Origin of the sequence: Streptomyces venetus, from assembly GCF_039540295.1 — a bacterium.
Taxonomy (GTDB): domain Bacteria; phylum Actinomycetota; class Actinomycetes; order Streptomycetales; family Streptomycetaceae; genus Streptomyces; species Streptomyces venetus.
Window position 1 is genome coordinate 113,568 of record NZ_BAABET010000013.1, and the last position, 114,604, is coordinate 228,171.

Sequence of the window (114,604 nt, forward strand, 5' to 3'; positions counted from 1 at the left end):
GGTGAGACCGATCTTCCGCACGGCCCTCCTGACCTCGTCGGGTCGGGCCGCGTAGTCGTAGTCGGCGTCACAGGCCGGCGTGCCCGACGTGCAGAAGGGCGTGCCCGCCTCGGTGGGCCCGTCGAAGCCGGGGTCCAGTTCCTCGCGGTAGATGCGCTGGGTCAGGTCCCAGTAGACCTCGTGGTGGTACGGCCAGAGGAACTCGGACCCGGCCGGGAATCCGGCGGCGTGCAGGGCCCTGCGGGCCTTTTCCGCTCCATGGCCCCCGGCGGCGTACCCGGGGTAGTTGCGTAGTGCCTCGGGCAGGAAGTCGAGCAGGGTGGGGCCGTCGGAGCGCCAGAGCGTGCCCTCCCAGTCCACTCCCCCGTCGTAGAGGCCGGGGTGGTTCTCCAGTTGCCAGCGCACGAGGTACCCGCCGTTGGAGAGACCGGTCACCAGCGTGCGTGACGGCGGACGGTGGTAGCGCCGGGTGACCGTGGCCCGGGCCGCTCGGGTGAGCTGGGTGAGCCTGTCGTTCCACTCGGCGATGGCGTCGCCGGGTGTCTTCCCGTCCCGGTGGAAGGCGAGGCCGGTGTTGCCCTTGTCGGTGGCCGCGTAGGCGTACCCGCGGGACAGCACCCAGTCGGCGATGGCCCGGTCGTTGGCGTACTGCTCACGGTTGCCCGGGGTGCCCGCGACCACCAGACCACCGTTCCACCGGTCGGGCAGGCGGATCACGAACTGGGCGTCATGTCTCCAGCCGTGGTTGGTGTTGGTGGTGGAGGTGTCGGGGAAGTAGCCGTCGATCTGGATGCCCGCGATCCCGCCGGGGGTGGCCAGGTCCTTCGGGGTCAGACCTGCCCAGTCGGCCGGGTCGGTGTGTCCCGAGGCGATCGTGCCGGCCGTGGTCAACTCGTCCAGACAGGCGGCCTGCTGGTGCTCGGCTCCCGGTACACGCAGCTTCGTCAGGTGTTCGCAGTGGCTGCCCCGGCTCGCCGGTGTCGCCGTGGCGGGGACGGCGGCGGAGCCGAGCGTGAGGGCGGCCAGGGCGAGGGCCGCCGGAGCGCTTCTCCGCCAGGAGCGTGGTGTGGACCGAAGGGAGAGACGCATGGGTGTGCCTCCGCGATCGCGTGCAAGGACGAGCCGGAGACTATGACGCGTGGTGGCTGCTCCATATAGGGGTGCCGACCATCATCCGCTGCTCGGCATTGGTGGCCGACACCACCCGGCCGAGGGCCCCGGAGGACGCTTGGCCCGTGCGCGCTCCTGCCATACGCGACCAGCACCCATCGGGCCATGTAGGGCCGTCACACAGGTTTTCGTCAAGCGTGGTAGCCCCGCCCATGCCTCCGCCGGCGAGCGCGCGCCGATGATGCACGCCACGCCGGTCACCGGGCCCCTGCCGGGTATCGGCGACGCGAAGCGTCCCCCACATCTGGAGGCAGTCGTCATGGGACAGTCGCATCCTCCGTACCGCTTCACCGGAGGCCGCCGCCTCATCGGAGGCATCCGCCGGTGGGTCACCGCCGCCGCGGCGGCCCTGGCCCTGACCGGTGGCCTGATCGCCGGGAGCCCCCAGGCATCCGCCGCGGGGCTGACCCAGGTCACCGGCTTCGGGACCAACCCCGGCAACCTGTCGATGTACACCTACGCGCCCGACGGGCTGCCGGCCGACGCCCCGCTCGTGGTCGCCCTGCACGGCTGCACGCAGAGCGCGAACGACTACTACGCCCACTCCGGCTGGCCGAAGTTCGCCGACACCTACGGCTTCGCCCTGGTCTTCCCCCAGACGAGCGGCGCCAACAACGCCAACTCCTGTTTCAACTGGTTCCAGCCGGGCGACAGTGCTCGCGGGCAGGGCGAGGCGCTGTCGATCAGGCAGATGGTCGACAAAGCGGTCTCGCTCTACGGCAGCGACACGCGGCGGGTCCACATCACCGGGCTGTCCGCCGGCGGCGCCATGACCGCGAACATGCTGGCCGCCTACCCCGACCTCTTCGCGGGCGGCGCCATCGGCTCCGGACTGCCCGCGCGCTGCGCGAGCGGCGTGTCCGCGGCGTACACCTGCATGTACAGTCCGCCGGACAGGAGCCCGGCCCGTTGGGGTGACCTGGTCCGCTCCGCCGCTCCCGCCGGCACGACCTCCTGGCCGCGTGTCGCCATCTGGCAGGGCACCGCCGACACCACCGTCAATCCCCGCAACGCCACCGAGTTGCGCGACCAGTGGACGAACGTGTGGGGCGTCGGCCAGACGCCCTCCCGCACCGAGAGCCTCGACGGGGGCGCCACGTTGAGCGTCTACGACGACGCCTCCGGCCGGCCCGCTGTCGAGGTCTACTCGGTCGCCGGTATGGGGCACGGGCTGGCGGTCGAACCGGGCGGCGGCACCGAGCAGTGCGGCAGTACCGGCACCTACTACCTCGACACCCTGTGCTCCAGCTACCACACCGCCCGCTTCTGGGGCCTCGACGACGACCGGAGCGCCGGCGCACTGCCCGCACCCACGGGGCCGACGGTCACCTGAACCACCCCGGTTTGGGCCTGTCCGCGCGAACAGCGCGTCGGGCAGGCCCACTTCCTCGTGTGCGGTGCGATGCGGTACCGGTCAGTCCACGATCACCCCGGCACCCGGCGCCGGTGCCCGGCCGACGAGCAGGCCGCCGAAGTTCCCCTCGACCTCCGCCTTCTCCGCCGTGTTCGGATAGGGGTTGGTGCAGGCTGTGCCCGCGCTGGAACCGGACATGAGGCTCGAGCACGGTCCGGGCTTGCGGTCCGGCAGGCCCAGGATGTGTCCGACTTCATGGGCGGAGATACGGATCGTGTCGTAACCCTGGTCGACGGCCTGGCGACCGATGTACACGGTTCCGTTGCCCAGGGTGGTGGGCAGTGCGCGCGGCCAGCCGTTGTCCGCCAGCACCCGTATGTTCGCGCGTTGCCCGGAGGCGGCCGGCCGCAGCTCGACGGCGTCGACACTCTCGTTCCAGATCGCCGCGCCCCGGTCGACCGCACTCCTGAACTCCGCCGAGCCTGCGGCGTCGTAGGTGAGGACACGGGCCGCCAGGGGGCTGCCCGCCGCGTCGTGGGAAGCGGCCACGGCCTGGCCGCCCGTCAGGGACATGGACACCAGACAGGCAGCGGCCAGGCCACCGGTCAGCATTCGGACGTGCATGATCGACCTCCTCGTGGGGAAAGGCAGTCGTGCTCATGACATTCTCTGGCTCACTGCCCGGCCGAGGTGGAAACCAATCCGTCAGTTCCACGCCATAACTCTGGGTCGGCATGCAGCACATGACATGGTTCGGCACGAACAGCCGGCTCGGACTGTCCGTACCATCTCTACATCAAGGCACCTTGCGTACAGCACGGTCCCGCCGAGGAAAGGTCAGCACCATGTCCGAGCCAACGACTCCCGCCACCGAACTGGCGTCGCAGTACATCGCGCGGGTGACCGGCGACCTGGAGGCGAACGTCAAGGAGCAGGAACGGATCAGCGCGGAGATCGCGTCCCTGCAGGAGCAGCTTGCCACCCTGCAGCGTGACCACACCGTGCTGGTGAACATGCAGCAGGCACTCGGCGTCACCAGGGTGCCTGCCGAGCCCTCGGCCGAACTTCCGAGCGTCGCGGTGCCCGCTCCGCGACGGAAGAAGGCCGACGCCGCGCCCGACGGCAAGCAGAAGGCACGCAAGTCCCCCTCCGCGCCGCGCAAGCGAGCCGCCAAGAAGTCCGCGGCGAAGACCGCGAGTACGGCGAAGACGGCGAGTACGGCGAAGACGGCGAAGACGGCGAAGGCCACGCAGCCCACCCTGGTCGAGCTGATCCGCCGCCACCTCGCCGAACAGAAGGAACCCCGCTCCGCCGCGGAGATCTCGGCAGCGCTCGGTCAGGCCCACCCCGGTCGCGACATCACCGCCAAGGTCGTACGCGTCACGCTCGAGGGACTCGTCGCCAAGAGCCAGGCCGAGCGCAGCAAGCAGGGCAGGTCCGTCTTCTACACCGCCCCCGCATCGGAGCCGGCGGTCGCGTCCGAGGAGGCCGGGGCACAGGCCGAAGGCGCCGAGGGATGACAACCTGCCCGACGGCCGTGGGTGCTACGCGGCGTCGTGGATGACGAGCTTGAACTCGGCGAGGGTCAGCAGGCGCGGGTTGGCGTCGTTGTGGGTGACGCGGAGTGCCAGCGGGGTGCCCGGGGCGACGAAGATGCCGTGGTTCTTGACGAAGTACTGGCCGCCGGGCGTGGGCGTGCGGTGCTCGGTCGCCGTGGTGTCGGCGGGGTGGGGAGTCAGGGCCAGCGGGTCACGGACGTACTGATCGCGCAGCTCGGTGTAGCCTCCGGTGCCGCCGGCGGCCTCCCACTGGATCAGCGCGTACAGGTGGCCCCAGCCGGCTTTGGACGGCCAGATGAGGCCACTGCGGTCGTCCGTCGCCCAGTCGTTCACCACGTAGCCGTCCGGCTGGGCGGTCTGGTGCATCTCGAACCGGTCCGTCGACTCCGCCGTGCCGAAGGGGAACCGGACGATCTTGTACGTGGTTCCCGGCGCGATCAGTTGAGGCGTGTCGACCTTGAGGGAACAGACCTGTACTCCGGGGGCAGCGCCGGCATCCGTAGCCATGGCTCAGCACTGCCCCGCTTCGGCCGGGGCCATGCCCCCTCAGGGCTCGCACACCAGGCCGATGACGTGTGCGGTGGCCGCGCCGTCCCGGGCCATCGCCCCGACCGGATCGCCGCTTCGGTGAGCCGTCGCCGCCGCTCGGCGGACGGCAACCGTGCCATGGAGCCCCTTTCGTGGGTGTCAGCCGCTGTGGACACCGACCTCGTAGAGGGAGTAGCCCCATCCGGTGCCGCGTTCCAGTCCCTGGACGCGTACGTACCTGGCCGGTGTGGCGGCGAATCTCGCGGTGTCCAGGCCGCCGTCGCCCGCTGTCGTGGACCAGGCGGTCCGCCAGTCGACCCCGTCGGTGGAGAGCTCGATGCGGTACGACTTCGCGTACGCGCGCTCCCAGTCGAGGGTGACCCGCGTGACGGGCCGGGTGGAGCCGAGGTCGAGCTTGTACCACTGGTCGTCGCTCCAGTCGCTCGCCCAGCGGGTGGCGCGGTCGCCGTCGACGGCGCGGTGCGGAGCGTAGCTGGTGAACAGACTCCACTCGGAGGAACTGGCCGACGTGGCCGCGCCGCTCGCGAGGTCGGTCCCGGCCTCGTGCGTCTCGGAGGCCGCCCAGGTGCCGAGGTAGGACTCGGCGCCCCGGAAGAGGTCGTCGACCACGTCCTGGCCGCCGACGCGGCGGATGTCCTCGATCCAGTCGGGGACGAGGCCGTAGTGGGCGGCGCCGTCGGTGTTCAGGTCCCAGGTACGCTGACCGGTGGTCTGCCGGTCGATGACGGAGCCGCCGTCGACGCTCCTGAAGGGGTACGTGACCTTGTCGGGGGCGTCCGCGCCGCGCGGGGCCGGCCAGCCGCCGACACCGTTCATGTCGGTGCCGTAGCCGTAGCCCACGCCGTATTTGTCGCGCAGGGCCTCGGTGCGCTTGGCCTCCGAGACGAAGCCCTCGGAGCCGTGCATGTACTGGGCGATGAAGCCGCCGAGGCCGTAGACCCGTTCGGTCCAGTCCATGTCCATCCAGCTGTGCGAGGAGAGCACGCCGGGGTAGGACTCGGACTCGAAGATGTCGAGCACCCGGCCGGCGGCCTTGACGCTCATGTGGTCGATCTCCAGCATCATCCCGCGTCGCATCATGCCGCGGGTGGCGTACTCGCCGAGTTCGGTGAGCCCTCGGACGTTGCACTGGGCGTCGGCGCTGTAGGAGGGGACCTCCGCGCCCGCGGGGAGCTTCTTCTCGGCCTCTGCGGCCGAGGCGTTGCCTATGGGGTTGTCGTGCTGGGGTCCCGTGCACTTCTCGGTCTTCCAGAAGGTGCCGGTCGACAGGAACTGGCCGACGTTGATGGCCGTTCCGAGTGTGCCCGAGTCGAAGCGGACACCGCACAGCGCGTTGTCGAACTTGTGGCACAGGAACATGCTGCGCACGCCCAGGGCGTACAGCTCGTCCAGTCCCTTGTCGATGTCGGCCTTGCCGCACTGCGCGATGTCGAGGATCTGTTTGCAGCCGAAGGGCTCGGAGGTCTCCACACCGAGGACGACCGCCAGCTTGCCCTGCTCGATGACCTTCCGGGCCTGGGAGCTGTCGGTGACGATCCGGAACCAGCCCTTGCCGGGGCCGCCGTACATCTTGTCGACGAAGGACTGCATGTCGTACGTCAGCTTGGCCTGGAGCCGGATGGACGTCATCTCGTCGCAGCCGCGGTCCTTGAAGAAGTACACGGAGCAGATGACGCCGTTGGTGACGAGGTTGTTGACCAGCACCCGCTGGCCGCCGCGCCAGGCGCGCTCCACCCAGGCGTAGTAGTTCTGCTGGTGGGTCATCGAGTCGTGGGCCGGCCAGTCCTTGAAGGTGGGCCAGCCGACCGGGTCGTGCTTGCCGTCACCGCCGTTGGTGATGAAGTCGAAGATGGCGAGGGAGCCGTCCGGGTAGTGCTCGGGACAGTCCTTGAGCGCGTCGGCGACGCCTTGTTCGGAGAACGGTTTCCCGCAGATCAGGCGTCCGCCGAAGGCCTCGTTGGAAAAGATGTGGTCATGGGCGTCGACGAAGCCGCGCACCTCGCCGGCCGCGCTGGTGCCGGTGAAGGGCTCGCCCGTGACGTTGATCCCGGAGTCCGGCGCGGGCCGTGCGGTGGGCACCCACCAGTCGGTGCCGGCCGCCGAACTCGGCGTCGGGCCCAGTGCCAAGGTGAGCACGAGCAGGAGGAGCGACGCCAGCGTGATGTTCTTGCATCTGCGGTACGGGCGTCCGGCAGTGGTCACAGCCCATGTCCCTCGGTCGGCGGGAGGGCGCGGTCGACTCGTCGGACCGTCCACGGCTGTGAGGGCCGGGAGCGAAAGCCGGGTTGTCATGACCTCGCCCAAGCTCCGACGAGCTTGGCCACTACCGCACAGCGAGTCAAGAGCCAGGGACAGATGACCTACTGACAGGGAATCAGGTACGCAGCCGACCTACTGACGGAGAATCAGGTACGCAGCCTCGCTCCCGCCCGTCGGCCCCGGGGCCGCGGCCTCGCCAGGGGGGCTCAATAGCCGAGTGCCTCTACGCGGTGCCGGTGCGGCCCGGGAGGAGGGCCCCCACAGCGCGCTCCACCTCCGTGATGCGGTCGAGGAGTACCGCCGTGTCGGTCTCCGGCCTGGTGCGCAGCAGCTGCTCGATCTGGGCGAGCCGCTCGGTGATCTCCGTGAGCCGGTCCGCGTCCTCGTCGGTCGAGCGCATCGCCAACTGGCGGTTCTTGCGGTGCAGATCGAGAAAGACGTTGACCTTGGTGCGCAGCACCCACGGGTCGACGGGCTTGGCGATGAAGTCGGCGGCGCCGATCGCGTACCCCCGGTAGGCGTAGTCCGCACCCGCCTCGGTCCCCGTCACCAGGATGATGGGCACGTCCTTGGTCTGGTCGAGACGTTTGATGTTGGCGGCCGTCTCGAAGCCGTCCATGCCGGGCATCCGGACGTCCAGGAGGACGACCGCGAACTCCTGGCGCAGCATCGCCTTCAGCGCCTGCTCCCCCGAGCGCGCCCGGACCAGGTTCTGGTGCAGCGGGCCGAGCACGGCCTCGAACGCGACGAGGTTTTCCTCCAGGTCATCGACGATGAGGATGCTCGACGGGTTGGCCAGGCTGACGCTCATCGCGCGTCCCCTGGCGGTTCGTCGCCATCGGCGTCCGTGTCCGCCGGTTCATCGGCGGCGACGGCGGGCTCCTGCTCCGCTTCCGAACAGTCGTGCTGCGGGTCCAGCAGATCGCAGATGGCCGTCAGCAGGCGGTCAATGTTCACCGGCTTGGGCACATAGTCGTTGGCGCCGCTGTCGATCGCCTTGTCGCGGTCTCCGGGCATCGCCTTGGCGGTGAGCGCGATGATCGGCAGGTGCGCGAGACGAGGAGTGTTCCGGATGGTACGGATGGCCTCGTAGCCGTCCATCTCCGGCATCATGATGTCCATCAGGACCAGGGACACATCAGGGGACCGCTCCAGGACCTCCAGTCCCTCCCGTCCGTTCTCCGCGTACCTCACGGTGATGCCGACGCGGCCCAGCGCATGGGTGAGAGCGAAGACGTTGCGGATGTCGTCGTCGACGATGAGGAGGCGGCTCCCCGCCAGGACGCGACCGGCGCGCCCGCTGAGCCATTCCTTGAGCCGCGTCGTCTCCGGCCAGGTGTCCTCGTGGCCTTCGCCGTTCCCCGGGGACTGCGTGCCCGCCTGGTCGTCCACCGGGCGGTCCGGAGCCTGGACGTCGACGCTGAAGTTCCCCGCGAGGTCCAGCACTTGTTCCGGCGACCCCTCCGCGACGAGAGCCGTCGATGCCCGGTTCTGTGCGGGAAGCGGGGGCGCGGTGCCGGCGGTGCGCAGGTCCGCCGGGCCCTGCACGGCGGTGGCGCCGGGGTGGAACGCGGGGATGTAGAGGGTGAAGCGGGACCCCACACCCGGTTCGCTCTCGGCGACGATCTTGCCGCCGAGCATCCCGGCGATCTCCCGGCTGATGGACAGGCCGAGGCCGGTGCCACCGTACTTGCGGTTGGTGGTGCCCTCGGACTGCTGGAACGCTTCGAAGATCATCGGCAGCTTCTCCGGGGCGATGCCGATCCCGGTGTCCGTCACGGAGAACGCGATGACGGTCTCCGCGTTCCTCAGCGTCTCCTCGGCGAACTGCATCCCCACCACCCGGCTGACGCGCAGCTCCACACTGCCGTCGTGGGTGAACTTCACCGCGTTGGACAGCAGGTTGCGCAGCACCTGCTGGAGGCGCTGCTCGTCGGAGTACAGCTCGGCCGGCACGTCCTTCTCGACCGCGATCTCGAAGCCCAGACCTCGATCGATGGTGAGCGGCCGGAAGGTCGCGTGGACGTAGTCGAGCAGCTTGATCAGCGGGAGGGTGCTCGGACGCACGTCCATCCGGCCTGCCTCGATCTTCGACAGGTCGAGGATGTCGCTGATCAGCTGGAGCAGGTCCGATCCAGAGCGGTGAATGGTGGTCGCGAACTGCACCTCCTGGTCCGTGAGGTGCCCGTCGGGGTTGTCGGCGAGCAGCCGGGCCAGGATCAGCAGGGAGTTGAGCGGCGTACGCAGTTCGTGCGACATGTTCGCGAGGAACTCCGACTTGTACTGCGACGCCGTCGCGAGCAGCGCGGCCTTCTCCTCCAGCTCCGCGTTGGACCTCTGGAGCTCGTCCGACCGCTCACGCAGCTCGGAGGTCAGCCGCTGGGACTCCGACAGCAGCGACTCGGTACGCGAGTTGGCGATGATCGTGTTGATCGAGACGCCGATCGTGTGGACGAACTGGTCGATGAAAGCGAGATGCACATCGCTGAACTTGCTGAGCGAGGCCAGCTCGATCACTCCGAGCACCAGGTCCTCGAAGAGGATGGGCAGGATGACGATGCTGGCCGGGCGGGACGTGCCGAGCCCGGAGTTGATCGTGATGTAGTCGGCCGGGGCGTCCGTGATGAGGATGCGCTTCTTCTCCTGCGCGGCCTGTGCGATCAGTCCACGGCCCGGCGTCCCGCTACCGGGGAGCGGACCGCCCCCGCCGGCCTGGTCCGTGCCGTAGCCGGCGATGAACTCGAGGCCCTCGCCGGCCGGCGCCCCCGCCTCGGCGAGGAAGAACGCGCCGAACTGTGCGTTCACCAGCGGGGTCAGCTCGCGCAGGATCAGGTCGGCGACCTCCACCAGGTCGCGGTGGCCCTGCATGAGTCCGGCCATGCGGGTCAGGTTCGACTCCAGCCAGTCCTTGGCGCGGGTGGTCTCGCGGAGGTTGGAGACCATGAGGTTGATGTTGTTCTTCAGTTCGGCGACCTCACCTTGCGCCTCCACCGTGATGGCGCGGGACATGTCACCCTGGGTGACCGCGCTGGCGACCTCCGCGATCGCCCGGACCTGAGTGGTGAGGTTCAGGGCCAGCTCGTTGACGTTGGTGGTCAGCCGCTTCCACGTTCCGTAGACGCCCTCGACCCGGGCCTGGCCGCCCAGCTGCCCCTCACTGCCGACCTCCCGTGCCACACGGGTGACCTCGGACGAGAACGAGGAGAGCGTGTCGACCATCGTGTTGATGGTCGTCTTCAGCTCCAGGATCTCGCCGCGCGCGTCCACGTCGATCTTCTTCGACAGGTCGCCCTGGGCGACGGCCGTGGCAACCTGGGCGATGTTGCGGACCTGCGAGGTGAGGTTGTAGGCCATGAAGTTGACGTTGTCCGTGAGGTCCATCCACACCCCGGACGCCCCGCGGACCTGTGCCCGGCCGCCGAGCCGGCCCTCCGTGCCGACCTCGCGCGCGACCCGGGTGACCTCGTCGGCGAACGCGCGCAGCTGGTCGACCATCGTGTTCACGGTCTCCTTCAGCTGGAGGATCTCCCCGCGCGCGTCGACCGTGATCTTCTTCGACAGGTCGCCGTTGGCGACCGACGTGGTCACCTGGGCGATGTTGCGGACCTGCGACGTCAGGTTCGACGCCATGAAGTTGACGTTGTCCGTCAGCTCCTTCCACACCCCCGAGACCCCGCGGACCTGCGCCTGCCCGCCCAGGTTGCCCTCGGTGCCGACCTCGCGCGCGACCCGGGTGACCTCGTCGGCGAACGCCGACAGCTGGTCGACCATGGTGTTGATCGTCGACTTCAGCTCCAGGATCTCGCCCTTCGCCTCCACGGTGATCGTCTTGCCGAGGTCGCCCTGGGCGACGGCCGTGGCGACCTGAGCGATGTTGCGCACCTGGGAGGTGAGGTTGTCCGCCATGAAGTTGACGTTCTCGGTGAGGTCCTTCCACACCCCGGAGACGCCGCGGACCTCCGCCCGGCCACCGAGGCGCCCCTCGGTGCCGACCTCACGGGCGACGCGAGTGACCTCGCCCGCGAACGCCGACAGCTGGTCGACCATCGTGTTCACGGTGCTCTTGAGCTGCAGGATCTCGCCCCGGGCGTCGACGGTGATCTTCTGACTCAGATCGCCGGTGGCGACCGCCGTGGTCACCTGGGCGATGTTGCGGACCTGCGAGGTCAGGTTCGACGCCATGAAGTTGACGTTGTCGGTGAGGTCCTTCCACACTCCCGAGACGCCCGGCACCTGTGCCCGGCCGCCGAGCTGCCCTTCGGTGCCGACCTCGCGGGACACCCGGGTGACCTCGTCGGCGAACGCGCGCAGCTGGTCGACCATCGTGTTCACGGTGAGTTTCAGCTCCAGCAGCTCGCCGGTCGCCTCGACCGTGACCTGCTGGGTCAGGTCGCCGCGCGCGACCGCCGTGGTCACCACCGCGATGTCGCGCACCTGCGCCGTGAGCCGGGAGGCCATCGTGTTGACGGCCTCGGTCACATAACGCCAGTCGCCGCCCAGCTCCTGCACCGTGGCCCGCCCGCCCAGGCGGCCCTCGGTGCCGACCTCACGGGAGACCCGGGTCAGCTCGCCGGTGAACAGCGACAGCTGTTCCACCATACGGTTCACCCCGCACCCCAGGCGCCGTAGATCGCCGCGGAGCCGGCGTCGGCCGTCGTGCAGTTCGGCGCGCTGTGTCAGGTCACCGTCAGCGACCGCGTCCAGTACGCGGGTGGCGTTCACGATGGGGACGGACAGCGATTCCAGCAGCATGTTGGCCGCGTCCACACTCGTCGTCCACTCCCCCTGGCCGGGGCTCGCCGCGAGCCGCTCGTCGAGCCGTCCCTGGCGCACCACCTCCCGGCGCACCCGGTCCAGCTCCGAAGCCAGGTGCGCGTTCCGTGCGGTGATCTGGTTGAACATTCCCGCCATCTCGGCGGGGACCCCATCGGGCAGATCTCCGATCCGTACGGTGAAGTCGCCGTCACAGAGGGATGTCATGGCCGCGAGGAGTGGACGCAGTTCGGCCACTCGTACCCACTCGCCGTCGGAGGCAGAGGGGGGCGGTCCTGCGGTCTCGGGCCGGGATTCAGCGGTCTCCCGCTCCGTGAATCCTGGCTCGGGAGAAGCGAGTTCACGGTGAGTGGCAGGGTCCATGGCAGCACATTTCTTCGGGTAAAATTACCGGTGCTTCCCCTTTAGGCTACATTCGTCCTGTATGCGTCCACAGCCAGCTGGGCAGGGGGCACCGGTGGGGCCACGAGTGGGGTCGCTTTTCGGGCCGCGTTCAGCGGCGGCGCGGATGCGTGTGCCTGCCAACGAGCTCGCGCCCACGGCGGCGCGCAAGTTTCTGCGAGCCGTCCTCGCCGAGCGGACCGCACCGCGGTTCCCCGGGGCACCGACGATCAGTTCCCGGTCCGTCGATGACGCCGTGCTCCTCGTCAGCGAGCTGGTCACCAGCGCTGTCGCACACGCCGGGTCCGAGGTCGAAGTGGCCTGCCGCCTCGAGACCGCCCCTGGCCCCCTGGCCGAACCCGCACCGGCCGAGGCCGGGTGGGTGGATGTCGTGGTCGAGGTGGTGGAGCAGGGCTCCTCGGACTGTCCCGATGACCGCAAGCGCGTCCCGAACCCCGTGCGCGGCTACGCCCGGCATCTGATGCGGGCCCTGGCCGAGTCCTGGGGCGTGACCTACCGGCACACCGGGAAGGCCATATGGTTCCGTCTCGAGTGCGCCCTGGTGGCCCCGCTCGCCGCCACGGAGCGGAGCACCGCCGTCCCCCTCCCCGCGGCCACCCCCCGTGGGCGCCCTCCCGCCGAGCCCGCCCCGCCGCGCGAGCGCCCGGGCCGCAGAGGCGAGTGGGCCGAGCGCGAGGGGCAGTGGTTCCTCGCCGAGGCCGGAGAGCTCCTCGCCGGACAGCTGGACGAGGACATGGTCGCGGCGCTCGCCGGACAGCTCCTGGTCCCGAGGCTCGCCGACTGGTGCGGTGTATGGCTGACCACGGACCATTCCGCGCTGCGGCTCTCCCGTGTCTGGCACGTGAACGAACGGCGCATCGGTCCACTCCGCCTCGCCCTGGAGAAGGACCGCCCCACCGCGGCGCTGAGCACGACCGGTGTCCCGTGGCCGTGGCCCGAGTCCGGGGGCGACGAGAACTCCGGCGGCTCGGCGCTGGCGTTCCCGCTGGTCGCGGGCGGCCGCTACCACGGCACGCTGCTGATCGGCCAGGCGGGACTGCCGGAGCTGACCGACACCGTCGTGCGGCTCGTCGAGGACGTGGCCCGGCGCATGGCCCAGGCCGTGGTCACGGCCCGCCACTACACGCGGCAGGCCAGCATCAGCCGGACCCTCCAGCGCCGGCAGCTCCCCACCTCGATCGCCGCCATTCCGGGCGTCGACACGGCGATCGTCTACGAGCCCTGGGGGGAGGGGCAGACCGTCGGCGGGGACTTCTACGACCTGTTCCCGGTGAACGACCGCCGGTGGTGTTTCCTGCTCGGCGACGTGTCCGGCCACGATGTGGAGGCGATGTCGGTCACCGGCATGGCCCGGCACCTCGTACGGCTGCTCGCACGCGAGGGTCACGGCGTCGAGTCGCTGCTCAACCGGCTGAACCTCGCCATGGCGGAGGAGGCCGCCGAGGCCATGGCGCTCCGCGGCGAACACGAGGGTTCCCGCTTCCTGAGCCTCCTGTACGGGGAACTGGAGCCCGACTCGATCGCGGGCGGCACCCGGTGCACGATCGCCAGCGCCGGGCACCCGCCGCCGTTGCGGCTGGCGACGGACGGTTCCGTGACGCCGGCCGCGAATCCGCAGATGCTGCTCGGCGTCGAAGAGCATGCGGAGTTCCACGCCGACTCCCTCACCCTCGCGCCGGGTGAGACGCTGCTGTGCGTCACCGACGGTGTGACCGAACGCCGCAACGGCTCACGGCAGCTGGACGACGACGACGGCCTGGCGGAGGTCCTGCGCGGCTGTACGGGGCTGGGCGCGAAGGCCGTGGCGGAACGGGTCCGGCGCGCCGCTCACGACTTCAGCACCGAGCCGATCGACGACGACCTCGCCATCCTCGTCCTGGAGGCGGTGCCGGCGCTCAGGACCGCGGGATCGGTGGCGACGGCTCTCCGGAACAGCGGGCTCAGGGACGGCGAGCTCCGGGGCGGTGGGCTCCGGGGCGGCCGGGCCGGTTGACGCGTCGTCCGAACCGGCGATCGGCTCAGACGACGCCCTGGGCCAGCATCGCCTCGGCGACGCGGAGGAATCCCGCGGTGTTGGCGCCGAGCACGTAGTCGTCGGCGTCCTCTCCGTAGGTCTCGGCGGTGGCCCGGCACCGGGCATGCACCTCGCCCATGATGGCGGCGAGCCGGTCCTCGGTCCGCTCGAAGGTCCAGCTGTCGCGGGAGGCGTTCTGCTGCATCTCCAGCGCGGAGGTCGCGACGCCGCCCGCGTTGGCCGCCTTGCCGGGGCCGAAGAGGACCCGGGCGTCGCGGAACACCTCCACCGCGTCGGGCGTACAGGGCATGTTCGCGCCCTCGGCCACGGCGAGCACGCCGTTCTTCACCAGCGCGACGGCGTCCTGCCTGCCCAGCTCGTTCTGCGTCGCGCACGGCAGGACGACGTCGCAGGGCACGTCGTACACCGAGCCCCTGGCCGAGAACCGCGCGCCCGGCTTCGCCTCGGCGTAGACGGAGAGGCGCGCGCGGCGCACCTCCTTGACCTCCTTGAGCAGGTCCAGGTCGAGACCGTCCTCGTCGACCAGGTGCCCCGAGGAGTCCGAGCAGGCCACCACCCGTCCGCCCAGGGCGTGGACCTTCTCCACGGCGTAGAGGGCGACGTTCCCCGAGCCGGAGACCACGACCCGGCGTCCGTCGAAGTCGTGGCCGCGGGTGGAGAGCATCTCCCGGGCGAAGTACACCGCGCCGTAGCCGGTGGCCTCGGTTCGGGCGTGCGATCCACCCCAGCCGACCGGCTTGCCGGTGAGGACGCCGGCCTCGTAGCGGTTGGTGATCCGCTTGTACTGGCCGAAGAGGTAGCCGATCTCGCGGGCGCCCACCCCGATGTCCCCGGCCGGCACGTCCGTGTGCTCGCCCAGATGCCGGTACAGCTCGGTCATGAACGCCTGGCAGAAGCGCATGACTTCGCCGTCCGAGCGGCCCTTGGGGTCGAAGTCCGACCCGCCCTTGCCGCCACCGATCGACATGCCGGTCAGCGCGTTCTTGAAGATCTGCTCGAAGCCGAGGAACTTGACGATGCCCAGGTCGACACTGGGATGGAAGCGCAGGCCTCCCTTGTACGGCCCGAGCGCGCTGTTGAACTCCACCCGGAAACCGCGGTTGACGCGCACCGTGCCCTGGTCGTCCACCCACGGCACCCGGAAGATCAGCTGCCGCTCGGGCTCACAGAGCCGCTCCACGATCCGGGCCCGCGCGTACTCCGGGTGCGCCCGGAGCACGGGGCCCAGCCCGTGCAGGACTTCGCGTGCCGCCTGGTGGAACTCCGTCTCCCCGGGGTCCCGTCGGCGGAGGGTGTCGTAGGCGGTCTCGAGGTGGGCACTGACGTCCATGCGTGCTGTCTCTCCGTTCGGTGCGGCCGGGTCAGCCGGCCTGTGGCTGTTCTGCCGCCGCCCAGCCGATCAGGGCGCCACGCAGGGCGGCCACCAAGCGGCCGGCGGCCTCGTCCTCGGTGCGTCCGCTCTTGATGAGGTCGAGGATGTCGCGTGGGTCGAACAACGCGTTCCACAGGTAGAGGGCTTCGTCGCCGAGGTCTCCGAGGCCGAGCTCGTCGGTGGTCTGCCGCAGCGGCTCGGCGAGTGCCTCGGCCTGCGGGGTGAGGTAGCCGGTGCCCTCGCGGAGCCGTTCGAGGTAGCCGCGGTGCGAGCGCATCTGGGCCATCGCGCCGCCGTGTTCGAGGACGAGAGACACCCAGTAGCGCGACACCGCTTCGAGCTTCGCCATGCCCCGGGTGGTCTGCCGTGCACTGAACTCCTTTAGCTCGGAGCCCACTTGGGCACGGAAGGCGTGCAGGATCTCCTCGACGGAGGAGAAGTGGCGGTAGGCCGTCGCGGTGGACACCTCGGCGTGCTTGGCGATCTCCGCGAGGCTGACGGGCGTGGGCGAGTTCTCGAACAGTCGCGCGGCTGCCTTGATGAGGTGCCTGCGGTTGCGCTCGGTGTCACTGCGCATGGGTCGATTCCTCGTCGTGTACGGGACGGTGCTCATCGCAGGGCCGAAAGACCGGCGGCCAGGCGGCGGACACCCTCGGTGATGGACTGCGGGCTGGCAGCGTACGACAGCCTCAGGTGCCCTTCGCCGCACGCGCCGAACTCGCTCCCGGGCCGGACGGCGACACCGTGCGTGCGCAGCGCCGCCACGACCTCCACGGACGGCAGGTCGATGTCGTAGCGCGGGAACTGGTAGAAGGCCCCTTCCGGTGCGCTGAGAGTGAGGCCGGGGATCGTGGCCAGTTCCCCGCGCATGAGTTCGCCGCGCTCCTCGTACGCGGCGCGCATCCTGGCGACGTCCTCGTCGCAGCTCTCCACCGCTGCGAGTGCGGCATCCTGGACGAAGGTGCCGACGGAGCCGTTGAAGGTGTTGTGGACGCGTGCCGACGCCTGGATGAGCTGCGGCGGTCCCCAGAGGTAGCCGACGCGCCAGCCGGTCATGGCGTAACTCTTGGAGAACGTCTGGCAGTAGACGGTCCGTTCGCGCAGGCCGTCGATCGAGATCGCGGAGGTGAAGGGCCGGCCGGTGTAGTCGAGGTCGGAGTAGGCCTCGTCGGCGATGACGATCGTGGGGGTGCCGTCGAGCAGGCGGGCGAGGGCGTCGAGTTCCTCGCGGCTGTGCACGATGCCGGTCGGGTTGACGGGGTTGCAGAAGACGAAGAGCTTGGCGCCGTCGAGGGCGTCGGCGAGCCGGTCGAGGTCCCAGTGCAGGTCCGGTGCGAGCGGGACGGGGACCACGGTGCCTCCGGCCATCGCGACCAGGTCGCCGTAGAGCGAGTAGGTGGGTTCGGGGACGACCACCTTGTCACCGGGGTCGACGATGCCGAGGATCGAGGCGGAGAGCCCCGCGGTGCCGCCCTGGGTGATCAGGATGTCGGCGGCGGAGGCCGGTGTCCCGGCGGTGGCGGTGAGCTTGGCGGCGAGGGCCTCCCGCAGGGCCGGTTCGCCGAGCAGCGGTGAGTAGTGGGTGCGTCCGGCGCGCAGCGAGGCGTGGGCCGCCGCGGTCACCTTCTCGGGCGTGTCGAAGTCGGGTTCGCCCATCGCGAGGGAGACGAGGTCGCCCCGGGACTGCGGCTGCTGCGTCCGGCGGGAGGCGGCCACGATCCGGGCGACGGCGTCGGCGGTGTCGTACAGGGGCGGCTGCGTGGTGAGGGTGGGCGGCATGCGCTCCTCCTGGTGGCGGGGTGGTCAGGCCTGCGGTGCGGCGTCGGCGGGGGCGCCCGCCCAGCGGCTGATGTCGAGGTCGGCGGAGACGTCGCGCTGGTGGGTGGGGGCGACGACGATCTCCTGGAGGACGACGCGCTGGGGAAGGGCGACGGCCAGGCGGATGGCCTCGGCGACGTCCTCGGGCCGCAGCATCGCGGCGCGCTCCTCCGGCGCCGGGGGCCGGGCGCGGTTGTCGAGGATGGGGGTGTCGGCTTCGCCGGGCAGCACGGTGATCGCCCGCAGGCCCTGATTGCGGAAGGTGTTGTGCAGGAACGTCATGAAGTTGCGGACGCCGGCCTTGGCCGCGCCGTAGGCGGCGCCGCCCAGCAGGTTGGGGTTGACTGCGGCGAGCGAGGAGACGGTGACGATGGTCCCGGCGCCGCGGTCGAGCATGTCGGGCAGGACGGCCTGGGTGAGCTGGAAGACGGCGGTGAGGTTCACGTCGAGGACCTGCCGCCACTCGTCGTGCGGCAGCCATTGCGGGTTGAGCACGGAGGAGGCGCTGCCCGCGTTGTTGACGAGGACGTCGACCGGGCCGAGTTCGGTCCGCACCCGGTCCAGGACGCGTGTCACGTCGTCCGCGTCGGTGATGTCCGCGGCGAGGGCCAGAGCGGTCCCGCCCTCGGCGCGGATCGTGTCGGCGACCGAGTCGAGAGCTTCCTGTCTGCGACCGAGCAGTGCGACGGCGGCGCCGTCCCGGGCGAGCAGCCGTGCCGTCTCGAGCCCCATTCCGCTGCCTGCTCCTGTGATGAGCACGGTCGTGCGGGGCGATGTCGTCACCGTTCCTCCTCCATCGATGATATGAGGTTCATCTTGCATATGAGAATAGATTCTCAGTTCAGCTGGGACAAGGGTGCGGACGGGGATGCGGCGAAGCCGAGTGCTCCGAACGCCTCGGCAGCGGCGTGTCCGAGTGCGCGGATCTCGGCTTCACGGTGTGCGTGGCGCCGCAGCGAGGTCTCGCGGTCGATCCAGCGGAACCTCAGTTCCCGCCCCGGTCCGGCCTGCCCGAGCAGCGACAGGGAGGACCGGGCGGCGACGCCGACGATGGGATAGCCGGCGGTCAGGCTCCGGTACCGGCCGAGGACGATCAGCTCGTCCGCGTGCGGGATCTGGAGCGCTCCGACGGGCACGCCGTGCGACACGATCTCGGTGTCGTCGTCCGGGTGCAGCACCGGCCCGTGGAGCCTGAGGCCGACGTGGTCGGAGCGGGGGGTGACGACGTAGGTCGCCTCCTCGATCACCTCACGGATCCCCGCGATCGTGCGGATTCCGGGGCTGGGGACGACGTCGACGGTCCAGGGGCCGTCGTCGAAGCGCGGGACGGGGACGGGGAGCCGGAACAGGGACGCCCCGAACAGGCGGCGCCCGAAACCCTGGAACGCCGTCTTCAGCACGGCGCGCGAGCCGCGGGCGACGGACTGCCCGAATCCCATCCGGGCGTCCGGGGCCGCGCTGCCCAGCAGGGTCTGGGTGCCGAGCACCCCGTTCACCGCCAGGTAGGTGCGGGTTCCCCGGCTCATGTCGGCGCGGATCCGCATCTCCTGGCCCGCGGGCACGACCAGCGGCGACCAGCTGTCGGCGGGCGAGCCCGCGACGGTGACCCGCGCGGGCGCACCGGTCACGGCGAGCAGGACGTCGGCGTCGGGCACGAGGGCGAGTTCGCCGCCGAGGCTCTCGATCAGGGTCGCGCCGCGGGGGTTGCCCACGAGGAGGTTGGCCACGGCGGCGGAGTGCTGGTCGGCCGCTCCGCCGGTGGGAACGCCCCGCTGTTCCGTACCGCGCCGGCCGAGGTCCTGGAACGTGGTGATCCATCCGGTGCTGGTGAAGTCCAGCGTCACGGTCCTCATACGGCCACCTCCGCGGGCAGCAGGAAGCCGGCGTCCAGCGCCGCGGCCTCGTCCCGGGTGACGGGGACGAAGCGCACGACGTCGCCGGTGCCGAACGACACGGGGTCGGGGCGGGAGATGTCGACGATGGTGTGCGGCGTACGCCCGACCACCCGCCAGCCGGTCGGGCCGGGGAACGGCTGGATGATCGCGTTGGTTCCGGCGATCATGACGGCGCCTGGGGCGACGTCCGTGCGCGGCTCGGACCGTCGGCGCACCGGCCGGGGCACCTTGAGCCCGTCCATCATCGGGGCCATCGCCGCGCCGAGGAGGCAGATCGTGAAGGTGGACCGGGCGATCGCCTCGACGACGTCGGTGGCCGCCACACCGAGTTCGTCGGCGACGGACGCCAGATCGGGGCCGGTGTCGTCGTCGAAGACGACGGGGATGGCGAACGTCCGGGCAGGGCGCGAGCGGGCCGGGCCGCCCGACGGAGACGGTGCCCACCGGGCCACCAGACGAGCCGCGTACTCCACGTGCTCGGGCGCGGTCTCGAGCGGATCGAACTCGACGAGCAGGGATTCGATGCCGGAGACGACGTCGAGCACCCCGTGCGGGCGGTGCGCCAGGAAACGGTCGCGGAAGGCCACGATCCCGGCCCTGCGGACGGCTTGGTCGGCGTGGGGGATGGTCACCATCACCGCCGAGTCCCCGAAGGGCTCCACGGTGACGGCGCCGTACTGTGCTGTGGTCATCGCCTGGTGCGCCCGGCCCTCAGCCGGCGAGCGCGGCCTCCGCCTTCTGTGCCTTCTCCGCCAGGACGTCGCGCAGGCCGGCGACGTGAATGCCCACTGCGTCGAGCGCGGCACGCAGGGCCGTGCCGTTCGCGAGGACGTTCGGGTGGTCGCCGTGCAGCAGCAGGACATCGGCGTCGTGGCCGAGGGGGACCACGTTGCCGTCGACCGAGCGCACGGTGCCCTCCCGTACGACCTGCGCGGAGCGCTCGCCGATCAGCTGGGGGTCGTGGATCAGGCCGCCCTCGTGGGAGCGCGGGACGGGCATGCCGTCGTCGCCGTAGCCGCGGTCGGCCAGGAACACGTAGCCGACCTCCAGGCCGCGCTTGCGGGACTCCTCGGCGAGCAGGCCGCGCTGACAGATGACGATGTAGTCCTTGTCGTACGCGGCGATCGCGTCGGTGATGGCGCGGGCGTGCTTGGCGTCGGTCTGGGCGATCGAGCCCATCCGGCCGTGCGGGGCGACGTGGCTGATGGTGCCGCCGTGCACCCGAGCGAAGGCGTCGAGGGCGCCGAGCTGGTAGAGGACGTCGGTCCGGATCTCCTCCTCGGTCGCCTCGATGAGCCGGCGGCCGAAGCCGACGAGGTCGGGGTAGCCGGGGTGAGCGCCGAGTTCGATGCCGCGCTCGACACAGTCGGCGACGGTCTTGTCCATGATGCGCGGGTCACCGGCGTGGAAGCCGCAGGCGATGTTCGACGAGGTGACGAGTCCGAGCAGGGCGCCGTCGTCGCCGATCGTGTAGTTGCCGAAGCTCTCGCCGAGGTCGGCGACGACGGCTACGGAGTTGATTCCCATGGTGTCTCTCCTGGTGGGGGGAGGTGTGTCAGCGGGCGGCGAGCGGCTGGCCCTTGGTCTCGCGCAGGAAGGCGACCGTGACCAGGGTGATCAGGGCGGTGATGATGGAGGCGAAGGCCGGGACGAGGTTGGAGCCGGTCGACTCGATCAGCTCGGTCATCACCAGCGGGGCGCTGCCGCCGAAGATGATCGTCGAGACGCTGAATCCGATGCTGTAGGCGGAGTAGCGCACGCTGGTCGGGAACATCTCGGCGAGCATGGTGTGCACGACGGCGGCGTGCCCGGAGAAGGCGATCGCGAGGACGACGGTGCCGACGCAGGCGAGCCCGAACTCGCCGGTGACGATGAGCCGGAACATCGGGTACGAGACGAGGGCCATGGCGATCGCGGAGCCCGCGAGTACGGGCTTGCGGCCGATCCGGTCCGACAACCTCGCCATGACCGGGATGCAGACGACGATGGCGACCAGACTGACCGCGGTGACCGTGAGCGCCCGCAGCATCGAGAAGTTGTGCTCGCCCAGCGAGGTCTTGAGGTACGTCGGCATGTAGACGAAGAGCAGGTAGTAGCCGGGGCCGTTGAGCGCGGGGAGGAAGATCGTGAGGGCGATCGCCTTCAGGTGGCGCCGGGAGGTGAAGGCCTCCCTGAGCGGGTTGCGCGCGACGGTGTTCTGCTCGCGCAGCGCCTTGAAGTGCGGGGTCTCCTCCAGTCGGCGGCGGATGTAGAAGCCGACGTAGCCGAGCGGGACGGCGACCAGGAAGGGCGCCCGCCATGCCCAGGAGGTCATCGAGTCGTCGCCGAGGGTGGTGATGAGGACGGCGGAGAAGGCACTGCCGAACATCAGGGCGACGAAGGAGCCGACCGCGATGAAGCTCATCATGTAGTTGCGGCGGGAGTCGGGCGCGTACTCGCCGACGAAGGACATGGCGCCGGCCACCTCGCCGCCCGCGGAGAAGCCCTGGAGCACCCGGAAGAGGACGAGCAGGGCGGGCGCGGCCACGCCTATGACGGCGTGCGAGGGGATGAGGCCGATGGCCGCGGTGGCCGCGGAGATGAGCACCAGGAGGGTCGCGAGCAGCCCCTTGCGTCCGATCTTGTCCCCGAGGTACCCGCAGATCACGCTGCCGAAGGGGCGGGCGACGAAGCTGACCAGGAAGCCGACGTTGGTGAGGAAGAGGTTCCCGGCGTCGGCCTCTCCCATGATGTTGATCGCCAGGTAGGTGACGAGCAGGCCGTAGATGCCGTAGTCGTACCACTCGACGAAGGAGCCGACCGCGCCCGCGACGGTGGCCTTCCGGACGACCTTGCGGTTGGCGGTGACGACGTCGGCCGCTGCCGCGCCGGGCCTCTCCGACGATGCCTCGGGACGGTCTGATGGGATGTCGAGCCGATCTGACGTTGCCATACGCGTTCACTTTCGGTGTCGCGGACTCCGCGGACGGTGTCCTGAGGATCGTGCGCCGAGCGGAGCGTTGCCGGTGATCGCTCATGCGCCGAGGTGCGCCCACGAAGGTGGGGCCAGGAGGGGAAAGCGGTGACAGTGCCTCAGGGGCGGGTGACTACGGCGCCGTTCGAAGGGGCCCGCGCCCGAAGGGGCGGGCGGAGGTGTCACGGTGGAAGACCGCGGAACAGCGTCGCAGCCGAGTTGCGACTGGAATCGCGAATGAGAATAGGTTCGCATTCTCGGGTGGTCAAGGATGTGTTCACCTTCTCGTCAAACTCTCGCCGCCACCCCTCCCACACCTTGGACTCTGCGGCTCTCGCGGCGAAATGACGCCGGATTCCATGGCCCGCCCGCTTCCGACGCGACCCCTTTCGGCCACCCCTTGTGCCGGGCCCCCGATGGATGCACACTGACTGACGCGAAACGCGAAAGGTTTCGCATTTTCTGGAAGGACTCTGCGATGCCCCAGGACAACGTGCGCGTCAACACGGCGTGGGAGCGCGTCGACGAGCAGGTGCTCAAGCAGTTCCGCGACCACTCCGTGGCCAACCTCGGCGACGCCCTCGACCGGCTGAACATCGTCGACGGAGGCATCGCCCCCGTGTGGAGCGGTGCCCGGGCCGTCGGCACAGCGCTCCCGGTCCTCACCGTCGCGGGCGACAACAAGGCCGTGATCGCGGCACTCGATCACATCCGCCCCGGCGACATCCTCGTCATCAACGCCTTCGGTTACGACGGCCGCGCGGTCATCGGGGACAACCTCGCCCAGCGATTCGCCGTGCACGGCGCCGCCGGCGCGGTCGTCGACGGCTTCGTGCGCGACGCCGCGATCATCGAGGAACTCCGTGTCCCGGTGTTCGCCCGCGGGTTGACTCCCGCAGGCCCCTTCAAGAACGGACCGGGCACGATCGGCGAGGCCGTCGCCATCGGCGGCGTCGTCGTGAACCCGGGCGACATCGTCGCCGCCGACGGGGACGGAGTCATCGTCGTCCCGCCGCACCGGGCCGAGGAAGCACTCGAGGCCGTGGCCGAGATCGTCGCCCGCGAAGCCGCGCTGGACGCCGAGGTCGAGGCGCTGCGGAGCGCCGCCCGATGACCGGGGTGAGCAGGGCTCCCGGCCGCCTGCGCGTCGCCGTCGCCGCGCCGCTGTCCGAGGAGAACTGTGCGCTCGTCCAGGAGCTGGAGCCACGGATCGACCTGGTCGTCGACCACTCGCTCCTGCCCCCGATGCGCTGGCCCGCGGACTTCGCGGGCGACCCGGACTGGCGGCGCGACGCCGGCCGGCAGCGCGCCTACGAGGCCGCCATCGACTCCGCCGACGCCCTGTACGGGATCCCCGACGTGGACCCGGCCGCCCTGGCACGTGCAGTGCGGGCCAACCCGGGCCTGCGCTGGGTGCACACGATGGCCGCGGGTGGCGGCGGCCAGGTCAAGGCCGCCGGGCTGACCGCGGAGGAACTCGGCCGCGTCGTGTTCACCACCTCGGCGGGCGTGCACGGACGTCCGCTGGCCGAGTTCGCCGTCTTCGGTGTGCTCGCGGGAGCCAAGGACCTGCCCCGCCTCACCCGCCAGCAGCGCGATCGTGAATGGAGCGGCCGCTGGACCATGGGGCAGGTGAGCCGGCAGACCGTCCTCGTGCTCGGACTCGGCGGGATCGGCCGGGCCGTGGCGACGGCACTGCACGCGCTGGGCGCGACGGTCATCGGCACGAGCAGAAGAGACACGGGTGTCCCCGATGTTCCCGGCGTCTGCGCCGTCGTGCATCCCGACCGCATCACCGAGGTGGCTCCCACCGTGGACGCCGTCGTGAACACGCTCCCCGGGACCGACGCGACGGAGCACCTCGTCGGCAAGCGGTTCTTCGAGGCCCTCCGGCCCGGAGCGTGTCTGGTCAACGTCGGCCGCGGCAGCGTCGTGGACGAGACGGCCCTGGCCGACGCGCTCGACTCCGGCAGGGTCGGCTTCGCCGCGCTGGATGTCTTCGAGAAGGAGCCCCTGCCGGGCGACAGCCCGCTCTGGGACCACGAGCGCGTGCTGGTGAGTCCGCACACCGCCGCGCTCGACGCGGCGGAGGACCGCCTCATCGCCGAACTCTTCGCCGCCAACGCCACCCGGCTCCTCGACGGACAGGACCTGCTCAACCAGGTGAACACCGTCGAGTTCTACTGACCGGTCCGGAAAGTGCCCTACGCGTCGGTCTCCCAGGCGAATCCGTCCGGGTCCGTGAAGGCGCCGGCGGTGCCGCCGACGACGATCCGGTGCGAGCCGGTGCCGTCGGAGGGGACACCGAGGTCCTTCGCCAGGCCGCGGCGCTTGTACAACGCCAGCTTGACCGCGCCGGACCCGCCGGAGGCGAACTCGGCGTACTTGCCGCCGAAACTCCTCGCCACGGTCAGGCCCCGGCCGACGTAGAACTCCTTGCTCGCCTTCACGTCCTCGACGCCGAGCAGGAGGACGACGTCGTCGATCCGGCGGGTGGCAGGGCCGGTGTCCTTCTTCGCCGAGGTCGCGATCTTCCAGATCGTCCCGTCCGGGGCCTGGACGACGCCGCCGTAGCCCCAGAGCGACTTCGCGGCGGGCTTGAGCACCGTGGCGCCCGCCTCCACGGCGGCGCCGACGAAGTGGTCGACGGTGGCCGGACCGGCCACCGTGAGCGCCAGTGTGAAGCCTCGGAATCCGTTGGACGGTGCCTCGGACGCCCGCAGGCGCACGAACGCGTCCACTCCGAAGGCGGCGTAGAAACGGTGGGCGGACTCGGGGTCCGCCACCTCGAGAATGACGGATGCGATCGACGTTTCGGATGCGGTGGTTTCCATGACCACCACGCTAGGAGCCGCTCGGCGGACGGGCTTCTCGATTCCTGACCGACCTGCGGACCCTAGGCGCATCGACCGTGCATCGACTTGGCCGCCGTCCACGTCACGCGGCTGACAGGCCCTCCTCTTCCAGGCATCGGCGCAGTCGGTCCAGTCCGCGCCGGGTATGGCTCTTCACCGTGCCCAGCGGCCATCCGGTCACGCCGGCGATCTGGGTCTGGGTGAGGTCCTGGTAGAACGCCAGCCGCAGCACCCGGCGCTGGGGCTCGGTGAGCCGCGCCAGGGCGCCCGTGACGACGACGCGGTCGAGAGCCGCCTCCGGTTCGTCGTCGGAACTGCGCTCCGACGACGGGAGGAGGCCGGTCGCCAGCGTGGTCAGCTCGGAGCGGCGGGTACGGGCGGCCAGGGCGTCCGCCACCTTGCGCCGGGTGATGCCGACCAGCCAGGCGGGGAACGACCCCCGCTCGGGGGCGTAACCGTGGCGCCCCCGCCAGGCCGCCATGAACACCTGCTGGGTCACGTCCTCCGCCTCGCGCGGATCCCCCAGCGCCTGTCTGGCGAGTCCGTGGACCAGCCCGGACCACTGGTGGTGAAGCGTCGTCCAGTCGTCGTGCGGCGGGTCGACGACGGTGAGTGCGGCGGCTGGGGGCCGGTTCATGGTGAGTCTCCTCGGCGGATGCCTCCGGTCTTGTTCCAGGCTGCGGTCCGAGTGATGATGTCCTCAACTCGCATCGATTGTGCATCGACCTGGGGCTCCACGGAGGGATGTGCCATGTCCGTCGAGTTCGGTGACGACGCGTCCGCGGTGGTGGGGCTGACGACCGGGGCCCTCGCCCGTCGTCTGGGCGTCTCCCCGACCACCCTGCGCTCCTGGGACCGTCGCTACGGACTCGGTCCGGCGGTGCGCTCTCAGGGCCGGCACCGCCGCTGGGGTCCCCGGGACGTCGCGATGGCGGAGGAGATGTGCCGTCTGACGGCGACGGGTGCGCCGCCGGCCGAGGCGGCCCGGGTGGCCCGGCTGCGCTTCGGGACACCCGGCGGAGCGACTCCGCCCGCGGCATCCGGGGCCGTGTCGGCAGCCGCGTACCGGCCGGGTGGCGCGGGCAGCGGGCTTCCGCTCGGCGACGTACGGCAGGAGTGCCGGGGCCTGGCCCGTGCCGCCGTGCGGCTGGACGCCCCGGAGCTGGAACAACGGCTGGTGGAGGCCGTCGGACGGTACGGGCTGGAAAGGACGTGGGAGGAGCTGATGGTGCCCACGCTGCGTGCCGTGGGCCGCAAGTGGGAGTCGTCCGGCGACCGGTACGTCGAAGTCGAGCACCTGTTGTCGTGGCACGTCTCCGGCACGCTGCGCAGTGTGCCGCTGCTGCTGCCGCGTACGGCCCCGCCCGTCGGCGCTCCGCCCGTGGTGCTGGCCTGTACGCCCGGTGAACAGCACACCCTCCCCCTGGAGGCGCTGACCGCCGCGCTGGGCGAGCGCGGGGTGCCGACCCGGACGCTGGGAGCGGCGGTACCGGCGGAGGCGCTGCTGGCGTGCGTACGGCGCACCGGGCCCGTCGCGGTCGTGCTGTGGTCCCAGACCCGTTCCACGGCGTCCACCCCGCTGGCCCGGCATGTCGCGGGACTGGAGTGGGGGCCGTCGGGCGCGCGCCGCCGGCCCGTCGTGCTTCCCGCCGGGCCCGGCTGGGACCGCCGGGCGGGCGCCGGCTTCCCGCACTGCTCCGGACTGCGGGACGCTGTGGCGACGCTGAGCGGGCTCTACGGGGACGACAGCGGGGCCGGGCGCACGCAGCCGAGCTGATCGAGCGGTGCACCCCTCGTCCGGCGTACCCGCTCGGGTACCACCGGGGCTCGGTCAGCCTGGCAGACGCCCCGAGGAGCGCAGGGCCCAGCGGCGCTCCGCGTACGCCAGGTCGTCACGCCACAGGCGGCCCGCCGCAGCTCGCATCAGGGGGCGCAGCAGCGGGGAGGCGCGGCGGGCCACGGCGAAGCCCGGCCGGTCCGACGTGGCGACGACGGCCTCCACGACCGCGGTGCGCGGCCGTCCCAGCAGGTCCGGACCGATCGGCGTGGCATGCGTTTCCACGACCGACCCCTCCCCCTCCCCCTCGGTGATGCGCATCAGCACCGTGCGTGGTCCCGGCGCCGTGAACACGGCTCGCACCGGGACGACCAGCCGTCCGGCGACCTTGAAGGACACGTCGACCGTGAAGGAGTCCTCCTCGTCGGCCCGGCCGGGAGTCCGGACCACAGTGAGATCGACGAAGGAGTAGGGGTGGAACCAGGCGCCGTGCCAGGGGTCGAGGCGGTTGGCGACGACGTCGTCCGGCTCGCAGACGCCCATGCCGGTGTACAGGGCGGTCAGCGCCTCGTCGGCTGTCGGGCGTTCGGGCACCGCCGGACGGCTGGTGGCCGGCTCGCCTCCGGCCTCGTCCAGCCGTACCCAGAGCAGTACGCCGTCGTCGTGGGCCGGCCAGGGCTCCCAGCCCGCGAACGGCCGTCCGTCCAGGGCCATTCCGTGCCAGTGGCAGACCAGGGTGCCGCAGCGGACCGGGCTGTCACGCAGCGGGGCGCCCAGATGCGGGCAGCTGCCCGGCCCGGCCACGAGATCGCCACCGGCGTTCCGCCACAGCACGACCTCGCGCCCGGCGACGGTACGCGCCAGCGGCCGGTCGGGGCGCAGGTCACGTGAGGCTCCGACGACGTACCAGTTGCCGGTGGGACGGGCCTGGGCCCGCTTGAGGGCTCCGGCGATCAGAGCGGGACGGGCTTCGCGCCAGGTGGGACGTTGCCGGTCCCAGACGACCGGGGTGCGGCGCAGGCTCAGCGGCAGACGCCTCGGGCCCCGTGGCCGTGCGGGGCTCATGTGTCCTCCTCGGCGTACGGACGGACGGGATTCACGCGGCCTCCTCGGGACGGGGACGGTCGGTCTGCACGCGGCACCCCAGGCACGACGGACGGGACGCACGCGGTCTCCTGGCACGTGCGACGCACGGTCTTCGCACGGCACCCCAGGGGACATGGGCGGGCGGGATGCACGCCGTCCCCCGGGGACGGGGACGGTCGAACGGACGGGATCCCCGCAGTCCCTCGGGGACGGGACCGGTCGGACTTGACGCGGCGCCCTCAGGACACGGACGGACGGGGATCACACGGGCTCCCGGAGACGCGAGGCGTGGCCGCCAGTTGGTCCTCGGTGGGCGGGCGGACGTCGTCATGCGACCTCCTCGGGACGGACGTGCGGCCGGGTGAGGGGGAGGGGGCCGGGGGTTGCCGGCCCGGCCGGTGCGGGCGGCCCGGCGGACGTGCGGCGGGCGGCGAGGCGGGCCGCCGCCACGCGCAGCAGGCCGTCCGCGGCGACCACGGCCCGGCGCCGTCGCGGCACCGCGGCGCGGCGGTGCAGCACGGCGTACCCGGTGGCGGCCACGGCGTCCAGGATGCCGCCGTACAGGACGAACGCGGTGCGGATGCAGGGCCGGGAGTCCGGCGCGAGCATCGCGATGCCGGGCGCGGCGCGCCGGTAGGCCGCTCGGGTGAGCGACTCGAACTCCCGCAGCGCCGCGGTGACCCGCCGGTCGGTGCGGCCGGTGTCCCGGCCGTGGCAGAGCAGCTCACGGTGGGCGCCGTGGCAGTCCAGCAGGTCCTGTGGCAGGTAGACCCGGCCACGGTCGAGGTCCTCCCCCACGTCCCGCAGGAAGTTGGTGAGCTGGAAGGCGATCCCGAGCTCGGCCGCGTGCGGTGCGGCTTCCTGACGAGATGTCACGGTGCCGAGCACGGGCAGCATCTGCAGGCCGATCACCGCAGCGGAGCCGTGCATGTAGCCGCGCAGGTCGTCGTAGGTGGCGTACGAGGTGACCGTCAGGTCGCTGCGCATGGAGGCGAGGAAGTCGGCGAAGTGCCGGTGTTCGACGGCGTGGCGGCGTGCCGTGTCGGCGAGGGCCCGCACCACCGGTTCGGCGCCGCTGCCGCGGGCCAGGCCGCGGGCGAGGTCGTCGTCGAGCCGGTCCAGGGCACGGGCGCGTTCCTGCGGGCCGGCGTCGCTGTCGAGGGAGTCGACGATGTCGTCGGCCCAGCGGGCGAAGCCGTACAGGGCGTGCACGGCGGGACGCCGGTCGGGGGTGAGCAGGCGGGTGGCGAGGAAGTAGGTGCGCCCGTGCCGGGCGTTGAGCTCACGGCAGCGGGTGTAGGCGGCGCGCAGGGCCGGGTCCGTGATGCCCGCGGCATCCAGTTCCCGCATGGTCATGGACGGGCTCCTTCGGGGTGGACGGGCGGGAGGGCCTGCGCTCTGCGGGCGATCACGCCGGGGCTTCTTCCGGGCGGGGCCGGGCCCGGCCCGGGCGGGAGGAGGTGCGGCTGCCGCCGGTGATGCGGGCGGCGGCCAGCTTTCCCGACAGCAGGACCGGCGGGACGCCCACTCCGGGTGTGGTGCCGCAGCCGGCGAGAACGGCGTTGACGGTGCCGCGCACCAGGTTGCGGGGGCGGAAGGGGCCCGTCTGGACGAAGGTGTGCGCGGCGGAGAACGGCGTGCCCGCGGCATGCCCCTGCGCGGTCCAGTCGGCCGGTGTGACCAGGCACTCCTCCTCGATCGCCGAGGCGATGCCGTCGAGTCCCCGGCGCTCCAGCTCCCGCAGCAGTGCGTCGCGGTAGCGGGGTCCGAGGTCGTGCCAGGCGGCGGGGCCGGGGCCGATGCCGGTGTGGGGGCAGGGTGCCAGGACGTAGTGCAGGTGGCGGCCCGGCGGGGCGAGCGCGGGGTCGGTGGCGGTCGGACGGGTGATCAGCAGCGAGGGGTCGCTCATCAGCCGGCCGGCGCGGGTGAGTTCGTCGAAGGTGCTCCGCCAGGCGCGGCCGAAGGACAGGGTGTGGTGGGCGAGCTGCGGCCAGGTGCGGTCGCAGCCGGCGTGCAGGATCACTGCCGACGGCGCGTGCCGCAGTCGCACCGGGCGACGCGGAACACGCCCCAGGAGCCGGTAGGCGACCGGCAGTTCCGGGGTGAGGACGACGGCGTCGCAGGGGATGCGTTCCTGGTCGGTGAGCACGGCGGTGACGCGTTCGCCGGAGCGTTCCAGCGCGGTGACCGGCCGCCCGTAGTGGAAGGTCGCACCGGCCGCCCGGGCGGTCTCGGCCATGGCCCGGGGCAGGGCGTGCATGCCGCCGCGCGGGAAGTACACACCGGCCACGGTGTCCATGTAGGCGATCACCGCGTAGGCGGCGAGGGCGCGGGTGGGCGGCACGCCCGCGTACAGGGCCTGGAAGGTGAAGATGCGGCGCAGCCGTTCGTCGCGCAGGTGACGGGCGACGCCGGCCTCCCAGCGGCCGAAGCCGCCGAGCGCGGCCAGCCGGACCAGGTCGGGTCCGAGCAGCTGCCGTGGGGAGTCGAAGTCGGCGTCGAGGAACCGGTTCCGCTCGGCGCGGTACAGGGCGGTGAGCCAGTGACGCAGCCTGCGGTACCCGGCCGCCTCGGCGGGACCGGCGAAGCGTTCCACCTCGGCTTCCATCAGGTCGGCGTCGGTGTGCACGTCCAGTGCGCTGCCGTCGGCGAAGGACGCCCGGTAGGCCGGGCGCAGCGGGATCAGCTCGACGCGGTCGTTCAGGGAGGCGCCGACGGCGGCGAACGCCTCGTCGGCGATCTGGGGCATGGTCAGCACCGTGGGCCCGGTGTCGATGTGGTAGCCGCCGCGGACGAGCCGGCCGGCGCGCCCGCCCGGTCCCTCGTCGCGTTCGACGACGGTCACCCGGCGCCCGGCGCCGAGCAGGTGCAGCGCGGCCGACAGGCCGGCCAGGCCCGCGCCGACGACCACCACATGGTCGGTCGGCCCCTTCAGGGTCCGGGTCATCGCACGGCCTCCGCTCCCCCGGCGCCGAGAGCGGCGGTGAACGGCGGACCCCCGGCCGGTTCGGGCGCGTGGCCGGGTGTGCCGGTGATCGCTGTGAGCAGGGTCCGCAGGGTGGCCGCCGGGCCCGGCTCCGGATCGGCCGCCGCGAGGTGGCGCAGGGCCTGGCGGCGCAGCCGCTCGATCTTCTCCTGGACGAGGTCGCGGGTGCCGGTGGCGGTCAGCACGTCACGGACCCGGTCCAGGCCCGTCTCGGTGAGGTCGGCGCGGCCGAGCGACGCGTCCAGGACGCCGAGGGTGGCCGAATCTCCGTCGGCGGCGGCGCGGGCACGGGCCAGCGCCATGAGGTAGGTGGGCTTGCCTTCCCGTACGTCCCCGCCGGACGGCTTGCCCGTGACGTCCGGGTCGGCGAAGAGGTCGTCGAGATCGTCCCGCAGCTGGAAGGCGACCCCCGCGCAGCGGCCGGCCCGGCACAGTGCCTGCGTGGCTTCCTGGTCGGCGCCTGCCAGGGCGGCTCCGAGTGCGAGGGGGCGCTCCACGGTGTACAGCGCGCTCTTCAGACAGGCCGCGCGCAGGGCGCGGGCCGGCGTCGGCTGCCCGGTCGCCTGGCCCTGCATGTCGAGGTACTGACCGGCGATCGTCTCCGTCCGTGTGCCGCGCCAGATGTCTCGGACTCGGGCGGGGGCCTCGGGCGGCAGATCGTCACCGTCCAGCAGGAGATCGGTCATCACGTCGTCCGCCCAGGCGAGCGCCAGGTCGCCGGCGAGCACGGCGGCCGCGTCACCGAGGCGTCGCGCCGCGCCGCGCGGGATGTCGCCGTACTGGCGGGCGACGGCGGTGTGCAGGGCAGGGCGGCCCCGGCGCGTCGTGGCGGCGTCCATCAGGTCGTCGTGGACGAGCGCGCAGGTCTGCAACAGCTCCACTGCCGCACCGGCGTGCAGCGCCGCCCGGACCTGTGCCGGGGTGCCACCGCCGCAGGCGCGCAGCGACCACCACAGCAACCGGGGGCGGATACGGCGTCCGCCGCGCAGGGTGAAGTCGGTGACCCGCGCGGCGAGGTCCTCCGCGAATACGGCGTCCAGTTCGCGGGCACGGGCCAGCCGGGCCGCGAGGATCCGGTCCAGCACCGCGCGGACCGCCGCGATCACGTCGGCGTCGACGACGCCGGGGTCCGTGCCGACCTCATCCAGCCGCTGACCGACACCCTCGCCACGGCCAGATCCGAGGACGTCGGCGTGATCAGGCCGGCCCTCGTCGTGGCCGAGGACTTCGGGCCGGCCGGCGTCGTACGCGTCCGCCGCCGTGCCGCGGCCCGTGGCCCCGTCGGTCGCCGCCCGGCCCGAGGGGGCCGGCGGACGCCCGCCGTGCCGCGCGGCCACGTCACCCGGTGGCCCGCCCGGCGGTGCCGTCGAGTGCCGGAAGGTCGCCCGGGTGGAGCACATCGCGTTCCTCTCGACCGTGGTCACATCGTTCACGTCGAGACACATTCCGCGTGCGGTGCCGAACCGGATGCGCCGACCGGGTAATCGCTCGCCGTCATGGCACGCGTCCGCGACACACGGCACGCGGCCTGCATCCGATCGGCCGGTACGGCCGGAACACTGGTCGGCACCGGGCGGAGGGTTCGTCAATGCCGGTGCCGGACAAGGAGGCGCGGTGGTGGTTCTGAAGGCCGATGTCGCCGTGGTGGGGGCCGGAGCGGCGGGACTGTCGCTCGCGCTGCGTCTGGCCCGGCCGCCCGTGAGCGCCGTTCGGCTGGACACGGTGCTGCTGGCCGCGCCGCCGGGTCCGGTCCGCACCCCACCGCGCACCTGGTGTTTCTGGGAACAGGGCGGCGGGCCGTACGACGACGCGCTGGCCGCGTCCTGGGAAAGGCTGCGCGTGCGCGGCGCCGACGGCACGGCCGTCACCGCGGGGATCACTCCGCTGCGCTACAAGATGCTGCGGTCCGGCGCCTTCGAGGCGCTGGCCGCCCGCGCGTTGGCGGACGGGCCGGTGTCGCGCGTCGAGGCGACCGCCGAGCGGGTCACGCCGGTGCGGGACGGTGCCCTGGTGCACGCCCGCCGCGCCGACGGCGAGGGTGTCGTCGTCCGCGCCCGCTGGGTGTTCGACTCGCGTCCCCTCCCCCGGCTCCCACCCGCCCGTACGACGCTTCTGCAGCACTTCCGGGGCTGGTTCGTCCGTACGGCGCGGCCGGAGTTCGACCCGTCCGTCGTGGAGCTGATGGACTTCCGCACCCCGCAGCCCGCGCACGGGCTCTCGTTCGGGTACGTGCTGCCCGTCGGCCCGCACGAGGCGCTCGTCGAGTACACGGAGTTCTCCCGCCGGGTGCTCGACCGCGTGGAGTACGACCGCGCGCTGCGGGACTACGCGGAGCGGGTGCTCGGCCTGCGGGGCTTCGAAGTCACCGCGTGCGAACAGGGGGTGATCCCGATGACGGACGCCGACCTTCCCCGGCAGACCGCGCCGTGCGCCTTCCGGATCGGCGCCGGCGCCGGCGCGACCCGCCCCTCGACCGGGTACACCTTCAGCGCGGTACAACGGCAGACCGGCGCGGTGGCGGACGCGCTGCACGGCGGACGGCATCCGCTGCCGCCCCGTCCCCACTCCGCCCGTGCCCGCCTCATGGACTCCGTGCTGCTGCACGCCCTGGACCGCGGCCGGGTGGACGGCCCCGCCTTCTTCACCCGTCTGTTCCGGGAGGTGCCCGCGCCGCGGCTGCTGCGGTTCCTGGACGGCCGTACCAGCCTGGCGGAGGACCTCGGGATCGGGGCGCACGTGCCCGTCGCCGCGATGCTCGCCTCCGCCCTCGCCCTCCCGCTCGCCCCGCGCCGGTTCCCGCCGGCCACCTGACACCGGAGCCCGACCGTATGCCTCTTCTGCGCGACGCCGATCTGGCCGGCGCCTTCGACCACGCTGCCCGCAGCTACGACACGCTCGTGGCCGCCAACCCCGGTTACCACGCCCACCTGCGTCGTTCGGCCCGCCGGCTCGGCCTCCCACCGGACGGCGGCGGGCTGCGGTTGCTGGACCTCGGATGCGGCACCGGAGCGTCCACGGCCGCCCTGGCCGCCGTGCTGCCCGGCGCGGACATCACGGCGGTCGACGCCTCGGCGGGCATGCTGCGGCGCGCGTCCGGCCGCCCGTGGGGGCGGGCGGTGCGGTTCGTGCACGCGCCGGTGGAACGACTGGACGAGGCAGGGGTGAGCGGTCCGTTCGACGCGGTCTTCGCCGCTTACCTGCTGCGGAACGTCGCCGACCCGGACGCCGTGCTCGCCACGGCCCACCGGCTGCTCGCACCCGGCGGCCGCCTGGCGGTGCACGAGTACGCCCTGAGCGGGCGGGCCGCGCACCGCGCGGTGTGGAGCGCGGTGTGCGGTGGGCTCGTGCTGCCGGTGGCCACGCTGCTCGGGGACGGGCCGCTCTACCGTCATCTGTGGCGCAGCGTCGTCGGCTTCGACACCGCGGGGGCCCTGGGCCGGAGAGTCGAGCGGGCCGGTTTCGAACGGGTGCGGGTCCTGCCGCTGCCCGGCTGGCAGACCGGCATCACGCACACCGTGGTGGCCCGCCGGCCGGCGACGAACCGGTGGCAGGCCCAGGCCGACGACGGTGTCGGTGTCGGTGAGGCGATGGGTGCGCGACCGCGCCCGGTGCGGGGCGCGAGCGCGGAACCGCGCGGCGGGCGGGACCCGCGATGACCGTCGGCCCCCGCCGCACAGCGCGCCGCCCCGGGCGGGACCGGCTGGCCCGGCTGCTGCCCGCGCCGGGCGGAACGCGCCGCGCCGATCCCTCGGGCGCCCCGCACGCCGCGGTCGTCGGGGGAGGCATCGCCGGGCTGACGGCCGCCACGGCGCTCGCCGAACGCGGAGTACGAGTCACCCTGTACGAGCGCGAGCCGCGGCTCGGCGGACGGCTGGCCGGCTGGCCCACCCGGCTCGCCGACGGCAGCACGGTGACGATGAGCCGCGGCTTCCACGCGTTCTTCCGCCAGTACTACAACCTGCGGGCCCTGCTGCGTCGCACCGATCCGGCGCTGTCCCGCCTGACCGGCCTGCCCGACTATCCGCTGCGTCACTCGGGCGGCGGCCACGACAGCTTCCGGCACGTCCCGCGCACACCGCCGCTGAGCGCGCTCGGCTTCGTCGCGCTGAGCCCTTCCTTCCGTGCGCGCGACCTGGTCCGGATGAACGCCCGTGCCGCGCTGCCGCTGCTCGACGTGCGGGTGCCGGACGTGTACGACCGGCTCGACCAGGTCAGCGCCCACGAGTTCCTGGACCGGATCCGCTTCCCGGCGGCGGCGCGGCACCTGGCCTTCGAGGTCTTCTCGCGCAGCTTCTTCGCCGACCCGCGTCTGCTGTCGGCGGCGGAGATGGCGCTGATGTTCCACGTCTACTTCCTCGGTTCGGCCGAGGGCCTGCTGTTCGACGTGCCCGGCGAGCCGTTCCCCCAGGCTCTGTGGGACCCGCTCGCCGCGTACCTGACCCGCCGGGGAGCCGACCTGCGCACGTCCACACCGGTCGAGGCGGTCACGGCCCTGCCCGACCGTGGCTTCACGGTGGCGACCGGTGACACCGAGGAGCGCTGCGACGCCGTGGTCCTGGCCCTCGATCCCAGCGCGCTGCGTGCCGTGGTGGCCGGGTCCGAAGGGCTGGGGGACGAGTCGTGGCGCGACCGGGTGGCACGGCTGCGCACCGCGCCGCCGTTCCTGGTGTCCCGCCTGTGGCTGGACCGGCCCGTACGCGATGACCGGCCCGGGTTCCTCGGCACCAGCGGGTACGGCCCCCTGGACAACGTCAGCGTCCTGAACCGCTGGGAGGGGGAGGCCGCCCGCTGGGCCGCCCGCACGGGCGGCTCGGTGCTGGAACTGCACGCCTACGCGCTGTCCGGTGACGCCGGCCGTGAGACACGGCAGAAGGAACTGCTCGCGGAACTGCACCGGGTCTACCCGGAGACCCGCAGGGCCCGGGTGGTGGACGCCCGCCACGAGTGGAGGGCCGACTGCCCGCTGTTCCCGGTCGGCGGATACGGCGACCGGCCTGCCGTGGGCACGCCGACGCCCGGCCTCGTCGTCGCGGGCGACACCGTGCGCACCGGGCTGCCGGTGGCGCTGATGGAACGCGCGGCCACCAGCGGCTTCCTCGCCGCCAACGCGTTGCTCGGCCGCTGGGGGCTGCGCGGGCATCCGCTGTGGACGGTGCCTGAGGAGGGCCGTGGGGCTCTGCTGCGGTGGGTGGCGCGTGCGGCCCACGACGTGTGAAGCACGCGGGGACGCGACCGGGTGGTACGCGGTGCGGGCCGCGCACCATCCGTGCGCGGTGCGGGCCGCGCACCGGACCCGGTGGCGGCCCGCTCTGTCGCGGCCCTCTCAGCCCTGCTTGTCGCGGGCCCGCCGGAACCGCTCCAGGCCCTCGGACAGCGGCACGACCGGATCGGGGTAGTCGAGCGCGGCGCGGTCCAGGCCGGGCAGCTTCCACGGCTCGTGGACGGCCGGGGCGCCGAGGCCCGCCAGTTCGGGCACCCAGCGCCGCACGTAGGTGCCGTCCGGGTCGTACCGCTTCGCCTGGGTGACCGGGTTGAGCACCCGGTTGGGCCGTGTGTCGGTGCCCGTGCCGGCCATCCACTGCCAGTTGAGCTGGTTGTTGGCGATGTCACCGTCGACCAGCCAGTGCAGGAAGTGGGCGGCGCCGATGCGCCAGTCGACGTACAGGGTCTTGGTGAGGAAGCTCGCGGTGAGCAGCCGGGCCCGGTTGTGCATCCAGCCCTCGTGGCGCAGCTGCCGCATCGCCGCGTCGATCACCGGGTAGCCGGTGCGGCCCTGCCGCCATGCCTCGATGTCGTCGCCCGCGGTGCGTTCGGTACGCCATCGGTCGCGTTTGCTGCGGTAGTCGGTGTGGGCTGCGTCGGGGCGTGCGGCGAGGACCTGGCGGTGGAAGTCGCGCCAGGCGAGCTGCCGTACCAGGGCCTCGGCGCCCGGCCCGCCGTGGCGGCGGGCCCGGTGGATCAGCTCCACCGGGGAGAGGGTGCCGAAGTGCAGGTGCGCGGAGAGCCGGGAGGTGCTGTCGGCGCCCAGGTCGTCGCGCGTGTCGTCGTAGGCGCCCAGACCGCGTCGCCAGTAGGCGCTCACCCGTGTGCGGCCCGCGCTCTCGCCGCCGGCGGGGAGGGCCGGCGAGATGCCGGGGACGTCGTCGCGTGCGGGCAGCGGCTCTCCCTTCACGTGCTCGGGGACGAACACCCGGCGCGGGGCGGCCACGACGTCACGCAGCCGGGCCCGCGCCCACTGCCGGTGGTAGGGCGTGAAGACGGCGAAGTGGTCCGCCCCGGAGGGGGTCACCTCGCCGGGTGAAACGGCCACGGTGACGGCGTCGTGGACGAACAGACGGCGCCCGTCGGCCTCCAGCGCGCGCCGCAGTCCGTCCTCACGCCGGGTGGCGAACCGGCTGTGCGCCGCCGCCATGTGCACCTCGTCGGCGTCCGCCTCGGTCACCACACGGCACACCTCCTCCACCAGGTCGCCGGAGCGGACCACGAGCCGTCCGCCGCGCTCGCGCAGCGAGGAGTCGAGGTCGGCCAGGCAGTCGGCGAGGAAGGCACTGCGGTTGGGGGCGGCGAACCCGGCCTGAGTCACGGCTCGGTCGCGCACGAAGAGCGGGACGACCGTGCCGGCGGAGTCCAGGGCGGCACGCAGCGGCGGGTGGTCACGCAGACGCAGGTCGGAGGTGAACAGAACGACTGAGACGTGCATGGGCTTCAGCCTCTCTCCGGTGGTTCACGGCGGCCGGTCCGTACTGCACTGTCTTCCGGCGGCGAGGCGGGTCCGGATGCGGTTCCGGACTCCCGTGCTTCCGTGCGCTCTTCCTGGAGGCGGATCGCGGCGCGGACGATGTTGCGGGCCATGCCGCCGAAGACGACCGCGTGGAAGGGCGAGACGCTCCACCAGTACAGGTGACCCAGCAGTCCGTGGGGGTGGAAGAGGGCGCGCTGGCGGTACCGGACGGGCCCTCCGGCGTCGCTGTCCACCCTCATCTCCAGCCAGGCCAGGCCGGGCAGCCGCATCTCGGCGCGCAGCCTCAGCAGCCGGCCGCGCTGGATCTCCTCCACCCTCCAGAAGTCCAGGCAGTCGCCCGCCCGGAGCCGGCGCGCGTCGCGTCGGCCCCGGCGCAGGCCCACGCCGCCCGCGAGACGGTCCAGCCGGCCGCGTACCGCCCAGGCCAACGGGAACGAGTACCAGCCGTTCTCCCCGCCGATGCCCTCGACGACCTGCCACAGCGCGTCGGGTGCCACGTCCGCCTCGAGTTCGCGGTGGTCGGTGTAGAGGCTGCCGCCGGCCCAGTCCGGGTCGGTGGGCAGGGGGCCGCTGGGGGCGCCGGGCACCGAGGCGGACGACCAGCGGGTGGTGACCTGGGCCTCCCGGACGCGTTGCAGCGCCAGGGTGACGGCGCGGTCAAAACCGAGTGGGTGTCCCGGTGGGCTGGGCACGTACTGTTCGATGTCGCGGTCCCGGCACACCACCTCATGGCGCAGGGACTCCGTGAGCGGGCGGGCGATCGAGGCCGGCACCGGGGTCACGAGGCCTACCCAGTGGCTGGAGAGTCCGGGCGTGAGCACGGGCACCGGCACGATGAGCCGCCGGGGCAGCCGGGCGACGGCGGCGTACCGGCGCATCATGTCCAGGTAGGTCAGCACCTCCGGGCCGCCGACGTCGAAGGCACGGTTGACGTCGGGGGGAAGGCCGGCACAGCCCACCAGGACGCGCAGCACGTCCCGTACGGCGATCGGCTGGATGCGGGTGCTCACCCAGCGCGGGGTGATCATGACCGGCAGGCGCTCGGTGAGGTAGCGCAGCATCTCGAAGCTCGCGGAGCCCGAGCCGATGATGACGGCCGCGCGCAGGACGGCGGTCGGCACACCCGAGCCGAGGAGGATGCGGCCGACCTCGGTGCGGGAGCGCAGGTGCGGGGAGAGATGTGACTCCGGTACGCCGGCGGGAGTGAGTCCGCCGAGGTAGACGAGGCGCCGGACGCCGACCCGGCGCGCCTGCTCGCCGAAGACGCGGGCGGCGGCACGGTCGGTCCGTTCGAAGTCGTCTCCGGTGCCGAGGGCGTGTACGAGGTAGTAGGCGACGTCCGCTCCGGCCATCGCCCGCGCCACCGATCCGGCGTCGGTGACGTCGCCCCGGACGATCTCCACCCGGTCCGCCCACGGGTGGTCGCGCAGCTTGCTCGGCGTGCGGACCAGGCAGCGCACCCGGTGGCCGGCGTCCAGGAGTTCCGGCACCAGCCGCCCGCCGATGTAGCCGCTCGCGCCGGTCACGAGGCAGGTCGAGGCGGCAGGCCCCGCCGGTCCCTTCCCGCTGCGTCCGGTGGCTCGTTCGTCGCCCATGTCGCTGTCCCAGCCCGCCCGTCGTCGGCCGCGGAGTCGTCACATCCGCCTTCCGGACTTCTACCGTGCGGGCGCCCCGGCCGGATGCGCCCGGCGCGTGCGGCGGCCGGGTGACGCGGCGGCGGTACGGCAGCCGCACCGGCATCGGACTCGGTCCCCTTGTCCGATGCCGTCCCGCTTGCCGGGACGGGTCTTCGTCGTGACGGGACTCCTCCGCGAACGGCGCAGGTGAAGCCAGGGAGGCGGCGCCCCCGCGGCCGGGCGAGAGCCCGCCCCCGGGGGCGTCGTGTCACTCCTCGTCGCGCAGCCGGGCCGCCAAGGAGGTCAGCGGTTCGGTCTCCTCGGTGTGGCCCAGGGCGGTCAGGCGGGAGACCGCCGTGTCGAGGCGGGCGAGGGCGGGGGCGGGGCGTTCCAGGTAGATGCCCTCCACCGCGCCCGCGAGGCGGACGCACTCGGCCCACTCGCCGGCGTGGTCGTCCTCGGGTCCCGGCTCGCCGAGCAGGGCGAGAGCCTTGTCCAGGGCGGCCAGCGCGTCCTCGTACGCGCCGGCGTAGGCGTTGACCCGCCCGTGTTCGTAGGCCAGGGCGGTGTCCAGGGAACGGCCGTGGGCCTCGTAACCGGCGGCGCGGGCCTCGTCGGCGACGCGGCCGGCGTCGTCGAGGTAGGCGAGGGCGCCCGGCAGGCCGTCGGGGCCCTGCTGCTGAGCCTGGAGGCGGGCGAGCTCGCGCAGGCCGTTGCTGAGATGCTCGTAGCGCGGGGCCTCGGCGTGGGCGGCGAGCGCCTGATCGGCGGCTTCGCGGGCCCGGCCGAACTCACCGGACTCGCCGAGGAGTACGGCCGTCTCCGCGGCGATCATGGCATGGCTGCCCCGGTCGTCCTCCCAGCCGGCCGACTCGGCCGCGAGGGCGACGAACTCCGCTGTGGCGGCCTTGAGGTCCTCCCCCGTGTGCAGTGCGCGGGCGCGGGTCAGGCGCAGCTGGGCCACGAGCCGGTCGTCGACCTCTCCGGCGGCGACGTCCGGTTCGGCCAGGACGGAGTCGAGCAGGGCGATGCAGTCCTCGACGCGTCCGAGGTCGAGGCTGAGCTGGGCGGCGTTGCCGTAGGTGCAGAACGCGTCCGTCCGGCTGCCGCGGCGCAGGTCCTGCTCCGCGGAGCGCGTCAGGTGCCGCAGTGCCTCGTCGGGGCGGCCCAGGTGCATGTGGGCCTGGGCCAGATCGCCGTGGAGGCGGGCGGTGTCGACGGTGCCGGCCGGCCAGTCGGCGGCCCGCCGCAGGCCCTCGGTGAGGTCGGCGTGCGCGGCCTGCGCGTCCTGGAGGCCGAGGTGGAGGCGGCCGCGCAGCCCGAGTGTGCGGGGCAGGTGCCAGGCGGGGCCGTGCGCCGTCAGCCGGTCGAGGAGGGCGTCGATCTCGGTGACCGCGGCGGGCAGGTCGCCGGAGATGGCGTAGGTGCTGGCCCGCAGCAGGAGGGCGCCGGAGATCTGCGTCTCGACGTCGTGCCGCGTGGCGAAGGTGTGCAGCAGTTCCACCTCGGCGAGGACGGGTGCGACGTGCTCCTCGCTCCCCGTGGTCTGCAGGCGCAGGGCGAGCGCGGTCGCGCGCAGCCGCAGCAGGCGGGCCTCCTGGTACGGGGCGAGGCCGGACGTCTCCTCGTGCAGGTGGACCATGGACGCGTGGGCGGCGGTCAGCGCGGCGGCCTTTGCCTCGGCCGCGTCGGCGCCCTCCGTGGCGATCTCGGCCGTTGCCAGCAGGGCTCCCGCCCGGGCGAGCGCCGCGTGAGCCGGCTCTCCGGCGTCGTCGTACAGGGCCGCGGCCTCCTCGTGGAGGGCGGCGGCGTCGGCGAACTCGTCCTTCTCCCCCGCCCGGCCCGCCTCGTCGGCCAGCCGGTCGGCGCGGAGCCGGACGAGCGGGTCGACGGCCGGGTCGTCGGGGTGAGTGTAGTCGCGGGCGGCGACGCGTGTGCGCAGCCGTGTCCAGCAGGCCGGTGCGTCCGGGTGTCCCTGCTCCTCCAGCGTTCGGGCCCGCAGGATGAGCTCGGTCAGGTCGTCGGGGAGGGCCGCGGCCGTAGGGGTGGCGGGTGCGGTGACCGGGGCGGCCGGGGTCACGTCGTCGAGGGTGCGGGTGCGCAGGGTCAGTTCCAGCGCGTCCATGAGCGGGGCACGGTCGAGGCGGGCCTTGCGGCGGTCGGTGTGGGCGGTGGTGCCGTTGCGGTCGTCGAAGCGGGCCGCGAGGTCGTCGGCGCGGGTCCGTACCTCGGCGCGCAGGCCGGCCACCGTCCAGGTGCGGCCCGCGTATCCGGCGGCAGGCAGTTCGCCGTGGCCGAGGAGTTCGACCCGCTGGAGGAGGACCTCCACGCCGGTGAGGAAGTCGAACAGGTCCAGCGGCGAGTCGACCTCGTCGAACAGGCCGCGGTTCTCGGCGAGCAGTTCCAGGCCGCGGGCCTCGTTGCCGGTCAGCGCGCAGAACTCCAGGTGCCGGCCGACCTCCCCGGACATCGAGGGGTTGCGGCGGCAGCCGCGGTAGCCGACGAGGTGCAGTTCGCGCGCCTGGTCGGTGCGGCCGGTGCGAAGCAGCGGCAGCAGGGCGTACGAGAGGGAGCGGGCCGGTTCCTCCTGGCAGGACTCCTTTCCGGCCAGGACGGGTTCCCAGGCGCGCAGTGCCCGCTCGTCGTCGCCCGCCGAGAGGTGGTACAGGGCGCGCTCGCAGATCTCGCAGGCCTCGCAGTCGCTGAGCCGGGTGCGGGTGCGGCCCGCCCACAGCTCGTAGGCGAGGGTGGTGTCCTCGCCGACGTGCGAGGCGAGCTGGTACGCCTGGCTGTAGTAGGGCTGGAGGCCGAGGCCGGCCTTCTCGTACCGGTCGCGCATCTCGGTCAGCCACTGGCGCATGCTGGCGAGCGGTACCTCGGGCAGCGCGCGCAGGGCGTTGGCCACCCACTTGAACCGCCAGAACAGCATGTGCCGCAGGCGCTCGTCGAAGACGTCGGGCTGTTCGTCGAAGAGGGTCAGCAGGCGGGCGAAGACGACGGGCGACTTCCGGGGTTCGGAGCCGTAGGTGTACGCCTCCTGGAGTTCGAGGAGCGCGTGGACGAGCGGGACGGGCTCGTCGAACTGCTCGGCGGCGTCGACGAGTTCCTCGGCGGTGACGGTGCGGGTGCGGCCGTAGGGGCGCCGGTCGTTCTCCTGGAGCGCCTGGTACAGCTCGTCGGTGGTCTGGGGTGCGGTCGTCGGCATCGTCAGCTGTCCTTGCGGAGGGCGTGGGCGAGGAGATCGAGGAAGGAACGGTTGATGAGGCTCGACTCGGCGGGCCTGAGGGGGCGCCGGGACAACATCGCGGCCTGCCCGTAGAGGGCTTCGGCGCTGGTGCGGGCCAGTTCGGGTTCGTCGATGGTGACGGCGGTGCGGACCAGCGGGTTGAGCTGGTTGAGGATCAGCTGGGCGCGCGGTGCCTCCTGGCGCAGGGCGCCGAGGATGTCGCCCCACAGGCCGCCTTCCTGCTCCCGGGCGAGCTGGGAGCGGGTGCGCTCGTGACGGGCCTCGCGGCTGTCGACGAGGAGGGCGGGGGCGGAGGCGGGCTGGAACGTGCGCAGCGCGACGTCGCAGTCGAAGACGGCGAGGGCCTCGCGGGCCTGGGCGAGGTAGGCCGCGGCGGCCAGTTCCGTCTCCCGGTCCACGGGGTCGAGGTGGGCGGTGAGGGTCGCGGGGTCGAGGTCGGCGACGCTCGCCTCGGGCCTGATCTCGGGCAGTCGGTGGACCAGTTCACGGTCGTAGGTGTAGCCGCCGTTGACGACCCCGAGCCCGGCGGCCGAGGCGATCGCGGCAACTTGCCGGAACTCCTCGACGCTCGATGTCACGAGCACGGTGCGGTGGGTGCGGGCGAACTCGTCGAGGGTGGTGTGCCCGTCGGTGGTCTCGAACGGCAGCCAGGGCAGCAGCATCCGCAGGATCTCGTCGTCGTGCACCGCGAGCGACTTCACGGCCAGGTGGTGGGCCTGGAGGAAGCGGCCGAGCAGGTCCGGGTCGCTGGCGGCGGCCCGGGCGATCCAGTCGCGCAGCCGCTCGGCGAGGGCGTCGCGGACGGCGGCGAGGGTGTCGTCCTCGTAGAGGGACTCCCGGGACGCGGTCGGCCGCAGGCTCTCGGCGTCGACGACGCAGCGGACGAAGAACGCCCAGTCGGGCAGGATCTCCTCGGCCTGCTCGGACAGCAGCATGCCCTTGACGTGGACGCGGTGGCCGTGGCGGCGTCCGGCCGGTACCGCCTCGGGCAGGACGCACGCGATGCCCTTGAGGCCGACGGCCGGCAGGTCCAGCTCGATGGTGTCCAGCGGCTTGAAGCCGAAGACCTCCTCGCCGTACGCGGCCAGCGCGCGGGAACGGGCTCCCGGTGTGGGGTAGGTACGAGCCCAGGGGGCGGGCTCGGGGTTGACGGACACGCCCGGTCCGTCCGCGCGGGCGGCAGGACTTGTGCCGCCGCCTGTTCCGTCGTCGAAGGTCACCGGGTGGCGCAGCAGGGAGCCGAAGTGCCGGGCCAGGGCGTGCACCTGGGCCGGGCGGGTCCACTCGCCGGCGTCGGTGCGCGGTGTCAGGGTGACGGTGGTGCCGGGCCGGGGGCGGGCGGAGGCGGGCAGGGTGCGGATGGTGTAGCTGCCGTCGCCGCGTCCGCGCCATTCCACGGCGGGTGCGTCGGGGGTGCGGGCGGAGCGGCTCAGGACGTGGATCTCGTCCGCGACCAGGAAGCAGGAGAGCAGGCCGATGCCGAACTGGCCGATGAAGTCACCGCGTTGTTCGGCTATGCGGTCGGCGCGCTTGCTGCTGCGGCCGATGGTGGCGAGGAAGGTGTGGACGTCGGCCTCGGTGAGACCGACACCGTCGTCCTCCACACGTACGACCGACCCATCGGCGTACAGGCGGACGCCGAAGGCGTCGGCGGGGGCGTCCGGTTCGAGGGCGTGCCGGGCTGTCAGCGCGTCCACCGCGTTCTGCATCAGTTCGCGCAGGTACACCCTGGGACTGGAGTAGAGGTGGTGGGAGAGGAGATCGACGAGGCCGCGCAGGTCCACCTGGAAGGTGCGGTCGGCGCCGGCCGGGTTCGTGGCGGTGTCGGGCAGAGTCATCGGGCAGTCCGGGGTGGGAGGAAGGACGGGTGGCGGGACCGGCGGCACCGGGGCGCCACGTGTGGCGGGCGGCCGGGTACGGGGCCGAAGGGCGCTCAGGCGCGGCGGTACCTGCGCGCGAACTGCTTCTCGGGCTCTGCGAAGTAGATCCAGGGCCACTTGGTGTAGGCGCCGTCCAGCGTCTGGAAGACGCGCCGGATCGTGTGTCGTTCTCCGGCCAGCGACAGGGCCATGGCGAACATGTTGAAGTCGTGCTGCCAGCCCGGGCGCCACACGTAGGCGGGATGGAGGATGCTGTGGTCCGCCGCCTCCCGCAACTGTGCCTGGATCTCGGAGGTCACGAGGTAGTCCCCACGCTCCGACTCGACCCACTCCTCGATGTACGCCATGGCGATCACGCAGCCGAGGCGGTGTCCGTGCGGGGCGCGGGCGGACGCCTCCTGGGCGAACGCCAGGGCCTGCCCCGGCTTGCCGCCCCAGCGGGGCTGCAACTGCGACAGCCGCTCGAGGTGGCTCTCCAGGTCCAGCGGGTCGCGGCGCAGGGCGGCCTCGAACCGGGTCTCGTTGACGGCGGGGCCGAGCGACATGCCGCGGCCGGAGGTGAGGAGGTGGCGCCACGGCGTGACCCATTCCGGCCGCAGCTCGGCGGCTTCGAGCAGTTGCTCCTCGGCCAGCCGCAGCCGTTCGTGGAAGATCCGCCACTGCTCCTGCGTGACGTTCACGGCCAGGTCGGAGGTGCGCGCCTCCCAGCCCCAGCTGATGTGGCGTGCCCCGGATATCAGCAGGGCCGTCGCCCGGTGCTCCTTGTCCTCCTCGACGGCCCGGCCGATCCAGTCCTGCACACCGTCCAGGTCGGCGAGCTCCCCCAGGACCCGGTGGTCACGGCCGAGATCGAAGGGCGCAAGGGCCGCCTTGACGGCCTCCCAGTCCCCCGCGTCGGCCGCCTCCACCAGCGCGAGCACCCGCGTGTCGCCGAGCGCGCGCAGGGTGTACATCCCGTTCTTCTGCCTGCGCGGGACGGGAAGGACGTGCGGATCCGCTACGGGTCTCTCCGCTCCCCTGCCGAACAGCCTGTTGAACATGCCGCGCCCTCCCCTGGTCCCGCGTGATCTTCGGGTGCAGCATAAACGGCACCACCGACAGCGCTTCCACAGGGTTTTCACCACTGCTCCACGAGTCCGGTTCGGCGCCCTCGGGGTACTCGGGGGCCGACCGAAAGGGGATGGGATGTCGGTCGACCTGGTCGGCTTTCTCGGTGTGGTCCTGGTGGCGTACGCGGTCCCCGGTCCGGACTTCCTCGTCGTGGTGAGATCGGCGGCCGAGGATCCGGCCCGGGGGCGGGCCGCGGCGCTCGGGGCTCAGGCCGGGCTGTGTGCGCACATGGTCGCCGCCGCCGTCGGGCTGTCGCTGATCGTCACCCGCTCACCCGTGGTGTACGACGCCGTCAAGCTGCTCGGCGCGCTCTACTTGGTCTGCTTGGGCGTTCGGGCGGTGCTGGCGGCGCGGCGGAAGGCAGCCGGCACCGGCGCGCCGGAGGACGGCGGCCTCCCGCCCGGGGCCGCGGTGGACAGGACAGGCGACGGCCGCGGGCGGTCCGGCTTCAGCCAGGGCTTCCTCACCAATGTGCTCAATCCCAAGGCTGCGCTGTTCTTCATCAGCGTCCTGCCGCAGTTCGTCGACGGCAGCGGTTCGACAGCACGGCAGATCTTCTTCCTCGGCGCCCTGGACGTCCTCATCGGGATCGTCTACTGGTTCGCCCTCGTCACCGTCGCCGCGCGGCTACGCACCCTCCTCGCCCGCCCGAAGGCCCGCCACCGGTGGGAACTGACCACCGGATGGCTGTTCATCGCCCTCGGTATCGGGGTCGCCGCAGCCCCTTGAGCGCCTCACGGCGGATCAGCCGCCGTGAGTGAACACCTTGTTCTGGGTGGAGCCGGTGGAGCACAGCTTCTTCTCCTCGGCGGTCATCTTGCGGGACCTGACCACGACCGCGCTGTGCTTGCCGTCCGTGCCGTTCGGAGCCGGGCCGGTGACCACGTCGGGGACGAACCAGTAGTAGTGGCCCCACTTGGGGTCGTCGTAGTGGGTCTGCCACGTGCCGGATATCCGCTGCATCACCTGGGAGCGGGAGATCCAGCCCACGTGTCCCGGCTTCACGTTCACGGTGAAGGAACTCGTCTCGGTGTGCGAGCTCTGCCAGGTGTAGTTGTACGTCGCGGTCACGCTGGCCGTGATGATGCCTTCGATGCCTCCGCCCACGGTGACCGAGCCGCCCACCGAGTGGGAGGAGCCCACGGTGTCGGCCCATGACATCGACTGGGACGCGGCCGAGTCGGTGCAGTTGAAGAGAAGGTCGGAGACCTGACGGGGCTCACCGAGGTAGGCCTCGCCGATCTGCGGGGAGTTGAAGCTGCACTTGCCCTCCCCGGAAGAGCAGTCGGCCATGAGCTGCTCCGCGGTGGGCTGTTCCTCGGCCGCTGCGGGCACGGCCGCCGCGATCATGCCGAGTGCGGTCGCCGTGAACGCCAGCGTGCGGCCGCCGTACCGCAGGGCGCGGTTCGTCGTCATCGTTGGTGCCTCTCACCAGTGCGTGGGGGGATGGTGGCCGCACCCCCTCTGTAACAGGAGGGTGTGCAGTCACCGCGTGGTGCCAACGAGGCTCACGTAAACCGCAGCCCAACTACACCAAGGAACAGCAAAGTTGTGATTGATGACCAGAACTTGTGCACAGTCAACGGACACCGGCACCGCGAACCGACGGCGGTGCCGATGGCCGAGGCGGTCAGTTGAGGGGATCGAGCGTGAGGTAGGCCTGGCGCGGGCTGCCGTCGTGGACGAGCGACTCGTGATGACCGACGTCGTCGAAGGCGAACGCGTACGCCTTGCCGTCGACGGTCTGTGCGTGGATCTTGCGCGCGTAGTGGTTGGTGACGTCGTCCTTGTAGAAGGAATCGGCCCCGGAGTCGGGCTGGTTGGGGTTGACCAGCAGGGTGGAGCGGTTGAAGCCGGCGCACAGGGTGCGCGAGATGGGGCCGCGTACCTGGTCGTTGGGGGCGTCCAGCTTCCGGTGACAGCCGAAGATCGAGGCGGCGTCCGGTTTCTCGAAGCTGGTGACGGTGGCGCCGGAGCCGTTGGTGAAGTTCATGACGCCGCCGGAGACCCGGCCGTAGTACTTTGTGCCGGGCTGGTCGGCGAAGGGGGTGACCGTCAGGGTCGAGGTGGCGTACTTCTGCCAGACGCGGTTGACGTAGTCGTCCATGACGGTGGCGGGCAGCGCGCCGGTCTCCAGACCGTACAACGGTGACAGGGCGCGCAGTACCGTGCCGTCGGCGCGGGTCTGGATCAGGTTGGCCCAGCCTCCGGGCTGCCCTCTGAGGGCGTTGAAGAAGCCGGTGTAGCCGCCGGGCTTGAGCCGGCCGGTGCTCGCGGTGCTGCCGTCGGCTCGTTGCACTCCCACCGCGTACGGCGCGGAGAACATGTCGACCTGTGTGCTGTTGATCCACAGGCCCGAGTCGTTGAGTGTGTACTCCGACCAGTTGAACAGGATGTTGCGGTTGGGGTCGGCCGGGTTCTGCACAGCGGGCTGGACCAGGCCTCCGGTGGTCAGCTTGAAGACCAGTTTCTGGCCGTAGGAGAAGTACACGCGGCCGGAGAACTTCGGCATGCGGATCGTGGTCGACTGGCCTGACGCCGGGCCCGGTATGGATGCGTCGGGGGCGGGGGTCGGCGGGTTTCCGCCCGCAGGCCAGGGGTGGAAGGTGCCGCCCGCGTCGGCCCAGCCCTGCCGGCCGGTCGACAGTTCCGTGCCGAGGTTGTAGATGTACACCTGCTCGCCGCGTGCCGAGTTGTTGGTGATCTTCAGGGGGATCGTCGCCGGGACGGCGGCGTGGGCCGGCGCACTCGCTCCGGTGGCGAGAAGGGAGCCGGTCAGGGCCGTCGCGAGGGACAACCCCACAGCCGCAGCCCGGCGCCTGAGGGTCCGTAACATGCTCTGTCTCCGTTCGACGGTTGGCCGATTCGGGCAGCTCTGAGAGCGCTCTCAGCGTGGCGTGTTGGTACGGACCTGTCAATGAGGGGGGCGGCACCGATGCGTGCCGCCCCCGGCGTCAGCTGTCGAGGGCCCCGCGGACCTCGTCACGCAGGAGACCCACGTAGTCCCGGGTCCAGCCCTCGACCGTGGCCTGGTCCCAGAGGTCGGCCGAGTACTCCACGAAGCCCCGCAGTTCGTCCCCGGCCGGGACCAGTCCGAAGGTGAGTTCCGTGCGGGACGCGGCGGGGGCCAGATCTTCTATCGCCGTGGTCAGCCCGGGCAGTTCGACCTCGGCGTCCAGAGAGCTCTGGTACGCGAAGCCGACGTCCAGCCGGTCCGGCACCTCGACACCCGTGCGCTCCCGCAGCGCCGGGGCGATCACGCGCACCGGCAGGGCCCGGTCCATGCACTCCACCGCCGTACGGGCGATCCGGTCCGTCAGGGCGCTGAACGAGCCTTCCGCCCCGTCGCGCACCGGCAGGGCGAAGCCGGTGATCGTGCAGGCCAGCAGGGACTCGAACGCACGACGCTCACGGTTGGCGTAGGAGATGTTGAACATGACGTCGGCCTGCCCGGACTTCTGCGCGAGCATCCGGCCGAGGGCTGCCGCCGTGATCACGAACGGCGTCGTGCCCCGCTGCCTCGCCAGGCGTTCCACCGCGGCCCGCACGTCGGCCGGCACGGAGAACATCACGGAACCGCCCCGGCCGCTCGGCTTCTCGGGCCGGGGCCGGTCCAGGGGCAGGCCGACGGTGAACGGCACGCCGTCGAGCTCGCGCAGCCAGAACCGCAGCTTGCCCTCGTCGGCCGCCGTGTCCGCCTGGTCCCGCTGCCAATGGGCGTACTCCACGGGCTGGCACCGTACGGGCGGAAGACCGTGCGGCGTGCCCCGCAGGGCGGAGCCGTAGAGCGCGGCCAGCTCCTTCAGGAGCAGGCTGACCGACCAGCCGTCACACGCGGAGTGGTGCAGGACCAGGAGCAGGACCCAGGTGCTCTCGCCGGTGCGCAGGAGGCGCACGGCCAGCGGTGTCCCGCGCGTGGGGTCGATCGGTGTCTCGGTGGCCTCCGCGCCGGCCCGTTCCAGGGCTGTCCGCCGCTCGTGCGGGGGCCGCGCGGTGAGGTCCTCGACCGGCAACTCCACCGGCCCGGGCCTCAGGACCTGCTGCTCCCAGCCGTCCCCACTGCGGGCCAGGCGGGTCCGCAGCCCCTCGTGCCGCTCGGCCAGCCGGGTCAGGGCGGTGCGCAGGGCCGATACGTCCAGGTGGCCGGAGAGGGTGATCCGCAGCGCGACGTTGAAGACCTGTGGGAGGGGGTGGTCGGCGTGTACCGCCGCGAACCGGGACTGCTGCGCGGTGGCGGGCGCCCGGCGTTCCGTCGTGCCGGGTCCGTCGCCGGCCTCAGGTGCGGGGACCGGCTTCGTCTCAGGTGCGGGGACCGGCTCCGTCTCGCTCGCCGAGGAGGCCAGTCGGGCCGTCATGGCCCGCAGCGTCGGATCCTGGTAGAAGCTCAGCATCGGGTACTCGGTGCCGAACTCCTCCCGGACCTGGTTGACCAGCCGCATCGCGGTGATCGAGTGGCCGCCCAGGTCGAAGAAGGAGGCGTCGGCCGCGATGCCGTCGGCGTCGACACCGAACTCGGCGGCCCAGAGTTTCCGCACGCGCCGTTCGATGTCCGTGTGGTGACCGGCAGTGGGCTCACGGCCGCCGGTGGCGTCCTGGCCGTGCCGCCGCGGCGTCGTCACGAGGTCGGGTGCGGGCAGCGCTGCTCGGTCCAGCTTGCCGTTCTCCGTCGTGGGAAGGGCGGGCAGGATCCGCCAGGCGCGTGGCACCAGGTACTCCGGAAGCCGGGCGGCCAGTTCCTCGGCCATCAGGTCGGCGAACGCCTGCCGGTCGTCGGCACCCGGGCCGATCGGGTCGGCCGGGACGGCGTAGGCCGCGAGGTACGCCTCGCCACGGTCGTTGCGGCGGGCCGGCACGGCCGCCTCACGCACCCCGTCCAGGGAGTTGAGCACCTGGGAGACCTCCTCCGGTTCGACCCGGAAGCCGCGGATCTTCACCTGGTCGTCGGCCCGTCCCCGGAACTCCAGTGTCCCGTCGTCGTTCCAGCGGACCAGGTCACCCGTGCGGTACCGGTGGGCGTCCGGGCCACCGTCCGGGTCCGGCAGGAAGCGCTCTTGCGCGAGTTCCGGGCGGTGCAGATAGCCCAGTGCCACGCCGGGGCCGCCGACGTACAGCTCCCCCACGGTGCCGACCGGCACCGGGGCGCCGGACGCGTCGAGCACGCTCAGCCTCACGTTGTCGACCGGACGACCGATCGCGATCGCCCGGGCGGGGTCCTCGCCCGGCAGGACGGTGTGCGTGGTGCACAGCACGGTGACCTCGGTGGGTCCGTACACGTTCACCGTCTCGTACGGCGCCTCGGGCCTCGGCCGGGTGCGCAGCACGTCGCCGCCGAGCAGCAGGTGGCGCAGCGGCGGCTGGTCGGCCGGGGGCAGGCGGAGTACTTGTCCGCCCAGGGCGGTGGGCAGGATCGAGAAGGTGACGTCGTGCTCGGCGTACCACCGGGCCAGGGCCCGCGGATCCCGGCGCAGTTCCTCGTCGGCGATCGCGACCGACGCGCCCGCCGTCAGGGCCGGCCAGATCTCCAGGAGTGAGGCGTCGAAGCTCTGGCTGCACACGACGGCGCTGCGGTCGGCGGGGGTGAAGGCGAAGCGCCGGTGCTGCCATTCGCACAGGTCGACGACGCCGCGGTGCGCCACCACGACACCCTTGGGGACGCCGGTGCTGCCCGAGGTGTAGAGGGCACAGCACGGGGACTGGGCGCCGGAGGCGGGCCCGGCTCCGTGCCGGCGTGGTGCGGTGGCGTCGGGCGGGACGACGATCACGTGGCCGGGCAGCTTCAGGGCGGCCGCCTCCTCGTGGCTCGACACCAGGGTCCGGGCCCCGCACTCGGCGATGACCTGCTCGGCACGCGCCCGGCCGAGGACGGGATCGAGCGGGACGTAGGCACGGCCCGTCCTGAGGACGGCGAGCATGGCGACGACCAGGTCGGCGGAGCGCGGCAGCCACAGGGCCACCGCCTCGTCGCCGCCCTCGGTGTGCTGCTCCCGCAGGGCGGCGGCCAACTGCTCGGCCCGCTCGTCCAGTTCGCGGTACGTCAGTCGGCTGTCGCCGCTGATCACCGCCGTGCTGTCCGGCCGTGCGGCTGCCTGCCGGGCGAAGAGGGCGTGGACGGTGCTGTCCGCGGTCGGACGGGAAGGGCCCTGCTGCCAGGTCCGCGGTACGGGGTCGCCCTCGGCCGCCGTCTCGGCGACCGCTGGCGCGAGTCGTGACAGGGGCGCCTCGGGTGTGTCGGCCGCGGCCGTGAGCAGGTCCCGGAAGCCGGCGAAGAACCGGTCGACGGTGTGCTGGTCGAACAGGTCGGTGTTGTACTCCAGATGGCAGCGGATGCCCTGCGGCTGGTCGGTGAAGTAGATGGTGAGGTCCGTGAGGGACTTGTCCGGGCCGGTGTCCAGCGGTGTGGCCTCGATGCCGGGCAGGTCGAAGCGGAACGGTTCGGCTCGCTGGAACTCGGCGAAGGCCTGGAACACCGGTGTCCGGTCGACCGCCCTGGCCGGGGCGAGCGCGCGGACCACCGTCTCGAAGGGCACATGGGCGTGGTCGTACGCGTCGAGGGCGACCGTGCGCACCCGCTCCAGCAGCGCGGTGAACGCGGGGTCGCCGGACAGGTCGAGGCGCAGGGCGAGGGTGTTCACGAAGAAGCCGAGCAGGTGCTCGGCGCGTTCGGGACGGTCCGAGATCGGGGTGCCGACGACGATGTCGGTCTGCCCGGTGACGCGGTGCAGCATCGCCGCGTAGCCGGCGAGCAGGGTCATGAACAGGGTGCTGCGGCGGGTGCGGCTCATCTCGCGCAGGCGCTGGGAGAGTTCCGGATCGAGGGTGTGGAAGACCGCCCGGCCGTGGGAGGTCATCACCGCGGGGCGCGTCCGGTCGGTGGGCAGCGCGAGGACGGGCAGCTCGCCGCCGAGGGTACGGCGCCAGTAGTCGAGGTCCTCGTCGGTCCAAGAGGCGTTCGCGGCCTGTTCCCTGGCGTGGTCGGCGTAGCTCCAGGTGAGGGCCGGGAGTTGGGGGGTGGTGCCGTCGCGTTCGGCCCGGTAGAGGGCTGACAGGTCGCGGGCGAGGACGGTGGCGGAGGCCGCGTCGACCACGATGTGGTGGAGGGACAGGACGAGGACGTGCTCCGTCTCGGCGCACCTGACCAGGCGGGTGACGAACAACGGCCCGTCCGCCAGGTCGAAGCGGCGTGCGCTCTCGGCCGACAGGACGTCCCGCAGGGCGGCCCGGGGGCTGCCGGTGGCGTCCACGAGCTCGAAGTCGGGCTCGGCGGAGGCCCGCACCACCTGCCGGGGCCCGCCTGCCACCTCCCGGAAGACCGTCCGCAGGCCCTCGTGCCGGGCGACGAGCCCGCGCAGCGCCGCGCGCAGAGCGGTCACGTCCAGGGGGCCGTCGAGGCGGATCGCCTTGATCTCGTTGTAGGCGGTGCGGCCCGGGAGCAACTGCTCGAGGAACCAGATCCGTTCCTGGCCGGGCGACAAGGGGGCGTCGACGACGGCGGGTTCGGCTGGTGGGCCCGCCGGGCTCGTGGACACGGATGCCGGGGCGGCAGGGGCCGGGCGGCCGTAGTGGCGGCGCAGCGTGTCGAGGCGTGGGAGGCCCGCGCGCAGCTCGTCCGCCGCGACACCGAAGTCGACGAGCGCCACGATCTCGTCCGCTCCCGCCGCCGTCACCGCGTCCACCACCGGGCGGACGCTGTCCGCCGTCCCGATCAGGGCGCGCTGGTCGCAGTAGCGGCCGTAGGCGCGGCGGAACACCGTCTCCAGGTCGTCCTCGCTCAGGGCGGCCAGATCGACGCTGTGCCCGAGGCTGTTGGTGACGCCGCTGAACAGGGACAGGGATGCGCGCATGTAGCGGGACAGCGGTTCGAACGCCTCCGCCCGCGCGGTGTCGTGGGCCTCGGCGAGGTAGGTGTGCAGCAGGACGGCCACCCGGCCGGTGTCCGGGTCCAGACCGTGACGGGCCCGGGTGCTGCGGTAACGGGCGATGTTCTCCCGGAGCTGTTCGACGGTCTGGGTCATCAGGTTGGTGACGATGCCCAGGTCGTGGCGGGCCGCCAGTTCGTACGAGGCGGGGTTGCCGACGACCGCGGTGTACATGGGCGGAGCGTCCTGCACCGGCCGTGGGAAGAGCCGCAGGTCGGCGTCGCCGTCACCCGTGGTGCGGCGCACCGTGTCACCACGCCAGAACTTCCGTACCTCTTCGAGCTGTTCGTACATCAGCTCCTTGTGCCGCCCGAACCGGTCGGGGAAGAAGGCGAAGTCCTTGGAGCTCCAGCCACTGGCGACGCCGATGCCGACGCGCCCGCCCGAGAGGTTGTCGACCATCGACCACTCCTCGGCGACCCGGATCGGGTCGTGCAGGGGCAGCACTACGGAGCCGGCGTTGAGGCGGATGCGCTCGGTCTCACGGGACAGCGCGGCCGCGAGCACGGCCGGGTTGGGGAAGAGGCCGCCGAAGGAGTGGAAGTGGCGCTCCGGCATCCACAGGGCATGGAAACCGTGCAGGTCGGCGAAGCGGCCGACCTCCATGAGGAGTTCGTACCGGCCCTGGCGAGGTGCCGGGGTGCCCTGGGGGTAGTCGCCGAAGAAGTAGACGCTGAAGTCGGGCGTGCGCGGGGCGGCTTCCTCCCCGGGTGCCGTGCGGGATGCGGTGACTGCCGCGGCGTTCCAGGCCATGGCGGCCACCGGGGACGGTGCGGGTGCCGGCGGTGCCGGCTGCGGGGGCACGGACGCGGCCGGAGCCGGTTTCGCCGAAGCCGTCTTCGGTGCGACGGGCCGCGTGCCCGGGAAGAAGCCCGCCGACCGCAGCTCGCGCAGCGAGTCCCGCACGGCGTCGGCGACGAACTCGATGTCACCGTCCGAGTGGGCCGTGGAGAGGAAGAAGTTGCGCCACTCCCAGACGTGCACGCCGCGCAACATCAGGTGGTGGTAGAGCAGCTCCATGTCGGCGCGGTGCTCGAAGCGGAACTGGGAGCCGAAGTGGGTCATCCGAAGCGGGTACTCCTCGGCCTCGAAGAAGCCGTTGAGCGTCCCGGCCAGTTCGGCGGTACGCGCGTTGAGGCGCTCCTGGAGGCGCGGGCTGTGCTCCTTGAGGTGGGTCAGTACGGCGCGGGCGGCGACCATCGACACGGGGTGCTGGATGTAGGTGCCGCCGAAAAAGGTGGTGTCGGAGGGCGGGTAGCTGTCGTCCCCGTACGACCAGTAGCCGCCGTCGACGCCGTCCATGATGTCGGCACGGCCGGCGATGGCGCCGATGGGGAAGCCACCGCCGAGCAGCTTGCCGTAGGTGGCCAGGTCGGGGGTGACGCCGTACAGTTCCTGCGCGCCGCGCGGGGCCGGGCGGAAGCCGGTCAGCATCTCGTCGAAGAGCAGGACGATGCCGTGGCGGCGGGTCAGCTCCCGGAGCTTGCGGACGAACTCGGCCGGCCGGAGCGAGGGGTGTCTGCTCTGCACGGGCTCCACGACGACCGCGGCGATGTCGTCGGCGTGCCGGGCGATCGTCTCCAGGGCGGTGTCGCTGCCGTAGTCGAGCACCAGCAGATCGGAGACGGCGGCCTGCGGGATGCCTCGGGAGACGGGCACAGTGGTCTGCTCCGTGCCGCCGGCCGAGGCGCCGCCGCCCGAGGCCCGGCCGAGGACGTTGTCGGCGTGGCCGTGGTAGGCGCCCAGGAAGGTGACGATCTTGTCGCGGCCGGTGGCGGCCCGGGCGAGGCGGATGGCCGCGGAGTTCGCCTCCGTACCGGAGTTGGCGAAGGCCACCCGCTCGAAGCCGGTGAGTTCGGCGAGGAGTTCCGCCGCCTCGCCGGTCTCGATGGCGCGGGGACCGAGCTGGATGCCGCGGGACAGGTGCTCGCGCACGGCCTCGGTGACGAAGTCCGGCTCGTGACCGAAGAGGAGGACGCCGAAGCCCATGGTGATGTCGACGTACTCGTTGCCGTCGACGTCCTCCAGCCGGGCCCCGCTCGCGCGGCGGCCCGCGATCGGGTACATCATCTCCTTGGTGCCGCTGCGGAAGCCGACGACGGCGCGGCTGTCGGCGAGGACGCGGCGGTAGCGCTGGGCGATCCGTTTGGAGGTCGGGGTTCTGGCGGTGTAGCGGCGGACGAGGTCGTCCAGGTGGGTCTGCTGGGAGGGCGGCGAGGCGTCCCGCACCATGCCGGAGCTCCGGGCGACCGTCACCCTGGGGCCGTGCACGCGCGCCGGCTCCGGAGCGGGCGTGCCGGTGCCGGCGTTCATCTGCTCGGTGATGCGCAGGGAGAGTTCGGCCATCGCCGCCAGGTCCTGGTCCAGGGCGGCGGATATGCCGCTCAGGCGGGTCACTTGGCCACCGCGCCGTTGAGCCGGTCCGTCGCCGTGGCGGTCTGGAGGGCGAGCAACTGGGAGAGCTGGGACATCATCTGAAGCTGTATCTGGGACAACTGGTGGATCTTGTGCGCGAGGTCCTCCAGTTCCTCGCGGGTCGCGTACTCGGGGGTGGAGACGGTGGCGGGGACGGGCTCGGGAGCGGGCACGGGTAGAGGCGCGGGCTCGGGCAGGCGCGTGGGCGCGGGCGGGGATGCGGGCGCGGTCATGGTGGGCTCAGGCTCGGGTTCGGTGGCCGCGGGCGCCTGCGCCATGGCTTGCGAGGGCGGCTCCGGCATCCGCGCGGCGATGAATTCGGCGAGCCTGCGCGGCGTGCCCGTCTCCTCGAACAGCTGCCGCATCGTCACCTTGACCTGATGCTCCTGCTCCAGCTCCCGCAGCACACTGATCATCTGCAACGAGTCGGCGCCGAGGTCGAAGAAGGACGCGTCCGCGGCGGTCGCGGACGGATTTTCACCGAGGTGCCGGGCGGTCGCTTCGACGATGCTGTGGAGTACGCGTGCGACCGCTGCCTCTTGCTGCGCCACTTCTGTTCCCTTTCTCGCTGCTGATCTCGTGCTCAGGGGCGTCAACCGGGGCCCCGTCCAGTGGTCCTGGTGCTGGAACCGGTATCCGGGCAGCGGGACGCGCCTTCCTCCGCTGCCGGCGAGGAGTACGTCCCAGCCGACGTCCGCTCCGGCGCAGTGCAGCCCTGCGGCCGCGCCCCAGAGGGCGCCGAGCCCGGTGCCGCGCCGCAGGGACGGCAAAGCCCTCACGCCGGGCAGCGCCCGGCGGGCCAGTCCGCTCAGGGTGGTGTGCGGCCCGATCTCGAGGAGTATGTCGGGCTGCTGCGCCGCGACGGCGCGCAGCGCCTCGTCGTAGCGCACGGGCTCGCGGGTGTGCCGTAGGAGGTGGTCGGGGTCCGGGACCCAGCCGGGCGGGCGGGTCACTCCGTCCAGTGCGCTGACGAACGGGACCCGCACGGGCCGGAACTCCACGTCGTCCAGGACCTTCCGGAACTCCTCCAACACGGGTTCCATCAGGGCGGTGTGGAAGGCGCGGGTCACGGGCAGCCGCTGCCCCGGGGTGCCGCGGTCGTCCAGCAGCGCGCACGCCCGGTCCACGGCGGCGACGGGCCCGGCGAGGACCTGGGCGCGGTCCCCGTTGGTCACGGCCGCCTCCAGCCCGGGCACCTCGGCGGCCAGCGCGAGGGCGGCGGCCCGGTCGAGCGGCGCGGCCACCATCGCGCCCGGCGCGCACCGCTGCTGCATCAGCCGTCCGCGCTCGGCGGTGAGACGCACACCGTCCTCGAGCGACAGGGCTCCGGCCGCGTACAGCGCGGCGTACTCGCCGACGCTGTGCCCGGTGACGGCGGTCGGTTCGACACCGGCTTCGCGCCACAGCCGGACGAGTGCGCACTGAAGGGCGAACAGCGCGGGCTGGGCGAGGTCCGTGTCCGGTCCGTCCTCCGGCGGTTTCTCCCCCGGCCCGTCCGGTGAGGCCGCCCCGCGCAGTACCGGAAGCAGCGAGTCACCGGTGCGGCCGCGGTAGTGGTGCTCGCAGGCGTCGAGCACCTCGCGTACGGCGGGGAAACGCGCGTAGAGCGCGGCGGCCGTGCCGGGGTACTGGCTGCCCTGTCCGGTGAACTGGAACACCACACGCGGGGCGCCTTCCCCGGGGCCCGTCCCCGTGGTCGCCGTCGCCCCGGCGGTCCCGGCGAGCCAGGTGTCGAGGGCGTCGGCGAGAGCCTCCGGGGTGGAGCCGCGGACGGCGAGCCGGTGACGGCCGTGGGCGCGACCGAGGGCCGCGGTGGTGACGAGGTCCGCCGGGTGCGGTGCGGGAGGCCGGCGTAACCGGTCGCGGAAGGCACCGGCGTTGTCGACGAGGGCCTGCGGGCTGCTGCCCGAGATCAGCAGCACGTCCGGAGGGGAGGCCGCGCCGGTCCTCGGCGCCGGTTCGGGGGCCTCCTCCAGGATCAGGTGGACGTTGGTGCCCCCGACGCCGAGCGAGGTGAGGCCGGCTCGGCGGGGCTCGTCGCTCGCGGGCCAGGGCCGCGCGGTCCTGGGGATGTAGAAGGGGCTGTGGTCGAGGTCGAGGAGCGGGTTGGGTGCGCTGAAGTTCGCCATCGGCGGGATGACGCCGTGCCGCAGGACGAGCAGGGTCTTGACGAGGCCGGCGAGCCCGGAGGCGGCGTCGAGGTGGCCGATGTTGGCCTTCGTCGAGCCGAGGGCGCAGTAGCCGTCGCGATCTGTGTCCTCGCGGTAGGCGCGGGAGGCGCCGTCGAACTCGATCGGGTCGCCCTTGAGCGTGCCGGTGCCGTGGGTCTCCAGGTAGCCGATGGTGTCCGCGCCGACGCGGGCGCGTCGCAGGGCCTGGCGGATGGCCGCGTACTGGCCCTGGGCGCTCGGGGCGGTGAAGGCGGTCTTGCCGGCACCGTCGTTGGTGATGCCCCATCCCCGGACGACGCCGTGCACGGTGTCGCCGTCGGCGACGGCCCGGGCCAGCCGTTTCAGTACGACGGCCAGGACGCCCGTGCCTCCCACGGTGCCGTCGGCGCCGGCGTCGAAGGCCCGCAGGCGCCCGGACCTGGAGAGGATCGAGCCCTTGACGTGCCGGTAGCCCAGGACCTGCGGCACGTGGACGGCGGTGGCGCCGACCAGGGCGATGTCGCAGTCGCCCATGAGCAGCGACTGTGCGGCCGACTGCACGCCGACGAGGGAACTGGAGCAGCCCGCTTGGAGGTTGACGGCGGGGCCGGTCAGGCCGAGCCGGTAGGCGACACGGGTGGCCGTGAAGTCGGCGTGGTTGCCGACCGTGATCTGCATGCCCGCCGTCCAGTCGGAGACGGACTGGCTGGGCAGGACGTTGTTGAGGAGGTAGTGCTGGAAGGTGTACAGGTGGTATCCGGTGCTGGCGAAGACGCCGACGCGGGTGCCGTCCCGTTCGCCCGGGTAACCGGCGTTCTCCAGGGCGTGCTGGGCGCATTCCAGGAACATGCGGTGCTGCGGGTCGGTCAGCCGGGCCTCGCGGGCGCTGATCGCGAAGTGCTGGGCGTCGAAGCCGGCGATGTCGTCCAGCACCCCGGAGGCGCCTACGAAGTCCTCCGCCCCGTACTCCTCGGCGGGAACTCCGGCGGCGGCCAACTCCTCGGCGGTGAAGCGGGTGATGACGTCGGTGCCGTCCCGGACGATCCGCCAGAGGTCCTCGGGGGTGTCGGCGCCGGGCAGCCGGAAGGCCATGCCGATGACGGCCATTCGCGGGTCCGGCTCGGTGGTGTTCATCAGCCGCGTCCCTCCGTCACCGTCGGTTCGTCACGGCCGGCCGGTTCCTCCGCGGGCTGGGCCGGTCCGGTCCTGCCCCGGCTGACCAGCAGCAGGAGCAGGGCAGCGCACAGGGCGATGGCGAGGCCGTGGAAGGCGGCCACCACCTGGAGCGGTGAGTAGGTCTCCAGGAGAGCCCCACTCACCAGCATGCCGAGGCCGAAGCCGGTGTTCTCGGCCGATGCGGAGAGCCCGAAGAGGCGGCCGCGCTGCTCGTCGGGGGCGGTCTGCAGCCTCGACACGTACACGATCTCGGTGAATCCGTCGGCGGCTCCGGCGACGAGGGCGGCGATGACGGCGGGGACGGTGGGCAGCCCGCTGAAGACCGCGATGAACCCGGCCGACATCACACAGGCACCGAGCGCGAAGGCCCGCTCCCCCGGTGTCCGCCCGGACTTCTTGGTGGCCCGGCCGATCACCTGCTGGGCGACGATGTTGCCGATGGCCCAGGTGGCCCAGAACTGGCTGATGAACGTGGCCGGATGGTCGGGGTCGAGGCTGCTGGAGTAGAGGGGGAGGGCGACGTTGTGGGACGAGGAACCCAGCCCGTCGACCGCCCTGATGACGATCATCGCCATCAGCAGCGGTGCCGTGCCCAGCAGTACGCGGGCCGTCAGGCGCCCGGTGCCCGAGGCCTTCGCGGAGCCGCCGCCCGTGGCGTCGGCGCCCGCCCTGGTACGGACGGGAAGCAGGAACAGCACCGTCGCGGAGACCAGGAACGTCGCGGCGTCCAGCGCGAAGGCCGCGGAGTAGCCGAGCTGCGCCACCACCAGTCCCGAGGAGGCGAAGCCGGCGATCATGGCGAGTGAACGTCCGGTCACCAGCAGGGCGTTGGCCCTGACCCGGTGCTCGGCGCCGACGATCTCGGGGATGCTGCTGCGCAGGGCCACCTGGGAGAGCGTCGAGCAGCCGCCCGTGACCACGGCCAGGGCGTACAGCAGGCCGACACGCATGCCGTCGGGAGCGAGCAGCAAGGTCAGCAGTGCCACGGCCTGGCACAGGTCGGCGCCGACCATCAGGCGCTTGCGGTCGTAGAGCGAGACGAGGCGCCCGCTCACCCAGCCCGACACGACGTTCGTCGCCAGGCGGACGGCCATGAAGAGGCCGGCCGCCAGCGCGCTGCCGGTGGCGTCGTAGACGAAGACGTTCAGCGCCACCATGTTCAGATAACTGCCGTACGCCGAGATGCCGTTGCCCAGGACGAGCAGACGGAAGTACCTCATGCACCTTCCCCAGGGTCTGCATGAAGGGTGTGACCGGTGTGGGACCGGGCCCGCCCGGTCCGCCTGCTCAGTGGTGAGACGGGATCCGGGCGGGCGGCAGGACCAGCACGGAATCCGTTCCCCCCAAAGGCCGCCGGTCGGCGGCCAGTGGTCCGCAACACAAGCAGACGCGGACTGGCGCGTTCAAGACTCGGGAAGTGGTCCAGACGACTTCCGGTCCGGATTTGGCGATTTCGCAGCGCTCGGGGGTGGGGCACGTGTCAGTGCCCCACCGGATTGCCTGCGTCAGGCGGATCGGTTGCGGCGCTTCTTCAGCCACCAGGCGCCGGCGGCACCACCGAGGACGAGGACGGCAGGGCCGATGCCCAGCAGCACGGACGAGGACATGCCGTCGTCGTCCTTCGTGTCGTCAGCCACCGGCCGCGCGGACGACGCGGGGCCCGGCTCGTCCGAGGCGGTCCCCGTCGACGGAGCGGGAGTCGTCGGTTCCTCCTCCGGGGCGGGGCTCACGAACTCGGCGCCGGGAGCGGCGGCCTTCAGCTTCAGCCGGGGTGCGGGATGCCCGTGCCCGTGGCCGTCGCCCTCGGCTTCCTCCTCCAGCTGGATCCAGCGGTCGATCTTGCCGTCGCTGTAGCTCTGCAGGGTCTTGAAGACCAGCTCCTTCGCGTCGGGCAACTGCCGTACGGTCACGACGTACTCGGCGTCCTCGCCCACGGCGAGTTTCGGCCCGGACACCGTGTAGCCGCGTCCCGTGGGGGCGAACTTCCAGCCCTCGGGGCCCTTTTCGTAGGTGATGTCCTGCGGGGTGATGCCCTCGGGCAGGACCACCTCCAGCTTGCTGATGCCCGCCGAGGCGGACTCCGACTCCGCGGAGAAGGTCAGCGAGACGTTCTTGTCGAGGGCGCGGGCGCCCTCCGCCTCCACCTCGGCGTGGGCCGCGGCCGGACCCGCGGTGGCGACGGTGATGGCGCAGGCGAGCGCGCTGAGCGCGACGGCGGTGGTGCAGGTCTTCCTGGTCACGGTGTGTGCTCCAGCTCTCTGTCATGCATGGTCTGCGGGGGCGCCGGCCTGCCCGGCGACGAGCGGCACGGCGGAACCCGTGAAGGGGTGACGTGAGTACGGCCGGGCGTGCGTGTGCCACGGCCGATGCCCGGGGCGCGCCCCGGGGAAAGCCGGCTGTCGTCAGGCGACAGCTGTCCCCGTGGGCGGACCGCGCGAGGTGATCGCGTGACAGAGGAGAAGCCGCCGGGGCTTTCGAGCGGAGCGGTTCCGGGCACGGACGCGCGGCCGGTGCGGCGGTGCGGGCAGTCGCAGGAGCAGGCGCAGCGGCGCCACGAGCCATCCGGCGAGGGCCCTCAGGATGCGGAACGCGGCGCGCTCACCGTGCGCGAGCCACAGTCCGCACAGCAGCGCGGCCAGCAGGTGCGCGGCGAGCATGCCGGAGGAGGACACACCGCCCACGCCGTGATCCGGCGCATGGGCGGCTCCCGTGTGGTCCATCGGCCCCATGGGGTGGGCGATCCCCGGGCCGTGGCCGGTCGGGTGGCCCATGGCCGGAGGGGCCACCGACTGGACGAGTGAGAAGAACGCGTGGAGCAGGGCCTGGGTGGCGACCGCGACGGAGCCGACCAGGGCCGGACCGCGCTCCCGGCCGGCCAGCCGCCAGGCCGTGCCGCCGGTCGCTGTTGCCCCGACCGCCATCGCCCACCAAGGCACCGCGGTTGCCGACATCATGACGTGGCCCAGGGAGGCGAGCAGCACGCAGACCGCCGCGAAGACGGCGGCCCTGAGCGTGCGGGAACACCCCCCAGCGGTCATGGCGCCTCATCCTCGCAGTCCGGCTCCCACACGTCACGTGACGGTACGGAACCGCCCCCGGTGCCCGACTCAATCCACCCGCCGTGATCCACACCACAAAGAGGGAGGGCGCGGTAGTTCAGTCGCCCGGGGTGTCATGGACGTGCTGCGCGAGCGGGGCCACCGGGTGCCGGAGGACGTGGCGGTGATGGGCTTCGACAACTGGCGGGTCCTGACGTCGGCGTCCCGGCCGTCGCTGACCAGTGTCGACATGAATCTCGAACAGGTCGGGCGAGCAGCCGCGCACGCCTTGTTCACGGCGATCTCCGGCACGCGTCGTTCGGGCGTGCAGATGCTGCCCTGCCGGGTGGTGATCAGGGGGTCGACGGTGCCGCTGTCGTGAGCCCGGGCTCACGGGTCCTTTCCCTATGAGCCCCCGCCCCGGGCGCTCATAGGGAGAGGACCCCTCACGAGGCGAGTCGGTCGAGCGCGACCAGGACCGGTGCCACGCCGTCCTCCTCGGCCAGTCGGCCTGCCAGGGCCTGGGCGCGGTCGCGGTGGGCGGGGTCGCTCACGGCCCGGCGCAGGGCGGGTGCGAGTGCGTCGGCGGTGAGGCGGCGCAGGGGTACGGCGCAGGGTGCGGTGCCCAGCTGGACCAGGCGGGCCGCCCAGAAGCCGGCGTCGAACTGCACGGGCACCGGGACGGTGGGGACGCCCGCGCGCAGTACGGCGGCGGTGGTGCCGGCTCCGGCGTGGTGGACCACGGCGGCCATCCGGGGAAACAGCGGCGCGTGCGGCACGTCGCCGACCGTGATCACGTCGTCGTCGCGGGCGGCGAGACCGGCCCAGCCCTGCTGGATCACGCCCCGCAGTCCGGCCGCGCGCAGGGCGCGCACGATCTCGCGGCTGATGCGCTCGGGGTCCGGCACGGTGGCGCTGCCCAGGCCGACGAAGACCGGGGCGGGCCCGGCGGCGAGGAAGTCCTCGAGTTCCCCGGGCAGCGCGCGCGTGTCGTACGGCCACCAGTACCCGGCGATCTCCAGTCCGGGTCGCCAGTCGCCGGGGCGCGGCACCACCAGTTCGCTGAAGCCGTGCAGGACGGGCCAGCGCGCCCGCTCGTGGGTCCGGCGGCCGGCGGCCGCGCCGCGCAGGGCCATCCCGTGCCGGGTGCGCAGTCTGCGCACGGCCCGGGTGAAGACCCGGTCGACGGCGGTGACGACCGCCAGTCCGCCCAGGTGGTTGCCCACGATGCCGAGTGAGCGTCCGCCGAGCATGGGTGCCCCGAACTCGCGTGTCGGATGCTGGGGTTGGAGGAACAGGCCCAGGCTGGGCAGCTTCAGTCCGTCCGCGATGGCACGGCCCAGCGGTGCCACGGCACCGGCGGCCAGCACCACGTCCGCACCACGGGCCGCCCGGACCAGGGAGTCGGTCATCTCCTCGGCCGCCGACGTCGCCATGGCCACGGCGCGCAGCAGTTTGCCGAGCCCAGTGGTGCTGGCGTGCAGATCACGGCCGTGGTCGGAGTGCAGCACGGCGTACGGGTCGACCGGAGTCGCGTGGAAACGCACCCCCGAACCGGCGCTCAGCGGCTCGAACAGGCCGTGGGTGGCGAGCGTGACCTCGTGCCCGCTCCGCGCCAGCCCCGCCCCCAACCCGGTGTACGGCGCGACGTCGCCGCGCGACCCCGCCGTCATGATCACCACCCGCATGCGTCCCAGTGTGGACCGGCCGGAGGGGCGACACGCTGTGCACGGCGGCACGTGGACGAAAATCGCCGATGCAGGGGGGCGACGGGACCGGAACTGTTCACCGGCCAGCTCAGGTGCCCGGGCCGGTCCGGGGCTTCACGGGCGTGCGAGCGCCGCTGTCAGGTGCTGGTGTCGGTGCTGGGCCTGGACCCGATCCGCATGCCCGGGCGGCGGCGGTGGACGGTGACGTAGGACAAGCCGCCGTCGCCCGCGATCAGGCCGCGGGCACTGCCGTGCGGCAGCCAGACCAGACTGCCGGGAGCCAGGGGCTGTGGGTCCGCGTCCCCGGCCAGGGTGCCGTCCCCGGCGACGACGAGCAGGAGGACGTCGAGGTCGGGCTCGGTGTGCGTGTCGACACGCCCGCCGGGCGGGACGCGGACGAGGTTGGCGTCCAGTTGCCGTCCCGGCTCGGACAGGCGCCACAGCGCACCCTTCGCGGTCGAGTCGGTGGACACGATCGACTCGGTGTTGCCCAGAACCCGAGGTACGGGGGTACCGGCCGCGCCGGGGGGCGTCTCTGCTTCAGTCATCGATGCGTCACCTTGCCACACGCGCCCACCGCCGGGCCCGGCCGGGTGCGGTCTGCTGCGGCTCCTCGTTCCCATCGGGCTGTCACCGGCGAGGACCCGCCGCACCCGGGCGCCCACCTGCTCCGCGTGGCCGCCGGCACGGTCAAGGTCCTCGCTCTCCTCGCGCCGCCTGTCAGCGCGACAGCCGCTCGCCGCGGTAGCGCTGGGCCAGCCGGGCCAGGGCGACCGCGCCGAGCAGAAGGCCGAAGTCGCGCAGCGCGATGTCGTAGTAGTCGGGGATGGTCAGCAGGTTGACGATGATGCTGGCCAGCCATCCGGCCACCAGCCAGCCTCCGAAGCGCGGGGCGACGGCGACGACGAGGCCCGCGAGGATCTCGATGGCGCCGACGGCGTACATCGCCGCCTGGGCGCTGCCGGGAACGACGTCGTCGATCCACGGTGCGAGGTAGGTGGGCCAGTCCACGAGCAGGTTGGCGAACTTGTCCAGCCCGAACAGGATCGGCGCCACGGTGAAGCCGACACGCAGGATGGCGAACGCCTGGTAGCCGGGGTCGGTGAACACAGCCCTCCGGGAGACGGCGGGCTCCGTTGTGGTGGTTGCGGACGACATGACGCCTTCTTTCTATCGACAACTCTCACTATCGATAGAAGCGCGTGCGGCTTCTTTAGTCAATGGCCGTGGGTTTTACACTGGTGTTCGTGGACCACCCGGAAGAAGTACCCGACACGGCCGTCTCCGCGGTCGCCGCTCTGGACGAGCCGACCCGCAGGCGGCTGTACGACCACGTCGTGCGCCAGCCGGGGCCCGTGAGCCGCGACGATGCCGCCGCCGCCCTCGGGCTGGCACGTCAGACCGCGGCCTTCCATCTGGACCGGCTGGCGGACGAGTCACTCCTCGACGTCGTCTACGAGCGGCGCAGCGGCCGCACCGGCCCGGGAGCCGGCAGGCCGGCCAAGCTCTACAAGCGCTCCACCACGCAGGTCACCGTCAGCCTGCCCGAGCGCCACTACGAGCTGGCCGGACGCCTCCTCGCGCAGGCCGTGGAGGAGGCCGAGGCCACCGGCGAACCGGTGCGTGCCGTGTTGCATCGAAAGGCCCACGACCTCGGTGCACAGCTCGCCGGACAGGGCGGCACGACCGTGCTCGGCCTGCTGGAGCGGTACGGGTTCGAGCCCCGTTCGGACGGTGCCGCGATCGTGCTGGGCAACTGTCCCTTCCACACGCTCGCCCGCGAGCACACCGAGACCGTCTGCGGCATGAACCTCCACCTGCTGCGCGGCGCCCTCCAGGGTCTCGACGAGAGCGGACTCCAGGCCTGCCTGGCCCCGAGTCCCGGCTATTGCTGCGTTCGTCTGGAGCCGGCCTCCGCGCCCGCCCGGGGCAACCCGGACAGTGCGCAGGGCGTCTTTCCGGGCGGACGGGACGGATCCGCCGCCCGTCCACCAGGAGACGGGGACCAGCATGAGTGACAAGGCCCGCAGACTGTTCGAGGCACTGGACCTCGATCAGGACGGGATTCTCACCCGCGAAGAGGTGATCGTCGCCCTGCGGACGAAGGGACCGTCCCTGGCCGCCTCGGGCGTGGTGCCGTTCTGGGGTGTCCAGGACGCCGAAGCCTCCTCCGCGCTGTTCGACACCGCCGACCAGAACGGGGACATGGTCGTGACGCTCGAGGAGTTCGCGGCGGTGGTGGACCGCCGGTTCGGCTGGAGCTGACACCGGGCTCCGCGGCCCCCGCGGAAGCGGTGGGCGACGCCGCGGAAGCGTTCATGGCCGGTTTCACTCCCTGTGAGGGCGTCGGCAAACGATCGATGCACGCCCACCGCACAGTCGCGGGATTCCCTTCCGCGGTGATCAGTGCGTCACGCCGGTTCGTCGGGCACCGGGTGGGTAGGTGGTCTGCTCTCGACACCGGAGGTGGACGATGGACATCGGTATAGGCCTTCCCAACACGGTTCCGGGGACCGAGGGTTCGGTTCTCGTGGAGTGGGCCCGGCGGGCCGAGGAGACGGGGTTCAGCACGCTCGGCACGATCGGGCGGCTGGTGTACCCGGGCTACGAGGAGCTGGTCGCGCTGAGCGCGGCCGCGGCGGTCACCAGCCGGATCCGGCTGACGACGAGCGTGCTGCTGGGGCCGCTGTACACCAACCCCGCGCTGCTGGCGAAGCAGGCCGCCTCGGTCGACCGGCTGTCCGGAGGGCGGTTCGTACTCGGTGTGGGACTGGGCGGGCGTGACGACGACTTCGCCGCGAGCGGTCTGTCCACCGAGGGCAGGGGGCGTCGGCTGGAGGAACAGCTGACGGAGATGAAGCGCGTCTGGTCGGGCGAGGAGCGGGGGTTCGCCGGTGCCATCGGTCCGGCGCCCGTGCGTGAAGGCGGACCCGAGCTCCTCCTGGGCGGCTCGACCCCGGCCGGTTTCCGACGGGTGGCCCGGCTGGCCGACGGCTGGATCATGGGCGGTGGCACGCCGGAGATGTTCGCGGAGGCCTCGGCCGGCGTCGATGCCGCATGGAAGGAAGCGGGGCGCGCCGGCACGCCCCGCAAGCTCTCCCTCGCCTACTTCGCGCTCGGCCCGGACGCCCGGGCGCACGCGGACGGCTACCTCAAGCACTACTACGGCTTCCTCGGCGACGCCGCCGCGCAGATCGCCGCGAGTGCGGCGGTGAGCGCGGAGATGGTCACGTCGTACGTCGACTCGTTCGCCGCCGCCGGCTGTGACGAGCTCATCTTCGTTCCGACGGCGTCGGGGCTGGAGCAGGTGGGGCTGCTCGCCGAGGCGACCGGCTGAATCGCCGGCGCGCCCGGCCCGTTCAGCGGAACCGCCGGTCAGGCGCGACGTGTTCGCCGTCGGGCACTCCTGCGGAGCCGTGTCCTCCCCCGCGGTCCGGAGGAGAACCCGGCTCCCCGTCAGGCCGGTGGCTCAGGAAGACTGTGCGTTCTGGTACAGGTTCTGCGCGTCCGCGCCGAAGTACGGGCCGTACATGGCGTTGGGCAGGAAGTTGTACTTGAAGCTGTTCACCGAGGACTGCAGGCCCGTCCCGGTGGCCTCGTCGAACTGGGTGAACCACGGGCCCCCGCTGGCGCCGCCGGTCATGTCGCAGGTCAGTCCGTGGTCGCCGGACAGCAGGAAGTCCCGGAAGGTGGTTCCGCTGCAGTAGACGAACTTCTCGCCGTCGTACGGAGCGGCGGCGGGGAAGCCGAAGGAGTACATGGCCTTGTTGTAGCCGGTGTTGAAGGCCAGGCCCTGGCCGCCTACGACATCGGTCAGTTTCTTGCCGTCGAGCGGGGCGACCACGGCCGCGCCGATGTCGTAGTTGATGTCCTCACTGGCCGTCCACTGCGGTGTGGAGAGGGTCTTGGCCGCCGTCCAGGTGCCGTAGGGTCGCTGCCCGTCGTGGTAGCCGGGGACGAAGACCCAGTTGGTGTGCCAGGCCCCTTCCAGCTTCACGCAGTGGCCTGCGGTGAGCACGGTGCTCTTGTTGGCACTGCTGACGGCGTTGCCGGAGCACGACGCGGTGCGGCCCTGGTAGGTGAAGAACACGCGCCCCGCGGTGCCGGCCACCGCTCCGCCGCCGGACCAGGGGCCGCCGCCCTGGGGGAACGCCAGCGGGCCCACGGCGGAGGCGGGCGCGCTGGGCGCGACGACGGTCGCCTTGCCCCTGCGGGGCGCCGATGTCCGCACATCGGACCGGTCGACGGACAGGACGTCGAGCGGGGTGGCCTCGCGCATCCGCTGCGGGGTCCAGAAGGCGAGGGCGCGCTCCCGCGCCGAGGGGGCCACCGCTCCGGGGTCGGGCGCGGCGCTCGCCGGTGTGGCGGTGACGCCGGTCGCCAGCAGCGCGGCGACGCCGGCGAGTACGCCGAGAACGGAGCGGCGCACGCGGACGCCGCCGGACGGGCGGGGGCTACGGGGGCTGCCTATCACGCGGTCTCCTTCTGCTGTGGGGGCCGGGTGACGGTGTCCATCCACCCGGTCAGGCAGGGGTGTCACTGTGCGCAGTCAGGGGGCAGCGTGCCACCGGGAGACCGAATTGGACAGGTGCATGTCAGAAGGATGGCCGAAACGCCGCACACTCTCTTCGCCGGGCACGAGAAAACCCGGCCTCCACGGGGTGGAGGCCGGGTCCGGGAAGCCGGGGCCGGGGGGTCAGATGGTGGGGCCGGTGCTGCCGCCCGGCTGGATGCGCCCGCGCCAGGCGCCGGACTCGGCTCCGCGCTCCTCGATGTACTGCTTGAAGCGCTTCATGTCGCCCTTGACACGCCGGTCGATCGTTCCGAGCATGTCAGCGGCCTTCTCGGCGGCTCCGCTGGTCTCGACGTCCATCACGAGCTCCACCCGGGTGCGGGTGTCGTCCACACGCTCGAAGCGGACCGAGCCCTTCTGGTGGGTGTCCCCGCCCGTCGTGCGCCAGGTGACGCGCTCGTCGGGCAGCTGGTCGACGATCTCGGTGTCGAACTCGCGCCGCACCCCGCCGATCTTGGTGGTCCAGTGGTTGTGGCGGTCGTCCAGTTGCCTGACCTCCTCGACGCCCTCCATGAAGTTCGGGAACTCCTCGAACTGGGTCCACTGGTTGTAGGCGGTGTGCAGGGGGACGTCGACTTCCACGGTTTCCTTGACGGTGCTCATCCTCATGCCTCCGTTTTCCCTGATCGACTACGGGAGGCCCGTCGGCCCACACAGGTCCGGGCCCGTGGCGACGGGTACCCGGGATCTTCCGGTTGCCACACTCGTCCGGGCGGGCGGATCAGACGACGGGTACCGGGGCCCCGGCCGCCTCCGAGCGGAAACCGTGGCCGAGCTCGGGCGCGAGGCCGTGGTAGTGGCGGAAGTTGTAGATGAGCGGGCTCCAGACGGCCGGGGCGATGTGGTTAGCCCCGCTTCGCCTCCGGCACCGGGATCGCGCCGGTGAGCGGTGCGCGACGTTCCACGTGCGGGCGGGACGTTTCGGGCCGCGCCGAAGTCTGACCGGACCAGCAGGCGATCGGCAGGTCTGCCGACAGGGGGGTCGCTCAGAACCTGTGCTGCTGCTGCGGCTGCCCGTGCGGCCGGCCGCCGGGGCCGTCGCCCGCGCCCTGGGCCTGCAACTGCTCCGCCTGCTCCTTGGTGATCTTCTGTTCCGCCCCGCAGAAGGTGCACTGCGTCAGGTACTTCGTCGAGATCGGGAACAGCGGTACGAAGAAGAGCGTGAACTTCGTGACGCGCTTCCTGAGCGTGTGGGCGGCGGGGTTGCCGCACTGGCCGCACACCAGCGTCAGTATCGCCAGCTGGTACAGGTAACCCTTGGTGCCGAAGATGATCACGTGACGTCCTTCCCGGTCGGATCTTCACCCAGTGTCCTGTATCGCGGTGCACCAGGACGAGTCGGCACCCGCCGGGGATGCACCCGCCGGGGGCCCGGACCGCCCCGAGGCGGTCCGGGCCCCCGGCCGTGCCGGTGTTCAATCCGACAGGGCCGCCAGCACCACGGTCTTCGCCTCCTCCTGGACCCGGCCGAGGTGGTCGGGGCCGAGGAACGACTCGGCGTAGATCTTGTACACGTCCTCGGTGCCCGAGGGGCGGGCCGCGAACCAGGCGTTGTCCGTCGTCACCTTGATGCCGCCGATGGCCGCGCCGTTTCCGGGGGCCTCGGTGAGCACCGCGGTGACCGCGTCACCGGCCAGGGTGTCGGCGGTGACCTGTGCCGGGGAGAGCTTGGCGAGGAGGGCCTTCTCCTCACGGGTCGCCGGGGCGTCGATCCGGGCGTACGCCGGTGCGCCGAAGCGGTCGGTCAGACCGGCGTAGTGCTCCGACGGGGTCCTGCCGGTGACCGCCGTGATCTCGGAGGCGAGCAGCGCCAGGATGATGCCGTCCTTGTCGGTGGTCCACACGGAGCCGTCCCGGCGCAGGAAGGACGCCCCGGCCGACTCCTCCCCGCCGAAGCCGATGGTGCCTTCGACCAGCCCGTCCACGAACCACTTGAACCCGACCGGCACCTCGACCAGTTCGCGGCCGAGGTCGGCGGCGACCCGGTCGATCATGGCGGAGGACACCAGGGTCTTGCCGACGCCGGTCGTGGCAGGCCAGCTGTCCCGGTGGGCGTAGAGGTAGGAGATGGCGACGGCGAGATAGTGATTGGGGTTCATCAGGCCCGCGTCCGGGGTGACGATGCCGTGCCGGTCGGCGTCGGCGTCGTTGCCGGTGGAGATCTGGAACCGGTCGCGCTGCTCGATGAGCGAGGCCATCGCGTACGGCGACGAGCAGTCCATACGGATCTTGCCGTCCCAGTCCAGCGTCATGAACCGCCAGGTGGGATCGGTGTGCGGGTTGACCACGGTGAGGTCGAGGCCGTGCTGTTCGGCGATACGGCCCCAGTAGGCGACGGACGCCCCGCCCAGGGGGTCCGCGCCGATGCGCACTCCGGCCGAGCGGATCGCGTCCAGGTCGAGCACGCTCGGCAGGTCGGCGACGTAGGTGCCGAGGAAGTCGTAGCGGCCGGTGGTGGGGGCGGCGAGGGCCCGGGCGTAAGGGATGCGCCGTACGTCCTTCAGACCGCCCCGGATGATCTCGTTCGCCCGGTCCTGGATCCAGGACGTCGCGCCGGAGGCGGCCGGGCCCCCGCTGGGCGGGTTGTACTTGAACCCTCCGTCGGCCGGCGGGTTGTGGGACGGGGTGACCACGACGCCGTCCGCGAGCCCCGTGGTGCGGCCGCGGTTGTGGGTGAGGATGGCGTGCGAGACGGCCGGGGTCGGTGTGTAGCCGTCCGCCTCGTCGATCAGCACCGTCACCTCGTTGGCGGCGAACACCTCCAGCGCGGTGACCCGCGCGGGCTCCGACAGGGCATGGGTGTCGGCGCCGAGGAACAGCGGGCCGTCGACGCCCTGGTCGGCGCGGTACTCGCAGATGGCCTGGCTGGTTGCGGCGATGTGGTCGTCGTTGAACGCGCCGGCCAGTGACGAACCGCGATGTCCGGAGGTCCCGAACGTGACGCGCTGCCCCGGGTCGTCCAGGTCGGGGTGGAGCGCGTAGTACGCGGTGACCAGACGGGCGACATCGACGAGATCTTCGTGACCGGCCGGACTGCCCGCTCGCTCGTGCTGCATGGGCCCGCTCCTCCGCATGGGTTGATCCTTCGCTTGCGGTCTCATCCTTCCTCGTCAACGCCGTTCGGCGCGAGAGGGGCACCATGTCGGGGGCCGGATGTGCGCCAAGCCACGCGACGGGCGGGTGCCGACACCGGTGCCCACAAGGAGGCGGCGCCGCGTACCACCGAAACGTCCGGTGATGCGCAGCGCCGCCTGCCGGCCTTGCGGGCGTCGTGTCCGGCACCCTTCGCGGTGGTCAGATCCGCCCGCCGGTCATCCGGGTGAGGGGACCGTACGTGTGGCGTTCCGCCCGGCGACCCACCGCGTACGAGGCGGCGCTCAGGGCCGTCAGGCCGGCCCCGACGCCCGCGGCGACGAGCTTGCGGTGGGCGATGACCGTCCAGGCCGTTTTGGCCGTGGCCGCGACATGGCCCGAGGCCGTGACGACCGCCTGGCGGCCCGCCTCGACGCCCTTGGCCGCGGTCTGCACGGCCGCCGACGTCGCCTCGGCGGAGCGTTCGGCGCCGGACTTGACCGCTGACGCCGCGTCATCGGCCTTGGCCGACGCGCGCTTCGCCGCCTGGGACGTCGACGTGCTCGCCTTGTCCGCGGCGCCGCTGGCCTTGGACTGGGTCGCCTGTATGGTTGCCGGCTTCTGATTCGTGCGCTTGTTCTCTTCCGTCATGGACACCGACTTGCCTCTGACTCCGGCGGCAAACACATTCGGTCGCGCACCATCCGGCCGGTGCAGGGCTGAGCACCTCGCCCGAGGGGTAGGCGAACCCCAGGCAGGACGACGTCAGAACACGAGAGAAGGTGCGGCATGGCCGGCATTCTGAATCGCATCAAGCAGTTCGCCCGGAGCCCGCAGGGGCAGCGGGTCGTCGCGGAGGCGCGGCGGGCCGCCGCGGACCCGCGCAAGCGGGCCCAGGCGCAGCGCCTGCTGGGCAGGTTCCGCGGCCGCCACTGACCGGACAGCGCGCCCTGCGCATCCCCGGCTCCAACTCCGCGCGCGGCCAGGAGTGTTCATGCTCGGCATGGGCACTTGGGTCGCACCACACCGGAGAGGAGCTGGTTCGATGAACAGGGCGGGCAACGGCAGGAAGGTCTGTGCCTTAGGCGTCGCCGGGGTGCTGACGGGAACGGTACTGGCCGGCTGCGGCGACGACGACGGAAGCGGATCCTCACAGCGGGGCGGCACCCGGGAGCAGGGCACCCAGGCAGTGCGCTCGGCCTACGACAGGACGGCCGAGGAGGACACCGCCAAGGTGAAACTGCGGGTGCAGACCTCGGCCCAGGGCCGCTCGGAGACCGCGAACGGGCAGGGCGCCGTGGACCTGGAGGACGGCGACAGCGTCCTGACGCTCGCGGTGCAGGGGCAGCGGATCGAGCAGCGTGTGATCGATCAGGTGCTGTACCAGAAGATGCCGAAGGGGCAGGCCCCGGGCGGCAAGCCGTGGATCAAGATCGATCTGGGGAAGGTCGCCGCGGAGCGGGGTACGGGCGATCAGTCCCTGAGCGACCCGGCACGGTCCGCCGCCTACGCCAAGGCGATCACCGACAAGGACGTGACGAAGAAGGGCACGGCCACGATCGACGGCGTGCGGACCACGCGCTACCGCGTCTCCGTCGACGTCGCCGAACTGCCCGACGGCGACACCCTGAGGAAGCAGGTCGGCCCCACCCTGCCGATGGACGTGTGGCTCGACGACGAGGGCCGTATGCGCCGTCAGCAGATCGACATGGCCGTCAAGGCCGCGCCGGGGTCGACGCAGCGGTCCTCCACCGACGCCTCGACCTCCCCAGGGAAGGTCACGGTGCGCACCGTCATGGACCTCACCGACTTCGGCACCGAGGTCGAGGCGGACCCGCCGCCCGCCGGGCAGGTCACCGACATGACCGGTCAGGCCCTGGAGCAGGGCAGGAAGGGCGACGGGCGGAGCTGATCCCGGTTCCGTACGCCGCACGCCTGCCGGGGACGACGCGGCGGCGCCGCGGCCCGGCCCAGGTGTGAACGCCTTTGTTCGAACGCGTTCCAAGTCTCGGGGCAGGCCGCGCCGGGAGGCGCTTAACCGGGTCAGATGCGTCATCGGGCAAGATGGGCCCATGAGCGTAGTCAAGATCAACGTGCTGACCGTGCCCGCCGAGCAGCGGGAGGTTCTGGAGAAGCGGTTCGCCTCCCGCGCGCACACCGTGGAGAGCTCCGACGGCTTCGAGTGGTTCGAGCTGCTCCGCCCGGTCGAGGGCACCGACACCTATCTCGTCTACACCCGGTGGCGTGACGAGGAGTCGTTCAAGGCCTGGATGGAGGGGCCGATGAAGGCCGCGCACCAGGGCGGCGGCGAGGGCGGCGAACGGCCGAGGCCCGCCGCGAGCGACTCCACGCTGTGGTCCTTCGAGGTCGTGCAGCAGGCGGGGCCCAAGGGCGCCTAGCCTCGGCGGTGCACGCAAGAGAGGTCCCCCGCGCCCGAGCGGCACGGGGGACCTTCGCATGATGCCGGGCATTGCCCTCAGGTGCGCCAGGTGCGTGAGGGCGCTGCGGTACGGCCGACCGCGGCCGCCAGCTTGCGGAGCCGGCGCCAGTCCAGACGCGGCTGCGCCTCGGGGACGCCGGGACGGTCACGGGGCACCCGGACGCGCAGGGCCCGGCGTGCGATGCGGCAGTGGACGGGAGCGGGCAGGGTGAGCGCCTCGCCGTCCAGGCCGACCTCCAGGTTGGCTTCGTCGCCCTGGACGACGACGTGCTGGGCGGTGAGGACCGTGAGCCCCTCCGGGCGCGGGGACAGCAGGAGTTCGGCCGCTTCCACCGCGCTGTCCACGCGGAGGGCGAGCACCCCCAGCTTTCCGGAGTTGAGCCGCTCGCGCCGGCCGAAGCCGAACGGGTCGTCCATGCGGTACGGGTTGTTGCTCACCAGGATGGCCTGCGGATCGGTGACGGTGGTGCCGTCGGCGGTGGCCGTCAGACGCGGGCCGCTCTGCCGGGTGAGCAGTTCGGGCAGCCGCTCCAGCGCCGCACCCACCTTGTCCTCGCGATAGCCGGGGCTCTGGACGACGGCCCCGTACACGCCGAACGACGCGTTGTTGACGAACGGCCGGTCATCGGCGAACCCGAGGTCCACACGGAGTTCGACCCCGTCGGTGAGGGCGTCGAGACAGGTGGACGGGTCGTCGCGGTCGAGGCCCAGGTCCATGGCGAAGTGGTTGCGCGTACCGGCCGAGATGACGAGGAACGGAAGGCCGTGTTCCGCCGCGACGGCGGCCACCAGGGCCTGTGTGCCGTCGCCGCCCGCGACGCCCAGCAGGTCGGCCCCGTCGGCCACGGCGGCTCTGGCGAGCTCGGTGACGTCCTGATGCCGGTCCGGGTCGAGCAGGACGACATGGGCGCCCAGCGCCTCGGCCTTCTCCTTGAGGGAGAACTTCTCGACCTTGCCTCCGCCGGAGCGCGGGTTGAGCAGCAGGAAGGGGCGCTGCGGCGGCGGTGTGCGGTACTCCTTGGCCCGGACCGGCCGCAGGCCCGTGCTGCGCAGCGCGTAGCGGCCGCTCCAGACCGCGAGGCACCACAGCAGCAGGGACGCGAAGACGACCCACAGCAGACCGGCGGTCGCGAAGAGGGTGATGACGGCGACGGGGCTGGCGGCGGCCAGCGTCGCGGCCGCCACGCGTACCGGTCCCCGGCGGGACAGGACCCACCAGAGTGCGGCCGCGGTCAGGGCGAGGCCCGCGATGCCCGCCGCGAGCAGCAGCAGTCCTTTCAGACCGCCGGAGACGAGGGGCAGCAGAGCCGCCAGGGCGGCCGCTGCCAGGGCTCCCCTGGCCGCCCATCTCTGGCGGTGGTGATACCGCTCGCTCATCGCCGATGCCATCTCGTCCTCCGCTCGAAGACCGGTGCGGGCACCCCCTCGGAGACCGCGCCCGGCCATGCAACATGGTGCCCGCCGACGGAACGGCTCGGCCACCGCCGTACCCGACGGCTCCCCGCCTGCGGGGACGTCGGACGTGAAGATCCCCGGGGCGGAGCCACCGGTAGCGTACGCGGCTCTTCCCGCAGGGTTTCGCGGGCCGGGGCGCGACGGCGCGCGCCTGCATCGTCACCGGGCCCGGCACCTCTCGACTCCCCCGTGACCTGTTCGGTCTTCTCACGCAACCCGGCTACCCGCCTTACATCCACCGGCCGTACCTGTAGGCTGCCGTGCTGATCATCGGCCGACACGACCGACAGGCCGACATGACCGACAGGGGGGCTCCGTGCGGGCCACAAGTACCGTGACGACCGCGCTCGCATGCCTGCTGGCGGCCACCGCCCTGGCAGGGTGCGGCGCCGGCGGCGACAGCGAGGAGAAGTCCGCCGGCGCCCTCCTCGACGAGGCCAACGCGACGATGCGCAAGCTCGGCTCCGTCACCGTGGACATCACCAACCGCACGCCCCGCGGATCCGTCACCAGCCACCTCGTGACCGACCTCGGCAGCCGGTGCAGGTCCAAGACCACGTGGTCGGCGGGTGGCACCCTGGAGCAGATACGGCTGGGCGAGACCGACTACGTCCGGCCGGACCGGGCCTACCTGCAGAAGTGGAAGAAGTACCCGGGCGCCACCGGCGAGCAGCGACTGTGGGTGAAGACGCCGGTGGACCAGGCCGGTTCGGGCGTCGGTCTCACCTCGTGCGAACGGCCCTTCGACTCGTTCGGCACGGCGAAGAAGGGCGGCTCCGTCCGCGTCGGGGACACCGAGGCCCTCCGGCTGATCGTGACCGACAAGGCGGACAAGGAGGGGACGTACACCTTCTACGTGGCTGCCGAAGGCAAGCCGTACCTGCTCAAGACGGTCTACAAGAGCGCCGCGCAGCAGACCACCACCGCGTTCAGCGGCTTCGACGCACCGCTCGGCATCCAGGCGCCGAAGGCGGACAAGGTACTGAGCGTGCCCGGCGGCAGCCGCTGAACCGGCCCCGAGAGGGGCAGCGCTTTCCGTTGGAATTCGGCAGGAACCGGCCCAGCGGGGCGAATCGGCCCACGAGGGCTTGACGGGGGCGCGACGCGCTCGGCCTACTGGAAGGCGCGGCCGGCCGAGTCGGGGGGCCGGTCCGGTGCCGGCTCTCCCGGGCCACATCACTGCGCCGTCCCCGCCGAGACACTGGTCAGGGGTCCGATGGTGCGGCGAGGATGGGCAGCGGTGGTGGGCCTGGTGGCCTGCCTGCTGTTGTTGCCTCTCGTCGCCCCGGGGCCCGCGCCCGGCGGCCGTGCGGCGGAGAGCGCGGTGACCGCGGCCGTCGACCGGGACGTGGTGGAGACGCCCACGGCCTCAAGCGCCGCGAGTACCGGGGGCGACGCGGCCGGGGAGCCCTGTCCGTGCGGCAAGGAACCGTCGGTTCGGCGACCGGTGGCACGGACGCCACGGGCCGCGGGAGCGGCCGGGGCGAGCGTCGTGGCGACGGCCACGCCCGGCGTGGACCGGGGCGGCACGGACATCGGCGCGGCGAGAACGGGCGGGCGTTCGGGGGCGGTCGCGTCCGCCCCGAACGCCGTCGAACTGCAGACGTTCCGCTGCTGAGTGACGGCAGTACCGACAGGGGCCTGCGCCGTGCGGCCCGGGTACTGCCTGGTGCCGGTACGCCGTGATGTGCGGGCCTTCGTGTGTCCCCATGCCGATGACACAGGAGGCAGAGTTGCCTGGAAAGCGTGTTCTCGTTCTGCGGCCGGACGAACTCGGCCCGAGCGACCGGAAGATGTGGCGGGAGATCCGGACGGAGTCCCGGGCCCCGTCGAATCCCTTTCTCGACCCGGTGTTCACCACGGCCGTCGGTCAGGTCAGGCCGTCGGCGCGGGTGGCGGTGCTGCAGGACGACGGCACCCCGGTCGGGTTCTTCCCGTACGAAAGGGGGCCGTTGGGGCAGGGCCGGGCCATCGGGCTCGGTGTGTCCGACAGCCAGGGAGCCGTGTTACGTCCCGGGATCCGGCTCGACGCCCACGAGTTGCTGCGCGCCTGCGCGCTGTCGTCCTGGGAGTTCGACAACCTCGAAACCGGCCAGGGGGTGTTCCTGCCCCATGCGGTCGAGGAGCTCGCCTCCCCCGTCGTCGACCTCGGTGAGGGATTCGAGCGGTACACGGAGCGGCTGCGCGCGAGGTCGGCGAGCTTCCTCAGACAGACCAGGGCCAAGGAGCGCAAGCTGGCCCGGCAGGTCGGCGAGGTGCGGTTCGTGTACGACGCCCGGGACCCGGAGGCACTGCGGGCCTTGATGGAGTGGAAGTCGGCCCAGTACCGGCGGACCGGCCGGCGCGACCGCTTCGCGCAGGAGTGGATCGTCCGGCTGGTGGGGCTCCTCGGCGAGAGCGAGGAACCGGAGTGCCGAGGCGTGCTGTCCGTACTGTACGCCGCGGACCGGCCGGTGGCCGCGCACTTCGGGCTGTGCTCCCGCACGGTGCTGTCCTGGTGGTTCCCGGCGTACGACCGTGGCTACGCCAGGTACTCCCCCGGCCTCGTGCTGCAGTTGAGGATGCTGGAGGCCGCGGCCGCCGCCGGCGTGGAGACGGTCGATCTGGGGAGCGGCCCCGCCCGCTACAAGGAGTCGCTCAAGACCCGTGACGTGCCGGTGTACGAGGGCGTGGTGGTACGGCCGGTGCCGGGCGGGGCCGCTCACTGGCTGGGCCGGGAGCCGGCACGGGCCGCCCGTCGCTTCGTGCGTAACCGGCCGCTCCTGGCCCGCGCGGCGGCACGGACACTGGCGGAAGCGGGGCGGCTGCGCGACCGGTGAGGACGGGGCGGGCGGTGCCACACGGTTCGCCGCCCGAACCGGCCCTTGTCACTGGGGCGCGTCGCCCGGACCGGCCGGTGTCACACGCGCGTGTGGCCTCGGGTCCGCCGACGGGCCCTTGGGGATCGACCAGGATTTCAGCACGTCGTCCGCCTGCAACCGGAAGTCGAAGTGCGTCGTGCTCGCGTCGTGGATCTGCACGACGAACCGGGGCCGGTCCCCGGCGGGCGTTCCGGCTCCCCGGGGCTCGCCGGTCCGGTCGACGTCGCGTTTGCCGCGGTAGTCCCGCAGCCGGTCCCGCTCAGCCACCCGGCGTCACACGGGCGCGCCTCAGCAGCGCCGTCCGGCGTGACACACACGCCTCACCAGAACCACCCGGTGTCACACACAACGCACGCCGCCCGGGCCCCCCGACGTCACACCCACGGGCGCCGGCGTCACTCCCACGCGCGTCACCCGGACCGGCGTGTCACACGGGGGTGCCGCCCAGCCGGTGGGTGCCGGGCGGGCTGGCCACCCTCGCCGGCTGGGCGCCCTCACCGGCGGTGCGCCCGGCTCCTGGGAACCGGGCGCACCCGGTCACCTGGTGGCCGTCCAGCTGTGGGCGACGTCCACGATGACGCGTCCGTCGAGTTGCAGGACCCGGAACGGCAGCCGGGCGCGGACACCCAGCCCGATCTGGGTCTCGCCCTCGAAGCTGCCGGCGAAGCGGGTGTCCCGGAACGTGCGGTAGCCGGCGAGGTCCACGCCCGGCAGCGGGCGCCCCGCCCGCGCGGGGTACGTGGCGGCTCCGGTCTCCGGGTCGTAGGCGGGCGCGGCCACCCGCACCTCGAGGACGGCCCCGCCGGCCACGGGGATGTGCCGGCCCGAACCGTCCTGGTGGAGCTGGTCGACGTAGCGGACCGAGTAGCCGACGTCGCTGCCCGCGCCGGGCAGATCGATGACCATCCGGTCGAAGCAGTCGTGACGGCCGGTCCGGATGTCCCTCACCGGCGTGAGCGTGGCGCTGGTGTCGGTCTTGGCGACGCTCCCCCAGCCGGTCGGGCACACCGTGGCCGCCGCGGACCGGGCGGCGACCGGTGCGGCACCGGCCGGGACCGCCGCCACGCCCACCGTGGCGCCCACGAGCGCTAGAGTCGCGCATGCCGTTCTGATTCGTACCATTATCGCCCCCGAGGCTCGTATGTTGCTGGTATGGGGTGAGACGGTCGGGTGGACCGAAAGGTTGCGCTGACCGCGCCGGACCGCCGTCCATGGCACATCCTGGTGGGGAGCGATGGAGTCCGGTGCGTCCGTACCGGGAGGACGCGAGATGGATGAGGCAACCGCCGTACCGGACGGGCCGCGGTCACCCGGTGGCCGGAGCCTGCGCGGTGGTGAGGGCCGGTTCCGGACCGGGGACACCGGCCGGTTCGAGGACGCCCTGTCCGCTCCGCTGATCGAGGCCGTCCGGGACCTGGGCGGATACGGCGGACTGGTCTACCTGCGCTCCCGTGACCTCCGCTCGCTCGTTCTCGCGATGGTGACCGGAGTACCGCGGTCGCTGCTCCGGGCCTGGTGGCGGGTGCCGATCAGCGGTGCCCTGCCCATGGCGGAGGCGTACCGGCGCGACGAGACCCTGTGGCTGACGGACGAGCGCGCCACCATGGTGCGCTTCCCGCACTTCACCGCCGGGCTGCCGTACTCCTTCGGCTCGGCGCACCAGCCCGTCCGGTCCGGTGGTGAACCCGTGGGCGTCCTGGTCGTGCTGCGCTCGGCCGCCCGGACGCCGATGGAGGCGGAGGCCGTCGATCTCGCGCTGCGCCCCGCCGAACGGCACATGGAAGAGCGCCTCGGCCGCCTCGCCGCCGGCCGGACCGGGCCGGGCAGCGCCGCGTACCGGATCGAGTACGACGACGAACCGGTCAGCGTGCGGCTGCCCACGCCGTCGGTCCACCCCGTCCGGGTCGGGCTCATCGACTGGGACCTGGACAGCGACCGGTGCACGGCGGACGACGAGGCCCTCGCCCTCCTGGGCATCGACCGGGTGGGCTTCGGCGGCCGGATGGCGGACATCGAGGCCCGCGTCAGCCCCGACGACCTGCACGAGCTGCGGGCCGCCCGGCACGACGCGGCCACCCGGGGCCGGGTCAGGTCCCGGCGCTTCCGGGTGCGGGACGAGTCCGCCCACGGCCGGGAGAGCGGCTACCGGCCCGTAGAGCTGTGGGGCCATCTCTCGGACGGCGGAGCCGGGTCCGCCCGCGTCCTGGTGGGGGCGCTCGTCGACGCGGTCGGCGGACTCACCGCGGCCGAGGCCGCCGAGCGGCTGCCCGACGGGCTGTTCTCCCTGGACCAGGACGGCCGCCTGACGTACGCCAACCGCCGCTGCGAGGAACTGCTGGGCTCCGGCCGGGAGGAGCTGCTGGGCCGCTATCCGTGGGAGGTGATCACCTGGCTGCGGGATCCGGCGTACGAGGACCGTTACCGCGCGGCGATGCTGTCGCAGGAGCAGGTGTCGTTCCTCGTGCGGCATCCCGCCGGGAACTGGCTGAGCTTCGTGCTCTACCCGGATGTGCACGGACTGACCGGCCGGGTCCATCCGACCGTCCCGCCCTACGGGGCCGACGCGGGCGGGCCGGGGCCGGGTGGCGCGGCCACGGTGCGGCCGCCCAAACCGGTCGCCACGGCCCGGGCCGGGGCGCTCTACCACGTGGTGCAGATGGCGAGCGTGCTGACCGAGGCGGTCACCGTGCGCGACGTGTGCCTGGCCGTGTCCGAGCAGCTGCTGCCGGCGTTCGGGGCGACGGAGCTCGCCCTGTACACGGTCCGCGAGGGCCGGATGTTCCTGCTGTGGGAGTCGGGCTACCCGGAGGGGTTCCTCACCCAGTTCGAGGGTGTCACCCTCGACACGCAGTTGCCCGGCGTCCACGCCCTGACCACGCGGCTGCCCCTCTTCTTCGAGTCGCCCGAGGACCTCTCGATCGCCTACCCGGGCATGGCCCTGGACCGTATGAGTGCCTGGTCGTTCCTGCCGCTGATCGCCTCCGGCCACCCCATCGGCTCGTGCATCCTGGGCTGGGACGTCCCGCACCGCTTCACCGCCGACGAGCGCTCCGCCCTCACCGCGCTGAGCGGGCTGGCCGCGCAGGCCATGGAGCGGGCGCGGCTCTACGACTCGGAGTCCGCCGTCGCCCGCGGCCTCCAGGAGGGACTGCTGCCGCACCGGCTGCCCGCGGTCGAGGGGCTGCGCACCACCGGTCGCTATCTGCCGGGCACACGGGGGATGGCCATCGGCGGCGACTGGTACGACGTGATCACCACGGGGCGTGGGGTGGCGCTGGTGATCGGGGACGTCGAGGGACACAGTGTCGGCGCCGCCGCGGTGATGGGGCAGTTGCGCAGTGCCGTGCACGCCTTCGCCGCGAGCGAGAGCCCGCCGCAGGAGGTCATCACGCGCACCAACCGGCTGCTGGCCGAGCTGGAGGCGGACGCCTTCGCCACCTGCTGCTACATCGAACTCGACCCGCGTACGGGGCATGCCCTCGCCGTGCGGGCCGGGCATCCCCCGCCGCTGCTGCGCCGTCCCGACGGGCACGCCGAGACGCTGGACCTCGCGGGCGGGGTCATGCTGGGAGTGCAGCCGGACGCGGTGTACCCCGTCACCGCGCTCACCCTGGATCCCGGCAGCGTGCTCGCCCTGTACACCGACGGGCTCGTGGAGCAGCCCGGCAGCGACATCGAGACGGGCATCGAGGAGATCCGCCGGCGCCTGGCCGACACCTCGGCCGACTCGGTGGAGCATCTCGCCGACCGGCTGGTGCGGACGGCGCAGCGGGCGAGGGAGCGGCCGGACGACGTGGCGCTGCTGCTGACGGCGTATCGCTGAGGGGCGGGCCGCTGCCGCCGTGGGCGATCGACCGGCGGAAGGGTACGGTGGTCGGGACGGGCGAGCGAGGCGGTGGTGACGGTGGACTGGCAGCGGTACGCCGAGCAAATGGCGCTGCTCGCCCGGGACCTGCTGGCGCAGGACTCCGTGCAGGCGACGCTGGACGAGATCGCGGCCTCGGCGGTGAAACTGGTCGAGGGCTGTGACGCGGCGGGGGTCCTGACGGTGTCCAAGGGCCGTGCCGTGACGCTGTCCGTGTGCGGCGACATGGTCGAGGAGTCCGACCGGTTGCAGGGCGCGCTGGGCGAGGGGCCGTGCTTCGACGCCGCACGCCGGGTGGACGGCGAGCGGCTGTTCCGCATCGCCGACATGACCGAGCCGCAGCCGTCCTGGCCGCGGTTCTCCCAGGCGGCCCGCGACCTCGGGATCGGCAGCATGACCGGCGTGCTGCTGTACACCGCCGAGGAGGACTTCGGCGCGCTGAACCTCTACTCGCGCCGTGCCGGGGCCTTCGGCAAGGACATCGAGGCGGCGGGCTGGCTGCTCGCCTCCCATGCCGCCGTCGCGCTGGCCACCGCCCGCACCGTCGACCAGCTGGAGCACGCCCTGGAGACCCGGCACGCCGTCGGCGAGGCCATGGGGATCCTCATGGAACGTCACCGGCTGGGCGAGGACGAGGCCTTCGACGTGCTGCGGCGGATCTCCCAGCACCACAACATCAAGCTGCGCGACGTGGCGCGGCACGTCCGCCCCGACCCCCCCGAACAGGCCTGACGTCACGCGGTGCCGTCGGCCCGCAGGAGGAGCACGGCGATGTCGTCGGTGTGCCGTCCGGTGGGCGCCGTGTGCCGGACGAGCCTGTCGATGAGCCGTTCCAGGTCCTGGCCGTCGCCGGCGTCCAGATGCCCGGCGAGGTCGGACGTGGTCCGGGTGGCGTCGGTACCGGGCAGCTCGACCAGCCCGTCCGTGTACAGGGCGAGGGTGGCACCGGGGAGCAGGGGCGCGCTGGTGACCGGGTAGTGGACAGCGGTGTCGATGCCCAGCAGCGGGCCGGGCTCGACGTCGAGGACACCGGCGGGGCGGCCGGCCGGGCGCAGCAGCGGAGGCACGTGTCCGGCGCTGGCGAAGGCCGCCTCCCGGCGGGCCAGGTCGAGATGGACGTAGAGGCAGGAGACGAGCAGTTCCGAGTCGAGGTCGCCCAGCAGCCGGTTGGTGCGGGCGAGAACCTGGTCGGGTGCGGCGCCCGCGGTGGCGTGTGCGTGGATGGCGGTGCGGACCTGGCCCATCAGCGCGGCGGAGGCGATGCTGTGTCCCTCCACGTCGCCGATGACGGCGGCCGCGGTCGAGCGGCCCAGGCGCAGGAGGTCGAAGAAGTCGCCACCGACCTCCAGTCCGTGACCGGTGGGCAGATAGCGGGCGGCGACCTGGAGCCCTGGGAGCCGGGGCAGGGCCCGGGGCAGCAGGGCGCGCTGGAGTTCGTGGACGAGACGGTGCTGGGCGTCGTAGAGCCGGGCGCGGTCGAGGGCCTGGGCGATCAGGCCGGACAGCGAGGTCAGGACGGCGCGCTCGTCGGCGGTGAAGGTGTGCGGGTGGTCGTAGGACAGGATGCAGCAGCCGACCGGCCGCCCCGAGATGATCAGTGGGAGGAACGCCCAGGCCTGTTTGCCGCTGATCTGAGGCGCCCTCGGGTAGGTGCCGGCCAGCTCCGCCGGGTCGGCGAAGAAGGCGGGGGCGCCGCTGGCCAGGACCTGGCCGGCCGGGGTGAGGTCCGTGTCGAGGGACAGGGCGTCCAGTCGTTCCATGACCTCGTCCGGGTAGCCGTGGTAGCCGGTGATCTTCAGACGGCCGGCGTCGGCAGCGGAGAGCACCATGCCCTGGGCCCGGAAGGCGGGCAGGATCTGGTGGGCGAGCAGTGCCACGAGGTCGTGCACGGTCACCGTTTCGGTGAGGGCGGCGGCCAGGTGCACCAGTTGGTAGAGGCGTCCCGTCGGTGCCGCCGCGGCGGCACGTGCGGGGGCGGGCGGTGGCGGGCCCTCGGTGCGTTCTGCGGTCGGGACGACTCGGACGCTGATGCCGCTGGTGTCGGGGTGGAGCTGGAAGGTCAGCCACTGGTCCGGCGGGCGGAGCGCGGTGAAGGACACGGGCGCCCGGCTGAGGACCGCCGTGCGGTAGTGGTCCTCGTAGACGGGGTCGTCCAGCCAGGACAGGGACTGCCAGGGCCGCGTGCCGAGCAACCGGTCGGCGTGGCGGCCCATGAGGCGGGCGGCGGTGGCGGTGACGAACGTGACGCGGCCCTCCAGGTCCAGGGCCAGGGCGCCTTCGGGGAGGCGTTCGAGGTAGTCGGCGGCGGCGAGGCCGGTCTGCACGGGGTGATGCGCCGCCTCGACGGGGACGATGCGCGGCTGGTCGGGCAGGGTGGGCGGCCGGGTGGCGTCGTCCAGCAGGCGTGCCATGCGGCGGGCGCTGGAGGCGAGGTGGCCGCGTTCGCGCGATGTGACCTCGCGGGGACGCGCCGCGGGCCACATCAGCACGATGCCGCCCCAGCGGCGCCGCACGCCGGTCAGCGGGACCGCGGCCAGGGCGAACGGGTAGGGCAGGACGGCGGCGGCCCGCGGGTAGCGGCGGGCCATCTCGTCCTGGCTGCCGATGGACACGAGTGTGTCGTCGTGGATGGCGTCGGTGACCGGGACGGGCGCGGTGAGGGGCAGGCGCTGCCACGGGGCGCTGAAAGCCACCGGCAGGCCGCACAGCGCCACCAGGCGCAGCACGGGCTCCGTCTCCTCGATCAGGTACAGGCCGCCGATGGAGGCGCCGGAACCGCGCACGGTGTCGGCCAGGGCCGCCCCCAGGGCGTCCTCCAGCGACCCGGCGCCCCTGGGCGGCTGGTTGCCTCCGGACATGTTGGCCTCCCGCTCTAACCCGGACGCTACGCCCAGCGGGGCGCGAGGGCATGTCGGTGCGCCTGTGCGCCCGGACCTGGCGGGGCCGGCGCGGCCTGCCGGCAGAATCGAGGGCCTGAGCGGCGACCGGGAGGCCGATCTTGCAGACTCTTTCATCGCGCGATGGCGCTGGCCGTCGCCGTCAGCGCGGCGATCCGGAGCGGCGATCTCCCCGGGCTCCGGCAGTTGCTCTCCGACCACCCCGGTCTGGCCGCCGCGCGCATCACCGAGCAGGGTGAGGACGGCAGGGGCACACACAGTCTGCTGCACGTCGCGACCGACTGGCCCGGTCACTTCCCCCCGGGCCCGAGGTGGTCGCCGCGCTGGTCGCCGCCGGGGCCGATCCCGACGCCCGGTTCGAGGGTGCGCACGCGGAGACACCGCTGCACTGGGCCGCCGGCAACGACGACGTGGCCGCCCTGGACGCGCTGCTCGCCGCCGGGGCCGACATCGAAGCCCCCGGCGCGGTGATCGCCGGCGGCACCCCGCTCGCCGACGCCCGCGCGTTCGGCCAGTGGCGGGCCGCGCACCGGCTCGTCGAGCACGGCGCGCGCACCACCCTCCAGGACGCCGCCACGATCGGCCTGCTGGACCGGGTCCAGGCGTATGTGGAGGCCGACGGGCGGCCGTCGCCCGACGAGATCACCAGCGCCTTCTGGGGTGCCTGCCACGGCGGTCACCTGGCCACCGCGCAGTACCTGCACCGGCACGGCGCGGACATCGACTGGTGCGGCTACGACGACAGGACCCCGCTCGACATGGCCCGCGCCCAGGACGCCGAGGATGTCGTGCGGTGGCTGCGCGGGCTGGGGGCGAAGAGCGGGTCGTAGCGGCGGCTCGCCCCGGCTCCGTGCGGAACCGGTCGCCTCACAAGCAGTAGCGCACCAGCCATTCGTCCTGGTTGTACGCGGTGCGCGCCGGGTCGGGGGCGGTGGCCGCCCGCTCCTCGACCATGTCCTCCACACGCACCGGCTCCGGCAGTGCCCCGAAACGGGCCCGGCGTACGGCGGCCTCCGCCTCGCTCCCCTGCTGCGACGTCGCGTCGTCCACGGCGATTCCCCTCTCCGGCCGGCTTCCGGCCGATCGGCCTCCCTGGGCAAAGAGTTGACGCGCGACGCGCGTGCATGGTTCCCGTGACATCGCTCAGCCGTGGACGTCGGCGGGCCATCCACCCCACGAACTTCGTGCCCGGCTGTTTCCTTCCCGACGCTCCAGTGATAGTAAACCTTCCTATCAGTTCTGCACGGCCCGCTCTTCCAACCCCCACCCCGCTTGGAGGCACCGTGAGACACCCCGCAACCCCGGCGGCGCGCCGCACCGTCCTGGCGCTGTTCGGCGCCGCCCTCGTGGCCACCCCGTGGCTGAAGCCGCCGCACGCCACGGCGTCCGTCCGGGCCGTCGGGCTCGACGACCCGGCGAAGAAGGAGATCGCCATGCGGCTCGTGTCGAGCGCGGAGAACTCCTCGCTCGACTGGAAGGCGCAGTACCCGTACATCGAGGACATCGGCGACGGCCGGGGCTACACCGCCGGCATCATCGGGTTCTGCTCCGGCACGGGCGACATGCTCGACCTCGTCGAGCTCTACACCGACCGCAAGCCCGGCAACGTCCTCGCGAAGTACCTGCCGGCGCTGCGCGAGGTCGACGGTTCCGACTCGCACGACGGGCTCGACCCCGGCTTCCCCGGCGACTGGCGCAGGGCGGCGCGGGACGACGTGTTCCGGCGGGCGCAGGACGACGAGCGCGACCGGGTGTACTTCGATCCGGCGGTGCGTCAAGGGAAGGCGGACGGGCTGCGGGTGCTCGGCCAGTTCGCGTACTACGACGCCATCGTGATGCACGGGGACGGCAGCGACCCGCTGAGCTTCCGCAACATCCGGGGGCGTGCCCTGCGCACGGCGAAGCCGCCGGCGCAGGGCGGTGACGAGGTGACCTACGTCGGCGCCTTCCTGGACGCCCGGGTGTGGGCCATGAAACAGGAGCCGGAGCACGACGACACGAGCCGGGTCGACACGGCCCAACGGGTCTTCCTGCGCAAGCGGAACCTCGACCTCGACCCGCCGCTGGACTGGAAGGTCTACGGCGACAGCTACCACATCGGCTGACCGCCGCCGACTCGCCGGAGCAGGCGCACCTCGTCCTGCTCCGGCGAGCCGATTGGTCCGTCAAGACGGTACGGAAGTGGACCTCCGGCCGGACCGCGGCGCTGCCTAACGTCGCCGGCATGTACGCCACCACCGCACGGGGAGCCCTGCTCGCCGCATTCGCGTGTGTCCTCGTCGGAGGGTCCTTCACGGCCAACAGCGTCCTGGCCGACTACCCGTACGCGGGCGGCCAGTTCCTGCGCTACGGGCTGGCCTGCTTGCTGCTGGTCCCGTGGGCCGGGAAGGGCGCGGCCGGCCGCCTGAGGGCGCTGGCGCCCCGTCAGTGGGTCCGGCTCGCCCTGCTCGCGGCGGTCGGCATGGTGGGTTTCAATCTGGCCGTCATCGCGGCGGAGCGCACCGCGGAACCCGCTGTTCCCGGTGTGTTCGTGGGCTGTGCGCCGGTGGTCGTCGCCGTGCTCGTGCCCCTCCTGGACGGGCGCAGGCCCGGGCGGGCCGTTCTGTACGGGGCGTTGCTCGTGGCCGTCGGCGCCTTCACCGTCCAGGGCTGGGGGCGTACGGACGGCGCCGGCATCGCCTTCTCCGTGTGTGCCCTGGCGGGGGAGGTCGGGTTCGCCGTGCTCGCCGTGCCTGTCCTGCGGCCCCTCGGGCCCCGGTTGCTCTCCGCCACGGTGTGCGCGGTCGCCGCGCTGGAGTCGGCGGTGGTCGCGGTGTCCTCCGACGGCACCGGATGGCTGCGACGACCGGACGGCGTCGAGGCCGCCGCGTTGCTGTGGCAGGCGGTGGTGGTCACCGTGGTCGGCTTCGTGTGCTGGTACATGGGCATGCAGCGGATCGGCGCCGAACGCGCCACGCTGTTCTCCGGCCTCATCCCGGTCGCGGCGGCGTGCACCGCCCCGCTCGTCGGCACCGGCTCCTTCGGCCTCGCCCAGGCGGCCGGCAGCGCGCTGGTGTGTCTCGGCGTCGCCCTGGGGTCGGGCGCACTGACACGGGCGGAGAGCGGACGGGCCACACCGCCGGCGGCCTCCTTTCGGGGGAACGGCAGCCCGCGGGGGCGTATCGACGCCGCGTCCGACATGCCGGAGTGATCCCGCGCGCATCTAATGGACGGCATCGAACGTCTCGGCCCACACGGGAGGCCACGTCCATGCCGCACACCCGCACCGGTGGAGGGACCGACAAGGCCGCGCGTGCGGGTGTGCTGCGGCGGCTGGGCGAGTGGTGCGCTCACCACTTCGTGGTCGTCATCCTCGCCTGGCTCGTGGCGCTGGTGGCTCTGCAGGTCGTCAGCCGTGAGTTCGGAGGGGCGTACTCGGACAACTTCAGCCTGCCCCAGGCGCAGGCCCAGAAGGGCCTGGACGTGCTGAAGGAGCACGATCCGCAGGCCGGCGGCTACAGCAGCCAGATCGTGATGCACGACGACCAGCAGCCCCTGACCGCGCTGAGCTCCCAGATGTCCACGACGGTCGCCGACCTGGAGAAGCTCCCGCACGTCCTGTCCGCCCAGAACCCCCTCTCCGCCCCGAGTTCGCCGAGTGGTCAGTCGCAGCAGAACGTGGGGCCGCTGTCGGACGACAAGAAGACGGCCTACATCACCGTCCGTTTCAACGTGCAGCCCTCGACGCTCGGCGGCGACTACCTCAACGGGGTCGACACCGCCGTGCAGCCGTTGCGGTCGGCCGGCGCGGAGGTCGAGTACGGCGGCCCACTGGGCGAACTGGCCCGGCCTGCCGCCGACGACCGGGTGAGCGAGCTGATCGGTTTCGGCGTGGCCATCGTCGTCCTGCTGGTCGGGTTCGGCAGCGTGATCGCCTCCGTCATCCCGCTGCTGAGCGCGCTGATCAGCGTCGTCGGCGGTCTCGCCATCCTCGGGCTGCTGGCGGCGGCCTTCACCTTCGCGACGGTCTCACCGACCCTGGCCACGATGATCGGCCTCGGTGTCGGGATCGACTACGCGCTGTTCATGCTCACCCGGCATCGGCAGAACCTCATCGACGGCATGGACCCGGTGCGGGCCGCCGGCCAGGCCGCGAGCACCAGCGGCCACGCCGTCCTCGTCTCCGGATGCACGGTCATCATCGCGCTGGCGGGCCTGTCCGCGTCCGGCGTCTCCTTCATCTCCCTGCTCGGGCTCGCCGCCGCCGTCACCGTCGTCTCGGCCGTCGCGGGCGCGCTCACCCTGGTACCGGCCCTGCTCGGCCTCATCGGCCGGCACATCGACCGCTACCACGTGCGCCGCCCCATCGCCGAGAGCGACGCCGAGGCGGGTGAGACGTCGCAGGGCACCTGGCACCGGTACGCGCAGCGGGTGGAGCGCAGGCCCCTGCGGTTCCTGTCCGGGGGTGTCGCCGTGGTCGTGATCCTCGCGATCCCGCTGTTCTCCATCCAGCTCGGCCACATCGGTGACGGCGCCGACCCGACCTCCTTCACGGACCGGCGGGCGTACGACCTGATGAGCGACGCCTTCGGGCCGGGCTCGAACGGCCCGCTCACGGTCGTCATCGACCAGACGGACGTACCGCAGTCGCAGCGCTCCGCCCTGGCGTCGAAGGCCCAGCAGACGCTCGACAAGGTCGAAGGCGCCGCCACCGTCACTCCCCTGACGCCCACACAGGACGGCGACGTCCTGATCGGCACGGTCTACTCGACCAAGTCCCCGCAGAACTCCGCGACCACGGACCTGACCAACCGTCTCGTCGACGACACGCTGCCGGACGCCGTCCAGGGCACGGACGCCAAGGGGTACGTCACCGGTACGACGGCGACACAGGTCGACTTCCGGAACATCGTCGCCGCCCAGCTGCCCGTGATCATCGCCGTCGTGGTGGGCCTGGCGTTCCTGATCATCCTGGCGGTGTTCCGGGGGCTGCTCGTCGCCGTCAAGGCGGCCGTCCTCAACGTGCTGTCCATCGCCGCCTCGTACGGGGTCGTCGTCGCGGTCTTCCAGTGGGGCTGGGGCGGTCCCGCACTCGGCGTCCACGGCAAGGTGCCCATCGAGAGCTACGTGCCGATGATGATGTTCGCCATCGTCTTCGGCCTCAGCATGGACTACGAGATCTTCCTCCTGTCGCGTGTCCACGAGGCCTGGCTCCGCACCAGGGACGCCAAGGGGTCCGTAGCGCACGCCCTGGAGATCACGGCCCGGGTCATCACCTGCGCCGCGCTGATCATGGTGAGCGTGTTCGCGGCGTTCCTCATCAGCGACAACATCGTGGTCAAGATGCTCGGCCTGGGGCTGGCCGTCAGCGTGCTCATCGACGCCACCGTCGTACGGCTGCTCATGGTGCCGGCCGTGATGACGCTGCTGGGGCCGCACGCCTGGTGGACGCCGCGATGGCTGGACCGGGTGCTGCCCCACATCGACGCCGAGGGCGGACGGGCCTAGCCCGCGACGCGGGTGTCATTGCAGCACCAGGTGGACCAGGGCGAGAGCGCCGACCGACACGATCAGGGTCCGCAGGACGGCGGGGCTGAAGCGGCGGCCCGTTCTGGCTCCGACGAGACCGCCGAGTGCGGATCCCGCGGCGATGAGCACGACGGCCGTCCAGTCGAAGTCGGCCCAGAAGAGGAAGAGCACGGCGGCGACGGTGTTCACGACGGCGGCCAGGACGTTCTTGACCGCGTTGAGCCGCTGGAGCGTGTCGTCGAGCAGCATGCCCATGAGGGAGACGTAGATGATCCCCTGCGCCGCGGAGAAGTAGCCGCCGTAGACGCTGGCGAGGGTCAGCCCGATGAACAGCAGCGGGCCACCGTCGCGGTGGACGGAACCGCCCTCACGGCGGCGACGGCGCACCCTTGCGGCGATCAGGGGCTGGCAGGCGACCAGGACGAGGGCGATGCCGACCAGGGCCGGGACGATCCGCTCGAAGGCCGACGCGGGCAGGGTCAGCAGCAGCACGGCACCCGTGAGGCCGCCCAGCACGGCACCGGTACCGAACCACAGGACGCGCCGCCGCTGCCCCTTCAGTTCCTCGCGGTAACCGATGATCGCGCTGATGGAGCCCGGGACGAGTCCGAGCCCGTTGGACACCGTGGCGGTGACCGGCGGCAGGCCGGTGGCGAGCAGCACGGGGAAGGTGATCAGTGTTCCCGACCCGACGACGGCGTTGACAGCGCCCGCGCCCGCACCGGCCCCGAACACGGCCACCATCTCCCCCGGCGTCATGCCGACCCTCCCCCGGCGGCAGCGCCGCGTGTCGCGTACTCGGTGATGTTCATGGGGTCACGCTAGAGGGCGGGCGGTTCGGCGGTCGCCGAAGGGTTCCGGCGACCGCATCGTGAAGCCTGGCCGGGCCCCGGCGGCACCGGAACGGCGGCAGGACCCGCGGGGGCCCTGCCGCCGTTCTTCGGTGTGCTGGTGACTCCGTGTCAGCCGCGCCTGACGCGACGGAGGACCACGAAGCCCGCGATGACCAGGACGGCGCCCGCCGCGCCCGGCCAGAGCTGGGCGCCGGTTTCGGCGAGGCCACCGCCGCCTACCGCCTGGGGCTCGGTCCGGGGCGGGACCGACGGGGTCGGGGCGGAACTGGTCGCGGTGCCGACCGCCTGGGACTGGCCGAGGCCGTCCGTGTCGTCACCCGTGTCGTCCTTCGCGCCGCCCTGTGCGTCGGCGCTCGCCGTCCCGGCCGCGATCGTCGCCCGCACCTCGGGGGCGCCGGTACCGGTGGCCTTGCCGCCCTGGTCCGCCTCGGGGGCCGGCTTGTTCGTCGCCTGCGGCTCGGAGGCACCGCCCTTCCCGTCCTCGTCGCCGTCGCCCGCGTCGGTGGGCTTTCCGCCGGCGTTTCCGCCCTGTGAGGCGTCAGGCGTGCGCGTGGGCTGCTCCTGCGGGGCATCGGGAGTCTTCGTCGGCTCCTCCTGCGGGGCCTCCGGCGTCTTCGTCGGCTCCTCCTGCGGGGCATCGGGAGTCTTCGTCGGCTCCTCCTGCGGGGCCTCCGGCGTCTTCGTCGGCTCCTCTCCGGAGCCGGGCTCCTCACCCGGCTCGGCACCCGCTCCGGCTCCGCACTTGCGGCCGTCGTTGATGCAGTCGACCATCTCCCGCATCAGACCCTCGTCGAAGACGTTGATGAAGTCGCCGTGGTCCGTGACCGGCTTGTGCAGCTGCTCCGGGAAGGAGTCCACCGCGAACAGCGGTGTCGTACGGCCGCCGTCCTCCAGGCTCGGCGCGTCGACGTCGTAGACGATGCGCTGGACCAGCTGCGGAACGGGCCGGAAACCGGACGGGCAGTTGCCCGCGGCGTCCACGAAGGCCATGTGCGTACGGTGGTTGGCGCTGTCGATGTTGCGGCCGTCCCAGCAGCTCTGGAACCTGAAGGTGCGCACGACGTCGCTGCCCTGCGGGCACAGCGGGTACTTGTCCTTCAGCTGCCGGTCCTCGAAGCCGGTGCAGCTCCACGAGGCGTTGGCGTTGGCCGGGCCGTTGACGAACGACTTGGCGTCGCCGGTGATGATGCGCAGCAGCCGCGGCATGGCGGTGACCTTGCCTCGGGGGTTTCCCTCGAAGTTCAGCGTGACCTGCTTGGGCGTGACGATCTCGCCGGCATTGCCTTCGATGCCGCCGCCGGGCTTCTCGGCGTCCTGCTCCCGGCTGCCGTTCTGGAGGCGCAGGACGGGCCAGTAGTAGGAGGACTTGTCGCCCTCGTCGGCGCAGCTGGTCTCGGCGTTCGCGAGGTCCTGGTCGGCGGCGAAGGCGTTGTTCGCCTGGTTGCCGACGTAGTCGTGGAAGTGGTGGGCGCCGTTGGTGACACCCGGGGCGGCGATGATGTTGTCGGAGTTGAACAGGCCGTTCTCGTTCACTCCGCAGTCGGTGGCGAAGGTGCCGCGGGAGGCCTGCTCCTCCTGACGAGGGCCGCCGGCACCCGGCTGAACGCTCGTGATGGGTGCGAAGTCGGCCGCGACGGGACCGTTGCCGGCCTGGCCGCCGTTGTTGCCCTGCCCCTGGCCGCCGCCCTGCTGGTCCTGGCCGCCGCCGCCCTGCTCCTGGCCGGGCTGCTGGTCGCCTTCTCCGTCCTGGCCTTCGCCCTGCGCGGGGGCCTGGTTGCCGGAGTCCCGTACCGCGCAGGCCGCGAGGGCGTCGAGCCCTGCGGGACGGTCCCCGACGCGGTCGATGGCGATCGCGATGCGTTCGAGGGTCGCGGCCCGCTTGTCCTTCAGTGGGTTCATGATGGCGTTGCCGGCGAAGTCCGGGTCCTGCTGCGCCTGTTGCGCCGACTCGCTCAGCCGCTGGTAGGCCTTGGCGATCTGCTCGTCCAGGAGGGCGAGTTCCTTGTCGACCTCCGCCCTCGCCTGCTCGGGCACCGAGGTCAGCCGGCTGCCGACGTCGGGGCAGTCGATCGTGGTGCCCGCGGTCCGAACCCCCGTGCCGGACCGCGTCCGGGCGGGATCGGTGCCCGAACCGCCGTCCGTGGCCGAGGCGTAGACATTCGCCGCCATCAGGCCGCCTCCGCCCAGGATCAGCGCGACTGCGGCGAAGGTCGCGCGCCGTGGGCCTGTAGGGCGTCTTCGCGTGTTGCGTCCCAAGGGTGCTCTCCTGCGCTTGTGGCGTGCGGGGCACAAAAATCCCCTCGCCCCATACGCACGGGAGCGCCTGAGCGTTCAAGCCTTTCGAGGATTCTTCGGAAACTCTCAGGAAGCACACAGGACCCGAGCCCCCGCCGGACCACATCGCCCGGCGGGGAGCCGCAGGTCAGCGGAAGTTCACGTCACTGCACAGGAAGTAGGTCTGGTCCATGTGCGAGGCCTGCCAGACCGTGTAGACGACGTGCCGGCCGCTCAGCCCCGAAGTGCTCACCGGGATCTCGTAGTTCTGACTGGGCGCGTACCTGCCGGTGCGCGCGACGAGCCGGAGGTCGTTCCACGTCAACGGCTGGGTGGTGGGGTCGAAGCCCTGCCGTGTGACGTACACCAGGAAGTAGTCGGCGCCGTGACTGGCCTGGTCGTACAGCTTGACGGTGAAGTTGCCGGAGATGTCGGTCGTCTTCCAGGCGCCCACCGTGTCGAGGGAGTTGTACCGGCCGCCCTCGGTGCGTCCGCCGCTGCACAGCTGCCCGTTGGGGACCACGGCCTGGAAGTTGCCCGCGGAGCCGTTGCGGTACAGGCCGTTCCAGTTCCACATGGCGTTGGGGTTGTCCTGCCACGCCTGCCAGCACATGGGGTCCAGCCGGGCCATCTCGGGGTTCTGGAAGTCGCTGCCCCAGCGCAGCCAGCAGCCGTAGTTGCGGGAGGCGGGGTCGACGACCGAGCCGTGGGCGACGGCCGTTCCGCTCCACGGGATCAGGCTCAGCAGTGCGGCGACCAGCACGCTCAGGACGAGCGCCAGACGTGACCGGGCCGCACGCCGAGGCGCATCATGACCATGACAATTCATGATCTCCTTCTTTCGGATGTGGGGGTTGTCGGTGCTTCGTGGGGAGCGCGGCAACGCGTGGGAGCGCTCCCGCAGTGCACAGGCTGCGCCCGATGCCCCCGGTCGGCAACCGGTCGATTGCGCCACTTCCCCACCGTCTGGCGCGTTCCATGCGTTCGACGGACGAGCCGTCAGAGCCGGTCGAGCTCCTTCGTGGCGCGTCCGAGGTAGGTGGCCGACCCCGGCTCCGGGACGTCGAGCCGGTGGAAGCCCAACCGGTCGTAGAAGGCTCCGGCCAGGGTGTTGGCGGTGGCCATGACGAGGTGGACCGCCGGCACTCCGCGGTCCTGGAGCGCCTGGAGGAACGTCCGCGTCAGACGGCGTCCGTGACCACTGCCCTGCCACTGCGGCAGCAGGTCGATGTGCAGGTGCGCGGGGTATGCGGCCAGTTCGGGGACCACCATCCGCTCGGGGTGGTGCAATGCGCGGTGCGGACGCAGATGTTGTCGAGAGCCGGGCGGTCCTGGGGGCGGTAGGGGCGGATGGACGGGGAGGTGGTCATGGCGGCATCGTGGGCGGCGTGGGAGCGCTCACAAAACCCGGTCCGGGAAGCGGTGCGCCGAAGCGACTCGGGCTCACCTGCGGGGCGGCTCCCTCGGGTGGCCCACTCCGGCACGCGTGGCCCGGCTTAAGGGCATCGCCCGGGGTTACCCGGTTCACATGGTGAAGCTGCATGTTCCGGGACGGAAAGAACACCACGAGCCCGAGACCCCGCCGGAGGACCCCGGTCCGGACCCCGAGGTGGAACGGGCCGCGCCTGACACACCGAGCGAGCTGCCCCGGAAGTCCTGGGGTGCGGTGCTGAAGGGGAGCCTGCGGGAGTTCCAGGACGACGAGCTGACCGACCGGGCGGCGGCGCTGACGTACTACGGAGTCCTGGCGATGTTCCCGGCGCTGCTGGTGCTGGTGTCGATCCTGGGCCTCACCGGCAGGTCGACCACGGACAAGGTGCTCGACAACGTCCGGCAGCTCGCCCCCGGTTCGGCCCGCGACATCATCACCCGGGCCGTCGAGCAGTTGCAGGGCAACGCCGGTGTCGGCTCCCTGATGGCCGTCGTCGGCCTCGTCCTCGCGGTGTGGTCGGCCTCCGGCTACGTGGGGGCGTTCATCCGCTCCGCCAACGCCGTCTACGACATCCCCGAGGGCCGGCCGGTGTGGAAGCTGCTGCCGGTGCGGGTGGGGGTGACGGTCGTACTCATGGTGCTGGCCGTGTTCAGCGCGCTGATCGTCGTGTTCACGGGCGCGCTGGCCCAGCGGGCCGGGTCGACTCTCGGGATCGGCGACACCGCGCTGACGGTGTGGTCGATCGCCAAATGGCCCGTCCTGGTCGTACTGGTCACGATCATGATCGCGATCCTGTACTGGGCCACCCCGAACGCCAAGGTGAAGGGGTTCCGCTGGATCACGCCGGGAAGTGTGCTGGCCCTGCTGATCTGGCTGGTGGCGTCCGCCGGTTTCGCGGTCTACGTCGCCAACTTCGCCTCGTACAACAAGACCTACGGCACGATGGCGGGTGTCATCGTCTTCCTGGTGTGGCTGTGGATCACCAACCTGGCGATCCTGCTGGGCCTGGAGTTCGACGCGGAGACGGTGCGGCAGCGGGCCATCGCCGGCGGTCATCCGCCGGAGGCCGAGCCGTACACCCAGCCGCGCGACACCCAGGCCTGGGACGAACAGGACCGGCGCCGCGTGGAAGAGACCTGACCCGCTTCAGCCCATGAGCCCGGCGGCGACCGTCGCCCCCAGTTCCCAGCACCTCTCGACGTCGTTCTTGTCCGGCTCGCCCGTCACGGTGACGGCCTCCGCGGTGCGGCGCCAGTCGAGGCCCTTGGTGATCGACTCGATGCCCCGCACCGCCCCCGTGACGTCGTTCCCGCCGTGCACCCAGTAGCCGAAGGGGCGGCCGCGGGTCGCGTCCAGGCAGGGGTAGTAGACCTGGTCGAAGAAGTGCTTGAGAGCGCCCGACATGTAGCCGAGGTTCGCGGGGGTGCCGAGGAGGTAGCCGTCGGCGGCGAGGACGTCGGAGGCGGTGGCGGACAGCGCCGGTGCACGGACGACCCGCACGCCCTCGATCTCGGGGTCCGTCGCGCCGGAGACGACGGCTTCGAACAGCGCCTGGCAGTTGGGCGACGGCGTGTGATGGACGATCAGCAAGGTGGCCACGTCGCCCGAGCCTACAAGTCGTGAGGATCAGGAGTGAGCGGCGCGAGATCTGGTACCCGGCCGTCGCTCTCCGTACGAGAAAGGGAGGTAACCGCCTTGTCCCAGGTAGAGGAATCCATCGAGGTCCGCGTCCCGGTGCACACCGCGTACAACCAGTGGACGCAGTTCGAGACGTTCCCCGAGTTCATGGACGGTGTCGAGCGGATCGAGCAGCGCACCGACACCCTGACGCACTGGGTGACGAAGGTCGGCGGCCAGGAGCGGGAGTTCGACGCGGAGATCACCGAGCAGGTTCCCGACGAGCGCGTCGCCTGGACGACCGTGAGCGGCGAGTCCAGGCAGGCCGGTGTGGTGACCTTCCACCGCATCCAGGACGACACGACCAAGGTCATGCTTCAGATGGACTTCGACCCCAGTGGCGTGGCCGAGACGGTGGGCGACAAACTGGGGTTCGTCAAGCGGCAGGTCTCCGGTGATCTGGAGCGGTTCAAGCGGTTCATGGAGGCCCGTGGGACGGAAACGGGCGCCTGGCGCGGCGAGGTCTGAGCCGGGGCAGGAGAGGGCGGCCGCCACCACGCGCGCGTGGTGGCGGCCGCCCTTGTTCCCGTTCGCCGGTCACGCCGGTACCGGCCGGGCGATGCCGCTCCTGAACGGTTCCCTGGCTCGCTGGGTGAGGTCGCCCAGGCGCAGGGCGAGTCGGGTCATGGTCTCGTAGAAGCGGTGCACGGCCTGGAGGCGTTCCAGGCGCGGGGCCAGCGCCGAGAGGGCGATGGCCAGGGCGACGCCCGCCCAGGCCACGGGCCCGAGCGGGGTGCAGCCGAAGAAGTGGCTGACGCCAGGGGTCTGGACGAGGGCGACGAGCACGGCGGCGGAACCGAGGGCGGTGACCCAGACCAGCGGGCTGTGACGCCGGCCGTAGAGCGTCTGCGCGAGCTGCGCGCCCACCACACCGCACAACGCCATGGTGGTGGACCGGCGTTCGGTGCCGGGGGTGAGGCGGCCGATGAGGTACGCCGTGACCGCGCCGAAGCAGGTGGTGATGCCGCGCCGCCGGATCGAGCGCAACAGGGGCGCGCCGAGGGCGTCGAGGCCCATCGGGCCGCTCGCGGCGTGGTCCGCCGTCGAGGGATCGTCGCTCGGGGTGACCGCCACCGCCATCGCCGGGAACATGTCCGTGAGCAGGTTGACCAGCAGCAGCTGACGGGTGGACAGGGGCGAGGCGCCGGCCAGCAGGGTGCCCAGGATGCTGAAGCCGACCTCGCCGGCGTTGCCGCCGATGAGGATGCTCACCGCGTCGGCGACGCTGCGCCACAGGGCCCTGCCCTCGGCGACCGCGTCGACCAGGACGGACAGGTCGCCGGTCGTGAGCACCAGATCGGCGGCGTTGCGGGCCGCCGCGGAGCCGCGGGCCTCGATGCCGACGCCGACGTCGGCGGCGCGGATGGCGGCGGCGTCGTTGGCGCCGTCGCCCGCCATCGCCACGACCCGGCCGGCCTGTTGCAGGGCCTCCACGACGTGCAGCTTCTGCTCGGGTGCGACCCGGGCCACCACGCCCCCGCCGCGCAGGACCCGGCCCCGTTCGCGGCGCTCCATGGCGACCAGTTCGTCGCCGGTGACCACTTCGGTCTCCTCCGGCCAGCCCAGTTGCAGGGCGATCGCGCGGGCGGTCTCCGGGTGGTCGCCGGTGAGCATCACGGGCAGGATGCCGGAGCGGCGCAGTTCCGCCAGCAGTGCCTGCGAGGTGTCGCGGGGGACGTCGGCGAGCGCGATCAGCCCGCTGAACTCCAGGTCGGCGAGGGGCGCGTCGAGTTCGGCCTCGGCGTCGCCGGCCCGGCAGGGGCGGCGGGCGACGGCGAGGACGCGCAGACCTTGCCCGGCCAGTTCGTGGGCGGTGTCGGTCGTGTGGCCGGGCAGGTCCCGGCAGGCGGGCAGGATCGTCTCGGGGGCGCCCTTGACGACGAGGACGTCACCGAGGTCCGGATCGCCGTCGCGGCCGACGGCCGCGGCGTAGCCCCGGCTGGCTTCGAAGGGCAGCTCCCCGGTCGGTGTCCAGCCCTCGTCGGGCGGGGCGACGTCGAGGACGGCCTCGTCGGTGGCGTGCGCGACGCGGCGGCCCTGTCCCGTCTCCTCCTGCGGGCAGGCGCGGGCGGCCAGGCGCAGGATCGGTGCGGCCTCTTCGCTGTCCACCTCGAGGACGGTGCCCTCGGCGGTGGCGACGCGGACCAGGCGCAGCCGGTTCTCGGTGAGGGTGCCGGTCTTGTCGAAGCAGACGGTGTCGACCCGTCCGAGCGCCTCCAGGGTGCGCGGGGTGCGGACCAGGACGCCGCGCCGGGACAGCCGGCGGGCCGCCGCCATCTGCGCGACCGTCGCCACCAGCGGGAGGCCCTCGGGGACGGCGGCGACGGCGACCGCGACTCCGCCGCTGACGGCGCGCCGTACGGGGCTGCCGCGCAGCAGGGAGAGCCCGGTCACGGCCACGCCGCCCGTGAGGGTCCCCGGCAGCGCCTTGCGGGTCAGCTCCTGGAGCCGGGCCTGCACGCCGGCCGGCGGCGGGGTGCGGGCGGCCAGGGTGACGGCGCGGCCCGCCTCGGTCTGCTCGCCGGTGGCCACGACGAGCGCGGTGGCGTTCCCGGCCACCACGGTCGTGCCCTCGAACACCATGCAGGAGCGCTGTGCCACCGGGGCGCCGGGAGTGGCGTCGGGGGCCTTGGTGACCGGCAGCGACTCGCCGGTGAGCGCCGACTCGTCGACCTCCAGTCCGTCGATGTCGAGCAGCCGCGCGTCGGCCGGTACGACGTCGCCGGCGCCGAGGGTGATCTCGTCCCCGGGCCGCAGCCTGGCCGCGTCGACGGTGACCGTGCGCGTGCGGCCTTCCCGTCTGCGGGCCTTGGGTTGCTGGCGGGCGGCCAGCCGGGCCAGTGCCTGCTCGGCGCGCAGCCGTTGGAGTCCGCCGGTCACTGCGTTGAGGTCCATGGCGCCGACCACCAGCAGCGCGTCGACGAGCGAGCCGAGCAGCGCGGAGGCCACGGCGCCCGTGGCCAGGACCGGGGTGAGCGGATCGTCGAGTTCGCGGCGTACGGCGCCGGCCGCCTGCCAGGTCCAGCGGGCGGGGGTGAGCAGGGGGTGGCCGGCCAGCTGTGCCGCCTGCTGTCGTGAGCGGTCGGCGAGCAGGGCGATGCCGCGAGGCTCCTCGTCGGTGCCGGTGGGCCCCAGCCGGTCGCGGGCCTCGTCGGCCTCCAGGGCGTGCCAGGGGATGTGCAGCCGGGGCGGGGGCGGGGTGGCCCGGGCCACCCGGGTGGCTTCCAGCCAGCCGGCGAGCAGGGCGTTCGCGGCGGCGATGTTGACGGGCGCGTGCCGGGTGAGGGGCCAGAGGCCGGGCCGGCGCGGTGCCTGTCCGCCGCGGGCGACCAGGAGACCGGACAGGGCCGCGCCCGCGCGGGCCAGCGTCTGCGAGCGGCGCCCGACGCGCCGGGCCGCGGGGATCGCGGTCAACAGCCGCCAGACGTCGGCGAGTCCGCCCGGGGCCAGGGCGTCGGCGCCCCACGAGACGGCCGTCCGGCCGTCGGTGAGGGCGATGGCCACGTCACCGGCGGGCAGCCCGGCCGCCACGTGCCCCTCGCCGGACTCGCTCAGCCGGGCCACGGTCACCACCACGTGAGCGTCGTCCTGAAGGGCTCGTACGACGTCGGTCAGGGTCTTCCCGCTCGGGGCGATCTCGTCGGCGAGCCGGGTGATGTCCTTCAGGTCGGAGCCGCCCACGATCACGACATGCAGTCCTGCCCGTCGGGCGGCGTCGAGGACGGCCTCGGCGAAGGGGTCGACCGGGTCGTCGGGCAGGCCGTCGGAGTCCTGGCCGGCCGTGGAGCGCCGGCTGCGCAGGGCGTCGGCGTGCAGGACGAGGGCGTCGGCGATCTCCAGTTGCCGCAGGCGCTCCCCACTGCGCACGAGGATCCCGGAGCGGGCGAGGAAGGTGCCGAGGGTCGCGTTGAAGGCGGCCGGGCCGTACCGGGCCGCCTTCGGGGATCCGGCCAGGAGCGCTTCGGCCGCGTCCGTCGCGGCATGCGTGACGAGGAGGGCTGCGGCTGCGCCGGCGAGGCTGCCGGTGCTCGCGTGGGACGCGTACTCCTGGGCGGGGGTCACCCGCAGCGGCGGACGGGTGCCGGTGGGGTAGGGCAGGCTGGTGCGCCCCTCCAGGACGAGGTCGTCGTGCAGCGCCTCGAAGGCCGCGGCCCTGGACACGGCCTCGGTGAGCTGGGCGCTGCGCAGCACCCCGTCGAGGACGAGCGCCAGCGGGGTCTGTCCGGCCCCGTGGGCGGCGGCGTTGGCGGCGGCGAGGACGACTTCCGTGCCGAACCTGCCGAACCGCTGCTGGAGGAGCGCTCGGAAGCGGGGATTCTCCCGCAGCAGCGTGACGCTGGCGGTGACGACGCGTGAGGTGGGCGGCAGGCGCAGGGACCGGCCGGTCAGGGCACCCGCCGCGCCGGCGGCGTCCAGCAGGATCGCCGCCGTGGTCGCGCGCACCTCGCCCGGGTCTCCCGGGTGGGTGGCCTCCTGGGCGACCGGGTCGGCGCCCTCGCTCAGACCGAAACGGGCGGCGAGCTCGGCGGCCCGTTCGGTGACGAGGTCGGTGGCGGCGTCCTCGGCGGCGGTGATGACCAGGCGGGACAGTCCCTCGTCCCAGTACGCCGTGACCACGTCCGGGTGTTCGAGCAGTTCCCAGGCGACCTTGCGGGCGAGAGGCCCCACGTCGCCCTCGGCCCGCCGCAGGGCGACGTGGACGCGCTGCCCCGCCGTCCAGTGCTGTCCGCCGGTCAGGGCGTTGCGCGCGACGTTGCGGACGCGGCGGGTGGTGCCGTAGACGGACGTCACCGTCCGGGCAGTGCTGCGGGCGGCGCCTGCGGCCGCCCCGGCCACGGCCCCGACGAGCGGGGCGGCGTCGAAGCGTGTGAACATCTGCTGTTGTCCCGACTCAGCCGGTGGACCGGCTGTCGTGTCCGTCCCGGTCGGCCTGCTCCCGGTCGTGCTCCTCGGCGTGCGGGCCGTGGTGCGTGGCCTCGGCGACCTGTTTCAGTGCGGAGGCGGTGGCGGTGTCGCCCACTTTGGCGGGTTGTTCGTGGACGTGCTGTTCCGGTGGGTCGTGCCGGTAGTGGGACGAGGCGAGCTTGTCGCCGGGGCCGTACGACGAGGTGTCCGGCTCGGCCTCCGCGTCGGTCCCGGGGCGGCGTTCGCGGGTCCGGACGGCCTGCGTGCCGCCGTTCGACGGCGCACCGTCGGGCTCCTGCCCGGGCCGCGGGCGGGTCAGCCAGGCGACGGCCGCGCCGGTCAGCGCGACCGGCCACTCCACCACTCCGGCCACGCCGAGCACACCGGCACCGGCGTACACGGCCATCCGGCGGCCGCGCGGCGACACCGCTTCTATCCGCTCCAGAGTGCCCCCGGCCACCTTGCCCACCTGCCCCGCCCCCGGCAGATGCCTCAGTCCCGAGGCGACGGCCCGCAATGGCTGCGGAAGATCGGGCGAACGTGCTGTCTCCTGGTTCATGTCGACCTCCACGAGCGCGTTGTCCAGCGGCTTCAACCGACTTCCCGGCCTTTTGCCCCATATTCCGCCTTTATGGGAGTGAACGCTTGTCGTGCGCGGCCCGTGGCCCGTGGGGCGGCCCTCATGGGGAGGAGGGTGCGGCTGCCCGGTAGATCCATCGGCGCCGCGGGTGACCGGACCGGACGGGGCGTCCCGGACGGGCGGATCGGACATGCGGACCGGACAGGGCGTCCCGCACGGGCGGACCGTGCCCGAAAACGGCCCGTGGCCCGGGCCTCTCCGCGGCCTTCCGTGTCGGCCCGGGAGCCTCGGGTACTCAGAGCAGGCACGGAGGCCGTCTCGGGTCCGGGCGGCGCGTGGCAGTGCGCCTGCCCGGTTCGGCGAATGGAGTGGTCATGACGCAGAACGGTGATGACGCGACGCTCGTCCGGCGGCCGGGGGTTCCCGGCCTCCGGCCGGCCCCGGACCTGTCCGAGCCCGCGCCACCACAAGACCCGCAGGCCGACGAGCCCCCGCAGGAACTGCCCCTGGACCGCAACCAGGCACTGCTGGAGGCGGCCAAGCAGGTCGGTGCCCTGCTGAAGCGGCAGGGGCACCTCTTCGCGCTGGCCGGGAGCGTCGCCGCCTACGCCCACGGCGGCGAGAAGAACCTCCAGCACGACGTCGACTTCGCGATCCGCCCCGAGGACGCGGACGCGGTGGCGGCCACGCTCCAGGAGGCCGGGCTCACCGTCTACACCCCGCCGGAGGACTGGCTGCTCAAGGCCACGTGTTTCGGCCAGCCGGTCGACATCATCTTCGAGCTGGCGCACCAGCCGGTCGGCGCGGACATGCTGGAGCGGGCGGAGGAGCTCTCGGTCGACTCGGTGCGCATGCCCGTACTGGCGCCGACCGACCTGCTGTGGAGCCTGGTCGCCGCCTTCTCCGAGCACCACTGCGACTTCGGCGCGGTGCTGCCCATCGCGCGTGCCCTGCGCGAGAAGGTCGACTGGGAGCGGGTGCGGCGCGAGTGCGGGGACGCGCCCATGCCTGCCGCCTTCTTCTTCCTTCTGGAGCGCCTGAACGTCATCTGATGCGGAAGGAACATCCATGAGCACCCACGGAACGGAGCAACCGGGCGGCCAGGAGCCGGCGCAGAACCTCGACTACCGGATCGCCCACCTCCAGGACCGCCTCGCCTCCGGCGAGCTCGGTGAACTGGGCGTGCGGGTCGAGGCCCGCGGCCAAAAGGTGCTGCTCACCGGCACCGTGCCCTCGGCGCCCTGCCGCGACGAGATTCTGCGCACCGTCCACGAGGAACTCGCCGGGATCGCGGTGCACAGCGACCTCGTGGTCACCGAGGCCTCCTCCCCCGACCACGCGGAGGAACTCGCATGATCCGCATCGCAGCCGTCGGAGACATCCACATGGGCCCGGACAGTCAAGGTCTGCTCCGCCCCGCCTTCGAGACCCTCCCCGAGTGCGCCGACCTCCTGCTGCTGGCCGGGGACCTCACCCGGCACGGCACCCCCGAGGAGGCCCGGGTGGTGGCCCAGGAGATCCGGGACCTCGGTGTGCCCGTGGTCGCCGTCCTGGGCAACCACGACCACCACGACGACAAGCCCGACGAGGTCACGGCCATCCTCCGGGACGTCGGCGCCCACGTCCTGGAAGGGCAGGGAACGGTGCTGGAGAGCGGCGGGTCACGGATCGGCGTGGCCGGCACGAAGGGGTTCGGCGGCGGCTTCGTCGGCCGCTGCGCCGGGGAGTTCGGCGAGCCGGTCATGAAGGAGTTCGTCCGGTACTCGCGCCGGCGCGCCGATGCCCTGCGGGCCGCTCTGGAGCGGCTGGGCGAGGAGGGCTGTGACGCGCGGATCGCCCTGACGCACTACTCCCCCGTCCCGGAGACACTGGCGGGCGAGCCGCTGGAGATCTATCCCTTCCTGGGCAGCTATCTGCTGGCCGAGGCGATCGACACGGCCGGCGCCGACCTCGCGGTGCACGGGCACGCGCACGCCGGCTCGGAACACGGCATGACGAGCGGCGGCGTGCGGGTGCGCAACGTGGCCCAGCCGGTCATCGGGCGGGCCTTCCACGTCTACCACCTGCCGGTCCGTGACCACGCGACCACCGGGGCCGCCGCACAAGCCGCCCGCTAGACACCCCACTCCCCCTCCGCCGCCGGCCGACGCCGGCGGCGTTTTCCTTTCCCCGGCGACGGGTCGTGCCGAGCAACGCTCCCGTACCGCCTCTGGTGTGAACTCTCCGCACGTCGTGCCGATTCCGGGCATTTTGTCTGCTTAGCATGCATGCTCCGGGCTCCGCACGTCGGCCATGTCCCCGTCCTCCCGGGGCGCGACCGCCCCGTACGAGAGGACACCAGATGGCGCTGACGGGCCGTCGAATCGCACCGTCCGAGCATGCCTTCTCCCCGCACGACGACGTATTGCGCACCGCGGCGCAGCACGTCGCCCGCCGCCGCTTCCTGACCGTCACCGCGGCCGCGGCGATGCTCGCCTTCACCACCAACCGGCCGGCCCGCGGCGTCACCGCCGCGCCCGAACGCGACGCCACCCGCATCTCCGCCGACCCCTTCACCCTCGGCGTGGCCTCCGGCGATCCGCTGCCCGAGTCGGTGCTGATCTGGACCCGGCTTGCGCCCGAGCCGTTCGCGGCGGACGGCGGCCTGGGCCAGGAGCGGGTCGTCGTCGACTGGGAAGTGGCCACGGACGAGCGGTTCGTGCGGGTCGAGCAGCGGGGTGCCGCCACGGCCCATCCCGAGTACGCCCACAGCCTGCACGTCGACGTCAAGGGCCTGAAGCCGGACAGCCGGTACTACTACCGGTTCCGGGTCGGCGCGTGGATCAGCCCCACGGGCCGGACCCGTACGGCACCCGCCGCGGGCAGCGACACCTCCGGCATGCGGTTGGCCGCCGTGGCCTGCCAGGCCTACCAGGACGGCTACTACACGGCCCACCGGCATCTGGCGCAGGAGGACGTCGACGTGGTGTTCCACCTCGGCGACTACCTGTACGAATACGCCGTGGACTCTGCGGGCGGGGCCCGCCGCTACACCGACCGCACGCTGCCCGACGTGTTCAACCGCGAGACGACCACCCTGGCGGACTACCGGCTGCGCTACGCGCTCTACAAGAGCGACCCGGACCTGATGGCCGCGCACGCCCAGCACCCGTTCCTGGTCACCTGGGACGACCACGAGACGGAGAACAACTACGCGGGTGCCGCGGCCGAGAACGGCAGTTCCCCGGAACAGTTCCTGGCACGACGCGCCGCCGCCTACCGGGCCTACTGGGAGAACCAGCCACTGCGCGCCGAACAGCTGCCGCAGGGCCCCGACGCCCGGCTGTACCGTCGGCTGGCCTGGGGGTCGCTCGCCCAGTTCGACATCCTCGACACCCGCCAGTACCGCTCCGACCAGGCCTACAAGGACCAGCCGCACGCACCGGGCACCGAGTCGGACGACCCTGCCCGCACCCTCACCGGCGCCGCGCAGGAACGCTGGCTGCTGGACGGCTGGCGGGCCTCGAGCGCGGTGTGGAACGTGATGCCCCAGCAGGTGTGCTTCGCCCAGCGCAAGTTCGACCTGACCGCGCCGGCCCGGGTCTCCATGGACGCCTGGGACGGCTACCGCGCCTCGCGCGAGCGCGTCATGGCGGGCGCGAAGGCCGCCGGCATCGACAACTGGATGGTCCTCACCGGCGACGTCCACGTCGGATACGCCTTCGACCTCAAGGACGACTTCGACGACCCGGGGTCCAGGACGCTGGGCACGGAGTTCACCTGCACCTCCGTCGCGAGCGGCGGGGACGGGGCACAGAAGCCCACCAACTGGGACACGTACATGAAGGCCAATCCCCACATGAAGCACTACGACGGCCGGCGCGGCTACATCAGGGTCGAGCTGGGCCGCGACAAGGCGCAGGTCGACTTCCGGACCGTCTCGGGCATCACGAAGCCCGGGGGCACCATCTCGACGACCGCGTCCTTCGTCACGGAGGCGGGTTCGCCCGGCCTGAAGTCCGCGTGACACGCCCGGTGCCCGCCGTACTGCACTTGGCGCCCTTCCCCGCGCCGAAGCGCGAAACGGGGCGGCCCGGGACATCACTCCGGGCCGTTCCGGCAAGGCCTACGGCCTCGCGACAGTCCCACCGTGCCCGAAGGAGACACATCGAATGGTCCACAGACACGCCGTGACCGGCCGCCGGGCGGCCCTGACCGTGCTCGGCGCGCTCGTCGCCACCGGGATCCCCTCCGCCGTGGCGGCCGAGCCGGCACCCCCCGCGGGCTCGCTGCCCTCGGCCGCCCAGACCGTCGGCGCCGACCGGCCGCCGGCTCCGGTCCTGCACGCCATGGAACGCGACCTCGGGCTGACCGCGGCTCAGGCCACCCTGCGGCTGGTCAACGAGGCGGAGGCGGGCACCCGGGCGGGGCGGCTGCGCAACGCCCTGGGCAGCCGCTTCGCGGGGGCCTGGCTGCGCGGCACGACGTCACAGGAGCTGTTCGTGGCGACCACCCAGGCGGCGGACGTGCCCGCCATCAAGGCCCAGGGCGCCAAGGCGGCCGTGGTGAAGAGGACGCTCCGCGACCTCGGCGCGGCGAAGCGGAAGCTGGACGCGGCGGCGGCCCGGGTCAGCACCCGCGACACGCCGCTGTGGTACGTCGACGTCCCGCTGAACCGGGTCACGGTGCAGGCCAGGAGCAAGGCCGCGGCCGCGGCGTTCGTCAAGGCCGCGGGACTGGACGGCAAGAGCGTGGGGGTCAAGGTGGCGGCGAGCAGGCCGCGCCTCCTGACGGACCTCACCGGTGGCGACGCCTACTACATCAACGGCGCCGCCCGCTGCTCCGTCGGCTTCTCCGTCACCAAGGGCACGCAGCAGGGCTTCGCCTCGGCGGGGCACTGCGGCCTGCCGGGCGACAGGACGACCGGGTACAACAACGCGGCGCAGGGCACGTTCCAGGCCTCCACCTTCCCCGGCAGGGACATGTCGTGGGTGGCCGTCAACGACCAGTGGACGGCGACGGCGAACGTGAAGGGCGAGGGCGGGCAGAACGTTCAGATCACCGGCTCGGTCCAGGCGCTGGTCGGCGCCGCCGTGTGCCGCTCCGGCTCCACCTCCGGCTGGCACTGCGGCAGGATCGAGCAGCACGACACCAGTGTCAGCTACGCCGAGGGCAGGGTGGACGGGCTGACCCAGACGACGGTGTGCGCCGAACCGGGTGACTCCGGCGGGCCCTTCGTCGCGGGCACGCAGGCGCAGGGTGTGACGTCCGGCGGCAGCGGTGACTGCGCGAGCGGCGGCACCACGTTCTACCAGCCGATCAATCCGCTGCTCAGCCAGTACGGCCTCACCCTGAAGACCGCCGCTGCGGCAGCCACGGCGCCGCAGGACAACGCCGCGCCGACCTGGAGCGCGGGCCGGGTCTACGAGGCCGGTGCCACGGTGACCCACGCCGGTGTGCGCTACCGGTGCCTGCAGACCCACCAGGCCCAGGGCGTGTGGGCGCCCGCCGGCACTCCGGCCCTGTGGCAGCGGGTGGTGTGACGACGGGTCAGGGCTGTCCGGCGCCGCTGCGGCAGGTCGCCGCCGGCGCCGGGCGGGCCCCGCTACTCCTCAGCCAGCAGCGCGTACGCGGCGGCCAGGAACGGGTCGTGGGCGCGGAAGCGACGGGTGCACAGCGCGGCCAGGGCGGTGCCGGTGTCGGGGCGGAACCCCAGGAACGCCTGCTGGCCGAGGGTCGCGCCGCTGTGGAAGTACATGGGTCCGCCGTCGGTCGGGTGACGGAACCAGGCGATGGTGTGGACGTGGCGGTGTCCGATGCCGCGGCGGAGCACGGGGCGGCGCACCGCGCGCAGGGCGGCGGCCAGCTGTCGTGATGCGCCGGCCGGGTCCAGGTGCGCTTCGAGGAAGGTGAGCAGGTCGTGCGGCGTGGCCCGTACGGCGCCCGCCGCCTGGAAGCCTCCGGGGTCGAAGGCGGGCACGGGTGACTCGCCGTCCTTGCCGTGTCCGGTGGCGTCGAGCCCGGAGCCGTCCGCCCGCAGGGCCGTTCCGTTCAGGTCGAGCGGGCGCAGGACCTGCTCGGTGAGCAGGTCCTGCCACGGTGTGTCGGTGGCGGCGGCGAGCGCGTGTCCGAGTACGGAGACGCCGTAGTTGGAGTAGCGCCACCGGGTGCCGGGCCGGTGCCGCGGCCGGTGCCGCAGGAAGGCGTCGACGACCCGCTCGGCGGGGAAGCGGGCGTAGGGGTTGGTGCGCCACGCGGGCAGGCCGCGGAGGTAGAAGCCGGCCGGCAGGGCGGGCAGTCCGGAGGTGTGGGTGATGAGGTGGGCGAGCGTCACCGGGTCCGGGCCGGCGGGCCGGCCCCGGTCCAGGAACACTGTGGCCGGTTCGCCGCCGGTCAGCCGGCCGCCGTGGATCAGGCGGGCCAGCGTCAGGCCGGTGAACGTCTTGGTGGCCGATCCGATCTCGTAGCGCAGGTCCACGCGGGGAAGCGGTGGGGGCGCGGCGGTTCCGCCGCTCAGGACGGTGCGGCGGCCGTGCCGGGACAGGGCGAAGACGACGTCCGGGGCGTCGGACGCGACGACGGCCTCCGCGAGCCGCTCACCGAGTGCCCCGTCGCCGCGGGGGGCGTCCGGCGACGGGACACGCGGGGTGGCGGTGGCGGTGGCGACCGCGGCACGGGGAGCCAGGGGTTCGTCGGCCGACGCGGCACGGAGGGTCGGGGGCTCGTCGGCCGACGCGGCACGGAGGGTCGGGGGCTCGTCGGCCGACGCGGCACGTACGGGAGCGGAGCGATCGGTCGAGACGACACGCGGGGGCGGGTGATGGGCCGTCGGAGTGTGTCCCCGGGTCGCAGGGCTTTCGTTCCTCGCCGTGTCACGCACGGGAGGGGATCGATCTGCCGATGCGGCACCCGGGGGCGAGGCCTGAACCGTCGCAGCGTCCCCTGGCCGGATTCGATCCGCCGACGCGGCGAGCGGGGGCGGAGGGTCGTGGTCGTCGGGTGGTTCGCCCGGCCACGGTGTGGGGCGGCCGGGTGTCATGAGGCCTCTGCCATGCGGGACAGGGACCGGGACGTGGCGAGTACGGAGGCGTAGGCGGCGACCAGGGTCGGGTGGTAGACGATGTCGAACACCTCGTCGGGGGTGCCCTCGGGCATCGTCCGCAGGGCGGGCATGGCGCCGTCGGGCTGCTGTGCGGCGGCGAAGCCCTCCCAGGCCCGTTCGTCCAGGGTGGGGAGGGGCAGGCAGGCGTCGACCACGAGCAGTTCGCCGAGCAGGTCCCAGCGTTCGAGATCCAGCCAGTCGTCGATCCAGACCGGCAGCCAGGTCGCGAGGTACTCGGCGGTGCCGGGCGGCAGACCGTCGGGCCGCTCCCCCCAGTCGGTCAGGTGGAACACGTTGTGCGTGACGTCGTAGGCGATGTGCCCTTCCACGGTCCAGGGCTCGGGGGCGTGGGCCAGCCAGGTCGTGCCCCGCAGTTCGGCCTCGGGAGGCCGGGGCGTGAGGCCGAACCGGCGCTGGAACGCGGACAGGCCGAGCCGCCGGGTGGGGGTCGCCTCGAACGAGACCCAGCTGTCCAGTCGGTGGTTCAGGGCGGCCGCCCGCTCCACCTCCGGCTGGCTGTACCCGAGTTCCTTGAAGGGCAGGTACACCTCGAACGGGATGGGTGAGATCGGCTCCGTGAGCTGTCCGCGCACCAGCATGCGACCGCCGTCCAGCGTCTCGCGCCAGGCGTGGTCGAGCAGTTGCCGCGCCAGCTGGGCCTGGCGCGATCCCGCGACACCCTCGCGGAACAGCACCTTGCAGATCATGGCGAGTTCGCCGATGGGTTTGAAACGCTCCAGGAAGCCGATCTCGGGGTCGACGTCGGGTTCCAGCCGGAACCCGTCGCGATGGGCCCACAGCCATTCCAGGGCACCGGCCCCGACATTGTGGATCAGACGGGTGTCGGTCATCCCAGCACTCCTTGTCCGCCGGGCCGTTGGTGGGTGTCCGCCCGGGCCGCGTCGTCGAGACGCCGGGTGGTCAGGGTTGCCGCGAAGGCGGCCATGAGGGTGGGGTGGTAGTGGGTGAGGAAGTCCGGGCCGCTGTCGTGGTCCGCGCCGCTCCCCCGCTCCGGCACCGCGCCGGAGGGGTGCTGTACGGCGGCGATCCGCGCCCAGGCGTCCTGGAGAGCGGTGGGTTCGGGCAGCAGGGGCAGGCTCGCCGCCACAGCCAGCAGCTCACAGCCGAGGTCCCACATCCCGGCGTCCAGACAGGTGTCGAGCCAGGGCGGCAGCCAGTCGGCGAGGTAGTCGGCCAGGTCCGGTGGTACCCCGTCGGGTCCGGCGCGCCCCCAGTCGGTCAAGTGGAAGACCACATGGGTGAGGGAGTAGCCCGAGGACTCCTCGAAGGTCCAGGGCTCGGGCAGCCCGGCCAGCCAGGTGCGCCGCAGCGCCTGCGGCATCGCGCCGGTCTCCCGGATGCCGCTGCGCGCCTCGGCGTTCAGGACGCCGAGGCGCCGGGTGGGTTCCTGCTCGGTGAGGCGCCAGCCGCGGGTACGGGCGACCGTTGCGGTGGCCGCCTCGTAGCCGGGGTGGCGCAGGCCCGCCGCGGCCATGGCCGCGTACACCTCCAGCGGGTAGGTGGCGAAGGGCTCCAGCCGTTGCAGGCGCACGAACAGCTCTCCCTCGTCGGTCTGCTGCCAGGCGAAGGCCATCAGGTCGGCCGCGCACGCGTGCAGCGGATCCGGGGGCGCGGTGTGCCGGGTCACGGTCGCGCACACCTGGGCCAGTTCCCCGAGCGGCTTCCAGCTGCGGTTCACCTGTCCGTCGGCGGCCAGCGCGTCGTCGCCCAGCGCGAACTGCGCGCGCTGGGCGGACACCCACGCCAGTGCGTCCTCGGCCACCTGCCGTGTCCCCCGTGCCTCCCTCACACGAACGCTCCCGCCCGCATCAGCCGTGCCGCCCTCACCTGCAGCTCCACGAGCGGATCCTGACCGCCCATCAGCTCCACGAAGTCCAGGCCGTTCTCGAGTCCCAGTGTCGGGGGCACGCCCTCCAGCAGCGTCAGCCAGCGTCCGGCGCCGGCCGCCTGCCGCCAGTCCCTGCGGCGTACCGCGCGCACGAAGCCCCGGGCGACGTCGACGGGTCGCTGCCCGGCCGCGCGGGCGACCGCGCAGTCCTCGCCGGGCACGGCGAGGGCGGCCAGCACCGCGAGCTGGTGCGTGAGGAGTTGCCAGGTCGTGCCCTCGAGCCAGGCGGTGTCGGGTTCTTCGTCCGGGCCGTCGGCGTGGCCCGGGTCGAGCCGCCGCAGCGTGCGCCGCATGGCCCAGTGGCTCCACACGACGGTGGGGCCGGCGCCGGTGCCCGGTGGGTAGGTCTCCACGGCTTTGCGGAACACGGTGAGTTCGTCGGGCAGGGGTGGAGTGCGCAGAAGGGTGCTCGGCAGCAACGCGTCGGCTCCCAGCACGCGTACGGCCGCGAGGGCGAGGCCCCCCGCTTCCCCGTCGGCCGCCGCGGGGGCGGCGGCCGCACGAGCGTGGTCTCCGCTCCGAAGAGCGGAGACCACGCCGGAAGCGAGGTCCTGCACCGCGCCCTGCAAGAGGGGCGAAGTGCCTGACTGCTTCATGGTTGCTCCTGTCGGTCCGCTCAACCCTTCTTGGGGCGCGGGGTGGGCGGCGACAAGAGCAGACCGAATCCACCCTTGAACAGGGCGAGTGCGGCGCACTCACGGCTGTCGCGGTAGATACCGTCGGCTTCTGCGGGGTCGAGTGCCGCCTCGATGTCGGCACTCTGGATGCCCGTCAGTTCCTCGGTGAACTTCTCGGTGGAAGACATTGCACCATCTCCTAGCAGGAAGCGGATGCTTTCTTCTCTAGTGCACCTGATTCGGACAAAACATGCCAACTTACCCATGAGTTTATTTACATCACATGTTCAACATCTCGCTCATGAGTAACTCGGGCCTGCTCCGCCTCAGGCCACAACCCGCAGCGTCCGGACGGAGGAGTCGGACGCGTCCGGGATGAGGACGCCGTGTTCGGCACCGCTGCGCAGGTAGTCGAGGACCTCGTCGGTGATGACCTCGCCAGGCGCCACCACGGGCACGCCCGGCGGATAAGGGCTGATCATCTCCGCGGCGATCCGTCCGGCGGCCCGCTCGGCGGGCACGTGCTCGACCGGGGCGAAGAACGCCTCGCGGGGCAGCATCGCCTGCTGAAGTTCCAGCGCGGAGGGCTCGGGGAGCCGGACCGGCGGGCGTCGTTCGACGGAGTCCGCGTGCTCCACCAGTGCGCGCAGGGCCGACACCAGGATCTCCTCCGTCTCGTCGTCGTCGGCGTGGGTGATCGAGGCGCTGATGCGGCAGGAGTCCGAGCCGCCGACGTCCACGTGCCGGTGCGTGCGCAGCCACTCCGCGGCCTGCATGCCGCTCATGCCGAGTTTTCTTACGTCGATGACGAGTTTGAGCGGGTCGAGGTCGGCGGCCAGTCCCTCCTCCACGACCTCCCGGCCCATGGGCCGCAGCCCCGGCAGGTCGGCGACGGCCGCCCGGACGCGTTCGGCGCGGCGGACGGCGGTGCCGAGGAGTTCGCGCCCCTGTTCCACCATGTGGCGGCGCCAGCCGTCGAGTGTGGCGTACACCAGGGAGGAGGCGCTGGTGGTACCGAGCAGGTCCTCCCGCTGTGCGAGGACCTCGGGCGACACGCGGTCGTACTGCAGGTGGAACACGGAGCTCTGCTCCACCGCCCCGCCCATCTTGTGCACGCTGGTCACCACCAGGTCGGCCTCGGCGTCCATGCCCCAGGCGGGCAGGGCCGGATGGAACGGCAGGTGGGCGCCCCAGGCCTCGTCGACGATGACGGGCACGCCGAACTCGTGGCACACCCGGGCGACTCCCCGGATGTCGGCGCAGGAGCCCCAGTCGGTGGGCGTGATGAGCAGCATGCCCTTGGCGTCCGGGTGCTCCTCGAGGCGCCGGCGGACGTCGTCGGCCTCGGGCGGGTGGGCCAGGTGGCGTTCGGCGTCGAACTTCGGGTGCACCCAGATCGGTTCGACGCCGTTGACGACCACGGCCGCGATGACGGCCTTGTGGGCGTTGCGCGACAGCAGGAGCTTCTCGCCGGGGCCGGCCGTGGCCAGCATGGCGGTCTTCACGGAGAGGGAACTGCCGCAGGTGGAGAAGAACGCGTGCTCGGCGCCGACCGCGTCCGCCATGAGTTCCTGGGCCCGGCTGAGCACTCCCTGCGACTGGCGGCGGTCGTCGAGTCCGTTGAGGGAGAGCACGTCGGAGCGGAACACGTCGAGCCCTACGATCTCGGCCACCCGCGGGTCCGCTCCCCGGCCCTGCTTGTGGCCCGGCGGGCCGTAGGCGATGTCGCCGCGGCGTCGGAAGTCCTCCAGCGCCTCCAGTACGGGCACGCGCGAGTGGTCCATGGTTCCTCCCAGGTCCGGCCCGCCCGGCCACCGCCGCGGCGTCCACGCTGTCGTGGCCCGGCGGGTACACCGACCGTGTTGCACCGGGGCACGCGTCGAAACGCCGCGTCGGCTTGAGGCTCGGCAGGGGGTACTCGCGTGTGTGTACATCGCTGCGCCGTATCGCCGGGGACGGTTCCGTCCGTGGGCGGGTGCGGGTTCGTCGTGGTTGATCGCGCAGTTCCCCGCGCCCCTGAGGGCAAGGGCCGCACCCGGCCACCGGACCGGACTCGCTGCGCCGTACCGCCGGGCGTGGTTCCGTCCGTGGGCGGGTGCGGGTTCGTCGCGGTTGATCGCGCAGTTCCCCGCGCCCCTGAGGGCGAGGGCCGCACCCGGCCACCGGACCGGACTCGCTGCGCCGTACCGCCGGGGACGGTTCCGTCGGTGGGCGGGTGCGGGTTCGTCGCGGTTGATCGCGCAGTTCCCCGCGCCCCTGAGGGCGAGGGCCGCAGCCGCCCACCGGACCGGACTCGCTGCGCCGTCCCCCCGGGGACCGTACCGTCCGGGCGCGGGTGCGGGATCGGCGCGGTTGATCGCGCAGTTCCCCGCGCCCCTGAGGGCGAGGGCCGCACCCGGCCACCGGCCCGGACAAGACTGCGCCGTACCGCCGGGGACGGTTCCGTCCGTGGGCGGGTGCGGGTTCGTCGTGGTTGATCGCGCAGTTCCCCGCGCCCCTGAGGGCGAGGGCCGCAGCCGCCCACCGGACCGGACTCGCTGCGCCGTACCGCGGGTGCGGGATCGGCGCGGTTGATCGTGCGGTTTCTCGCGCCCCTGGGGGACCGGGACGCTGTGGGTGTCGTGGGGGTGTGGGGTGAAACCCGGGCGGGGACGCAGCGAAGTCGTTGTCGGGGAGGTCGCGTGGACCGCATGCGCGAGGACGTGCACCGGGCCGTCCGTGAGGAGGTGGCGGCCCGGGCCGGTGGGCTGTGGGACGTGGCT

At 72.5% G+C, this 114,604-nt stretch carries 89 protein-coding genes and 4 pseudogenes (2 of these 93 only partly in view); 34 read left to right on the forward strand and 59 right to left on the reverse strand.

From position 1 onward, the window contains the following. On the reverse strand, nt 1-1,089 hold the 5' portion of the coding sequence (locus tag ABEA82_RS34085; RefSeq protein ID WP_345665603.1) for a 3-hydroxybutyrate oligomer hydrolase family protein. Its footprint begins 339 nt before the window's first position; only the first 1,089 of its 1,428 coding nucleotides appear in the window; it begins with the start codon at nt 1,087-1,089; its stop codon lies beyond the left edge, outside the window. 340 nt (nt 1,090-1,429) lie between these two features. Between ABEA82_RS34085 and ABEA82_RS34090 the strand changes: the two are divergent. Further along, nucleotides 1,430-2,500, forward strand: a pseudogene (locus tag ABEA82_RS34090) (extracellular catalytic domain type 1 short-chain-length polyhydroxyalkanoate depolymerase); the annotation flags it as partial. Nucleotides 2,501-2,584: 84 nt separating this feature from the next. On the opposite strand, the gene ABEA82_RS34095 reads toward ABEA82_RS34090, so the two are convergent. Continuing rightward, nucleotides 2,585-3,148: a snapalysin family zinc-dependent metalloprotease gene (locus tag ABEA82_RS34095; protein WP_345665604.1), complete on the reverse strand. Its 564-nt coding sequence runs from the start codon at nt 3,146-3,148 to the stop codon at nt 2,585-2,587. A 221-nt stretch (nt 3,149-3,369) separates the two neighbouring features. On the opposite strand from ABEA82_RS34095, the gene ABEA82_RS34100 reads away from it, so the two are divergent. Continuing rightward, on the forward strand, nt 3,370-4,044 hold the full coding sequence (locus ABEA82_RS34100) for a hypothetical protein (RefSeq protein WP_345665605.1): 675 nt from the start codon (nt 3,370-3,372) through the stop codon (nt 4,042-4,044). Nucleotides 4,045-4,068: 24 nt separating this feature from the next. On the opposite strand, the gene ABEA82_RS34105 is transcribed toward ABEA82_RS34100, so the two are convergent. The 4 genes from ABEA82_RS34105 to ABEA82_RS34120 all read right to left on the reverse strand — a co-directional run bounded on the left by ABEA82_RS34105 (nt 4,069) and on the right by ABEA82_RS34120 (nt 11,871). Further along, on the reverse strand, nt 4,069-4,590 hold the full coding sequence (locus ABEA82_RS34105; RefSeq protein WP_345665606.1) for a hypothetical protein: 522 nt from the start codon (nt 4,588-4,590) through the stop codon (nt 4,069-4,071). Between the two features lie 180 nt (nt 4,591-4,770). After that, nucleotides 4,771-6,834 (reverse strand): discoidin domain-containing protein, encoded by a 2,064-nt coding sequence (locus ABEA82_RS34110; protein ID WP_345665607.1) that lies wholly within the window; start codon nt 6,832-6,834, stop codon nt 4,771-4,773. A 280-nt stretch (nt 6,835-7,114) separates the two neighbouring features. Then, a complete protein-coding gene (locus ABEA82_RS34115; protein ID WP_345665608.1) occupies nt 7,115-7,702 on the reverse strand; it encodes a response regulator in 588 nt (195 codons plus the stop codon). Next, on the reverse strand, nt 7,699-11,871 hold the full coding sequence (locus ABEA82_RS34120; protein WP_345665609.1) for a HAMP domain-containing protein: 4,173 nt from the start codon (nt 11,869-11,871) through the stop codon (nt 7,699-7,701). The genes ABEA82_RS34115 and ABEA82_RS34120 overlap by 4 nt, the downstream gene beginning before the upstream one ends. A gap of 301 nt (nt 11,872-12,172) precedes the next feature. On the opposite strand from ABEA82_RS34120, the gene ABEA82_RS34125 reads away from it, so the two are divergent. Next, nucleotides 12,173-14,059 (forward strand): SpoIIE family protein phosphatase, encoded by a 1,887-nt coding sequence (locus ABEA82_RS34125; protein WP_345665610.1) that lies wholly within the window; start codon nt 12,173-12,175, stop codon nt 14,057-14,059. A gap of 25 nt (nt 14,060-14,084) precedes the next feature. On the opposite strand, the gene gdhA is transcribed toward ABEA82_RS34125, so the two are convergent. The 8 genes from gdhA to ABEA82_RS34165 are packed head-to-tail and all read right to left on the reverse strand — an operon-like array spanning nt 14,085 to nt 22,118. Further along, the gene (gene gdhA / locus ABEA82_RS34130; RefSeq protein ID WP_345665611.1) at nt 14,085-15,431 is read right to left on the reverse strand and encodes an NADP-specific glutamate dehydrogenase; all 1,347 of its coding nucleotides are present in this window, start codon (nt 15,429-15,431) and stop codon (nt 14,085-14,087) included. Between the two features lie 31 nt (nt 15,432-15,462). Then, entirely contained in the window at nt 15,463-16,050 is a 588-nt protein-coding gene (locus ABEA82_RS34135; protein ID WP_345665612.1) for a TetR/AcrR family transcriptional regulator, read from the reverse strand. Between the two features lie 32 nt (nt 16,051-16,082). Further along, nucleotides 16,083-17,252 (reverse strand): pyridoxal phosphate-dependent aminotransferase, encoded by a 1,170-nt coding sequence (locus ABEA82_RS34140; protein ID WP_345665613.1) that lies wholly within the window; start codon nt 17,250-17,252, stop codon nt 16,083-16,085. Between the two features lie 24 nt (nt 17,253-17,276). Continuing rightward, complete coding sequence (locus ABEA82_RS34145) at nt 17,277-18,074, reverse strand: SDR family oxidoreductase (protein WP_345665614.1); 798 nt, start codon at nt 18,072-18,074, stop codon at nt 17,277-17,279. Nucleotides 18,075-18,127: 53 nt separating this feature from the next. Then, on the reverse strand, nt 18,128-19,144 hold the full coding sequence (locus ABEA82_RS34150; protein ID WP_345665615.1) for a 5-oxoprolinase subunit C family protein: 1,017 nt from the start codon (nt 19,142-19,144) through the stop codon (nt 18,128-18,130). Further along, complete coding sequence (locus tag ABEA82_RS34155; protein ID WP_345665616.1) at nt 19,141-19,878, reverse strand: 5-oxoprolinase subunit B family protein; 738 nt, start codon at nt 19,876-19,878, stop codon at nt 19,141-19,143. The genes ABEA82_RS34150 and ABEA82_RS34155 overlap by 4 nt, the downstream gene beginning before the upstream one ends. A gap of 19 nt (nt 19,879-19,897) precedes the next feature. Next, on the reverse strand, nt 19,898-20,713 hold the full coding sequence (locus tag ABEA82_RS34160) for a LamB/YcsF family protein (protein ID WP_345665617.1): 816 nt from the start codon (nt 20,711-20,713) through the stop codon (nt 19,898-19,900). Nucleotides 20,714-20,741: 28 nt separating this feature from the next. Continuing rightward, entirely contained in the window at nt 20,742-22,118 is a 1,377-nt protein-coding gene (locus tag ABEA82_RS34165; RefSeq protein ID WP_345665618.1) for an MFS transporter, read from the reverse strand. Nucleotides 22,119-22,617: 499 nt separating this feature from the next. Here ABEA82_RS34165 and ABEA82_RS34170 point away from each other — a divergent pair, with 499 nt between their 5' ends. Next, nucleotides 22,618-23,253 (forward strand): RraA family protein, encoded by a 636-nt coding sequence (locus ABEA82_RS34170; protein ID WP_345665619.1) that lies wholly within the window; start codon nt 22,618-22,620, stop codon nt 23,251-23,253. Continuing rightward, a complete protein-coding gene (locus ABEA82_RS34175; RefSeq protein ID WP_345665620.1) occupies nt 23,250-24,326 on the forward strand; it encodes a D-2-hydroxyacid dehydrogenase in 1,077 nt (358 codons plus the stop codon). The genes ABEA82_RS34170 and ABEA82_RS34175 overlap by 4 nt, the downstream gene beginning before the upstream one ends. Before the next feature lie 17 nt (nt 24,327-24,343). Here ABEA82_RS34175 and ABEA82_RS34180 read toward each other — a convergent pair whose 3' ends face one another. Together ABEA82_RS34180 and ABEA82_RS34185 are read right to left on the reverse strand one after the other, a co-directional pair. Then, nucleotides 24,344-24,973, reverse strand: coding sequence for a glyoxalase (locus ABEA82_RS34180; RefSeq protein ID WP_345665621.1), 630 nt, complete (start codon nt 24,971-24,973; stop codon nt 24,344-24,346). A gap of 103 nt (nt 24,974-25,076) precedes the next feature. Further along, the gene (locus ABEA82_RS34185; RefSeq protein WP_345665622.1) at nt 25,077-25,631 is read right to left on the reverse strand and encodes an RNA polymerase sigma factor; all 555 of its coding nucleotides are present in this window, start codon (nt 25,629-25,631) and stop codon (nt 25,077-25,079) included. Nucleotides 25,632-25,745: 114 nt separating this feature from the next. Here ABEA82_RS34185 and ABEA82_RS34190 point away from each other — a divergent pair, with 114 nt between their 5' ends. Then, nucleotides 25,746-26,771: a MerR family transcriptional regulator gene (locus tag ABEA82_RS34190; RefSeq protein WP_345665623.1), complete on the forward strand. Its 1,026-nt coding sequence runs from the start codon at nt 25,746-25,748 to the stop codon at nt 26,769-26,771. Between the two features lie 54 nt (nt 26,772-26,825). On the opposite strand, the gene ABEA82_RS34195 is transcribed toward ABEA82_RS34190, so the two are convergent. The 4 genes from ABEA82_RS34195 to ABEA82_RS34210 form a co-directional block, all read right to left on the reverse strand. Beyond that, nucleotides 26,826-27,836: a DUF5914 domain-containing protein gene (locus ABEA82_RS34195; protein WP_345665624.1), complete on the reverse strand. Its 1,011-nt coding sequence runs from the start codon at nt 27,834-27,836 to the stop codon at nt 26,826-26,828. Between the two features lie 348 nt (nt 27,837-28,184). Continuing rightward, nucleotides 28,185-29,213 (reverse strand): phytoene/squalene synthase family protein, encoded by a 1,029-nt coding sequence (locus tag ABEA82_RS34200; RefSeq protein ID WP_345665625.1) that lies wholly within the window; start codon nt 29,211-29,213, stop codon nt 28,185-28,187. Between the two features lie 52 nt (nt 29,214-29,265). Continuing rightward, entirely contained in the window at nt 29,266-30,804 is a 1,539-nt protein-coding gene (crtI, locus tag ABEA82_RS34205; protein WP_345665626.1) for a phytoene desaturase family protein, read from the reverse strand. Then, the gene (locus tag ABEA82_RS34210; protein WP_345665627.1) at nt 30,801-32,276 is read right to left on the reverse strand and encodes a polyprenyl synthetase family protein; all 1,476 of its coding nucleotides are present in this window, start codon (nt 32,274-32,276) and stop codon (nt 30,801-30,803) included. Before ABEA82_RS34210 ends, crtI begins: the two co-directional genes overlap by 4 nt. Nucleotides 32,277-32,460: 184 nt before the next feature. Between ABEA82_RS34210 and ABEA82_RS34215 the strand changes: the two genes are divergently transcribed. From ABEA82_RS34215 to ABEA82_RS34225, 3 genes are read left to right on the forward strand one after another with little or no spacing between them, the layout of a single operon-like run. Further along, nucleotides 32,461-33,654, forward strand: coding sequence for a lycopene cyclase family protein (locus ABEA82_RS34215; RefSeq protein WP_345665741.1), 1,194 nt, complete (start codon nt 32,461-32,463; stop codon nt 33,652-33,654). A 17-nt stretch (nt 33,655-33,671) separates the two neighbouring features. Then, a complete protein-coding gene (locus tag ABEA82_RS34220) occupies nt 33,672-34,499 on the forward strand; it encodes a methyltransferase (RefSeq protein WP_345665628.1) in 828 nt (275 codons plus the stop codon). Next, complete coding sequence (locus ABEA82_RS34225; protein ID WP_345665629.1) at nt 34,496-36,058, forward strand: FAD-dependent oxidoreductase; 1,563 nt, start codon at nt 34,496-34,498, stop codon at nt 36,056-36,058. The genes ABEA82_RS34220 and ABEA82_RS34225 overlap by 4 nt, the downstream gene beginning before the upstream one ends. A 108-nt stretch (nt 36,059-36,166) precedes the next feature. Here the strand turns inward: ABEA82_RS34225 and ABEA82_RS34230 are convergent, their stop codons facing one another. From ABEA82_RS34230 to ABEA82_RS34250, 5 genes are all read right to left on the reverse strand, one after another. Further along, entirely contained in the window at nt 36,167-37,543 is a 1,377-nt protein-coding gene (locus ABEA82_RS34230) for a cryptochrome/photolyase family protein (RefSeq protein WP_345665630.1), read from the reverse strand. Between the two features lie 5 nt (nt 37,544-37,548). Further along, a complete protein-coding gene (locus tag ABEA82_RS34235) occupies nt 37,549-39,180 on the reverse strand; it encodes an SDR family oxidoreductase (RefSeq protein WP_345665631.1) in 1,632 nt (543 codons plus the stop codon). Nucleotides 39,181-39,469: 289 nt separating this feature from the next. Continuing rightward, complete coding sequence (locus tag ABEA82_RS34240; protein WP_345665632.1) at nt 39,470-42,406, reverse strand: hypothetical protein; 2,937 nt, start codon at nt 42,404-42,406, stop codon at nt 39,470-39,472. 2 nt (nt 42,407-42,408) lie between these two features. Beyond that, complete coding sequence (locus ABEA82_RS34245; protein ID WP_345665633.1) at nt 42,409-44,286, reverse strand: HSP90 family protein; 1,878 nt, start codon at nt 44,284-44,286, stop codon at nt 42,409-42,411. Nucleotides 44,287-44,381: 95 nt separating this feature from the next. Beyond that, the gene (locus tag ABEA82_RS34250) at nt 44,382-45,368 is read right to left on the reverse strand and encodes a hypothetical protein (protein WP_345665634.1); all 987 of its coding nucleotides are present in this window, start codon (nt 45,366-45,368) and stop codon (nt 44,382-44,384) included. Nucleotides 45,369-45,513: 145 nt separating this feature from the next. Between ABEA82_RS34250 and ABEA82_RS34255 the strand changes: the two genes are divergently transcribed. Further along, nucleotides 45,514-46,167: a LysE family translocator gene (locus tag ABEA82_RS34255; RefSeq protein WP_345665635.1), complete on the forward strand. Its 654-nt coding sequence runs from the start codon at nt 45,514-45,516 to the stop codon at nt 46,165-46,167. Between the two features lie 15 nt (nt 46,168-46,182). On the opposite strand, the gene ABEA82_RS34260 is transcribed toward ABEA82_RS34255, so the two are convergent. The 7 genes from ABEA82_RS34260 to ABEA82_RS34290 form a co-directional block, all read right to left on the reverse strand. Then, nucleotides 46,183-46,854, reverse strand: a complete 672-nt coding sequence (locus ABEA82_RS34260; RefSeq protein WP_345665636.1) for a hypothetical protein — start codon at nt 46,852-46,854, stop codon at nt 46,183-46,185. 214 nt (nt 46,855-47,068) lie between these two features. After that, nucleotides 47,069-48,274, reverse strand: coding sequence for a glycoside hydrolase family 64 protein (locus ABEA82_RS34265; RefSeq protein WP_345665637.1), 1,206 nt, complete (start codon nt 48,272-48,274; stop codon nt 47,069-47,071). A 118-nt stretch (nt 48,275-48,392) separates the two neighbouring features. After that, entirely contained in the window at nt 48,393-55,751 is a 7,359-nt protein-coding gene (locus ABEA82_RS34270) for a MupA/Atu3671 family FMN-dependent luciferase-like monooxygenase (protein ID WP_345665638.1), read from the reverse strand. Continuing rightward, nucleotides 55,748-59,053 carry a type I polyketide synthase gene (locus ABEA82_RS34275; RefSeq protein ID WP_345665639.1) on the reverse strand — a complete coding sequence of 1,102 codons (3,306 nt, stop codon included), beginning with the start codon at nt 59,051-59,053 and terminating at the stop codon, nt 55,748-55,750. The genes ABEA82_RS34270 and ABEA82_RS34275 overlap by 4 nt, the downstream gene beginning before the upstream one ends. Continuing rightward, the gene (locus ABEA82_RS34280; RefSeq protein ID WP_345665640.1) at nt 59,053-60,315 is read right to left on the reverse strand and encodes an MFS transporter; all 1,263 of its coding nucleotides are present in this window, start codon (nt 60,313-60,315) and stop codon (nt 59,053-59,055) included. The genes ABEA82_RS34275 and ABEA82_RS34280 overlap by 1 nt, the downstream gene beginning before the upstream one ends. Nucleotides 60,316-60,600: 285 nt before the next feature. Further along, nucleotides 60,601-61,335, reverse strand: coding sequence for a DUF1775 domain-containing protein (locus ABEA82_RS34285; RefSeq protein WP_345665641.1), 735 nt, complete (start codon nt 61,333-61,335; stop codon nt 60,601-60,603). 162 nt (nt 61,336-61,497) lie between these two features. After that, nucleotides 61,498-62,133, reverse strand: coding sequence for a hypothetical protein (locus ABEA82_RS34290; RefSeq protein WP_345665642.1), 636 nt, complete (start codon nt 62,131-62,133; stop codon nt 61,498-61,500). Between ABEA82_RS34290 and ABEA82_RS34295 the strand changes: the two genes are divergently transcribed. Then, nucleotides 62,132-62,515, forward strand: a complete 384-nt coding sequence (locus tag ABEA82_RS34295; protein WP_345665643.1) for a substrate-binding domain-containing protein — start codon at nt 62,132-62,134, stop codon at nt 62,513-62,515. The two genes, ABEA82_RS34290 and ABEA82_RS34295, sit on opposite strands and share 2 nt — an antisense overlap. Before the next feature lie 64 nt (nt 62,516-62,579). Here ABEA82_RS34295 and ABEA82_RS34300 read toward each other — a convergent pair whose 3' ends face one another. From ABEA82_RS34300 to ABEA82_RS34310, 3 genes are all read right to left on the reverse strand, one after another. Continuing rightward, entirely contained in the window at nt 62,580-63,821 is a 1,242-nt protein-coding gene (locus ABEA82_RS34300) for a glycosyltransferase (RefSeq protein ID WP_345665644.1), read from the reverse strand. Between the two features lie 158 nt (nt 63,822-63,979). Beyond that, complete coding sequence (locus ABEA82_RS34305) at nt 63,980-64,390, reverse strand: cupin domain-containing protein (protein ID WP_345665645.1); 411 nt, start codon at nt 64,388-64,390, stop codon at nt 63,980-63,982. A gap of 172 nt (nt 64,391-64,562) precedes the next feature. Next, nucleotides 64,563-65,000 (reverse strand): hypothetical protein, encoded by a 438-nt coding sequence (locus ABEA82_RS34310; protein ID WP_345665646.1) that lies wholly within the window; start codon nt 64,998-65,000, stop codon nt 64,563-64,565. 83 nt (nt 65,001-65,083) lie between these two features. Between ABEA82_RS34310 and ABEA82_RS34315 the strand changes: the two genes are divergently transcribed. The 3 genes from ABEA82_RS34315 to ABEA82_RS34325 all read left to right on the forward strand — a co-directional run bounded on the left by ABEA82_RS34315 (nt 65,084) and on the right by ABEA82_RS34325 (nt 67,179). After that, complete coding sequence (locus ABEA82_RS34315; protein ID WP_345665742.1) at nt 65,084-65,860, forward strand: helix-turn-helix transcriptional regulator; 777 nt, start codon at nt 65,084-65,086, stop codon at nt 65,858-65,860. Then, on the forward strand, nt 65,853-66,107 hold the full coding sequence (locus ABEA82_RS34320) for an EF-hand domain-containing protein (protein ID WP_345665647.1): 255 nt from the start codon (nt 65,853-65,855) through the stop codon (nt 66,105-66,107). Before ABEA82_RS34315 ends, ABEA82_RS34320 begins: the two co-directional genes overlap by 8 nt. A gap of 208 nt (nt 66,108-66,315) precedes the next feature. Then, on the forward strand, nt 66,316-67,179 hold the full coding sequence (locus ABEA82_RS34325) for an LLM class flavin-dependent oxidoreductase (RefSeq protein ID WP_345665648.1): 864 nt from the start codon (nt 66,316-66,318) through the stop codon (nt 67,177-67,179). A gap of 132 nt (nt 67,180-67,311) precedes the next feature. On the opposite strand, the gene ABEA82_RS34330 is transcribed toward ABEA82_RS34325, so the two are convergent. The 6 genes and pseudogenes from ABEA82_RS34330 to ABEA82_RS34355 all read right to left on the reverse strand — a co-directional run bounded on the left by ABEA82_RS34330 (nt 67,312) and on the right by ABEA82_RS34355 (nt 72,138). Then, nucleotides 67,312-68,316, reverse strand: a complete 1,005-nt coding sequence (locus ABEA82_RS34330) for a trypsin-like serine peptidase (RefSeq protein ID WP_425588584.1) — start codon at nt 68,314-68,316, stop codon at nt 67,312-67,314. A gap of 222 nt (nt 68,317-68,538) precedes the next feature. Beyond that, nucleotides 68,539-69,018, reverse strand: coding sequence for an SRPBCC family protein (locus ABEA82_RS34335; RefSeq protein WP_345665649.1), 480 nt, complete (start codon nt 69,016-69,018; stop codon nt 68,539-68,541). 118 nt (nt 69,019-69,136) lie between these two features. After that, nucleotides 69,137-69,268, reverse strand: a pseudogene (locus tag ABEA82_RS34340) (flavin reductase family protein); the annotation flags it as partial. A gap of 133 nt (nt 69,269-69,401) precedes the next feature. Further along, on the reverse strand, nt 69,402-69,692 hold the full coding sequence (locus ABEA82_RS34345) for a zinc-ribbon domain-containing protein (protein ID WP_345665650.1): 291 nt from the start codon (nt 69,690-69,692) through the stop codon (nt 69,402-69,404). Nucleotides 69,693-69,830: 138 nt separating this feature from the next. Next, a complete protein-coding gene (pgm, locus tag ABEA82_RS34350; RefSeq protein ID WP_345665651.1) occupies nt 69,831-71,471 on the reverse strand; it encodes a phosphoglucomutase (alpha-D-glucose-1,6-bisphosphate-dependent) in 1,641 nt (546 codons plus the stop codon). A gap of 238 nt (nt 71,472-71,709) precedes the next feature. Then, on the reverse strand, nt 71,710-72,138 hold the full coding sequence (locus ABEA82_RS34355; RefSeq protein ID WP_345665652.1) for a hypothetical protein: 429 nt from the start codon (nt 72,136-72,138) through the stop codon (nt 71,710-71,712). A gap of 138 nt (nt 72,139-72,276) precedes the next feature. On the opposite strand from ABEA82_RS34355, the gene ABEA82_RS34360 reads away from it, so the two are divergent. From ABEA82_RS34360 to ABEA82_RS34370, 3 genes are all read left to right on the forward strand, one after another. Beyond that, nucleotides 72,277-72,423 (forward strand): hypothetical protein, encoded by a 147-nt coding sequence (locus ABEA82_RS34360; RefSeq protein ID WP_345665653.1) that lies wholly within the window; start codon nt 72,277-72,279, stop codon nt 72,421-72,423. A gap of 109 nt (nt 72,424-72,532) precedes the next feature. Then, nucleotides 72,533-73,399 (forward strand): SCO4651 family lipoprotein, encoded by an 867-nt coding sequence (locus tag ABEA82_RS34365; RefSeq protein ID WP_345665654.1) that lies wholly within the window; start codon nt 72,533-72,535, stop codon nt 73,397-73,399. Between the two features lie 160 nt (nt 73,400-73,559). Next, a complete protein-coding gene (locus tag ABEA82_RS34370; RefSeq protein WP_345665655.1) occupies nt 73,560-73,886 on the forward strand; it encodes an antibiotic biosynthesis monooxygenase family protein in 327 nt (108 codons plus the stop codon). 77 nt (nt 73,887-73,963) lie between these two features. On the opposite strand, the gene ABEA82_RS34375 is transcribed toward ABEA82_RS34370, so the two are convergent. Then, the gene (locus tag ABEA82_RS34375; protein ID WP_345665656.1) at nt 73,964-75,316 is read right to left on the reverse strand and encodes a diacylglycerol/lipid kinase family protein; all 1,353 of its coding nucleotides are present in this window, start codon (nt 75,314-75,316) and stop codon (nt 73,964-73,966) included. A 382-nt stretch (nt 75,317-75,698) separates the two neighbouring features. Between ABEA82_RS34375 and ABEA82_RS34380 the strand changes: the two genes are divergently transcribed. The 3 genes from ABEA82_RS34380 (at nt 75,699) to ABEA82_RS34390 (ending at nt 78,201) form a co-directional block, all read left to right on the forward strand. Further along, the gene (locus tag ABEA82_RS34380; protein ID WP_345665657.1) at nt 75,699-76,391 is read left to right on the forward strand and encodes a hypothetical protein; all 693 of its coding nucleotides are present in this window, start codon (nt 75,699-75,701) and stop codon (nt 76,389-76,391) included. Between the two features lie 207 nt (nt 76,392-76,598). Continuing rightward, the gene (locus ABEA82_RS34385; protein ID WP_345665658.1) at nt 76,599-77,000 is read left to right on the forward strand and encodes a hypothetical protein; all 402 of its coding nucleotides are present in this window, start codon (nt 76,599-76,601) and stop codon (nt 76,998-77,000) included. Between the two features lie 97 nt (nt 77,001-77,097). Beyond that, the gene (locus ABEA82_RS34390; RefSeq protein ID WP_345665744.1) at nt 77,098-78,201 is read left to right on the forward strand and encodes a GNAT family N-acetyltransferase; all 1,104 of its coding nucleotides are present in this window, start codon (nt 77,098-77,100) and stop codon (nt 78,199-78,201) included. Nucleotides 78,202-78,276: 75 nt separating this feature from the next. Here ABEA82_RS34390 and ABEA82_RS34395 read toward each other — a convergent pair. Further along, nucleotides 78,277-78,510: pseudogene (locus ABEA82_RS34395) on the reverse strand (DNA polymerase ligase N-terminal domain-containing protein); the annotation flags it as partial. A 270-nt stretch (nt 78,511-78,780) separates the two neighbouring features. Then, complete coding sequence (locus tag ABEA82_RS34400) at nt 78,781-79,365, reverse strand: AMIN-like domain-containing (lipo)protein (protein WP_345665659.1); 585 nt, start codon at nt 79,363-79,365, stop codon at nt 78,781-78,783. Between the two features lie 148 nt (nt 79,366-79,513). Here ABEA82_RS34400 and ABEA82_RS34405 point away from each other — a divergent pair, with 148 nt between their 5' ends. Both ABEA82_RS34405 and ABEA82_RS34410 read left to right on the forward strand, forming a co-directional pair. Further along, nucleotides 79,514-82,066 (forward strand): SpoIIE family protein phosphatase, encoded by a 2,553-nt coding sequence (locus ABEA82_RS34405; protein WP_345665660.1) that lies wholly within the window; start codon nt 79,514-79,516, stop codon nt 82,064-82,066. An 81-nt stretch (nt 82,067-82,147) separates the two neighbouring features. After that, nucleotides 82,148-82,840, forward strand: coding sequence for an ANTAR domain-containing protein (locus ABEA82_RS34410; RefSeq protein WP_345665661.1), 693 nt, complete (start codon nt 82,148-82,150; stop codon nt 82,838-82,840). A 2-nt stretch (nt 82,841-82,842) separates the two neighbouring features. Here ABEA82_RS34410 and ABEA82_RS34415 read toward each other — a convergent pair whose 3' ends face one another. After that, entirely contained in the window at nt 82,843-84,966 is a 2,124-nt protein-coding gene (locus ABEA82_RS34415) for a SpoIIE family protein phosphatase (RefSeq protein ID WP_345665662.1), read from the reverse strand. Between the two features lie 350 nt (nt 84,967-85,316). Here ABEA82_RS34415 and ABEA82_RS34420 point away from each other — a divergent pair, with 350 nt between their 5' ends. Further along, nucleotides 85,317-85,835, forward strand: coding sequence for an ankyrin repeat domain-containing protein (locus ABEA82_RS34420; RefSeq protein WP_345665663.1), 519 nt, complete (start codon nt 85,317-85,319; stop codon nt 85,833-85,835). 37 nt (nt 85,836-85,872) lie between these two features. On the opposite strand, the gene ABEA82_RS34425 is transcribed toward ABEA82_RS34420, so the two are convergent. After that, the gene (locus ABEA82_RS34425) at nt 85,873-86,055 is read right to left on the reverse strand and encodes a hypothetical protein (protein WP_345665664.1); all 183 of its coding nucleotides are present in this window, start codon (nt 86,053-86,055) and stop codon (nt 85,873-85,875) included. A 233-nt stretch (nt 86,056-86,288) separates the two neighbouring features. Between ABEA82_RS34425 and ABEA82_RS34430 the strand changes: the two genes are divergently transcribed. The 3 genes from ABEA82_RS34430 (at nt 86,289) to ABEA82_RS34440 (ending at nt 90,492) form a co-directional block, all read left to right on the forward strand. Beyond that, a complete protein-coding gene (locus ABEA82_RS34430; protein ID WP_345665665.1) occupies nt 86,289-87,110 on the forward strand; it encodes a chitosanase in 822 nt (273 codons plus the stop codon). A 119-nt stretch (nt 87,111-87,229) separates the two neighbouring features. After that, a complete protein-coding gene (locus ABEA82_RS34435) occupies nt 87,230-88,195 on the forward strand; it encodes a DMT family transporter (RefSeq protein ID WP_345665666.1) in 966 nt (321 codons plus the stop codon). 59 nt (nt 88,196-88,254) lie between these two features. Beyond that, nucleotides 88,255-90,492 carry an MMPL family transporter gene (locus tag ABEA82_RS34440; protein WP_345665667.1) on the forward strand — a complete coding sequence of 746 codons (2,238 nt, stop codon included), beginning with the start codon at nt 88,255-88,257 and terminating at the stop codon, nt 90,490-90,492. Nucleotides 90,493-90,507: 15 nt separating this feature from the next. Here the strand turns inward: ABEA82_RS34440 and ABEA82_RS34445 are convergent, their stop codons facing one another. From ABEA82_RS34445 to ABEA82_RS34460, 4 genes and pseudogenes are all read right to left on the reverse strand, one after another. Further along, nucleotides 90,508-91,272 (reverse strand): sulfite exporter TauE/SafE family protein, encoded by a 765-nt coding sequence (locus ABEA82_RS34445; RefSeq protein WP_345665668.1) that lies wholly within the window; start codon nt 91,270-91,272, stop codon nt 90,508-90,510. Nucleotides 91,273-91,475: 203 nt separating this feature from the next. Further along, entirely contained in the window at nt 91,476-93,536 is a 2,061-nt protein-coding gene (locus ABEA82_RS34450) for a DUF1996 domain-containing protein (protein ID WP_345665669.1), read from the reverse strand. 253 nt (nt 93,537-93,789) lie between these two features. Beyond that, nucleotides 93,790-94,470, reverse strand: coding sequence for a lytic polysaccharide monooxygenase auxiliary activity family 9 protein (locus ABEA82_RS34455; protein WP_345665670.1), 681 nt, complete (start codon nt 94,468-94,470; stop codon nt 93,790-93,792). A 170-nt stretch (nt 94,471-94,640) separates the two neighbouring features. Beyond that, nucleotides 94,641-94,979, reverse strand: a pseudogene (locus ABEA82_RS34460) (GNAT family N-acetyltransferase); the annotation flags it as partial. Nucleotides 94,980-95,169: 190 nt separating this feature from the next. Between ABEA82_RS34460 and ABEA82_RS34465 the strand changes: the two are divergent. Continuing rightward, the gene (locus tag ABEA82_RS34465; RefSeq protein ID WP_345665671.1) at nt 95,170-96,213 is read left to right on the forward strand and encodes a YihY/virulence factor BrkB family protein; all 1,044 of its coding nucleotides are present in this window, start codon (nt 95,170-95,172) and stop codon (nt 96,211-96,213) included. Between the two features lie 6 nt (nt 96,214-96,219). Here ABEA82_RS34465 and ABEA82_RS34470 read toward each other — a convergent pair whose 3' ends face one another. Then, nucleotides 96,220-96,672, reverse strand: coding sequence for a flavodoxin family protein (locus tag ABEA82_RS34470; RefSeq protein ID WP_345665672.1), 453 nt, complete (start codon nt 96,670-96,672; stop codon nt 96,220-96,222). A 96-nt stretch (nt 96,673-96,768) separates the two neighbouring features. On the opposite strand from ABEA82_RS34470, the gene ABEA82_RS34475 reads away from it, so the two are divergent. Further along, nucleotides 96,769-97,218 (forward strand): SRPBCC family protein, encoded by a 450-nt coding sequence (locus ABEA82_RS34475; protein ID WP_345665673.1) that lies wholly within the window; start codon nt 96,769-96,771, stop codon nt 97,216-97,218. A 69-nt stretch (nt 97,219-97,287) separates the two neighbouring features. Here the strand turns inward: ABEA82_RS34475 and ABEA82_RS34480 are convergent, their stop codons facing one another. Both ABEA82_RS34480 and ABEA82_RS34485 read right to left on the reverse strand, forming a co-directional pair. Next, complete coding sequence (locus ABEA82_RS34480; protein WP_345665674.1) at nt 97,288-101,625, reverse strand: cation-translocating P-type ATPase; 4,338 nt, start codon at nt 101,623-101,625, stop codon at nt 97,288-97,290. Nucleotides 101,626-101,641: 16 nt separating this feature from the next. Next, the gene (locus tag ABEA82_RS34485) at nt 101,642-102,214 is read right to left on the reverse strand and encodes a hypothetical protein (protein ID WP_345665675.1); all 573 of its coding nucleotides are present in this window, start codon (nt 102,212-102,214) and stop codon (nt 101,642-101,644) included. A gap of 395 nt (nt 102,215-102,609) precedes the next feature. On the opposite strand from ABEA82_RS34485, the gene ABEA82_RS34490 reads away from it, so the two are divergent. The 5 genes from ABEA82_RS34490 to ABEA82_RS34510 all read left to right on the forward strand — a co-directional run bounded on the left by ABEA82_RS34490 (nt 102,610) and on the right by ABEA82_RS34510 (nt 107,757). Beyond that, nucleotides 102,610-103,287: a nucleotidyltransferase family protein gene (locus tag ABEA82_RS34490; RefSeq protein ID WP_345665676.1), complete on the forward strand. Its 678-nt coding sequence runs from the start codon at nt 102,610-102,612 to the stop codon at nt 103,285-103,287. A gap of 16 nt (nt 103,288-103,303) precedes the next feature. Further along, nucleotides 103,304-103,591: a BON domain-containing protein gene (locus ABEA82_RS34495; RefSeq protein WP_345665677.1), complete on the forward strand. Its 288-nt coding sequence runs from the start codon at nt 103,304-103,306 to the stop codon at nt 103,589-103,591. Then, a complete protein-coding gene (locus ABEA82_RS34500; RefSeq protein ID WP_345665678.1) occupies nt 103,588-104,352 on the forward strand; it encodes a metallophosphoesterase family protein in 765 nt (254 codons plus the stop codon). The genes ABEA82_RS34495 and ABEA82_RS34500 overlap by 4 nt, the downstream gene beginning before the upstream one ends. Before the next feature lie 224 nt (nt 104,353-104,576). Then, nucleotides 104,577-106,241, forward strand: coding sequence for an alkaline phosphatase D family protein (locus tag ABEA82_RS34505; protein ID WP_345665679.1), 1,665 nt, complete (start codon nt 104,577-104,579; stop codon nt 106,239-106,241). Nucleotides 106,242-106,386: 145 nt separating this feature from the next. Beyond that, on the forward strand, nt 106,387-107,757 hold the full coding sequence (locus ABEA82_RS34510) for an alpha-lytic protease prodomain-containing protein (RefSeq protein ID WP_345665680.1): 1,371 nt from the start codon (nt 106,387-106,389) through the stop codon (nt 107,755-107,757). Between the two features lie 62 nt (nt 107,758-107,819). On the opposite strand, the gene ABEA82_RS34515 is transcribed toward ABEA82_RS34510, so the two are convergent. The 6 genes from ABEA82_RS34515 to ABEA82_RS34540 all read right to left on the reverse strand — a co-directional run bounded on the left by ABEA82_RS34515 (nt 107,820) and on the right by ABEA82_RS34540 (nt 113,626). Beyond that, nucleotides 107,820-108,899 (reverse strand): serine hydrolase domain-containing protein, encoded by a 1,080-nt coding sequence (locus ABEA82_RS34515; protein ID WP_345665745.1) that lies wholly within the window; start codon nt 108,897-108,899, stop codon nt 107,820-107,822. A 350-nt stretch (nt 108,900-109,249) separates the two neighbouring features. Then, nucleotides 109,250-110,167, reverse strand: coding sequence for a DUF6895 family protein (locus tag ABEA82_RS34520; protein ID WP_345665681.1), 918 nt, complete (start codon nt 110,165-110,167; stop codon nt 109,250-109,252). Next, a complete protein-coding gene (locus ABEA82_RS34525) occupies nt 110,164-111,126 on the reverse strand; it encodes a DUF6895 family protein (protein ID WP_425588585.1) in 963 nt (320 codons plus the stop codon). The genes ABEA82_RS34520 and ABEA82_RS34525 overlap by 4 nt, the downstream gene beginning before the upstream one ends. Then, nucleotides 111,123-111,821, reverse strand: a complete 699-nt coding sequence (locus ABEA82_RS34530) for a hypothetical protein (protein WP_345665683.1) — start codon at nt 111,819-111,821, stop codon at nt 111,123-111,125. The genes ABEA82_RS34525 and ABEA82_RS34530 overlap by 4 nt, the downstream gene beginning before the upstream one ends. 20 nt (nt 111,822-111,841) lie before the next feature. After that, complete coding sequence (locus ABEA82_RS34535) at nt 111,842-112,030, reverse strand: hypothetical protein (RefSeq protein ID WP_003987799.1); 189 nt, start codon at nt 112,028-112,030, stop codon at nt 111,842-111,844. Nucleotides 112,031-112,168: 138 nt separating this feature from the next. Next, on the reverse strand, nt 112,169-113,626 hold the full coding sequence (locus tag ABEA82_RS34540; RefSeq protein ID WP_345665684.1) for an aminotransferase class I/II-fold pyridoxal phosphate-dependent enzyme: 1,458 nt from the start codon (nt 113,624-113,626) through the stop codon (nt 112,169-112,171). 906 nt (nt 113,627-114,532) lie between these two features. On the opposite strand from ABEA82_RS34540, the gene ABEA82_RS34545 reads away from it, so the two are divergent. Next, on the forward strand, nt 114,533-114,604 hold the beginning of the coding sequence (locus tag ABEA82_RS34545) for an amidohydrolase (RefSeq protein WP_345665746.1). The gene runs 1,104 nt beyond the window's last position; the window shows 72 of its 1,176 coding nt (coding positions 1-72); it begins with the start codon at nt 114,533-114,535; its stop codon lies off the right edge, out of view.

Excerpts from the sequence above, each read along its gene's own strand:
- ABEA82_RS34095 (WP_345665604.1), bottom strand. The coding sequence starts at position 3,148 with ATGCACGTCCGAATGCTGACCGGTGGCCTGGCCGCTGCCTGTCTGGTG.
- ABEA82_RS34100 (WP_345665605.1), top strand. The coding sequence starts at position 3,370 with ATGTCCGAGCCAACGACTCCCGCCACCGAACTGGCGTCGCAGTACATC.
- ABEA82_RS34105 (WP_345665606.1), bottom strand. The coding sequence starts at position 4,590 with ATGGCTACGGATGCCGGCGCTGCCCCCGGAGTACAGGTCTGTTCCCTC.
- ABEA82_RS34115 (WP_345665608.1), bottom strand. The coding sequence starts at position 7,702 with ATGAGCGTCAGCCTGGCCAACCCGTCGAGCATCCTCATCGTCGATGAC.
- ABEA82_RS34120 (WP_345665609.1), bottom strand. The coding sequence starts at position 11,871 with ATGACATCCCTCTGTGACGGCGACTTCACCGTACGGATCGGAGATCTG.
- ABEA82_RS34125 (WP_345665610.1), top strand. The coding sequence starts at position 12,173 with ATGCGTGTGCCTGCCAACGAGCTCGCGCCCACGGCGGCGCGCAAGTTT.
- gdhA (WP_345665611.1), bottom strand. The coding sequence starts at position 15,431 with ATGGACGTCAGTGCCCACCTCGAGACCGCCTACGACACCCTCCGCCGA.
- ABEA82_RS34135 (WP_345665612.1), bottom strand. The coding sequence starts at position 16,050 with ATGCGCAGTGACACCGAGCGCAACCGCAGGCACCTCATCAAGGCAGCC.
- ABEA82_RS34140 (WP_345665613.1), bottom strand. The coding sequence starts at position 17,252 with ATGCCGCCCACCCTCACCACGCAGCCGCCCCTGTACGACACCGCCGAC.
- ABEA82_RS34150 (WP_345665615.1), bottom strand. The coding sequence starts at position 19,144 with ATGAGGACCGTGACGCTGGACTTCACCAGCACCGGATGGATCACCACG.
- ABEA82_RS34155 (WP_345665616.1), bottom strand. The coding sequence starts at position 19,878 with ATGACCACAGCACAGTACGGCGCCGTCACCGTGGAGCCCTTCGGGGAC.
- ABEA82_RS34160 (WP_345665617.1), bottom strand. The coding sequence starts at position 20,713 with ATGGGAATCAACTCCGTAGCCGTCGTCGCCGACCTCGGCGAGAGCTTC.
- ABEA82_RS34165 (WP_345665618.1), bottom strand. The coding sequence starts at position 22,118 with ATGGCAACGTCAGATCGGCTCGACATCCCATCAGACCGTCCCGAGGCA.
- ABEA82_RS34170 (WP_345665619.1), top strand. The coding sequence starts at position 22,618 with ATGCCCCAGGACAACGTGCGCGTCAACACGGCGTGGGAGCGCGTCGAC.
- ABEA82_RS34175 (WP_345665620.1), top strand. The coding sequence starts at position 23,250 with ATGACCGGGGTGAGCAGGGCTCCCGGCCGCCTGCGCGTCGCCGTCGCC.
- ABEA82_RS34180 (WP_345665621.1), bottom strand. The coding sequence starts at position 24,973 with ATGGAAACCACCGCATCCGAAACGTCGATCGCATCCGTCATTCTCGAG.
- ABEA82_RS34185 (WP_345665622.1), bottom strand. The coding sequence starts at position 25,631 with ATGAACCGGCCCCCAGCCGCCGCACTCACCGTCGTCGACCCGCCGCAC.
- ABEA82_RS34190 (WP_345665623.1), top strand. The coding sequence starts at position 25,746 with ATGTCCGTCGAGTTCGGTGACGACGCGTCCGCGGTGGTGGGGCTGACG.
- ABEA82_RS34195 (WP_345665624.1), bottom strand. The coding sequence starts at position 27,836 with ATGAGCCCCGCACGGCCACGGGGCCCGAGGCGTCTGCCGCTGAGCCTG.
- ABEA82_RS34200 (WP_345665625.1), bottom strand. The coding sequence starts at position 29,213 with ATGACCATGCGGGAACTGGATGCCGCGGGCATCACGGACCCGGCCCTG.
- crtI (WP_345665626.1), bottom strand. The coding sequence starts at position 30,804 with ATGACCCGGACCCTGAAGGGGCCGACCGACCATGTGGTGGTCGTCGGC.
- ABEA82_RS34220 (WP_345665628.1), top strand. The coding sequence starts at position 33,672 with ATGCCTCTTCTGCGCGACGCCGATCTGGCCGGCGCCTTCGACCACGCT.
- ABEA82_RS34225 (WP_345665629.1), top strand. The coding sequence starts at position 34,496 with ATGACCGTCGGCCCCCGCCGCACAGCGCGCCGCCCCGGGCGGGACCGG.
- ABEA82_RS34230 (WP_345665630.1), bottom strand. The coding sequence starts at position 37,543 with ATGCACGTCTCAGTCGTTCTGTTCACCTCCGACCTGCGTCTGCGTGAC.
- ABEA82_RS34235 (WP_345665631.1), bottom strand. The coding sequence starts at position 39,180 with ATGGGCGACGAACGAGCCACCGGACGCAGCGGGAAGGGACCGGCGGGG.
- ABEA82_RS34240 (WP_345665632.1), bottom strand. The coding sequence starts at position 42,406 with ATGCCGACGACCGCACCCCAGACCACCGACGAGCTGTACCAGGCGCTC.
- ABEA82_RS34245 (WP_345665633.1), bottom strand. The coding sequence starts at position 44,286 with ATGACTCTGCCCGACACCGCCACGAACCCGGCCGGCGCCGACCGCACC.
- ABEA82_RS34250 (WP_345665634.1), bottom strand. The coding sequence starts at position 45,368 with ATGTTCAACAGGCTGTTCGGCAGGGGAGCGGAGAGACCCGTAGCGGAT.
- ABEA82_RS34255 (WP_345665635.1), top strand. The coding sequence starts at position 45,514 with ATGTCGGTCGACCTGGTCGGCTTTCTCGGTGTGGTCCTGGTGGCGTAC.
- ABEA82_RS34260 (WP_345665636.1), bottom strand. The coding sequence starts at position 46,854 with ATGACGACGAACCGCGCCCTGCGGTACGGCGGCCGCACGCTGGCGTTC.
- ABEA82_RS34265 (WP_345665637.1), bottom strand. The coding sequence starts at position 48,274 with ATGTTACGGACCCTCAGGCGCCGGGCTGCGGCTGTGGGGTTGTCCCTC.
- ABEA82_RS34275 (WP_345665639.1), bottom strand. The coding sequence starts at position 59,053 with ATGAACACCACCGAGCCGGACCCGCGAATGGCCGTCATCGGCATGGCC.
- ABEA82_RS34280 (WP_345665640.1), bottom strand. The coding sequence starts at position 60,315 with ATGAGGTACTTCCGTCTGCTCGTCCTGGGCAACGGCATCTCGGCGTAC.
- ABEA82_RS34295 (WP_345665643.1), top strand. The coding sequence starts at position 62,132 with ATGGCGCCTCATCCTCGCAGTCCGGCTCCCACACGTCACGTGACGGTA.
- ABEA82_RS34290 (WP_345665642.1), bottom strand. The coding sequence starts at position 62,133 with ATGACCGCTGGGGGGTGTTCCCGCACGCTCAGGGCCGCCGTCTTCGCG.
- ABEA82_RS34300 (WP_345665644.1), bottom strand. The coding sequence starts at position 63,821 with ATGCGGGTGGTGATCATGACGGCGGGGTCGCGCGGCGACGTCGCGCCG.
- ABEA82_RS34305 (WP_345665645.1), bottom strand. The coding sequence starts at position 64,390 with ATGACTGAAGCAGAGACGCCCCCCGGCGCGGCCGGTACCCCCGTACCT.
- ABEA82_RS34310 (WP_345665646.1), bottom strand. The coding sequence starts at position 65,000 with ATGTCGTCCGCAACCACCACAACGGAGCCCGCCGTCTCCCGGAGGGCT.
- ABEA82_RS34320 (WP_345665647.1), top strand. The coding sequence starts at position 65,853 with ATGAGTGACAAGGCCCGCAGACTGTTCGAGGCACTGGACCTCGATCAG.
- ABEA82_RS34325 (WP_345665648.1), top strand. The coding sequence starts at position 66,316 with ATGGACATCGGTATAGGCCTTCCCAACACGGTTCCGGGGACCGAGGGT.
- ABEA82_RS34335 (WP_345665649.1), bottom strand. The coding sequence starts at position 69,018 with ATGAGCACCGTCAAGGAAACCGTGGAAGTCGACGTCCCCCTGCACACC.
- pgm (WP_345665651.1), bottom strand. The coding sequence starts at position 71,471 with ATGCAGCACGAGCGAGCGGGCAGTCCGGCCGGTCACGAAGATCTCGTC.
- ABEA82_RS34355 (WP_345665652.1), bottom strand. The coding sequence starts at position 72,138 with ATGACGGAAGAGAACAAGCGCACGAATCAGAAGCCGGCAACCATACAG.
- ABEA82_RS34360 (WP_345665653.1), top strand. The coding sequence starts at position 72,277 with ATGGCCGGCATTCTGAATCGCATCAAGCAGTTCGCCCGGAGCCCGCAG.
- ABEA82_RS34365 (WP_345665654.1), top strand. The coding sequence starts at position 72,533 with ATGAACAGGGCGGGCAACGGCAGGAAGGTCTGTGCCTTAGGCGTCGCC.
- ABEA82_RS34370 (WP_345665655.1), top strand. The coding sequence starts at position 73,560 with ATGAGCGTAGTCAAGATCAACGTGCTGACCGTGCCCGCCGAGCAGCGG.
- ABEA82_RS34375 (WP_345665656.1), bottom strand. The coding sequence starts at position 75,316 with ATGGCATCGGCGATGAGCGAGCGGTATCACCACCGCCAGAGATGGGCG.
- ABEA82_RS34385 (WP_345665658.1), top strand. The coding sequence starts at position 76,599 with ATGGTGCGGCGAGGATGGGCAGCGGTGGTGGGCCTGGTGGCCTGCCTG.
- ABEA82_RS34390 (WP_345665744.1), top strand. The coding sequence starts at position 77,098 with ATGACACAGGAGGCAGAGTTGCCTGGAAAGCGTGTTCTCGTTCTGCGG.
- ABEA82_RS34400 (WP_345665659.1), bottom strand. The coding sequence starts at position 79,365 with ATGGTACGAATCAGAACGGCATGCGCGACTCTAGCGCTCGTGGGCGCC.
- ABEA82_RS34405 (WP_345665660.1), top strand. The coding sequence starts at position 79,514 with ATGGATGAGGCAACCGCCGTACCGGACGGGCCGCGGTCACCCGGTGGC.
- ABEA82_RS34415 (WP_345665662.1), bottom strand. The coding sequence starts at position 84,966 with ATGTCCGGAGGCAACCAGCCGCCCAGGGGCGCCGGGTCGCTGGAGGAC.
- ABEA82_RS34435 (WP_345665666.1), top strand. The coding sequence starts at position 87,230 with ATGTACGCCACCACCGCACGGGGAGCCCTGCTCGCCGCATTCGCGTGT.
- ABEA82_RS34440 (WP_345665667.1), top strand. The coding sequence starts at position 88,255 with ATGCCGCACACCCGCACCGGTGGAGGGACCGACAAGGCCGCGCGTGCG.
- ABEA82_RS34445 (WP_345665668.1), bottom strand. The coding sequence starts at position 91,272 with ATGACGCCGGGGGAGATGGTGGCCGTGTTCGGGGCCGGTGCGGGCGCG.
- ABEA82_RS34450 (WP_345665669.1), bottom strand. The coding sequence starts at position 93,536 with ATGGCGGCGAATGTCTACGCCTCGGCCACGGACGGCGGTTCGGGCACC.
- ABEA82_RS34455 (WP_345665670.1), bottom strand. The coding sequence starts at position 94,470 with ATGAATTGTCATGGTCATGATGCGCCTCGGCGTGCGGCCCGGTCACGT.
- ABEA82_RS34465 (WP_345665671.1), top strand. The coding sequence starts at position 95,170 with ATGGTGAAGCTGCATGTTCCGGGACGGAAAGAACACCACGAGCCCGAG.
- ABEA82_RS34480 (WP_345665674.1), bottom strand. The coding sequence starts at position 101,625 with ATGTTCACACGCTTCGACGCCGCCCCGCTCGTCGGGGCCGTGGCCGGG.
- ABEA82_RS34485 (WP_345665675.1), bottom strand. The coding sequence starts at position 102,214 with ATGAACCAGGAGACAGCACGTTCGCCCGATCTTCCGCAGCCATTGCGG.
- ABEA82_RS34490 (WP_345665676.1), top strand. The coding sequence starts at position 102,610 with ATGACGCAGAACGGTGATGACGCGACGCTCGTCCGGCGGCCGGGGGTT.
- ABEA82_RS34495 (WP_345665677.1), top strand. The coding sequence starts at position 103,304 with ATGAGCACCCACGGAACGGAGCAACCGGGCGGCCAGGAGCCGGCGCAG.
- ABEA82_RS34500 (WP_345665678.1), top strand. The coding sequence starts at position 103,588 with ATGATCCGCATCGCAGCCGTCGGAGACATCCACATGGGCCCGGACAGT.
- ABEA82_RS34505 (WP_345665679.1), top strand. The coding sequence starts at position 104,577 with ATGGCGCTGACGGGCCGTCGAATCGCACCGTCCGAGCATGCCTTCTCC.
- ABEA82_RS34510 (WP_345665680.1), top strand. The coding sequence starts at position 106,387 with ATGGTCCACAGACACGCCGTGACCGGCCGCCGGGCGGCCCTGACCGTG.
- ABEA82_RS34520 (WP_345665681.1), bottom strand. The coding sequence starts at position 110,167 with ATGACCGACACCCGTCTGATCCACAATGTCGGGGCCGGTGCCCTGGAA.
- ABEA82_RS34530 (WP_345665683.1), bottom strand. The coding sequence starts at position 111,821 with ATGAAGCAGTCAGGCACTTCGCCCCTCTTGCAGGGCGCGGTGCAGGAC.
- ABEA82_RS34535 (WP_003987799.1), bottom strand. The coding sequence starts at position 112,030 with ATGTCTTCCACCGAGAAGTTCACCGAGGAACTGACGGGCATCCAGAGT.
- ABEA82_RS34540 (WP_345665684.1), bottom strand. The coding sequence starts at position 113,626 with ATGGACCACTCGCGCGTGCCCGTACTGGAGGCGCTGGAGGACTTCCGA.